Origin of the sequence: Bordetella flabilis (assembly GCF_001676725.1) — a bacterium.
GTDB lineage: Bacteria > Pseudomonadota > Gammaproteobacteria > Burkholderiales > Burkholderiaceae_B > Bordetella_C > Bordetella_C flabilis.
This window is the reverse complement of record NZ_CP016172.1, coordinates 510,862-626,204: the sequence shown is the minus strand read 5'-3', so window position 1 is coordinate 626,204 and position 115,343 is coordinate 510,862. Positions and strand designations below refer to the sequence as shown.

97 protein-coding genes and 3 riboswitches (2 of these 100 only partly in view) are annotated in these 115,343 nt (G+C 66.7%); of the genes, 44 read left to right on the top strand and 53 right to left on the bottom strand.

The window, feature by feature from the left end:
• The 3 genes from mutM to fahA form a co-directional block, all read left to right on the top strand.
• Positions 1-573: the 3' portion of a bifunctional DNA-formamidopyrimidine glycosylase/DNA-(apurinic or apyrimidinic site) lyase gene (mutM, locus tag BAU07_RS02765; protein ID WP_066653874.1), read on the top strand. It extends 255 nt beyond the left edge of the window; only the last 573 of its 828 coding nucleotides appear in the window; its start codon lies beyond the left edge, outside the window; its stop codon occupies positions 571-573.
• A 126-nt stretch (positions 574-699) separates the two neighbouring features.
• Complete coding sequence (gene hmgA, locus BAU07_RS02760; RefSeq protein WP_066653871.1) at positions 700-2,028, top strand: homogentisate 1,2-dioxygenase; 1,329 nt, start codon at positions 700-702, stop codon at positions 2,026-2,028.
• Between the two features lie 65 nt (positions 2,029-2,093).
• Complete coding sequence (gene fahA, locus BAU07_RS02755) at positions 2,094-3,425, top strand: fumarylacetoacetase (protein ID WP_066664639.1); 1,332 nt, start codon at positions 2,094-2,096, stop codon at positions 3,423-3,425.
• 256 nt (positions 3,426-3,681) lie between these two features.
• Here the strand turns inward: fahA and BAU07_RS02750 are convergent, their stop codons facing one another.
• Complete coding sequence (locus BAU07_RS02750; RefSeq protein ID WP_066653868.1) at positions 3,682-4,413, bottom strand: FadR/GntR family transcriptional regulator; 732 nt, start codon at positions 4,411-4,413, stop codon at positions 3,682-3,684.
• A 156-nt stretch (positions 4,414-4,569) separates the two neighbouring features.
• Here BAU07_RS02750 and BAU07_RS02745 point away from each other — a divergent pair, with 156 nt between their 5' ends.
• From BAU07_RS02745 to BAU07_RS02730, 4 genes are all read left to right on the top strand, one after another.
• Entirely contained in the window at positions 4,570-5,397 is an 828-nt protein-coding gene (locus BAU07_RS02745) for an NAD-dependent epimerase/dehydratase family protein (RefSeq protein ID WP_066653865.1), read from the top strand.
• A 160-nt stretch (positions 5,398-5,557) separates the two neighbouring features.
• Complete coding sequence (locus BAU07_RS02740; protein ID WP_066664636.1) at positions 5,558-6,571, top strand: TRAP transporter substrate-binding protein; 1,014 nt, start codon at positions 5,558-5,560, stop codon at positions 6,569-6,571.
• A gap of 34 nt (positions 6,572-6,605) precedes the next feature.
• A complete protein-coding gene (locus BAU07_RS02735) occupies positions 6,606-7,136 on the top strand; it encodes a TRAP transporter small permease (protein ID WP_066653862.1) in 531 nt (176 codons plus the stop codon).
• On the top strand, positions 7,127-8,410 hold the full coding sequence (locus BAU07_RS02730) for a TRAP transporter large permease (protein ID WP_066653859.1): 1,284 nt from the start codon (positions 7,127-7,129) through the stop codon (positions 8,408-8,410). Before BAU07_RS02735 ends, BAU07_RS02730 begins: the two co-directional genes overlap by 10 nt.
• Before the next feature lie 100 nt (positions 8,411-8,510).
• Here the strand turns inward: BAU07_RS02730 and BAU07_RS02725 are convergent, their stop codons facing one another.
• The 4 genes from BAU07_RS02725 to BAU07_RS02710 are packed head-to-tail and all read right to left on the bottom strand — an operon-like array spanning position 8,511 to position 12,824.
• The gene (locus BAU07_RS02725; RefSeq protein WP_066653857.1) at positions 8,511-9,248 is read right to left on the bottom strand and encodes a phosphatase PAP2 family protein; all 738 of its coding nucleotides are present in this window, start codon (positions 9,246-9,248) and stop codon (positions 8,511-8,513) included.
• Between the two features lie 56 nt (positions 9,249-9,304).
• Complete coding sequence (locus BAU07_RS02720; protein WP_066653855.1) at positions 9,305-10,669, bottom strand: sensor histidine kinase; 1,365 nt, start codon at positions 10,667-10,669, stop codon at positions 9,305-9,307.
• Entirely contained in the window at positions 10,666-11,388 is a 723-nt protein-coding gene (locus tag BAU07_RS02715; RefSeq protein WP_066653853.1) for a response regulator transcription factor, read from the bottom strand. Before BAU07_RS02715 ends, BAU07_RS02720 begins: the two co-directional genes overlap by 4 nt.
• Before the next feature lie 20 nt (positions 11,389-11,408).
• Positions 11,409-12,824 carry an FAD-binding oxidoreductase gene (locus tag BAU07_RS02710; protein ID WP_066653850.1) on the bottom strand — a complete coding sequence of 472 codons (1,416 nt, stop codon included), beginning with the start codon at positions 12,822-12,824 and terminating at the stop codon, positions 11,409-11,411.
• Between the two features lie 359 nt (positions 12,825-13,183).
• Between BAU07_RS02710 and BAU07_RS02705 the strand changes: the two genes are divergently transcribed.
• Complete coding sequence (locus tag BAU07_RS02705; RefSeq protein WP_066653847.1) at positions 13,184-14,581, top strand: phosphomannomutase/phosphoglucomutase; 1,398 nt, start codon at positions 13,184-13,186, stop codon at positions 14,579-14,581.
• 118 nt (positions 14,582-14,699) lie between these two features.
• Here the strand turns inward: BAU07_RS02705 and BAU07_RS02700 are convergent, their stop codons facing one another.
• From BAU07_RS02700 to coq7, 3 genes are all read right to left on the bottom strand, one after another.
• On the bottom strand, positions 14,700-15,725 hold the full coding sequence (locus BAU07_RS02700; RefSeq protein WP_066653844.1) for an SDR family oxidoreductase: 1,026 nt from the start codon (positions 15,723-15,725) through the stop codon (positions 14,700-14,702).
• Positions 15,726-15,749: 24 nt separating this feature from the next.
• Positions 15,750-17,027 carry a Vi polysaccharide biosynthesis UDP-N-acetylglucosamine C-6 dehydrogenase TviB gene (tviB, locus tag BAU07_RS02695; RefSeq protein WP_157121944.1) on the bottom strand — a complete coding sequence of 426 codons (1,278 nt, stop codon included), beginning with the start codon at positions 17,025-17,027 and terminating at the stop codon, positions 15,750-15,752.
• 615 nt (positions 17,028-17,642) lie between these two features.
• Positions 17,643-18,320, bottom strand: a complete 678-nt coding sequence (gene coq7, locus BAU07_RS02690; protein WP_066653841.1) for a 2-polyprenyl-3-methyl-6-methoxy-1,4-benzoquinone monooxygenase — start codon at positions 18,318-18,320, stop codon at positions 17,643-17,645.
• A gap of 116 nt (positions 18,321-18,436) precedes the next feature.
• Between coq7 and BAU07_RS02685 the strand changes: the two genes are divergently transcribed.
• Genes BAU07_RS02685 through BAU07_RS02675 form a run of 3 tightly spaced genes read left to right on the top strand, consistent with a single transcriptional unit; the run spans position 18,437 to position 20,274 of the window.
• Positions 18,437-18,907, top strand: a complete 471-nt coding sequence (locus BAU07_RS02685; RefSeq protein WP_066653838.1) for an OsmC family protein — start codon at positions 18,437-18,439, stop codon at positions 18,905-18,907.
• An 18-nt stretch (positions 18,908-18,925) separates the two neighbouring features.
• Positions 18,926-19,720, top strand: a complete 795-nt coding sequence (locus BAU07_RS02680) for a thymidylate synthase (RefSeq protein WP_066653835.1) — start codon at positions 18,926-18,928, stop codon at positions 19,718-19,720.
• Entirely contained in the window at positions 19,717-20,274 is a 558-nt protein-coding gene (locus BAU07_RS02675) for a dihydrofolate reductase (RefSeq protein ID WP_084025177.1), read from the top strand. The genes BAU07_RS02680 and BAU07_RS02675 overlap by 4 nt, the downstream gene beginning before the upstream one ends.
• Before the next feature lie 34 nt (positions 20,275-20,308).
• Here the strand turns inward: BAU07_RS02675 and BAU07_RS02670 are convergent, their stop codons facing one another.
• Both BAU07_RS02670 and BAU07_RS02665 read right to left on the bottom strand, forming a co-directional pair.
• Entirely contained in the window at positions 20,309-20,821 is a 513-nt protein-coding gene (locus BAU07_RS02670) for a hypothetical protein (protein WP_066653832.1), read from the bottom strand.
• A gap of 30 nt (positions 20,822-20,851) precedes the next feature.
• Positions 20,852-22,300, bottom strand: coding sequence for an aminotransferase-like domain-containing protein (locus tag BAU07_RS02665; RefSeq protein WP_066653828.1), 1,449 nt, complete (start codon positions 22,298-22,300; stop codon positions 20,852-20,854).
• Between the two features lie 166 nt (positions 22,301-22,466).
• On the opposite strand from BAU07_RS02665, the gene aptA reads away from it, so the two are divergent.
• Both aptA and BAU07_RS02655 read left to right on the top strand, forming a co-directional pair.
• A complete protein-coding gene (aptA, locus tag BAU07_RS02660) occupies positions 22,467-23,792 on the top strand; it encodes an omega-aminotransferase AptA (protein WP_066653825.1) in 1,326 nt (441 codons plus the stop codon).
• A gap of 87 nt (positions 23,793-23,879) precedes the next feature.
• Entirely contained in the window at positions 23,880-25,373 is a 1,494-nt protein-coding gene (locus tag BAU07_RS02655) for a CoA-acylating methylmalonate-semialdehyde dehydrogenase (RefSeq protein ID WP_066653822.1), read from the top strand.
• Positions 25,374-25,430: 57 nt separating this feature from the next.
• Here the strand turns inward: BAU07_RS02655 and gcvP are convergent, their stop codons facing one another.
• The 6 genes from gcvP to BAU07_RS02625 all read right to left on the bottom strand — a co-directional run bounded on the left by gcvP (position 25,431) and on the right by BAU07_RS02625 (position 34,807).
• Entirely contained in the window at positions 25,431-28,304 is a 2,874-nt protein-coding gene (gcvP, locus tag BAU07_RS02650; protein WP_066653810.1) for an aminomethyl-transferring glycine dehydrogenase, read from the bottom strand.
• Positions 28,305-28,324: 20 nt separating this feature from the next.
• Entirely contained in the window at positions 28,325-28,693 is a 369-nt protein-coding gene (gcvH, locus tag BAU07_RS02645) for a glycine cleavage system protein GcvH (RefSeq protein ID WP_066653800.1), read from the bottom strand.
• Between the two features lie 99 nt (positions 28,694-28,792).
• Positions 28,793-29,893, bottom strand: a complete 1,101-nt coding sequence (gcvT, locus tag BAU07_RS02640; protein ID WP_066653790.1) for a glycine cleavage system aminomethyltransferase GcvT — start codon at positions 29,891-29,893, stop codon at positions 28,793-28,795.
• A gap of 76 nt (positions 29,894-29,969) precedes the next feature.
• Positions 29,970-30,082, bottom strand: a riboswitch (glycine riboswitch).
• A gap of 34 nt (positions 30,083-30,116) precedes the next feature.
• Positions 30,117-30,214: riboswitch (glycine riboswitch) on the bottom strand.
• Between the two features lie 77 nt (positions 30,215-30,291).
• Positions 30,292-31,182 (bottom strand): ZIP family metal transporter, encoded by an 891-nt coding sequence (locus tag BAU07_RS02635; RefSeq protein ID WP_066653788.1) that lies wholly within the window; start codon positions 31,180-31,182, stop codon positions 30,292-30,294.
• Between the two features lie 141 nt (positions 31,183-31,323).
• A complete protein-coding gene (locus BAU07_RS02630; RefSeq protein WP_066653786.1) occupies positions 31,324-32,520 on the bottom strand; it encodes a BaiN/RdsA family NAD(P)/FAD-dependent oxidoreductase in 1,197 nt (398 codons plus the stop codon).
• Positions 32,521-32,545: 25 nt separating this feature from the next.
• Positions 32,546-34,807 (bottom strand): arginine/lysine/ornithine decarboxylase, encoded by a 2,262-nt coding sequence (locus BAU07_RS02625; RefSeq protein WP_066653784.1) that lies wholly within the window; start codon positions 34,805-34,807, stop codon positions 32,546-32,548.
• A 209-nt stretch (positions 34,808-35,016) separates the two neighbouring features.
• Between BAU07_RS02625 and BAU07_RS26640 the strand changes: the two genes are divergently transcribed.
• The gene (locus BAU07_RS26640; protein WP_084025174.1) at positions 35,017-36,045 is read left to right on the top strand and encodes a GNAT family N-acetyltransferase; all 1,029 of its coding nucleotides are present in this window, start codon (positions 35,017-35,019) and stop codon (positions 36,043-36,045) included.
• A gap of 43 nt (positions 36,046-36,088) precedes the next feature.
• Here the strand turns inward: BAU07_RS26640 and dcd are convergent, their stop codons facing one another.
• The 4 genes from dcd to apbC form a co-directional block, all read right to left on the bottom strand.
• Positions 36,089-36,652, bottom strand: coding sequence for a dCTP deaminase (gene dcd, locus BAU07_RS02615; protein WP_066653781.1), 564 nt, complete (start codon positions 36,650-36,652; stop codon positions 36,089-36,091).
• Between the two features lie 152 nt (positions 36,653-36,804).
• On the bottom strand, positions 36,805-40,443 hold the full coding sequence (locus tag BAU07_RS02610; protein WP_066653772.1) for a translocation/assembly module TamB domain-containing protein: 3,639 nt from the start codon (positions 40,441-40,443) through the stop codon (positions 36,805-36,807).
• Positions 40,440-42,302, bottom strand: coding sequence for an autotransporter assembly complex protein TamA (locus BAU07_RS02605; protein ID WP_066653768.1), 1,863 nt, complete (start codon positions 42,300-42,302; stop codon positions 40,440-40,442). Before BAU07_RS02605 ends, BAU07_RS02610 begins: the two co-directional genes overlap by 4 nt.
• Positions 42,303-42,305: 3 nt before the next feature.
• The gene (apbC, locus tag BAU07_RS02600; protein ID WP_066653764.1) at positions 42,306-43,391 is read right to left on the bottom strand and encodes an iron-sulfur cluster carrier protein ApbC; all 1,086 of its coding nucleotides are present in this window, start codon (positions 43,389-43,391) and stop codon (positions 42,306-42,308) included.
• Between the two features lie 146 nt (positions 43,392-43,537).
• Here apbC and BAU07_RS02595 point away from each other — a divergent pair, with 146 nt between their 5' ends.
• Positions 43,538-43,801: a hypothetical protein gene (locus BAU07_RS02595; RefSeq protein WP_066653753.1), complete on the top strand. Its 264-nt coding sequence runs from the start codon at positions 43,538-43,540 to the stop codon at positions 43,799-43,801.
• A 228-nt stretch (positions 43,802-44,029) separates the two neighbouring features.
• A complete protein-coding gene (gene metG, locus BAU07_RS02590; protein ID WP_066653742.1) occupies positions 44,030-46,150 on the top strand; it encodes a methionine--tRNA ligase in 2,121 nt (706 codons plus the stop codon).
• Between the two features lie 6 nt (positions 46,151-46,156).
• Here the strand turns inward: metG and BAU07_RS02585 are convergent, their stop codons facing one another.
• The 5 genes from BAU07_RS02585 to cynR form a co-directional block, all read right to left on the bottom strand.
• On the bottom strand, positions 46,157-46,927 hold the full coding sequence (locus BAU07_RS02585) for a 5'-methylthioadenosine/adenosylhomocysteine nucleosidase (RefSeq protein WP_066653740.1): 771 nt from the start codon (positions 46,925-46,927) through the stop codon (positions 46,157-46,159).
• A 9-nt stretch (positions 46,928-46,936) separates the two neighbouring features.
• A complete protein-coding gene (locus BAU07_RS02580) occupies positions 46,937-47,716 on the bottom strand; it encodes a sulfurtransferase (protein ID WP_066653730.1) in 780 nt (259 codons plus the stop codon).
• A gap of 12 nt (positions 47,717-47,728) precedes the next feature.
• Positions 47,729-48,526, bottom strand: coding sequence for an META and DUF4377 domain-containing protein (locus BAU07_RS02575; protein ID WP_066653722.1), 798 nt, complete (start codon positions 48,524-48,526; stop codon positions 47,729-47,731).
• A gap of 56 nt (positions 48,527-48,582) precedes the next feature.
• Positions 48,583-49,107 (bottom strand): META domain-containing protein, encoded by a 525-nt coding sequence (locus BAU07_RS02570; protein WP_066653714.1) that lies wholly within the window; start codon positions 49,105-49,107, stop codon positions 48,583-48,585.
• A gap of 80 nt (positions 49,108-49,187) precedes the next feature.
• Positions 49,188-50,174 (bottom strand): transcriptional regulator CynR, encoded by a 987-nt coding sequence (cynR, locus tag BAU07_RS02565; RefSeq protein ID WP_084025171.1) that lies wholly within the window; start codon positions 50,172-50,174, stop codon positions 49,188-49,190.
• A gap of 194 nt (positions 50,175-50,368) precedes the next feature.
• Here cynR and BAU07_RS02560 point away from each other — a divergent pair, with 194 nt between their 5' ends.
• The 6 genes from BAU07_RS02560 to BAU07_RS02535 all read left to right on the top strand — a co-directional run bounded on the left by BAU07_RS02560 (position 50,369) and on the right by BAU07_RS02535 (position 55,741).
• Positions 50,369-51,322: a Bug family tripartite tricarboxylate transporter substrate binding protein gene (locus BAU07_RS02560; RefSeq protein WP_066664625.1), complete on the top strand. Its 954-nt coding sequence runs from the start codon at positions 50,369-50,371 to the stop codon at positions 51,320-51,322.
• Between the two features lie 36 nt (positions 51,323-51,358).
• Entirely contained in the window at positions 51,359-52,735 is a 1,377-nt protein-coding gene (locus BAU07_RS02555; RefSeq protein WP_066653712.1) for an NAD-dependent succinate-semialdehyde dehydrogenase, read from the top strand.
• A 31-nt stretch (positions 52,736-52,766) separates the two neighbouring features.
• Entirely contained in the window at positions 52,767-53,213 is a 447-nt protein-coding gene (locus BAU07_RS02550; RefSeq protein WP_066653710.1) for a cupin domain-containing protein, read from the top strand.
• A 16-nt stretch (positions 53,214-53,229) separates the two neighbouring features.
• Entirely contained in the window at positions 53,230-53,526 is a 297-nt protein-coding gene (locus BAU07_RS02545; RefSeq protein ID WP_066653703.1) for an antibiotic biosynthesis monooxygenase family protein, read from the top strand.
• Between the two features lie 230 nt (positions 53,527-53,756).
• Entirely contained in the window at positions 53,757-55,130 is a 1,374-nt protein-coding gene (locus BAU07_RS02540) for an APC family permease (RefSeq protein ID WP_066653697.1), read from the top strand.
• Positions 55,131-55,174: 44 nt separating this feature from the next.
• A complete protein-coding gene (locus BAU07_RS02535) occupies positions 55,175-55,741 on the top strand; it encodes an SAM-dependent methyltransferase (protein WP_066653689.1) in 567 nt (188 codons plus the stop codon).
• Positions 55,742-55,787: 46 nt separating this feature from the next.
• Here the strand turns inward: BAU07_RS02535 and BAU07_RS02530 are convergent, their stop codons facing one another.
• Complete coding sequence (locus tag BAU07_RS02530) at positions 55,788-56,231, bottom strand: GNAT family N-acetyltransferase (RefSeq protein ID WP_066664618.1); 444 nt, start codon at positions 56,229-56,231, stop codon at positions 55,788-55,790.
• Between the two features lie 185 nt (positions 56,232-56,416).
• Between BAU07_RS02530 and BAU07_RS02525 the strand changes: the two genes are divergently transcribed.
• Positions 56,417-57,211: a hypothetical protein gene (locus tag BAU07_RS02525; protein WP_066653682.1), complete on the top strand. Its 795-nt coding sequence runs from the start codon at positions 56,417-56,419 to the stop codon at positions 57,209-57,211.
• Positions 57,212-57,352: 141 nt separating this feature from the next.
• Here the strand turns inward: BAU07_RS02525 and BAU07_RS02520 are convergent, their stop codons facing one another.
• The 4 genes from BAU07_RS02520 to BAU07_RS02505 all read right to left on the bottom strand — a co-directional run bounded on the left by BAU07_RS02520 (position 57,353) and on the right by BAU07_RS02505 (position 62,429).
• Entirely contained in the window at positions 57,353-57,976 is a 624-nt protein-coding gene (locus tag BAU07_RS02520) for a glutathione S-transferase family protein (RefSeq protein WP_066653674.1), read from the bottom strand.
• Positions 57,977-59,352: 1,376 nt separating this feature from the next.
• The gene (locus tag BAU07_RS02515) at positions 59,353-60,588 is read right to left on the bottom strand and encodes a CaiB/BaiF CoA transferase family protein (RefSeq protein ID WP_066664617.1); all 1,236 of its coding nucleotides are present in this window, start codon (positions 60,586-60,588) and stop codon (positions 59,353-59,355) included.
• A gap of 28 nt (positions 60,589-60,616) precedes the next feature.
• Entirely contained in the window at positions 60,617-61,417 is an 801-nt protein-coding gene (locus BAU07_RS02510; protein ID WP_066653665.1) for an enoyl-CoA hydratase/isomerase family protein, read from the bottom strand.
• 25 nt (positions 61,418-61,442) lie between these two features.
• Positions 61,443-62,429, bottom strand: a complete 987-nt coding sequence (locus tag BAU07_RS02505) for a Bug family tripartite tricarboxylate transporter substrate binding protein (protein ID WP_066653659.1) — start codon at positions 62,427-62,429, stop codon at positions 61,443-61,445.
• A 130-nt stretch (positions 62,430-62,559) separates the two neighbouring features.
• On the opposite strand from BAU07_RS02505, the gene BAU07_RS02500 reads away from it, so the two are divergent.
• Positions 62,560-63,246, top strand: coding sequence for a GntR family transcriptional regulator (locus tag BAU07_RS02500; protein WP_084025161.1), 687 nt, complete (start codon positions 62,560-62,562; stop codon positions 63,244-63,246).
• 55 nt (positions 63,247-63,301) lie between these two features.
• Here the strand turns inward: BAU07_RS02500 and BAU07_RS02495 are convergent, their stop codons facing one another.
• Positions 63,302-64,237: a hydroxymethylglutaryl-CoA lyase gene (locus BAU07_RS02495; RefSeq protein WP_066653644.1), complete on the bottom strand. Its 936-nt coding sequence runs from the start codon at positions 64,235-64,237 to the stop codon at positions 63,302-63,304.
• Positions 64,238-64,394: 157 nt separating this feature from the next.
• Between BAU07_RS02495 and BAU07_RS02490 the strand changes: the two genes are divergently transcribed.
• Positions 64,395-65,297 carry a LysR family transcriptional regulator gene (locus BAU07_RS02490; RefSeq protein WP_066664608.1) on the top strand — a complete coding sequence of 301 codons (903 nt, stop codon included), beginning with the start codon at positions 64,395-64,397 and terminating at the stop codon, positions 65,295-65,297.
• 139 nt (positions 65,298-65,436) lie between these two features.
• On the opposite strand, the gene BAU07_RS02485 is transcribed toward BAU07_RS02490, so the two are convergent.
• On the bottom strand, positions 65,437-66,033 hold the full coding sequence (locus tag BAU07_RS02485; protein ID WP_066653641.1) for a short chain dehydrogenase: 597 nt from the start codon (positions 66,031-66,033) through the stop codon (positions 65,437-65,439).
• Between the two features lie 175 nt (positions 66,034-66,208).
• Between BAU07_RS02485 and BAU07_RS02480 the strand changes: the two genes are divergently transcribed.
• The 5 genes from BAU07_RS02480 (at position 66,209) to BAU07_RS02460 (ending at position 72,457) form a co-directional block, all read left to right on the top strand.
• Complete coding sequence (locus BAU07_RS02480; RefSeq protein ID WP_066653638.1) at positions 66,209-66,970, top strand: enoyl-CoA hydratase/isomerase family protein; 762 nt, start codon at positions 66,209-66,211, stop codon at positions 66,968-66,970.
• 91 nt (positions 66,971-67,061) lie between these two features.
• Positions 67,062-68,051, top strand: a complete 990-nt coding sequence (locus BAU07_RS02475; RefSeq protein ID WP_232338308.1) for an ABC transporter substrate-binding protein — start codon at positions 67,062-67,064, stop codon at positions 68,049-68,051.
• A gap of 35 nt (positions 68,052-68,086) precedes the next feature.
• Entirely contained in the window at positions 68,087-69,124 is a 1,038-nt protein-coding gene (locus BAU07_RS02470; RefSeq protein ID WP_066653634.1) for an ABC transporter ATP-binding protein, read from the top strand.
• A gap of 14 nt (positions 69,125-69,138) precedes the next feature.
• Positions 69,139-70,893, top strand: a complete 1,755-nt coding sequence (locus BAU07_RS02465) for an ABC transporter permease subunit (protein WP_066653633.1) — start codon at positions 69,139-69,141, stop codon at positions 70,891-70,893.
• 4 nt (positions 70,894-70,897) lie between these two features.
• A complete protein-coding gene (locus BAU07_RS02460; protein WP_066653631.1) occupies positions 70,898-72,457 on the top strand; it encodes an AMP-binding protein in 1,560 nt (519 codons plus the stop codon).
• Between the two features lies 1 nt (position 72,458).
• Here the strand turns inward: BAU07_RS02460 and BAU07_RS02455 are convergent, their stop codons facing one another.
• Positions 72,459-73,265, bottom strand: a complete 807-nt coding sequence (locus BAU07_RS02455) for an IclR family transcriptional regulator (protein WP_157121941.1) — start codon at positions 73,263-73,265, stop codon at positions 72,459-72,461.
• 562 nt (positions 73,266-73,827) lie between these two features.
• Here BAU07_RS02455 and BAU07_RS02450 point away from each other — a divergent pair.
• The 6 genes from BAU07_RS02450 (at position 73,828) to BAU07_RS02425 (ending at position 90,447) form a co-directional block, all read left to right on the top strand.
• Entirely contained in the window at positions 73,828-83,103 is a 9,276-nt protein-coding gene (locus BAU07_RS02450) for a cadherin-like domain-containing protein (RefSeq protein WP_066653629.1), read from the top strand.
• A 19-nt stretch (positions 83,104-83,122) separates the two neighbouring features.
• Complete coding sequence (locus BAU07_RS02445; protein ID WP_084025158.1) at positions 83,123-85,030, top strand: TolC family protein; 1,908 nt, start codon at positions 83,123-83,125, stop codon at positions 85,028-85,030.
• The gene (locus BAU07_RS02440; RefSeq protein WP_084025155.1) at positions 85,027-86,037 is read left to right on the top strand and encodes an efflux RND transporter periplasmic adaptor subunit; all 1,011 of its coding nucleotides are present in this window, start codon (positions 85,027-85,029) and stop codon (positions 86,035-86,037) included. Before BAU07_RS02445 ends, BAU07_RS02440 begins: the two co-directional genes overlap by 4 nt.
• Positions 86,038-86,076: 39 nt before the next feature.
• Positions 86,077-87,438 carry an efflux RND transporter periplasmic adaptor subunit gene (locus tag BAU07_RS02435; protein ID WP_066653622.1) on the top strand — a complete coding sequence of 454 codons (1,362 nt, stop codon included), beginning with the start codon at positions 86,077-86,079 and terminating at the stop codon, positions 87,436-87,438.
• The gene (locus tag BAU07_RS02430; RefSeq protein ID WP_084025152.1) at positions 87,435-89,582 is read left to right on the top strand and encodes a site-2 protease family protein; all 2,148 of its coding nucleotides are present in this window, start codon (positions 87,435-87,437) and stop codon (positions 89,580-89,582) included. The genes BAU07_RS02435 and BAU07_RS02430 overlap by 4 nt, the downstream gene beginning before the upstream one ends.
• A 193-nt stretch (positions 89,583-89,775) precedes the next feature.
• Complete coding sequence (locus BAU07_RS02425; RefSeq protein ID WP_066653619.1) at positions 89,776-90,447, top strand: peroxiredoxin-like family protein; 672 nt, start codon at positions 89,776-89,778, stop codon at positions 90,445-90,447.
• 18 nt (positions 90,448-90,465) lie between these two features.
• Here BAU07_RS02425 and BAU07_RS02420 read toward each other — a convergent pair whose 3' ends face one another.
• The gene (locus BAU07_RS02420; protein ID WP_066653616.1) at positions 90,466-91,359 is read right to left on the bottom strand and encodes a LysR family transcriptional regulator; all 894 of its coding nucleotides are present in this window, start codon (positions 91,357-91,359) and stop codon (positions 90,466-90,468) included.
• A gap of 251 nt (positions 91,360-91,610) precedes the next feature.
• On the opposite strand from BAU07_RS02420, the gene BAU07_RS02415 reads away from it, so the two are divergent.
• Positions 91,611-92,657, top strand: coding sequence for an alpha/beta hydrolase family protein (locus BAU07_RS02415; RefSeq protein ID WP_066653614.1), 1,047 nt, complete (start codon positions 91,611-91,613; stop codon positions 92,655-92,657).
• A gap of 94 nt (positions 92,658-92,751) precedes the next feature.
• Here BAU07_RS02415 and BAU07_RS02410 read toward each other — a convergent pair whose 3' ends face one another.
• The 3 genes from BAU07_RS02410 to BAU07_RS02400 form a co-directional block, all read right to left on the bottom strand.
• A complete protein-coding gene (locus BAU07_RS02410) occupies positions 92,752-93,396 on the bottom strand; it encodes a class I SAM-dependent methyltransferase (protein WP_066653612.1) in 645 nt (214 codons plus the stop codon).
• Between the two features lie 50 nt (positions 93,397-93,446).
• Positions 93,447-94,079 (bottom strand): PAQR family membrane homeostasis protein TrhA, encoded by a 633-nt coding sequence (gene trhA, locus BAU07_RS02405; protein WP_066653605.1) that lies wholly within the window; start codon positions 94,077-94,079, stop codon positions 93,447-93,449.
• 93 nt (positions 94,080-94,172) lie between these two features.
• The gene (locus BAU07_RS02400) at positions 94,173-95,099 is read right to left on the bottom strand and encodes a ketopantoate reductase family protein (RefSeq protein WP_066653603.1); all 927 of its coding nucleotides are present in this window, start codon (positions 95,097-95,099) and stop codon (positions 94,173-94,175) included.
• A gap of 186 nt (positions 95,100-95,285) precedes the next feature.
• Here BAU07_RS02400 and BAU07_RS02395 point away from each other — a divergent pair, with 186 nt between their 5' ends.
• Positions 95,286-95,729 (top strand): cupin domain-containing protein, encoded by a 444-nt coding sequence (locus tag BAU07_RS02395; protein ID WP_066653601.1) that lies wholly within the window; start codon positions 95,286-95,288, stop codon positions 95,727-95,729.
• On the opposite strand, the gene BAU07_RS02390 is transcribed toward BAU07_RS02395, so the two are convergent.
• From BAU07_RS02390 to BAU07_RS02385, 3 genes are all read right to left on the bottom strand, one after another.
• Complete coding sequence (locus BAU07_RS02390; protein WP_084025150.1) at positions 95,726-96,166, bottom strand: MarR family winged helix-turn-helix transcriptional regulator; 441 nt, start codon at positions 96,164-96,166, stop codon at positions 95,726-95,728. The two genes, BAU07_RS02395 and BAU07_RS02390, sit on opposite strands and share 4 nt — an antisense overlap.
• Positions 96,167-96,235: 69 nt before the next feature.
• A complete protein-coding gene (locus tag BAU07_RS27045; protein WP_157121936.1) occupies positions 96,236-96,394 on the bottom strand; it encodes a hypothetical protein in 159 nt (52 codons plus the stop codon).
• A gap of 39 nt (positions 96,395-96,433) precedes the next feature.
• Positions 96,434-97,423 carry a tripartite tricarboxylate transporter substrate binding protein gene (locus tag BAU07_RS02385; protein WP_066653596.1) on the bottom strand — a complete coding sequence of 330 codons (990 nt, stop codon included), beginning with the start codon at positions 97,421-97,423 and terminating at the stop codon, positions 96,434-96,436.
• A 108-nt stretch (positions 97,424-97,531) separates the two neighbouring features.
• Here BAU07_RS02385 and BAU07_RS02380 point away from each other — a divergent pair, with 108 nt between their 5' ends.
• On the top strand, positions 97,532-97,942 hold the full coding sequence (locus BAU07_RS02380; RefSeq protein ID WP_066653593.1) for a nuclear transport factor 2-like protein: 411 nt from the start codon (positions 97,532-97,534) through the stop codon (positions 97,940-97,942).
• Here the strand turns inward: BAU07_RS02380 and kce (BAU07_RS02375) are convergent.
• Genes kce (BAU07_RS02375) through BAU07_RS02365 form a run of 3 tightly spaced genes read right to left on the bottom strand, consistent with a single transcriptional unit; the run spans position 97,939 to position 100,908 of the window.
• Positions 97,939-98,874 (bottom strand): 3,5-dioxohexanoate:acetyl-CoA acetone transferase, encoded by a 936-nt coding sequence (gene kce / locus BAU07_RS02375; RefSeq protein ID WP_066653585.1) that lies wholly within the window; start codon positions 98,872-98,874, stop codon positions 97,939-97,941. The genes BAU07_RS02380 and kce (BAU07_RS02375) overlap by 4 nt on opposite strands.
• A gap of 18 nt (positions 98,875-98,892) precedes the next feature.
• Positions 98,893-100,119 carry a CaiB/BaiF CoA transferase family protein gene (locus tag BAU07_RS02370; protein ID WP_066653573.1) on the bottom strand — a complete coding sequence of 409 codons (1,227 nt, stop codon included), beginning with the start codon at positions 100,117-100,119 and terminating at the stop codon, positions 98,893-98,895.
• A 12-nt stretch (positions 100,120-100,131) separates the two neighbouring features.
• Positions 100,132-100,908: an enoyl-CoA hydratase/isomerase family protein gene (locus BAU07_RS02365; protein ID WP_066653570.1), complete on the bottom strand. Its 777-nt coding sequence runs from the start codon at positions 100,906-100,908 to the stop codon at positions 100,132-100,134.
• A 135-nt stretch (positions 100,909-101,043) separates the two neighbouring features.
• Between BAU07_RS02365 and BAU07_RS02360 the strand changes: the two genes are divergently transcribed.
• From BAU07_RS02360 to BAU07_RS02345, 4 genes are all read left to right on the top strand, one after another.
• Positions 101,044-102,228 carry a thiolase family protein gene (locus BAU07_RS02360; RefSeq protein WP_066653566.1) on the top strand — a complete coding sequence of 395 codons (1,185 nt, stop codon included), beginning with the start codon at positions 101,044-101,046 and terminating at the stop codon, positions 102,226-102,228.
• Positions 102,229-102,278: 50 nt separating this feature from the next.
• Entirely contained in the window at positions 102,279-102,830 is a 552-nt protein-coding gene (locus BAU07_RS02355) for a DUF302 domain-containing protein (protein ID WP_084025141.1), read from the top strand.
• A gap of 78 nt (positions 102,831-102,908) precedes the next feature.
• Complete coding sequence (locus BAU07_RS02350; protein WP_066653564.1) at positions 102,909-103,895, top strand: Bug family tripartite tricarboxylate transporter substrate binding protein; 987 nt, start codon at positions 102,909-102,911, stop codon at positions 103,893-103,895.
• A 197-nt stretch (positions 103,896-104,092) separates the two neighbouring features.
• Positions 104,093-104,211: riboswitch (glycine riboswitch) on the top strand.
• A 47-nt stretch (positions 104,212-104,258) separates the two neighbouring features.
• Entirely contained in the window at positions 104,259-105,560 is a 1,302-nt protein-coding gene (locus BAU07_RS02345) for a D-amino acid dehydrogenase (protein ID WP_066653561.1), read from the top strand.
• Positions 105,561-105,588: 28 nt separating this feature from the next.
• On the opposite strand, the gene BAU07_RS02340 is transcribed toward BAU07_RS02345, so the two are convergent.
• The 3 genes from BAU07_RS02340 to BAU07_RS02330 form a co-directional block, all read right to left on the bottom strand.
• Positions 105,589-105,864, bottom strand: a complete 276-nt coding sequence (locus BAU07_RS02340) for a hypothetical protein (protein WP_066653555.1) — start codon at positions 105,862-105,864, stop codon at positions 105,589-105,591.
• Between the two features lie 184 nt (positions 105,865-106,048).
• Positions 106,049-106,945: an alpha/beta fold hydrolase gene (locus BAU07_RS02335; protein WP_084025139.1), complete on the bottom strand. Its 897-nt coding sequence runs from the start codon at positions 106,943-106,945 to the stop codon at positions 106,049-106,051.
• A gap of 404 nt (positions 106,946-107,349) precedes the next feature.
• Entirely contained in the window at positions 107,350-108,261 is a 912-nt protein-coding gene (locus tag BAU07_RS02330) for a LysR family transcriptional regulator (protein ID WP_066653554.1), read from the bottom strand.
• A gap of 276 nt (positions 108,262-108,537) precedes the next feature.
• Here BAU07_RS02330 and BAU07_RS02325 point away from each other — a divergent pair, with 276 nt between their 5' ends.
• Positions 108,538-109,404, top strand: a complete 867-nt coding sequence (locus tag BAU07_RS02325; protein WP_066653553.1) for an NmrA family NAD(P)-binding protein — start codon at positions 108,538-108,540, stop codon at positions 109,402-109,404.
• 152 nt (positions 109,405-109,556) lie between these two features.
• Here the strand turns inward: BAU07_RS02325 and BAU07_RS02320 are convergent, their stop codons facing one another.
• The 7 genes from BAU07_RS02320 to BAU07_RS02290 all read right to left on the bottom strand — a co-directional run.
• Positions 109,557-110,453 (bottom strand): SDR family NAD(P)-dependent oxidoreductase, encoded by an 897-nt coding sequence (locus tag BAU07_RS02320; RefSeq protein WP_066653551.1) that lies wholly within the window; start codon positions 110,451-110,453, stop codon positions 109,557-109,559.
• Between the two features lie 36 nt (positions 110,454-110,489).
• On the bottom strand, positions 110,490-111,431 hold the full coding sequence (gene kce / locus BAU07_RS02315; RefSeq protein ID WP_066653541.1) for a 3,5-dioxohexanoate:acetyl-CoA acetone transferase: 942 nt from the start codon (positions 111,429-111,431) through the stop codon (positions 110,490-110,492).
• Positions 111,432-111,473: 42 nt separating this feature from the next.
• Positions 111,474-112,193, bottom strand: coding sequence for an ABC transporter ATP-binding protein (locus BAU07_RS02310; RefSeq protein WP_066653538.1), 720 nt, complete (start codon positions 112,191-112,193; stop codon positions 111,474-111,476).
• On the bottom strand, positions 112,190-112,945 hold the full coding sequence (locus BAU07_RS02305; RefSeq protein WP_066653535.1) for an ABC transporter ATP-binding protein: 756 nt from the start codon (positions 112,943-112,945) through the stop codon (positions 112,190-112,192). The genes BAU07_RS02310 and BAU07_RS02305 overlap by 4 nt, the downstream gene beginning before the upstream one ends.
• Positions 112,942-114,225 (bottom strand): branched-chain amino acid ABC transporter permease, encoded by a 1,284-nt coding sequence (locus BAU07_RS02300; protein ID WP_066653532.1) that lies wholly within the window; start codon positions 114,223-114,225, stop codon positions 112,942-112,944. Before BAU07_RS02300 ends, BAU07_RS02305 begins: the two co-directional genes overlap by 4 nt.
• 4 nt (positions 114,226-114,229) lie before the next feature.
• Positions 114,230-115,171: a branched-chain amino acid ABC transporter permease gene (locus tag BAU07_RS02295; protein ID WP_066653529.1), complete on the bottom strand. Its 942-nt coding sequence runs from the start codon at positions 115,169-115,171 to the stop codon at positions 114,230-114,232.
• 116 nt (positions 115,172-115,287) lie between these two features.
• Positions 115,288-115,343, bottom strand: partial view of a branched-chain amino acid ABC transporter substrate-binding protein gene (locus tag BAU07_RS02290; protein ID WP_066653523.1) — the end only. The gene runs 1,192 nt beyond the window's last position; the window shows 56 of its 1,248 coding nt (coding positions 1,193-1,248); the start codon falls outside the window, past its right edge; the stop codon is at positions 115,288-115,290.

The window sequence follows — 115,343 nt, the reverse complement described above, 5'->3', positions numbered from 1 at the left end:
GAAGCACCGCGGCGCCACGATCACGTTGAATGGGTGTTCGAACATGCGACGCTGCGCCTGCATGATCCGCGCCGTTTCGGTGCGGTGCTGTGGCACCCAGCCGCAGCGGGTCCCATCGAATCGCACCCACTGCTGGCCAAGCTGGGGATCGAACCGTTCGACCCGCGTTTCGGCGGGGCCTGGCTGCACGCGCATTTGCGCGGCCGTGCCGCGCCGATCAAGCAGGTGCTGCTGGCCGGCGAGGCCGTCGTCGGCGTGGGTAATATCTACGCGTCGGAAAGCCTGTTCCGGGCCGGCATACACCCGCGCACGCCGGCGCGCCGGCTGTCGCTGGCGCGTTGCGAGCGCCTGGCGCTGGCCATCCGGCAGACGCTGGAAGATGCGCTGGCTTCCGGGGGCAGCACCCTGCGCGACTACGTCGGCGCCGGGGGCGAGCCGGGCAGCTACTTCACCATCCACGCCGCCGTCTACGAACGCGCCGGGCAGCCGTGCCGAATTTGCGCCACGCCGATACGCCGCATCGTGCAGGGCCAGCGCGCCTCGTATTACTGCGTGAAGTGCCAGCGGGCCTGAGCCCGCATCGCGAGGCAGGCGCGCCACCGGCTCAACTGGCGCAAGCGCCCGACCTCGGGGAAAATCACGACCACGCCGCCAGCGCGGGCATCCGCGCGATCCCATGCACCAGAATCGGAGACTTCCATGACCCCGCAGCCTGATACCGCGGCCTCGGAACCCTTGCGCTACCAGACCGGTTTCGGCAACGCTTTCGCGACCGAGGCCCTCCCGGGCGCCCTGCCGGTGGGCCGCAATTCCCCGCTGCGATGCCCGTATGGGTTGTATGCGGAGCAGTTTTCCGGCACGGCCTTCACCGCCCCGAGGGCGGAGAACCGCCGCTCCTGGCTGTACCGCATCCGGCCGGCGGCCCAGCACGGGGCCTATGCGCCGTGCACGCTGGCCGGCGGCTGGGCCAGCGATTTCGGCAGCGCGCCCGCCACGCCCAACCGCCTGCGCTGGAGCCCGCGACCGATGCCGGACGCACCCACGGATTTTCTCGACGGCATCGCGACGGTGGGCGGCAACGGCGGCCCGGAAGGCCACGATGGCGTTGGCATCCACGTCTACACCGCGAACGCCTCCATGCAGGGACGGTACTTTCATAATGCAGATGGGGAGCTGCTGATCGTTCCCCAGCAAGGCCGCCTGCGCCTGGCCACCGAACTGGGCCTGATGGACGTCGGGCCGCTGGAAATCGCGGTCATTCCGCGCGGCACGCGCTTCCGGGTGGAGCTGCCCGACGGCACGGGCCGCGGCTATTTGCTGGAGAACTTCGGCGCGCCGCTGCGGCCGCCGGAACGCGGCCCCATCGGCTCCAACAGCCTGGCGAACGATCGCGATTTCGAAACCCCGGTCGCCTGGTACGAAGACATCGAAGGCGACTTCGAACTGGTCGCCAAGTTCGCGGGTGGCTTCTGGCGCGCGCGGCTGGACCATTCGCCGCTGGATGTCGTGGCCTGGCATGGCACGCATGCGCCCTATAAATACGATCTGCGCCGTTTCAATACCATCGGCTCGATCAGTTTCGACCATCCGGACCCATCCATCTTTACCGTCCTGACTTCGCCTTCCGATACACCGGGCACGGCCAATATGGACTTCGCCATCTTCCCGCCGCGCATCCTGGTCATGGAAGATACCTTTCGTCCACCCTGGTTCCATCGCAACGTCGCCAGCGAGTTCATGGGCCTCATCCAGGGTGTGTACGATGCGAAGGCCGAAGGCTTCGTGCCGGGCGGCGCCAGCCTGCACAACTGCATGAGCGGCCACGGCCCCGATGCCGACACCTTCGAAAAGGCGTCGCACGCGGACACGTCCAAGCCGCACGTCATCCGCGACACCATGGCCTTCATGTTCGAAACGCGCCGGGTCATCCGCCCGACCGAGGCGGCGCTGCGCTGGCCCGAACTGCAATCCGACTATGACGCCTGCTGGCAAGGACTGCGCAAGCATTTCGACCCCACGCTGCCGTGATCTCGGCTGCGCGCGCGGCATGCGAGGCGGCCCGCGCGTCTCCATCGGAACAGGAACAGGAAAAGATGATCGAAACCAATGAAACTCATGATCCCGGCCTGCGCAGCTGGCTGGACAGCGCGAACGACGACACGCTGGGATTTCCCGTGCAGAACCTGCCCTATTGCGTGTTCCGACGCCGTGGCGCGCAGGGCGGCTACCACCCGGGCGTGGGCATCGGCGACCAGATCCTGGATCTGAACGCGCTGGCGCAGGCCGCCCCCTTCAGCGGCGACGCGGCGCGCGCCCTGGCGGCCTGCCGCGGGTCGGAGTTGAACGCACTGATGGCGCTGGGCGCGCCGTGCTGGTCCGCCTTGCGGCTGGCGCTGTCGCGCGGGCTGCGCAGCGGCTCGCCCCTGCAGGGGACCATCGAACCGCTGCTGGTGCCGCAGGCCGACGCCGAATACGTCGTGCCGGCGCGCATCGGGGACTACACCGACTTCTATATTTCGCTGCACCATGCCACCGCCGTGGGGCGTCAGTTCCGGCCCGACAACCCCCTGCTGCCGAACTACAAGTGGGTGCCCATCGGCTACCACGGACGCGCGTCCAGCATAGGCGTGCAGCAGCATTTCCATCGCCCCGTGGGGCAGACGCGCCCCACGCAGGAAGGCGGTCCGCCGGGCTTCGGCCCCTGCGAGCGGCTGGACTACGAAGTCGAACTGGGCGTGTTCGTCGGCACCGGCAATGCGCTGGGCCAGCGGGTCCCGATGGATGAGGCGGAGTCGCATGTATTCGGCCTGACCGTACTGAACGACTGGTCCGCGCGCGACGTGCAGGCCTGGGAGTACCAGCCCCTGGGACCGTTCCTGTCCAAGAATTTCGCCAGCACCGTATCGCCGTGGATCGTTACCCTGGAAGCGCTGGCGCCCTTCCGGCTGCCGTTCCAGCGCGGCGCTGACGATCCCCAGCCCTTGCCCTACCTGGCCTCGGCGCGCAACACGGCCGCCGGCGCCTTTGACGTGCGCCTGAGCACCACGCTCAGCACCGATACATCGCGCCGCGAAGGACTCGCGCCTGCGGCGCTGTCGCACAGCAATTTCCGCGATGCCTACTGGACCGTCAGCCAATTGCTGGCGCACCACACGGTAAACGGCTGCAACCTGCAGCCGGGCGACCTGCTGGGCACCGGCACGCTGTCCGGCCCGACGCCAGCCGAGGCGGGATCCCTGCTCGAACTGACGCAGGGCGGCAAGGCCGCGCTGTCCCTGCCCTGGGGCGAAACCCGCACCTTCCTGCTGGACGGCGACGAGGTCGCCCTGGGCGCCGAATGCAGCAAGCCCGGGTATCCCAGGATCTCCTTCGGTGCCGCCGTGGGACGGATCCTGCCGGCGCGTGACTTGTCATACGTCGTATAAGGGCGGCCCTGGCGAGGCAGCATCGCACCAGGGCCACGCGCGAGACAACGCGGCGGGCCCGGGCGCACCGCTGGAGTTCATGGACCTTTCCGAACCGGCGGCCGATCCGGCCGCCGCGGACAGGAGCATTACGCGGGGATGTTGCGCCCGGGTGTTGCTAGGAGGTCGCGCGCGGAAGTGCTGCGCGGAAGTCTTGCGCGACGCGCCAGCCGCACCGATGCCGGCATGGCGTCGAAGGGGTTAGCGCTCCCGCCCCTCAGCGGTCCTGCGCGCGACGCAGCCGTTCACGGCTGTTGCCAAGGTGCGTGCGCATGGCGGCCCGGGCCGCTTCCGGATCCTGGCGGCGGATCGCCTCGTAGATATCCTCGTGCTCGCGGTTCACGCGCGCCAGGTAGGGTTCACGATCTTCGTCGCCCAGCTTGGCCGAATTGATGCGCGTGCGCGGAATGATCGCCGCTCCAAGATGAGACAGCAGATCCGCGAAATATTTATTGTCGGTAGCCTGCGAGATAAGCAGGTGAAAGCGGAAATCAGGAGTGACCGTGTCGCCGCCCGGCTCCAGCGCCGCGCGGAACTGGTCCAGGGCCTCGCGCATATCGGCAAGCTGCGCCTCGGTGCGGCGCGAAGCCGCCAGCCCGGCCGCTTCCGTCTCGAGGCAGATGCGCAGCTCCAGGATCACCATGATGTCGCGGACGGTCGCGATGTCGGCGGGATCGACGCGGAAGTCGCCGCCGGTGTTCGGCTTCAGCGCATACGTGCCGACGCCGTGATGGGTCTCCACCAGGCCCGAAGCCTGCAGGCGCGACAGCGCCTCGCGGACGACGGTGCGGCTGACGCCGAAGGCCCGCATGATCTCGGATTCGGTCGGCAGCTTGTCGCCCGGCCGGATTTCGCCGCCGCGTATGCGTGTAGACAGGCTTTCGACCAATTCCTGCGCAAGGCTGGGGCGGCGTCGTGCGGGAAGGTCGGCGGACATGGACGTCGTCATAAGGGATTTTCCGGATCGCCCGCACCGCTTGACGGGCATTTGGCGGCGTCATTATACTGGCCGCGCGTTGTACGATGACCTATAAGCTACCCGATTGGACACCCAAACCGACGCACTGTAAATAGCAGCTGCCGCCGGCACAACGGAGACAACGTCGTGAGCCTACCGGCTAACTCTTCCACACCCGCCGAGCAACGGGTGGCGACCCTGCTGCTGACCGGAGCGGGCGGCAATCTCGGCAAAGTGCTGCGGGAACGCCTGAAACCGTATGCCCGTGTGCTGCGCCTGTCAGACATCAGCGACCTCGGCCCCGCTCAAGCCGGCGAAGAAATCATCGTGGGCGATCTGGCCGACCCCGCCAAAGTCGATGAAATGGTGCAGGGCGTCGACGCCATCGTCCACATGGGCGGCGTATCGGTGGAACGGCCCTTCGACGAAATCCTGCCGGCCAATATCCAGGGCGTCTACAACTTGTACGAAGCCGCGCGCCGGCACGGCGTCAAGCGTGTCGTGTTCGCCAGTTCCAACCACGTCATCGGCTTTTACCGCCAGGGCCAGGTCATCGATGCCGACGTGCCGGTGCGTCCGGACGGCTATTACGGCATCAGCAAGGCCTTCGGCGAAAACCTGTCGCGCTTCTACTTCGACCGCTACGGGATCGAAACCGTGTGCCTGCGCATCGGCTCTTCCTTTCCGGAAGCGAAAGACCGGCGCATGCTGGTCACCTGGCTGAGCTACGACGACCTGACGCACCTGATCGCGCAGTCCCTGTTCACGCCCCACGTCGGCCACACCATCGTCTACGGCGCGTCGGCCAACCGCGAAAGCTGGTGGGACAACTCGCGCGCCGCCCATCTCGGCTTCCAGCCCAAGGACTCCTCGGAACCCTTCCGCGCCCGCGCGGAGTCACAGCCACCGCTGGCGCCGGACGACCCGGCGGCCCGCTACCAGGGCGGCGCCTTCGTCAAGGCCGGCCCCTTCTGATCCATGCGCCGCGCGGCACCGTTTCGCGCGGCGCGATCCCGGAGCATTTCGCACCCAGCTCGCAAGTCCACACAGAAGCCTGACCACAGGCTCGCCCTATGCCGTGCCCACGTCCCGCCACGGGCGCGCCGCGCGGCACATACACGGAGGTAGACAAATGATGCTGCACCCTGGCCGCCTGCGCGCGGCAAGCACGGCCGTCCATGCCACCATCGCGCGGGGCACGCTGGCCCTCGCGACACTGCTGGCGCTTCCGCTGGCCGCGCAAGGCGCGGAGATACGTTCCGCGGACATTCATCCCGACGACTACCCCACGGTGCAGGCCGTGCGCAAGATGGCCGAGGAGGTGAAGGCGAAAAGCAATGGCCGGCTGACCATCACGGTCTTCTCAGGATCGAAGCTGGGGTCCGAGAACGACTCCATCGAGCAGGTCAAGCTGGGCGCGCTGACCATGGCGCGCGTCAGCAGCGCCGCCATGCACAACATCTGCCAGAACACCCGCGTGCCTTCCCTGCCCTTCCTGTTCCGTTCCGTCGATCACCTGCACAAGGTGCTGGACGGGGACATCGGCGAACAACTGCTGAAGGCGTGCGAAAAGGCCGGCTTCGTCGGACTGGCGTGGTACGACAGCGGTTCGCGCTCCATGTACACGCGCAACAAGCCGATCCGCACCCTCGCGGATGCGAAGGGCCTGAAGATCCGCGTGCAGCAATCGGACCTGTCGGTGGCCATGGTGGAAGCCATGGGCGCGAACGCCACGCCCATGCCGATGGGCGAGGTGTATACCTCGTTGAAGACCGGCCTGGTCGATGCCGCCGAGAACAACTTTCCCAGCTACGAAAGCGCGCATCACTACGAAGTCGCGAAATACTATTCGTTGACGGAGCACACCATGACGCCGGAGATCCTGATCTACTCCAAGCGCCAGTGGGACAAGCTGTCGCCGGAGGACCAGAAGATCCTGCGCGACGCCGCCCGGGATTCGGTGCCCTATATGCGCAAGCTGTGGACCGACCGCGAAGCCAAGTCGCGCGCGATCGTGGAAAAGGCCGGCGCGCAGATCGTGGAAGTCGACAAGGCCTCGTTCCAGGCCGCCATGAAGCCGGTCTACGACAAGTTCGTCACGACGCCGGAAATGAAGGACCTGGTCCAGCGCATCCAAGCGGTGCAGTGAGGCGGCCATGCTCGCGCGCTCAGAGGAACGCACAATGCCGGCCCGGCCGCCTGTCGGGGCTTCCCGGCTGCTGGACGCCTATACCCGCGGTTGCGCCGTGCTCGCCCGGGCCTGCATGTGGATCAGCGTGGCGGGGCTGGTCTGCCTGATCGCGGCGGTGGGCTTCCAGATTTTCGGGCGCCACGTACTGAACCGCACGCCCACCTGGGCCGAAAGCCTGGCCATGCTGCTGGTCCTGTACGTGACGATGCTCGGGGCCGCGGTAGGCGTGCGCGATGCAGGGCACATCGGCTTCGAGTCCTTGCTGCAGGCGCTGCCCGCAGGCGGCAGGCGCCGCCTGCAGATATTCATCCATGTGCTGGTGCTGGTGTTCGGGCTGCTGATGGCCTGGAACTGCGCGGTGCTGGCCGATTCGGTGCGCGAATACATGATGCCCAACCTGGGGATTTCCGAAGGCTGGAAATACGTGCCGGCTACCCTGTCCGGCGGGCTGATCGCGCTCTTTTCGCTTGAACACATCGTGGCGATGCTGCGCAACCAGGAGGTGGTCCCGGCATGGCACTGACCCTGCTTTCCGTCGCGTTCCTTGGCTTCCTGGTAATCGGCGTGCCGGTGGCGTTCGCCATCGGCCTGGCATCGATATCCGCCATCGTCTACGAGGACCTGCCCATCGCGGTGGCCTTCCAGCAGATGACCTCGGGGATGAACGCGTTCTCCTTCCTGGCCATTCCCTTCTTCATCTTCACCGGCGAACTCATGCTGTACGGCGGCATCGCCGACCGCATCGTGAATTTCGCGCGGTCCATGGTGGGCCATGTACGCGGCGGCCTCGGCATGTCCAATGTCGTGGCCTGCACCCTGTTCGGCGGTGTGTCGGGATCGCCCGTGGCCGATGTCTCGGCCATGGGCTCGGTGATGATCCCGATGATGAAGCGCGAGGGCTATCACGCCGATTACGCGGTCAACGTCACGACGCACGCGGCGCTGGTCGGCGCGCTGATGCCGACCAGCCACAACATCATCATCTACACCCTGGCCGCGGGCGGGAAGGTCTCGATCGCGGCGCTGATCGCCGCCGGGCTGCTGCCCGCGCTGATCCTGACGCTGTGCAACCTGGCGGCCGCCTATTTCGTGGCTCGGCATCGCGGTTACGCCGCGGGCACCTTCCCCGGCTGGAGCATCGTGCTGCGCTCGCTGCTGGCCGCCCTGCCGGGCCTGTTCGTCGTCGTGGTGATCATCGCCGGCATCCTGAGCGGCGTGTTCACCGCCACGGAATCGGCCGCGGTGGCGGTCATCTATGCGCTGGCGCTCACCGTGCTCGTCTACCGTTCCCTGACCTGGGACCAGTTCGTACGGGCAGCCGCCAAGGCCGTCAAGACTACCGGGGTGGTCCTGCTGCTGATCGGCATCTCGGCGACCTTCGGCTACCTGATCAGCTTCTACGGCGTCGCGGAAAAGACGGGCACGCTGTTGGCGTCGATCTCCACCAGCCCCTGGGCCATCTTCCTGATGGTGAACATCGTGCTGTTCCTGCTGGGGACCTTCCTGGACATGGCGGCGACCATCCTGATCTGCACGCCGATCTTCCTGCCCATCTGCATGCAGTACGGCATGGGGCCGGTGCAGTTCGGCATGGTGCTGCTGCTGAATTGCGCGCTCGGACTGAATACGCCGCCCGTGGGAACGACGCAGTTCGTCGGCTGCGCCATAGGGGAAGTGTCGGTGGGCACGGTGATGCGCACGATCTGGCCCTTTTACGGCGCCTTGCTGGCCGCGCTGGCGCTGGTCACCTACGTGCCGGCATTCTCGCTGTGGCTGCCCAGCGTCCTGCTCGGGTGATTCCATGGGACGACGGCATGGATGGACGGCTGCGGCGCCTATCCATCTTCGCGCGGCATCGGATATAGGCGCGCGGGGCCCGGCGTTGGACCGCGTCGCCCTATCGATCGACGGACGCGTGGCGGCGCCGCGTGATCACCCCATAGAAAAGGATGCTGGCGACGGCCCACATCACGCACGCGGACCATAAGGTCTGGCTGAGGAAATGCGCGCCCTGCATGATGCGCACCATCGAGAACAGCAGCCCCGCCGCAATGCCGACGGCCAGGCCGCCCCAGCGCCAGGCCGGGCGGCCCAGCGCCCAGCCGGCGAAATACAGCGACAGCATGGCGTAGCCCGCGCCGGCATGATTACTCGGCAAGGCACCGCCCGCTTCCTGCCGGCTCCGGGCCCAGAAATGCGCGGGATATGACGCATAGCCGCCGAACATGCTCAGGTCGTAGGGCCGCGGCAGGGCCGTATGGTGTTTCAACTGCGAGATGATGACCTGCCCCAGGCCGCATGTCAGCGCGATGGCCCAGAGGGTGCCGCGCCAGGGTTTCAGGGCCGGGAACCAGTGGCTCGACACCGCGGCGGCCATCGCCCCCACCGCCACCGCGACCGGCAGCACGAGCACCATGCGATGGCCCAGCATTTCAAGCAGGCGCGAGGCGCGCCAGGGAAAGCCATTGGCCTGCGCATCGAAGAACAGGCGCGAAACCGCCAGGTCCAGGCCGGACTGGTGGGCCACCTCCGCCAATAGCGCCAGCAGCAGCGTAATGCCGATGACGTGCGTGCACAGGTAGGTATGGGCGCGTATCGCGCCCTCTCGGCCGGCGGTGGCGGCGGTGGTATGCATGAGCAACCCAGGGGATGAAACCCTGGAACGCTAATGCCCCCCGCATCGAAATTTCGTCAAATCGGGGCGGGCACCGCCTTGGCGGCGTAAACGGCATCCGCCATCGCGTCGGCGAAGCGCAGGGTGAAGCTGGTACCGCGCTCCGGCCCTTCCGTCCACGACTCCACCGTCAGGCTCCAGCCCTGCATGTCGCAGACCCGCTTGGCGATGGCCAGGCCCAGCCCCCGCTCCAGCGCCTGGGCGGCCTCGCCGGCCTCGGCCTTGCCCTGCACGTCGCGCAGCCGCACGCTGTAGTAGCGTTCAAACACGAATGGCAGGTCGGCGGCCTGGATGCCTTTGCCGTTGTCGCGCACCTGCAGGCCCCCGTCGGTCGCCTGCACCGTGAGCATGGCCGGGGCGGCATGCTCGATGGCATTGCGTATCAGGTTGCGCAGCACGGTAAGCAGGGCATAGCGGTCAAGCATCCGCACGGTGCCATGGGCGACGCGGTGGTCCAGCCCCAGGCCGGCCTGCTCGGCGTTCGCCTCCAGGCCCTGCCAGGCCGCGTCCAGGCATTCGGCCAGGTCCACCGGTTCGGGCACACGCGGCTCGTCGCGCGCCATCGCGCGCGCGCTTTCCAATGCGGCCGCCACGCTGTCGACGTTCTTCACGATGCGCGTCAGGCGGGTCTGCTGGTCCTGGGTCAGCGTCGGCGACAGCAGCATGAGCTCGCCATCGCTGCGGATGGCCGCCAGGGGAGTACGGGCCTCGTGGCTCAGATTGGCGGCGAATTCGCGCTCGCGCGCCAGGGACCGGTCGACCTGGTTCTGTACGCGGTTGAACGCCTCGACCAGGCGGCCCGCCTCGTCATTGCGCTCCACCGCCAGGTCCGGCGCTCCCGGCGCCCAGGTGGCCAGGCGATCGGTCAGGGTCAGCATGGGGCCAACGGCCAGCTGCGCCACCTTGCGCGCCACGCCGTAGGCGGCGACGATGCAGATCACACCCAGCCCCAGCACGATCAGCCCGAAATCGAAAACGCGGTCTTCGTTGTCGGTGGCGTCGTACAGCACGAACAGCCGGCCCTTCGGCGTTTCCGCCACGACGACGTGCCAGGTTTCGGTCCCGGGCTCCAGCAGGTGCAGGCCATCGCCCAGCCCGCGCAAAGGCGGCGGCATATCGGGATTGACGTCCTGCCCGGTCTGCATCCAGGCGCGCATGGTGCTGCCCAGTTCGCGCGGGCCGCGCACCGGCATGACTTCGTCGCCGGTCTCGACCCGCTGGATCAGGCGGTCTGTTTCGGTGGTCAGGATGTCGTTGACCAGGTCGTCTTCCATCTGGTCGAACGTCAGGTAGGCCAGGACGACCAGCACGGACACGAAGATCGACACCGTCCCCGTCAGGGCCCATACCACCCGCTGCGTAAGCGTGCCGCCGGCCTTCATGCGAGGTCGCCGCCGCCCGCCGCGCCGACGAGCCGCCAACCGGTGCCATGCACGGTCTCGATACCGTCGAACCCCGCATCGGCCAGGGCCTTGCGCAGCAGGTGCACCTGGCTGCGCAAGGCGTCCGACGATGGCGGTTCGCTGCCCCACAGCAGGCTTTCCAGTTCGGTCCGGGGCACCACGCGCCCGGGGTCGCGCAGCAGCGCGTCCAGGATCATGCAGGACTTGCGCGTCAGATGCACCGGCTTGCCATTCACGGAGACGAGCCGGGTACGGCTGTCGTAGCTCAGGGAACCCCAACGGCGCACCGGCGTACCGACGGCGCCGCTGGCACGCTGTATCAAGGCGTGCAGGCGCGCCTCGACTTCGGCCAGCGCGAAGGGCTTGGTGAGGTAATCGTCCGCGCCATGCGAGAAGCCGGCGAGTTTGTCGTCCAGTTCGTCGCGCGCGGTCAGCATGAGAACCGGTACCGGCAGCATGTGCTCCGTGCGCAATGCGCGCAACACGCTGTAGCCGTCCATGCCGGGCAGCCCCACGTCCAGGATCACCACGTCGAAATGTGCCGACGTAAGCATCGACAAGGCCGCGCGGCCGTCATACGCGGCGTCCGGCACGAAGCCGCGCGCTTCCAGGTAGCTATAGAGATTGCCAGCGATCGTCGCGTCGTCCTCGACGATGAGCACGCGATGGTGCGCGGTGGAAGCGGGAGCGGCTGGCATGTCGTCTCCGGGCCGCGCGCTCAGGTCCGCACCACTTTGCCGGGATTCATGATGCCGGCCGGGTCCAGCGCGCGCTTGATGCGGCGCATGAGGGCCAGTTCGACGGGATCCTTGTAGCGCGGCAACTCGTCCACCTTCAGTTGCCCCACGCCGTGCTCCGCGCTGATCGACCCGCCATGGGCATGGACGCTGTCGTGCACGATGCCATAGACCTGCGGCTGCAGCGCCAGCAGGGCCGCCTCGGCCTGGCCGGGCGCCGGCGTCACGTTGTAATGCAGGTTGCCGTCGCCGAGATGGCCGAAGATGACATGGCCCACGCCCGGAAAGCGCGCCTGCAAGGCCGCGTTGGTGGTGCGCACGAAATCGGCGATGCGGGATATCGGCAGCGACACGTCATGCTTGACCGCCTTGCCCAGCTCCGCCTCGGCCAGCGGGATGCTCTCGCGCAGATGCCAGAGGGCCCGCGTCTGGGCGACGTTCTCGGCGATGGCCGCATCGGTGGCCAGCCCCGCCTCGATGGCCGCACCCAGGACCTCTTCGAAGCGTTCGCGCGCGTGGGCTTCGCTTTCGCTATCCGACAGTTCCAGCAGCGCGAACCAGGGCGATTGCGCCGATTCCCCGCTGAAGGGCAGGCGCTGCTGCGGGAACAGCCTGACGACGGCTTGCAGGCAGTTGCCGGCCATCAGTTCGAAGCCAGTCAGCGCCGCGCCGAAACCGTTGCGCGCCCGGGCCAGCAATTGCACGCCATCCTCGACGGAGGGCACGGCCAGCAGGGCCGTACAGCGCGCGACGGGCAAGGGGAACAGCTTAAGCGTGGCAGCGGTAATGATGCCCAGCGTGCCTTCGCTGCCGATATACACGTCGCGCAGGTCGTAGCCGGTATTGTCCTTGCGCAGGCCGCGCAAACCGTGCCAGATTTCGCCGTCGGCCGTGACGACCTCCAGGCCCAGCGTCAGGTCGCGTGTGTTGCCGTAACGCAGTACCTGCGTGCCGCCCGCGTTCGTCGCCAGGTTGCCGCCGATGGTGCAACTGCCCTCGGCGGCCAGGCTCAGCGGAAATAGCCGTCCCGCGTCCTGCGCCGCCTGCTGTACCGCCTGCAGAATGCACCCGGCTTCCACCGTGATGGTGTCGTTCTCCGTATCGATGCCTCGCACGCGGTTCAGGCGCCCCAGGGAGAGCACCAAAGCGCGGCCCTCGCCATCCGGCGTGGCGCCGCCGCACAGGCCGGTATTGCCGCCCTGCGGAACCAGCGGCACCTGGTGCTGCCCGCACAGGCGCACCACGGCGGCGACAGCCTCCACCGAGCCGGGCCGCGCCACGGCCAGCGCGCGGCCGCGATACCGCCCGCGCCAATCGAGGGTGTAGGAATCGGTATCGTCACCGGTCAGTACATGCTCGGCGCCGAGCAGCGCCTGGAGTTCGGCAAGGAAAGTCATCGACCACCGTCAGGAGTAAGTCCGGCATGGGGCGCAAAGGCCCCGTGCGTTTCGAAGACGCCATTGTAGGGCGGCCACGGCCGGTACGCGGCAACAAACCGTCAGGTTTGTCGAGTCCGGACACATGCCGGCCCGCCAACCCCGTGCCAAAATCGAGGACGCCGCGCCGTCACGGCGCTCCGCTGCCGGCCGGACCGCGGGCGCGATGCGCACCGGGGCATCAAGGGCCTCCGGGCCCCGCCCCGGCAGGCACACCCGGCGAACGGTTTAGTCCATGCGGCTTAAGCGGTCCGCTGCCGCTTATCGGGGATAATCCCCCTCCATGATCCATCGAACTCTCTGATAACAAAGGAACCACCGTGGGTAATGCGTCGTCTTTTCCAGCCTCGATATTCAAGGCGTATGACATACGCGGCACCGTACCGGATTTGCTCAACGCCCGCTTCGCGCGCGAGCTGGGCCTGGCACTGGCTGCCCGCGCACGCGAAAAAGGCATTCCGGAGCTGGTCATCGGCCGCGACGGACGCCTGAGCAGCGAAGAGCTCTCACTGGCATTGCAGGAAGGCTTGAACGCAGGCGGGGTCAATACCCTGGACCTGGGCGAGGTACCCACGCCGCTGGTCTACTTCGGCGCATATACCCAGAAGACCGGATCCGGCGTCGCGGTCACGGGCAGCCACAACCCGCCCAAGTACAACGGCTTCAAGATGATGATGGGCGGGGCAGCCCTGTACGGCGCCGACATTCTGGGCTTGCGCGACACCATGGAAGCCGCCGGCGGCCAGGCGCCCGCCGGTGTCCAGCCGGGCAAGCGCCGCACGATGGACATCGTGGGCACCTACATCGAGCGCATCACCGGCGACGTCAAACTGACCCGCCCGATGAAGATCGCGATCGATTGCGGCAACGGCGTAGCCGGCGCCATCGCGCCCACCCTGTTCCGCGCGATGGGCTGCGAGGTGACCGAACTGTTCTGCGAGGTGGACGGCAACTTCCCCAACCACCATCCGGATCCCGCCGACCCGCACAACCTGGAAGACCTGATCCGCTGCCTGCAGACCACCGATTGCGAAATCGGCCTGGCCTTCGACGGCGATGGCGACCGCCTGGGCGTGGTAACGAAGTCCGGCCAGATCATCTGGCCCGATCGCCAACTGATCCTGTACGCGCGCGATGTGCTGGCGCGCAACCCGGGCGCCATGATCATCTATGACGTCAAGTGCAGCCGGCACGTCGGCCTGTCCGTCAAAGAGGCGGGCGGACAACCGCTGATGTGGCAGACCGGGCACTCCCTGGTCAAGGCCAAGCTCGCCGAGACCGGCGCGCCGCTGGCGGGCGAGATGAGCGGGCACATCTTCTTCAAGGAACGCTGGTACGGGTTCGACGATGGCCTGTACACCGGTGCCCGCCTGCTTGAAATCCTGTCGCGCGAGGCCGATGCTTCCGCCGTGCTGGAAGCGCTGCCGCAGGCCATTTCCACGCCCGAACTCAAGCTGGAAATGAACGAAGGCGAACCCTTCGCGCTCATCAAGGCCCTGCAGGAAAAAGGCCAGTTCGAAGGCGCCACGGAGGTGGTGACGATCGATGGCGTGCGCGCCGAATATCCGGACGGTTTCGGCCTGGCGCGGCCTTCCAACACCACACCGGTGGTGGTGCTGCGCTTCGAGGCGGACAACGATGCGGCGCTGGCGCGCATCCAGGCCGACTTCCGCAAACAGTTGCAGGCGCTCAAGCCGGACGTCAAGCTGCCTTTCTAGCAGGCACGATGTCGGCAGCCCGGCATGGGCGGCCCCCCATGACGCCGTTTTTCCAGGGAGCCCGCACCGGGCTCCCTGCCCCGCGCTCCCGCAGGGCGCGGATTCCTTCCAGCCTGGATCAGCGCAGGAACTGCGTGTACCACGGCATGGCGACTTCCAATCCTTCCATGATGTCGTGCATGGGTTTGTATCCCAGCAGATCGTTCGCCTTGGCGATATCGGCCTGGGAATGCCGCACGTCGCCCGGGCGGAAGTCTCCGTAGACCGGCTGCTTGTCGTACTGGATGCCGTGCTTGGCCAGCAGGCGCCGCAGGTGCTCGAACAGGTCGTTCAGGCTGGTGCGGGCATTGAAGGCGACGTTGTAGACCTGGTTCACGCCCTCCGGCTGGGCCAGGGCTGCCAGCAGGTTGGCCTGCACCGCGTTTTCCACGAAGCAGAAATCGCGGCTGGTCTCGCCGTCGCCATTGATGACGACATCTTCGCCGCGGATCATGGCGCTGATCCACTTCGGGATGACCGCGGCATACGCGCCATCGGGATCCTGCCGCTTGCCAAACACATTGAAGTAGCGCAGGCCGATGCTGCCGAAGCCATAGGAGCGGGCAAACACATCGGCGTACAGCTCGTTCACGTATTTGGTCACGGCATAGGGCGACAAGGGATTGCCGATCTCGGATTCCACCTTGGGCAGCGCCGGATGATCGCCGTAGGTTGAACTGGAAGCGGCATAGACAAAAGCATGGACGCGGGCATCGCGGGACGCCACCAACATATTCAGGAAGCCGTCGATGTTCACCGCGTTGGTGGTGATCGGGTCCTGCAGGGAGCGGGGCACGGAGCCGAGCGCCGCCTGGTGCAGCACGAAATCCACGCCGGTCGTCGCCTTGCGGCAGGTTTCCAGGTCGCGGATGTCGCCCTCGATGAACGTGAACCGGCCCCACTGTTCCGCCGAGACCAGCTCCATGACTTCGTCGAGATTGTGCTGGTGGCCGGTAGCCAGGTTGTCCAGGCCGACCACGGTCTGGTCCAGCTTCAACAGCGTCTCCAGAAGGTTGGAGCCGATGAAGCCGGCGCAGCCGGTGACGAGCCAGGTGCGGGGCGCCTTGCGCAGGTCTGCGCTGATTTGCTGGTAGCGGTGCGTCATGCTTAGCCTTTTTTGAAACGTGATTTACAGGCGCAGGTCGGATTGATCGGGCTGCAGGACATACTTCAGGTCGTACAGCACGTGGTCCGGTTTACCGAAGGCGCGGATGCCGGCCGCGCCCAGCTCGGCGAACTGCCGATGAGCTACCGCAAGAACGATGCCGTCATACCGCCCGGCGGCCGGTTCGGCCACTGGCGTGATCCCGTATTCGTCCACGGCTTCCCGGGGATCCACCCATGGATCATGGACGTCGACTTCCACGCCATACTCGCTGAGCTCGCGCACGATGTCCACCACGCGCGTATTGCGCAGGTCGGGACAGTTTTCCTTGAAGGCCAGGCCCATCACCAAAACCCGAGCGCCCTGTACATGGATGCGGCGCTTGGTCATCGCCTTGACCAGTTGCGAAACCACGTAGCCGCCCATGGCGTCGTTCAGGCGCCGCCCGGCCAGGATGATTTCCGGGTGGTAGCCCAGGCTTTGCGCCTTGTGCGTCAGGTAGTAGGGGTCGACGCCGATACAGTGGCCGCCGACCAGTCCGGGCCGGAACGGCAGGAAATTCCATTTGGTGCCCGCGGCCTGGAGCACGGCCTCGGTGTCGATTCCCATCTTGTTGAAGATCAGCGCCAATTCATTGATCAAGGCGATATTGACGTCGCGCTGCGTGTTCTCAATGACCTTGGCGGCCTCGGCCACCCGTATGGAATCCGCCTTGTGGGTGCCGGCGGTGACAATCTCGCCATACAGGGCGTCCACCAGATCGGCCACCGCGGGCGTGGAACCGGCAGTGACCTTCTTGATCGTGCTGACACGGTGGGTCTTGTCGCCCGGGTTGATGCGCTCCGGACTGTATCCAGCGTAGAAATCCTGGTTGAAACGCAGGCCCGACACGCGTTCGAGCACGGGCACGCATTCCTCCTCGGTGGCGCCGGGGTAGACCGTGGATTCGTAGATCACGATGTCGCCGCGCTTGAGGACGCGCCCGATGGTCTCGCTGGCCCTGCGCAGGGGCGTGAAGTCCGGCTGCTTGTACGCGTCGATGGGCGTCGGGACCGTGACGATGTAGACATTGGCCTGGGCCAGTTCGCCGGCATCCGCGGTGTAGCGCAGATGCGACGCGGCAGTGAGCTCCGCTTCGTCCACCTCCAGCGTGTGGTCGTGCCCCTGCCGCAGCGCCTCGATGCGGTGCGCATTGATATCGAAGCCCAGCACCGGACGCCTCTTGCCGAATTCCACGGCCAGGGGCAGGCCGACATATCCCAGGCCGACCACGGCGAGCTTGACATCCTGAATGCGCAACATGACGAGTTTCCTACCGCTAGCGATGCGGGGATTTTAGTGGAAGTACAGGCCGCGCCCGGAATACCGGAGAATCGTGCCGCGGCGCGCGCGGCCGGCCAGGCCCGCGCCGCGATCGTGGGGGTGGCCATCAGGAAGCCGGCAAATCAGCGGCGGGGAAAATCGGATAAAAAAAAGCCCGAGATCTGACGATCTCGGGCTAAATCCACCAAAGGAGGAGGGTGGAGGAGACAACCGTGGCATGTCGAAGAGGGTTAACCCTGCTGGGCCCTGTGCGCTGTCGGGGTTTTTCACCGCGCCGACTGCGTTTCGACATCCGATGTACGAATGATAGCCAAGCTTTTTGTGCGATGCAAGAAGATTTTTTAGGTCAATTCAGCAGTGCGCCAGATGTTGTTTTTGTGCATCGCATTATACCAGAGCCGCTCTGGACGGCGGTAGTGGCATATCGCGACCGGGAGCGGAGCCAGGCCGGCCGGTGACGCGGCCCCTACGCCCATCGGCATGAGGGGTTAACCCTCGACAGCCGCGTGCCCGGCAGCAGCCCGGCTTCGATGGGCCTGAATCCAAAGCCATGAGCAGGGAGATTCTGGCCGGCCGGCGGCGGCCGCCGTGGCGCTACAGCCAGTACGCCGTGCCGGTCATCACCCGGGACAGGGCGCGCATGGCGCCCCGCGCCGGCCAGGGTAATGGAGTCGCGCCGGCACGTTCGGCGCTGACGCGGTGTTCGATCTCGTCCTGCTTCATCTGGTCCACCACCTGCCGGGAACGCTGGTCGCCGGGCGGCAGGCGCTTCAGGTGGCTGTCCAGGTGGGCCTCCACCTGCCGCTCGGTTTCCGCCATGAACCCCAGGTTGCGACGGGCGCCGCTGCGGCTGGCCATCAGTCCCAGCCCGAAGGAACCGGCGTACCACAGCGGGTTCAGCAAGCTGGGCCGGCTCCGCAGCTCTTCGAGCCGCCGTTCGCACCAGGCCAGGTGATCGATTTCCTCGGCGGCGGCGCGGCGGAAGATCTCGCGGGTGCCGGCGTCCGCGCAACCCAGCGCCTGGCCCCGGTAAAGCGCCTGCGCGCACACTTCGCCGACGTGGTTCACGCGCATCAGACCGGCGGCGTGCCGCCGTTCCGCCTGGGTCAGGGTTTCCGGTCCCTGCTCGGCGGCCGGATAAGGCCGCCCCGCGCTGGCGGCGCCGGCGAGCACCTGCAAGGCGCGGTTGGCCTCGCCCAGCAAGGCATCGAACAGGCCGGGACGACGGACAAAGGCTGGGGCGGCGGGGGGCGACGATTGGGCGGACGGCATCTGGCTATTTCCTTCTGAACGGGCGCCGGGAGACCCTGCAGGGGCATCCGGCGCGGATGCTTCCATTGTAGGGAACCGGCTATGATCCCTTTTTGCAAGCGATTCGGGATATCGACATGGAATGCACGATCGACTGGGGCGGCCCCTCCGGCATGCTCTTCGTGGCCACTTCGGGCAGCGGGCATGTCGCCGTCATGGATGGAGCCGTGGACGGCGGCGGCCATGACCTGGCGTTTCGGCCGATGGAAATGGTCCTGGCGGGGACTGGCGGCTGCACGGCCTACGACGTGGTGCTGATCCTCAAGCGCGGACGGCACGCGGTCAGCGGTTGCAGTGTCAAGCTGCAGGCGGAACGCGCCACAACGGATCCCAAGGTGTTCACGCGCATCCATTTTGCATTCACCGTCACCGGTCATAAGCTGCCGCGCGCGGCGGTCGAACGCGCGGTGCAGCTTTCGCATGAAAAGTACTGCTCCGCCTCGGCCATGCTAGCCAAGACCGCCGAGCTGAGCTTTTCCGTGGACGTGGTGGAGTCGGGCGCCGCGCCGGCGGCCGATACCAACACCGAGACGAATACCGCGGCCTGATCCTTCCGTTCCATCCCCATGCGCCAATACGAAGATTTCATGCGCCACGTCTACGAACGGGGCGTCGCCAAGACCGACCGTACCGGCACGGGCACCCGCTCGACCTTCGGCTACCAGATGCGGTTCGACCTGTCCGAGGGCTTTCCGCTGGTCACCACGAAGAAGCTGCATACCAAAAGCATCTTCATCGAACTGCTGTGGTTCCTGCGCGGCGACAGCAATGTCCGCTGGTTGCAGGAGCGCGGCGTCACCATCTGGGACGAATGGGCTGACGAGCACGGCGACCTCGGGCCGGTGTATGGCAAGCAATGGCGGTCCTGGCCCACGCCGGACGGCGGCCATATCGACCAGATCGCCCAGTTGCTGGACCAGATCCGCCGCAATCCCGATTCGCGCCGCCTGATCGTATCGGCGTGGAATGTCGCCGATATTCCCAGCATGGCGCTGCCACCCTGCCATGCCTTCATGCAGTTCTACGTCGCCGACGGCAAGCTGTCCTGCCAGTTGTACCAGCGCAGCGCGGACATCTTCCTGGGGGTGCCGTTCAACATCGCCAGCTATGCGCTGCTGACGCACCTGGTGGCCCAGCAGTGCGACCTGGATGTCGGCGACTTCGTGTGGACGGGGGGCGATTGCCATCTCTACAGCAACCACTTCGAACAGGTGGAACTCCAGCTGTCGCGCGAGCCCTACCCCTATCCCAGGCTGCGCATCAAACGCAAACCCGCGTCGATCTTCGAATACGAGTACGAGGACTTCGAGATCCTCGATTACCAGTGTCATCCGCATATCAAGGCGCCCGTGGCCGTATGAGCCCGACACCGCCCATCGGGGATTCCAGCGCACCGCGCACCGCGGCGACCGGCGGGAACACGCGCGCGCCGCGGTTGACCCTGGTCGTGGCCTACGCCGCCAACCGGGTCATCGGACGCGACAACGCGCTGCCGTGGAAGCTGCCGGGCGACCTGGCGCACTTCAAGCGCACCACGCTGGGCCATCCCATCGTCATGGGACGCAAGACCTGGGAATCGCTGGGACGTCCATTGCCGGGCCGGCGCAATGTCGTGATCAGCCGCGCCGCCAACTACGCGGCCGAAGGCGCGACGGTGGTCCGCGATATCGACGCAGCCCTGTCCGCCTGCGCGGACACGGATGAAGTCTTCGTCATCGGCGGCGCGCAGATCTATGCCGCCGTGCTGGACCGGGCCGATCGCATCGTCGCCACCGAAGTGAAGGCCGATGTGGACGGCGACGCCTACTTCCCCTACCTGCCGGCCTTCCGGTGGCGCGAGGTCAGCCGCCAGCCGCAAGCGGCGGAAAACGGCTACCTCTACGACTTCGTCGTCTACGAAAAGGCCGGGACCTGAGCACACCTGGCTGAGCCGTGTCCGCACGCCGCCGTTACTCCAGCCGCAGGCACGGCGCATGGGCTGCCGCCCGGCCCTTGGCCACGGCACGCAGAGCGTAGGCGATGGCGCCCGAGAACGCTTCGTCATACCAGGCATTGACGCCGCTGGTGGCGACCACGATACCGTCCACCACCGCACTGCCCCAGACGCCGGCGTCGCCCACACGCAGCAGATGCGGCGAGACGGCCGACAAGCCGTGCGTGTCGCGTCCCGCCAGCCACGTGCTGCGCGCCTTCGCGCGTGCATAGGCGGCATAGTCGGCATCCCATCTCTCGCGGTCGCCGACCGCATGTTCCAGCAGGATGGCGTCCTCGAAGTCCGCCTCCCAGGGGCACAGCACCGGATTCATCACAACGATATACAGGAACCCGCTTTCGCCGACCTCGCGGTTGCCCATGGCCGCCTCGATCATCGGCATGACGAGCTGCAGCGCCTGCTGCGCGGCCTGGCGGTCGGCGAAGAAGGGCTGCGCGGTACGGCTGTCGGTTTGGGTGGACGCGGTCATGAGGGCTCCGTGGTGAAGAAACGCACTGCCCTAGCAACCGCCGTTCCCCGCCGCTTCGCGCAGGAAGCGCCATAGCTGCTCGTCCTGCGAATAGGCGACGTTCAGCCGTATCCAGGGAATATCTTCCTGCCCCGCGTCGAAATAGGAACCGGGCGCCAGCCAGATACCGTCCCGCAAGGCGCGCTCCGCCAGCGCATTGGCGCCGCCCCGGGCGTGCCCCTCGGCCAGGCGCGCCCACAGGAACAGCCCGGCGCGTGGCTCGGCAAACACCTGCATGCCCTGTTCGCCCAGCCGCCGCGATACCACGGCATGGGCCAGCGCCAGGCGTTCGTGCAGCTCGGTCACGTGGGCGCGATAGCGCCCCTCGCGCAGCGCCTGGTGCACGACACGCTCCATGATCTCCGGCGACGTCAGGCCCACGGCCATCTTGGTGCGCGCCATGTCGCGCACCAAGTCGGGATGCCCGATAACGTAGCCGACGCGGACCGAGGGGCTGATGACCTTGGAATAGCCGCTGAGATACACCACGCGGCGCAGTCCATCCATGGCGGCCAGCACGGGCGCCACGCCAGGCGCCAGCTCGCGCGAGATGTCGTCCTCGATGATCCAGCAATCGTGTTGTTCGGCGATGCGCAGCACCTGGTACGCATTGGCCATGGTCAGGCTGGTGCCGGTGGGGTTCTGCAGCACGGTATTGACGATCATGGCGCGCGGCCGGTGGCTCTGTGCCGCCTGCTCCAGCGCGCCGATGTCCAGCCCGGCGCCCGTCCGCGGCACGGCCACCACGCGGGCGCCCGCCACGCGCAGCAGGGCCAGCAGGTTGGCGTAGCAAGGCTGCTCCACGATGACGGTATCGCCCGGACGCAACAAGGTGCGTATCGCCACGTCAAGGCCGTGGGTCACGCCCTGGGTCAGCAGCACCTGGCCGGCTTCCACCGGCATGCCCAGGGATCCGGCATGCTCGGCGACGGCCTCGCGCAGCGGCACGTAGCCGTAGGGATGGCCGTAGCCGGCGATGCGCCCGCCCGGCACGCGCGCGACATGGCGCAGGCCCAGATGCAGCCCCGCCTCGTTCAACCATTCGCCCGGAAGCCAGCCGCAACCGGACTTCACCGGGATGGAATGGTCGGCGAAGACATCGGACAGCAGCCATTCGGCCCCCGGCGTCGGCGGTTCCCAGGGTCGCAGCGAGCGTGTCGTGGCCGGGCCGGCGGAGGGCCGCGGCGCAACCCGGTAGCCGGCGCCCGGCCGGGCCAGCAGCCAGCCCTGGGAAACCAGCCGCGCGTAGGCGCTCGCCACCGTGAAGGTACTGACGCCATGGCTGCGCGCAAAGTCGCGCACCGAAGGCAGCGGCATGCCGGGTCCCAGGGCCTGGGACTCGACCGCCCGCACCACCGCGTCCACCAGCTGTTGCACCAGGGTGGGCGATTGGGCGCGGTCGCGCACGGGCTGGAAATCGAGAGACGGAAAGTCGGTCATTCAGTACCTGTACAGTTGTCCAGGAATGACCTGTACGGTCAGGCATTTTTGCACGGATTGTGTATTTGCAGGCGCGGCGCAGGGGCCGAGAATCGCGATTGATTCTCCGCTTCCCTCCCCTGCGCGCCGCCATCGGCGCGCATAGCCCCTACGATTGGAGCGCCCCATGAACGCGCCGCAGACGCCGCCCGACCTTTCCCATCTCTGGATGCCGTTCACGGCGAACCGCCAATACAAGGCCAACCCGCGCATGCTGGTCGCCGCCAAGGGCATGTACTACACGTCCCTGGACGGCCGCAGAATGCTGGATGGCACCGCGGGCCTATGGTGCGTCAATGCCGGCCACTGCCGCGAGGAAATCACCCGCGCCATCGCCGAACAGGCCGGCGCCATGGACTACGCGCCAGGCTTCCAGCTCGGCCATCCCCTCGCCTTCCAGGCCGCCAGCGCGGTGGCCGGTCTCATGCCGCAGGGGCTGGACCGCATCTTCTTCACGAACTCCGGTTCCGAATCGGTGGACACGGCGCTGAAGATTGCCCTGGCCTACCATCGGGCGCGCGGCGAAGGCCAGCGCACCCGGCTGATCGGCCGCGAGCGGGGCTATCACGGCGTCGGCTTCGGCGGTATTTCGGTCGGCGGCATCGCGGCCAATCGCAAGACTTTTTCCGGCGCGCTGCTGCCCGCGGTCGACCATCTGCCGCATACCCACAGCCTGGAGCACAACGCATTCTCCAAGGGCCAGCCGGCCTGGGGCGCCCACTTGGCCGACGAACTGGAACGCATCCTGGCGCTGCACGATCCGTCCACCGTGGCGGCCGTCATCGTGGAGCCCATGGCCGGCTCCACCGGCGTACTGGTGCCGCCCAAGGGATACCTGGAGCGCTTGCGCGAAATCACCAGCAAGCACGGCATCCTGTTGATATTCGACGAAGTGATCACCGCCTACGGGCGCCTGGGCGCGGCCACCGCGAGCGAGTATTTCGGCGTCACGCCGGACCTCATCACCATGGCCAAGGGCGTCAGCAATGCCGCCGTGCCGGCCGGCGCGGTCGCCGTGAAGCGTGAAGTCCACGACGCCATCGTAGAAGGGGTGAGCGGCGGCATCGAGTTCTTCCATGGCTACACCTACTCCGCCCATCCACTGGCCGCGGCCGCCGTGCTGGCCACGCTGGACATCTACCGCCGCGAGAACCTGTTCGCCCGGGCCCGCGAACTGGCCCCCGCCTTCGAGCGGGCGGCGCATGGCCTGCAGGACGCCTCCCATGTCGTCGACGTGCGCAATATCGGCCTGGTCGCCGGTATCGAGCTGGCGCCGCGCCCCGGCGCCCCGGGCGCCCGGGCTGCCGAAGCCTTCCAGCGCTGCTTCGACGGCGGACTGCTGGTACGCTACACCGGTGACACGCTGGCGGTCTCGCCGCCCCTGATCATCGAAGAGGCGCAAATCGAGGAAATGTTCCAGACCATACGCAAGGTCCTCAAGGATATTTCCTAGCCCGCTCATCCCGCAGACGCAAGCAGACGGGGCCGTCCGTCGATCGCCGATCGGCACGGCCCCTCCCCCACGATACGAGCCAGGCTCATGAAAACCATTCCGCATTTCATCAACGGACAACCCTACACCGGCCGCGTCGGCCGTTATAGCGACGGCTTCGACCCGGCACGCGGGGAAATCGTCTCGAACATCCCCCTGGCCGGGGTCGAGGACGTGGACCTGGCCGTGGCGGCCGCCCGCGAGGCCTTTCCGGCCTGGGCCGAAACGGCGCCGCTCAAGCGCGCCCGCGTCCTGTTCGCCTTCAAGGCGCTGCTGGACAAGCACCAGGACGAGCTTGCCGAACTCATCACGCGCGAGCACGGCAAGGTGTTTTCCGACGCCAAGGGCGAAGTGGCCCGGGGCATCGAGGTCGTCGAGTTCGCCTGCGGCATCCCGCATCTGCTCAAGGGCGATTACACCGAGCAGATCGGCGGTGGGATCGACAACTGGAGCATGCGCCAGCCGCTGGGCGTGGTGGCGGGCATCACGCCGTTCAATTTCCCCATGATGGTGCCCTGCTGGATGTTCCCGGTGGCCATCGCCTGCGGCAACACCTTCGTCCTGAAGCCGTCCGAACGCGATCCGTCCGCCTCGGTGCGCCTGGCCGAGCTGCTGCATGAGGCTGGCCTGCCGCCCGGCGTCTTCAACGTCGTGCACGGCGACAAACAGGCCGTGGATGCGCTGATCGCCCATCCCGACGTGCAGGCCCTGTCCTTCGTCGGATCGACGCCCATCGCCGAATACATCTATGCCAAGGGCACGGCCAAGGGCAAGCGCGTCCAGGCGCTGGGCGGCGCCAAGAACCATATGGTGGTCATGCCCGATGCCGACCTGGACCAGGCCTGCGACGCGCTGATGGGCGCGGCCTACGGCTCCGCCGGCGAGCGCTGCATGGCGATCTCCGTGGCCGTGGCGGTCGGCAGCGTGGCCGACAAGCTGGTGGAGCGCCTGGCGCCGCGCGTGCGCGCGCTGAAGGTGCGCAACGGCATGGAAGCCGACGCGGAGATGGGTCCGCTGGTCACGGCGCAGCATCGCAGCAAGGTCCTCGGCTATATCGAGGACGGCATCGCGGCGGGCGCCACCATGGTGGTGGACGGCCGTGAACTGACCGTGCCGGGACACGAGAAGGGCTTCTTCCTCGGCGGCACGCTGTTCGACCACGTCAAGCCGTCGATGAACATCTATCGCGAGGAAATCTTCGGGCCGGTGCTATGCGTGGTGCGGGTGCCGGACTTCGCCTCGGCGGTCAAGCTCATCAACGCGCACGAGTTCGCCAATGGCGTGTCCTGCTTCACGTCCGACGGCGGCGTGGCGCGCGCATTCGCCCGCCAGATCCAGGTGGGCATGGTCGGGATCAACGTGCCTATCCCGGTGCCCATGGCCTGGCATTCCTTCGGCGGCTGGAAACGTTCGCTGTTCGGCGACCACCACGCCTATGGCGAGGAAGGCGTGCGCTTCTACACCCGCTACAAGAGCGTGATGCAGCGCTGGCCCGACAGCATCGCCAAGGGCGCGGAATTCACGATGCCCGTAGCCAAGTAAAACGGCAGGCGACGGCGGCCGGGCAAGCCGGCCGCCGCGCCCGTGGCTCCCTGGCCGTCAGGCGTAGGCCTCGATCGGCAGGCAGGCGCATACCAGGTTGCGGTCGCCATACGCGTTGTCCACGCGCGCCACCGGCGGCCAGTACTTGCCGTCCTTCAGCGATTCCACCGGATACGCGGCGGCGCGACGCGTGTAGTCGTGGTGCCATTCGTCGGCCAGCAGCATCGCCGCCGTATGGGGCGCGTTCCGGAGCACGTTGTCATCGCGATCGCACTCCCCGGCTTCGATGCGGGCGATCTCGGCGCGGATGGCGATCATGGCGTCGACGAAGCGGTCGAGTTCCGCCAGGCTTTCGGACTCCGTGGGCTCGACCATCAGCGTCCCGGCCACCGGGAAGCTCATGGTGGGCGCGTGGAAGCCATAGTCGATCAGCCGCTTGGCGATGTCCTCGGCCGACACGCCGCTCGTTTCCTTGAGCGGACGCACATCCAGAATGCATTCGTGCGCCACCCGGCCATTGCGGCCGCAGTACAGCACGGGATAATGGTCGCGCAGCCGGGCCGCGATGTAGTTGGCGTTGAGGATGGCGACTTCCGTGGCGCGCAACAGTCCCTCGGCGCCCATCAGCGCGATATAGACGTAGGGAATCGGCAGAATGCCGGCCGACCCGAACGGCGCCGCCGCGACCGGACCCACCGTGGCCCCGCGCGGCAGCTTGCCGCCCGTGTCCAGCACGCCAGGCAGATACGGCGCCAGATGGCTGCGCACCGCCACCGGACCGACGCCCGGACCGCCGCCGCCATGCGGGATGCAGAAGGTCTTGTGCAGGTTCAGGTGCGAAACGTCCGAACCGAACTTGCCCGGCTTGGCCAGGCCGACCATGGCGTTCATGTTCGCGCCATCCATATACACCTGGCCGCCGGCCTCGTGCACGATCTCGCAGATGTCCGTGATGGCTTCCTCGAACACGCCGTGCGTTGACGGATAGGTGATCATCAGCGCGGACAGGCGGTCGCCCACCTGGGCGACCTTGGCCTTGAGGTCGGGGACATCGACATTGCCCTGGTCGTCGGAGGCGACCACCACCACCTGCATGCCGGCCAACTGCGCCGAGGCGGGATTGGTGCCGTGCGCCGATGATGGAATGAGGCATACGTCGCGCTGATGCTGGCCGTGCGCCTCGTGATAGGCGCGGATCGCCAGCAGGCCGGCGTATTCGCCCTGCGCGCCGGAATTCGGCTGCAGGCTGATCGCATCGTAGCCGGTGATTTCGCACAGGGCCGCGGACAGCTTTTCGATCAGCACGCGATAGCCGGCGGTCTGCGCGGCCGGGGCGTAAGGATGGATCTGCGCGAACTCCGGCCAGGTGATCGGGATCATCTCGGCCGTGGCGTTGAGCTTCATCGTGCAGGATCCCAGCGGGATCATGGTGCGATCCAGCGCCAGGTCCTTGTCCGCGAGCTTGCGCAGGTAGCGCAGCATGTCGGTTTCGGACTGCACGCTGGAGAAGATCGGGTGCGACAGGATGGGGGTCTCGCGCGCCACCGCGGCCGGGATGCCGCCTTTGGCGCGCGCGTCCGTCGCGTCCAGCTCGAAGGCCGCCGCGGGCTTGCCCAGGCCGCGCGCGAAGACTTCGACCAGTTCGCTCAGGTCCTGCGCCGTCACGGTCTCGTCCAGGGACAGCGCGACGTGGTCGGCGTCGACCACGCGCAGGTTGATGCGCGCGGCGGCGGCCGCGTCGGCCACCGCCGAGGTCGCACCGGCGGTGCGCACCAGCAAGGTGTCGAAGAAGGTATCGTTGACGACCTGCGTACCCAGGTCGCCCAGCGCCGTGCGCAGGATGGCGGTACTGCGCTGCACGCGCTCGGCGATGCGGCGGATACCGGCCGGACCATGCCAGACCGCGTACATGCCGGCCATCACGGCCAGCAGCACCTGGGCGGTACAGATGTTGGAGGTGGCCTTTTCGCGGCGGATGTGCTGCTCGCGCGTCTGCAGCGCCAGGCGCAGGGCCGGATTGCCTTGCGCGTCCCGGGACACGCCCACCAGGCGGCCGGGCATATTGCGCTTGTAGGCGTCCTTGCACGCCATGAAGCCGGCGTGCGGACCGCCGAAGCCGAAGGGCACGCCAAAGCGCTGCGCGGAGCCCACGGCGATGTCGGCGCCCCAGGCGCCCGGCGGGGCCAGCAGGGCCAGGGCCAGCAGGTCCGTCGCGCACGCCACCACCGCGCCGGCATCATGCGCGGCTTGCGCCAGCGCACGGTAGTCGGCGACCGCGCCCAGGCTGTGCGGGTATTGCAGCAGCACGCCGAAGCAGTCCGGCAGGCCTTGGGATTCGTCTGCGACGACGACTTCGATGTCCAGCCCCTGGGCGCGCGTGCGAACCACTTCGATGGTCTGCGGATGGCAGTGGCTGGAGACGAAGAACACATTGCTGCGCGACTTGGCGCCGCGGCGGGCCAGGGTCATGGCCTCGGCCGCCGCCGTGCCTTCATCCAGCAGCGAGGCGTTGGCGATATCCAGCCCGGTCAGGTCGGCGACCATGGTCTGGTAGTTCAGCAGCGCTTCCAGGCGGCCTTGCGAGATCTCCGGCTGGTACGGCGTATAGGCCGTGTACCAGGCCGGATTCTCCAGGATATTGCGCAGGATGACGTTGGGCGTATGGGTGCCGTAGTAGCCCTGGCCGATGTAGTTGCGATAGACCTCGTTGGCGCTGGCCAGCTCGCGCAATTCGGCCAGCACGTCCGGCTCGCTGCGCGCGGGCGGCAGCGCCAGCGGCGCATCGGTGCGGATACGGGGCGGCACCACTTCGGCGATCAGTTCGTCCAGCGTGGCAACGCCCAGCACGCGCAGCATGGCGGCCTGGTCCGCATCGGACGGGCCGATATGGCGGGGAAGGAAATCGGTATGCGTGTCTAGGGGGCGCGACATGGTATCTCTTTGGTACAGGCCTACAGGGCTTCGTAGCCGGCGGCGTCCAGCAGCGCGTCCACGTCGGCGGGGTTGTCCGGCTTGATCTTGAAAATCCAGTGGGTATGGGCCGCTTCGTTGATCAGGGCCGGGTTCTCTTCCAGCGCGTCATTGAAGGCGGTGATTTCGCCGGCGACGGGGGCGTAGATGTCCGAAGCCGCCTTGACCGACTCGACCACGCCGGCGGTTTCGCCGGCGGCCAGCCGGGCGCCGACCTTGACGTCGCCGACGAAGACCAGATCGCCCAGTTGTTCCTGGGCCGGATCGGTGATGCCGACGGCGAAGACGTCGCCCTCGGCTTTGACCCATTCATGCGTTGCGGTGTATTTGCGATCGGTAGGCAGGCTCATGGCAGCTCCTGAGGAATTCAAAAAATCCGGATGGGAAGGAAGATCGAGGTGCGCGCCCCGCCCGCGGCCCGGCATGCCGGGCCCGCGAGCCATGGCAGTTTACGAGTGTTCGACCGCTTTGCCGTGCCGCACGAACGGCAATTTGCATACCGTCGCGGGCACCCACTTGCCGCGGATGTCGACCTGCACCGTGTCGCCGGGGTTTACCCCCATCGGCAGGCGCGCGAAGGCCACCGATACGCCCAGCGTGGGCGACATCGTGCCGCTGGTGATCTCGCCGTCGCCCAGCGGCGTACGCACCGCCATGTGGGCCCGCATGACGCCGCGCTCCGACAGCTTCAGACCGAGGAAGGCGCAGGGCGTGGAGCACTGTTCGATGGCGGCGCGGCCGATGAAGCCACGCGCCGGGTCTTTCAGCGAGACCGTCCAGGTCAGACCGGCCTGCGCGGGCTGCGTGAGCTCGTCCATGTCCTGGCCGTACAGGTTCATCCCGGCTTCCAGGCGCAGGGTATCGCGCGCGCCCAGGCCGCAGGGGCGCACGCCTTGCGCCACCAGGTCGCGCCACAGCGTGGCGACTTCCGTGGCGGGCAGGACGATCTCGAATCCGTCTTCGCCGGTATAGCCGGTGCGCGCCACCAGCGTGTCGGGCTCGAAGCGTGCCGCCGTGAAAGGCGTGAGGGGCTCGGAGTCTGCGCGCCATGCCGGCCGCGCGGCCCAGAGTTTGGCGCGGGCGTTGGGGCCCTGCACTGCGATCATGGCCAGGTCGCGGCGCGGCGCGATGGAGACATGCAGCCGTGTCGCGGCGGCCACGCGCTGCATCCAGGCGACGTCCTTGTCCGCGGTGGCGGCATTGACCACCACGCGCCAGCGGTCCACGGCGAAGAAATAGACGATCAGGTCGTCGATGACCCCGCCTTCGGGGTTCAGCATGCAGCTGTACAGCGCCTTGCCCGGCGTCGTCAGCTTGGCCACATCGTTGGCGATGAGCCGGCGCAGGAAGGGCATGGCGTCCGCGCCCGTGACATCGACGTTGAGCATGTGCGAAACATCGAACATCCCGGCATCCTGGCGGACGGCATGGTGTTCCTCGATCTGCGAGCCATAGGCCAGCGGCATGTTCCAGCCGCCGAAATCGACCATGCGCGCGCCGGCGGCGACATGTTCCTGCGCCAGGGGAGTGTTCTTGAGGGATATCGACATGGAGACGGCTCCGGACGGCCTGCGGGTAACGGAATACCGGGCTGGATGCGGAAAGCCTCCGAAGCACCGGCTTGGTTTCCGCCCCTCTGTCCTTTTGCCTGAGAGTTGCCCCGCTGGGCGGGTTTGCACCTTCGGCGTCCGGGCGCGCCGCGCAAATGCGGGTGGCCGGCTCTCTCCAGAGCGCTGTGTTCGCCCGCAAGCCGGGCGACGGCGTGCTTGGGCAAGGCATGCTGCGGTATGGGTTGCCTGAGCGATTCCGGGCGAATTGCGCCTTCGGCGGCGGCTCGCCCTGGGGCGCCCGCTCTCTCCCGCATGATGCGTGACAGCGTCGCGAAGAATACAACGAATCCGGCGCCGGATAAAGCCGCGCGGCCGGCGGCAAAATGCCCCCGGGCCGGCTAGGCCAGCGCCGTATCGAGCAGCATCATCAGGACGAACCCCAGCATCAGCCCGCAGGTGGCGTAGACCTCGTGGCCCTTGCGGTGAGATTCCGGAATGATCTCGTGGCTGATGACGAACAGCATGGCGCCGGCGGCGAAACCCAGTCCCCAGGGCAGCAGCACGGACGACCAGGCCATGACGGCCGCGCCCGCCAGGGCCCCCACCGGCTCGATCAGCCCCGATGCCATGCCCAGCACGACCGCGAACGTGCGGCTGTATCCCGCCGCCAGCAAGGCGACGGCCACCACCAGCCCTTCCGGTACGTCCTGGATGGCGATGCCGGTGGACAGCGCGCCGGCGCGCATCGCGTCGGTTCCGCCGAAGGCCACGCCGATGGCCAGGCCTTCGGGCAGGTTGTGCAGCATGATGGCGAAGACGAACAGCCAGGTGCGCTTGAGCACGCGGGCATCGTGGCCTTCCTTGCCCTTGATGAAATGCTCGTGCGGCACGGTGCGCTCCAGCCACAGCAGCACCGCCGCGCCCAGCAGGATCGCGGCGCCCACCGTGAGGCCGGCGCTCCAGGGGCCGTTGCCCAGGTCGCGCGCGGCCTGGATGCCGGGCACCACCAGCGAAAACGCACTGGCCGCCAGCATGACGCCGGCGCCAAAGCCGAACATGGTGTCCTGCACGCGCTCGGACAGGCGCTGCGAAAAGAGCACCGGGAGGGTGCCGGCAGCCGTGGCGCCGGCCGCGATCAGGCCGCCGACCCAGGCGTTGGCGACCTGCGGATAATCGTCGCGCAGGACGAGCCACAGCCCCCACGAGCCCATGGCGAACAGCGCCAGCAGGATGAAGACGGCGGTCTTGCCGGCGCCGGCTTCGGCCAGCGAGCGGATATGCGTGTTCATGGGGATCCCCTCTCCTGTCGTGCGGTGGCCATAGCAAGAAACGCGCCGCGACGGGCGTCCGGGCTGTTCACACCGGCGCTAGTGTCCCATCCTGCCGCGATAAAGGACAGGGGGTCCTGGCGGCGTCCGGAGACGGGGCGCTCAAAGCGCCTTGCCGCAGGCGACGCCGGAGGCCCAGGCCCACTGGAAGTTGTAGCCGCCCAGCCAACCGGTGACGTCCACCACCTCGCCGATGAAATGCAGGCCCGGCACGCTGCGCGCCTGCATGCTCTTCTGGTCCAGCCCCCGTGTGTCGACGCCGCCGCGCATCACCTCGGCTTTCTTGTAGCCGGCCGTGCCCGTCGGCACGACCTCCCAGGCATGGACGGCGCGCGCCAGCCCGCGCAGCGTCTTGTCGGGGATATCGGCCAGCCGCGCCTGCGCCAGGGGCTGGCCCTTGGCGTCCGTCATGTCGAGCAGCCATTGCTCGGCCAGGCGGCGCGGCCACAGGGCGCTCAGTGCCGTGCCCAGCTGCTGGCGGCCACCCGCCTTGGCGGCGATCAGCTCCTCGGCCAGGTCCCGGCCGTCGGCCAGGTCCAGCACCACGGGCTGCCCGGGATTCCAGTAACTGGAGATCTGCAGGATGCCGGGGCCGGACAGGCCACGATGGGTGAACAGCACGTCTTCGAGGAACTCGCCCGGGCCGCTGCGCACGCCGGCCTCCAGCGCGACGCCCGACAGCGCCGCGAAGGGCGCCCAGCGCGCGGCATCGAACGTCAGCGGCACCAGCGCGGGCCGCGGCTCCACCACCTTCAGGCCGAACTGGCGCGCGACCTTCAGCCCGTAGTCCGTCGCGCCGAGCTGGGGGATGGCCATGCCGCCGGTGGCGATGACCACCTTGCCCGCGTGCAATACGCCCTGCCCCTCGGTACGCAGCTCGAACCCGTGTTCGCCAGACCGCCCGATCTCGGCGACGGTGCACGGCATGCGCCATTGCACGCCGCCCGCGTCGCACTCCGCGCGCAGGACGTCGATGATGGCGGCGCTAGACTCGTCACAGAACAACTGGCCGCGGTGCTTCTCGTGCCAGGCCACGCGGTAGCCACGCAACAGCGCAAGAAAGTCCTGCGGCCCGTAGCCGGCCAGCGCCGAGCGACAGAAGTGCGGGTTCTCCGACAGGAAATTGGCGGGGCCGGTGCCGGTATTGGTGAAGTTGCAGCGGCCGCCGCCGGATATGCGGATCTTCTCGCCCAACCTGGCCGCGTGGTCGATCAGCACGACGCGCAGGCCGCGCTGGCCGGCCACCGCGGCACACATCATGCCAGCGGCGCCGGCGCCGATGATCGCGACGTCGAACATGCCGGGGACGATGAGGCGCGCGGCCTCAGTCTTCCTTCAGGCAGTCGACGTAGTAGCGCACCTCGCCGCGTTCGTCGACATCCTCGGCCAGGCCATGGATGTCGGTCTCGAAGCCCGGGAAGCGGGCATTGAACGCACGCGCGAACTGCAGGTACTGCACGATGGTGCGATTGAAGCGCTCGCCCGGGATCAGCAGCGGGATGCCGGGGGGGTACGGCGTCAGCAGCACACCGGTCACCCGCCCTTCCAGGTCTTCGATCGCCACACGCTCGACCTCCCGGTGGGCCATGCGCGCGAAGGCATCGGAGGGCTTGAGCGCGGGCACCATGTCGCTCAGGTACATCTCGGTGGTCAGCCGCGCCACATCGCTTTCGCGGTAGGCTTCGTGGATCTGCTGGCACAGGTCGCGCAAGCCCATGCGCTCGTAGCGGCGATGGTCGCGGCAGAATTCCGGCAGAATGCGCCACATCGGCTGGTTGCGGTCGTAGTCGTCCTTGAACTGCTGCAAGGCCGTCAGCAATGTGTTCCAGCGGCCCTTCGTAATGCCGATCGTGAACAGGATGAAGAAGGAATACAGGCCCGTCTTCTCGATGACCACGCCATGCTCGGCCAGGTACTTGGATACCAGCGCGGCCGGAATGCCGGTTTCGCCGAAGCTGCCGGAAATATCCAGGCCCGGAGTGATGACGGTCGCCTTGATCGGGTCCAGCATGTTGAAGCCGTCGGCGATATCGCCGAAGCCATGCCAGTGATCGCCCGATTCCAGCAGCCATTCGTCGCGGTGGCCAATGCCGTCGGACACCAGGCGGTTCGGGCCCCAGACCTTGAACCACCAGTCGTTGCGGCCGAATTCGGATTCCACCTTGCGCATGGCGCGGCGAAAGTCCATGGCTTCGCGGATGCTTTCCTCGACCAGCGCGGTACCGCCCGGCGGCTCCATCATGGCCGCCGCCACGTCGCAGGACGCGATGATCGCGTACTGCGGCGAGGTGGAGGTATGCATCAGGTAGGCTTCGTTGAAGATATTGCGGTCCAGTTTGCGGGTGTTGGACTCCTGCACGATGATCTGCGACGCCTGCGAAATGCCAGCCAGCAGCTTGTGCGTGGAGTGGGTGGCGAAGACCATCGCCGCCTCGCTGCGCGGACGTCCCGGGCCGATGGCGTGCATATCGCGGTAGAACTCGTGGAACGCGGCGTGCGGCAGCCAGGCCTCGTCGAAATGCAGCGTATCGACGTAGTTGCCCAGCTTTTCCTTGATCATCTCGACGTTGTAGATCACGCCGTCATAGGTGCTCTGGGTCAGGGTCAGGATGCGCGGCTTCTTGTTCTTCACCTCGCGGGCGAAGGGATTGGCCTCGATCTTCTTCATGATGTTCTCGGGCTCGAATTCCTCGATGGGAATGGGCCCGATGATGCCCAGGTGGTTGCGCGTCGGGCGCAGGAACACCGGGATGGCACCCGTCATCGTGATGGCGTGCAGGATGGACTTGTGGCAATTGCGGTCGACCACCACCACGTCGCCGGCGGCGACGTTGGCGTGCCACACGACCTTGTTCGACGTCGAGGTGCCGTTGGTCACGAAGTAGCAGTGGTCGGCGTGGAAGATGCGCGCCGCATTGAGTTCGGACTCGGCCACCGGACCGGTGTGATCCAGCAGCTGGCCCAGTTCGTCCACCGCGTTGCAGACGTCGGCGCGCAGCATGTTTTCGCCGAAGAACTGGTGGAACATCTGCCCCACGGGGCTCTTCAGGAACGCCACGCCGCCCGAGTGCCCCGGGCAGTGCCAGGAGTACGAGCCGTCCTGCGCATACTTGACCAGCTCGCGGAAGAACGGCGGGGCCAGGCTGTCCACATAGGCGCGGGCCTCGCGGATGATGTGCCGGCCGACAAATTCCGGCGTGTCCTCGAACATGTGGATGAAGCCGTGCAGCTCGCGCAGGATATCGTTGGGGATGTGCTGCGAGGTGCGGGTTTCGCCATACAGATAGATCGGTATGTCGGCATTGCGGAAACGCAATTCCCCGATGAAGGACCGCAGGTTCTTGATGGCGCTGGCCACGTCCTCCGGCGAGTCCACGTCGAACTCCTCATCGTCGATCGACAGGATGAAGGCGCTGGCGCGGCTCTGCTGCTGGGCGAAAGAGCTCAGGTCGCCATAGCTGGTGACGCCCAGCACCTCCACGCCCTCGGCCTCGATGGCCGCGGCAAGCGCGCGTATACCCAGTCCCGAGGCGTTCTCGGAACGGTAGTCTTCGTCGATGATGACAATGGGAAACCGGAATTTCATGCGGGCACTCCTGCGGGGGTAAGGCCAAAGCCGACGCGAGTGTACTGCGGACGCACTACGGCAGCGTTGCGGACTGGGTCGCGGCGCCGACCGGTCCGCCGGCTGTGCATCCCGCGTACCCGGGAAGCGGCCTTCTCCACGGCCCCCGCCAAGGCAGAGCACCCGCCCTCGGCCTTAAACTGCCCCGCAATCCACCCCGGACCGACATCATGAACGGAAACCACGACGCCGCGTCCATCCGCCTCCTCACGGCGGACGATGCGGCGGCATTCCACGCGCTACGGCTTTTGGCCTTGCGCGAATCCCCCACGGCCTTCGGCGCCAGCGTGGAGGACGAAGCCGCCCTGCCGCGCCAGGTGGTCGCCTCCCGCATCGCCCCGCAGGACCCGCATGACGGCGGCGCGGCGGGCATCTTCCATGGCGGCCGCCTGGTGGGCATGGCCTGCGTGCATCGCGACCACGGCCGCAAGTCCTGCCACAAGGCCATCCTGACCTCGGTTTATATCGCGCCGGACCGTCGGGGCAGCGGGCTTTCCGCATCGTTGATACAGCGCATGGTCGACCTGGCGCGCACCATGCCGCAAGTGCGCCGGCTGAACCTGTGCGTGAATGCGGCCAACCTGCCGGCCCAGGCGCTGTATCGCCGTGCCGGCTTCGTGGAATATGGCCGCGAGCCGGAAGGCCTGTGGGTGGACGGCGCCTTCCACGATGAAATCCTGATGACGCTGGCCCTGCAGGCAAGCCCCCTGACCGGCCTTGGAGCCCGCTTGCGCTACGAAGCCGTGGACGAAGCGGCGTTCGAGGCCCTGGCCGACATACGCGTCGCGGCCATGCGCGACAGCCTGGTGCGCGTGGGCCGTTTCGATCCGCAGCGCGCCCGGCAGCGGCTGCGCGCCGGCTATAGCCCCGAGGACACCTGGGCGATCGTGCTGGACGATATCCGCGTGGGCTTCTATACGCTGCGCCGGGAAGCGGACGCGCTCAAGCTGGATCACCTGTACATCCTGCCCGCCCACCAGGCGAAGGGCCTGGGGGCGGAGGTCCTGCGGCGCATCCTGCGCAGGGCGGATCGCGACGGCCTGCCCGTGCGCCTGGGCGCACTGCGGGACAGCGACGCCAACCGCTTCTACCAGCGCCACGGATTCGAGCGCGCCGGCGAGGATAGCTGGGACATTTACTATGAACGCAAGCCCCTGCCCTATCTGGCCAACTGCCCGGGGGCCCCGGAACAGGGATAGCCATGGCGTGGGCAAGCGGGGCCCGCCCCAGCGCGCCGCCGCTTCAGGTCTTGGGCAGCGTCACGCCCTGCTGGCCCTGGTACTTCCCGCCGCGGTCGCGATACGAGGTTTCGCAGACCTCGTCGCTTTCCAGGAACAGCATCTGGGCGCAGCCCTCGCCGGCATAGATCTTGGCGGGCAGCGGCGTGGTGTTGGAAAACTCCAGCGTCACATGGCCTTCCCATTCCGGCTCGAGCGGCGTGACATTGACGATGATGCCGCATCGCGCATAAGTGCTCTTGCCCAGGCAGATGGTCAGCACATTGCGCGGGATGCGGAAATATTCGACGGTGCGCGCGAGCGCGAAGGAATTCGGCGGAATGATGCAGACATCGCCGCTGAAATCGACGAAGGATTTCTCGTCGAAGTTCTTGGGATCGACGATGGTGGAATTGATGTTGGTGAATATCTTGAACTCGTTGGCGCAGCGCACATCGTAGCCATAGCTGCTGGTGCCGTAGCTGACGATGCGCTCGCCATTGGCTTCGCGCACCTGGCCGCGCTCGAAGGGCTCGATCATGCCGGTGGCCGCGGCGCGACGAATCCACAGGTCGCTCTTGATACTCATGGGAAGGAAGCCTCAGGTTGAAGTGGGCGGTATTTTACCGTCCGCGCCGCCGGCGCCCGCGGCACGTCGCCCCCTTTACCGGACCACCGCCGGCACGCGCATCACCCGCCGTGGCAGGACCGGCCGGGCCGCCCGCTTCCCCGGGCGCCGGCCTAGTCGCCCAGGAAGGTCCGATACACCAGCGCCAGACCGTTGACCGAACCGCCCTTCAGGTCCACCGACCAGCGGCGCGACAGCCGGTAGCTCAAGCGGCCGACGGTTTCGGAGCCGGCCAGCGCCTGCTCCACGCTCAGCGTCACGCCATTCGAGAAATTCTTGCTCGCCACCAGGAACTGCGTAGCCAGGGAAGCGGTGCTGTCCTGGTTCACGCTGCCGGCGACGGTCTGGTCCGGCAGAAGGCTGCCGGTGCTGCCGATGGCGCCGTTGCGCACGCTGACATCGTCCAGGCCGAACTGCTTGTAGAACGGCTCGCCGTTGCCCAGCAGGGCCGTCCCGACGGATACCAGCAGGGCCGTATCGTTGCCGCTGCTGTCCGGACCGCGGCCGAGCACCAGCCACGACAGCTTTTCCACATCGCTGACGTCCGGGTAGGAAATCAGGTCGATACGCGGCCGCTGCGCGGTGCCGCTGACCCGCACGCCGGCCTCCACCTGCTCCCCGGTGCGCAGGGCCTCGATATCCAGCAGCGGGTTGTCCAGGCTGCCCTGGAACGTCACCGTACCGCGCCGCAATTGCAGCCGCTGCCCATAGGCATCGATGCGGCCCGACCGGGTATGGAGAGCGCCCGTGCCGGTGAGGCGGCCACCGGCGTAACGGATGCGGATGGAACCGCCCAGCGCGGCGTCCAGGCCCATGCCGGTCAGGTAGAAGCGCGGGCCCAGGTCGACGTTCAGATCCATGTCGGTCTGCAAGGGCGTGCTGGCGGCTTCCTCCTCCTCGCCCGACCGGTGCACGATGACATCGCCATCCAGGGTAGGCACCTCGCTAAGGACTTCGATGCTGGCCCAGCCGGCGTCGGCGCGAACGTCGCCGCGCAGCGTCATGCGTGGCAAGGCGGCGTCGATATCGATGCGGCCGGACATCATGGCGAAGCGGTCGGCGCGCTGGATGACCGGAAACCGGTGCAGGGTGATATGCGCCTGGCCGGTGGCATCCGTCAGGCTCCATGTGCCGGTGGCCTCGACATAGCCGTTCCTGGCATCGGGGTTGCGCGTGACCCACTCGCGGGTGCGCGCTTCGGTGGGAAGCACGCGTAGCGTCGCGGGAAAACGAAGGGATTCGATGACCAGACGGTCCTGCTGCAACCTGGCGGAAAGCGTACCGTCCAGCAGGCGCACGCCATCGTCGATACGTACGAAACGCAGCTTCTGGCCCCGGACTGTACCGCTCGCCTGCCAGGGCTGCCCCGGCAGGCCCTGCGCCTGGATGTTGGCTTGCAAGGCACCGCCCAGCTCCATATCGTCACCGGTGAAAATCTCGACCCACTGCAAATCCGAGATATCGGCGTCCAACGACACCCGCAACGGCTGGCGCGGCGCGAGCCCGATGCCGCCGTCTCGCGTCGTCGCCAGCATGGCCGCCCCGGTGCCCCGCAACGAGCCCATCTTCGCCGTGTCCAGCTGGAGATCGGCCTCGACGCGGCTGCCACCCGCGGAAACGGGCGTGGCAGACACGGCCAGCACCAGCTTGCGCAGGCCCATCGGCATGGGCGGATCTCCCGGAATCAACAGGTCTCCGGACCGGCGCTCCACGCGGGCCCTGCCGGACAGGGCGCCCGCAAAGCGCAGTTCCCACGATACGTCCAGGGCGATGCGCCGCTGGCTGGCCGGCACACGGGCATTGACGCGCGCGGTGCGGCGCTGCGCCCCCTGTGCCGCGGCGTCCGGATCGAGCGCACGGATCACCTGGCGCACGACGGCGGGCGTCAAGACCAGGTTGTCCATACGCCCCGCGGTTTCCCAGCGCCCTGCCCCGGCCCGTGACCCGGCATGGTCGAGCACTGCCCGGTCGCCACCGGGCAAGCCCAGTTCGATGCGCGCGGGCCCGACGTCCCACTGCCAGCGCGGCGCCGTCGCGTGCGGCATCCAGGCCACCTTGACAGGGCGTGCCACGGCCAGTTGGAAGCCGGCATGGGAAGCGGACAGCTTGTCCACCGTGCCCCGCCATCCCAGCTCCTGCGTTGCCGAACCGGCGCCCGCGGTGGCCCCATAGCCGCCTTCGACCAGGACGGAGGCCTCCATGCGGGCGCGGCCGAGCATGCCAGCCCGTTCGTTCGGCGGGGTATAGGCCCCGCGCAGCTCCACCCGGTGGCGTGCCGGCGTGCCGGCCAACTTCCCTTGCAGGCTGGCGGCGCCGCCCAGGCCCGGCCAGAAGGCGGACAGTTCGGGCGCCGCCGCGTCCAGCGCGATCTCGCCGTTACGCGGGCCAATGCTGCCTTGCGCGCGCACGCGGTTGCGGCCCAGCCGCAGGTCCACGGCCAGGTCCTCGATGCGGATATCGGCCAGCGCCGCGGGCCAATCGGCGGTCGGATCCGGTTCTGCCGAGGTGACCACCCGGGCGCGCGCGGTGCCGTCCAGCGCCTTGCGGTTCCAAAGGCTGCCCTTGTCGACGCCCAGGTCCACAGCGGCCCTGCGCAACACATAACGGTCCGTGAATTCCGCATCAAAGGACGCGCGCGTGCTGAGCATTGCCGGCGGCACCAGTCCCGCGAGCAGGCGTCCGAGGTCCAGGCGGTCCGCCGTGAGCTTGCCCTGCACGCGGTTGGTAGCCGCTGCATCGTCACGCGCGACCTCCAGCGCGAGCCCCGCGGAGGTACGGTCCGCAAGCTCCAGTGCCAGGGTCGCGCGCCGCAACGGTATACGGCCTTGCGGCGTCAGTTCGGCATGCGCCACGAGCGCCGCGCCCGCGCCCTGTGCCTGGAGGTCGGCGTCCATGGCGTCGAGCGAACCGTCCAGCCGCAGGTCGGCATCGACATGGCAGGGATCCGCGCTGTCGGAAGCGGCCGCCGGCGCAGCGCCAGCCTGGCGATTGGAAGCGGCTGCCGCCGGCGTAGTGGCGGCGCCACGATGGGAAGCGGAAGGCGATGGGGCAGGCGCCGCTGCCGTGACGAACCTGCCCACGCACACCGGCGATTCGGGTGTCGTGCCGCGTATCGAGACATGGACGTTCGCGTCCAGCGGCCAGGGCGCCGCCAGTTGCTTCAGCGTCGCCTCGCCGCGCAGGTCCGCATCCGCGACGGCATGGGCTGCATGCAACGCGTCGATCCGCAGCCGCGCCCCGCCGGCGGTGACGCTGCCGGCGGCCTGCAAGCCGCTCAGCGCGACGGGCAGCGGCTGACCGTCCCGATGCAGGGCAAAGGTGCCCACCGCCAGTCGCTCCACGACAATGTCCAGGGGCAGGGACGGCGGGGTCCCGGCAGGCGCCGGTGTCTCCGTCCGCGGGTCCGTCGGCCCGACGACCACGGCCAGGTCGGCGACCGACAGGTCGCTCACGCGCAGACGCCGCTGCAACAGGTCTGGCCACGCAAGCTGCACGGCCAGGTCGGTCGCGGCGACCGCCACACCGGACACGTCGATGGACAAGCGGCCGACCCGCAGCCCCCGCCACAGCGAACCTTGTACCGCCTGGACCCGTCCATCGAGCTGCGCGACAGCGGTCTGCACCAGCCAGCGCGCGCCCGCCTGCGTGGCGAATACCCAGCCCGCCGCGCCCGCGGCTACCGCGAACACCAGCAGCAGCGTGGGCAACCACCACACCAGCACGTTGCGGATGAGCCCGCGCAGTACCTTCAAAACGCGATCCCCAGGGAAAAGTTCAGCCGCACGGAATGGTCGCGCTGCCCGTACGCGACATCCAGGAACAGCGGCCCCGCCGGCGTGCGCACGCGCGCGCCCACGCCGTAGCCCACGGCCATGTCCATATCGCCGAAAGACTGCGCCGCGTCGCCGGCGTCCACGAAGACGCCGATGCCCCAGCGATCGTCGAAATAATGGTCGTATTCGATACTGCCCACCACCAGCGCGGGCGCGCCCACCACCGCGTCGCCGCGATCGGCGCCGATGCTGAGATAGCGATACCCACGGATGCTGCGCGCGCCGCCGGTCCGGAATCCGAAGTCGTCCGGCACCTGGGTATCCCGCGATGCCCACACACGGCCGACTTCGCCGCGCAGCGTGAATACGTCGCGCTGCCCGATCGGCCACCAGCGTTGTCCGCGCAGGCGCGCGCGGGTATAGGGCTGTCCCGTGTTCAGCGCGATGCCGACGCCTCCGCCCACTGCAATCAGGTTGCCATCGCGCGGGTTGTATTTGCTGTCCACATTGCGCCGCAGCCAATCCGCCGTGGCCGTCAGCGTGGGCAGGCTGTATTCGTCATCGCCGTCGATCTTGACCGAGTCGTGCGCGGCCAGCAGGCCCCAGCGCGTCTCGTAGTCCACGCGGCCATCCGGACCGCCGCTGCGCTCCTGCAGCCGCGTCGCGCCGACGGCGAAACGCGTCACATCCAGGCCCTGGATATCGGAGTGCTCCGCCAGTACGCCGATACTGTCCTTGTTGCCCCGGGTATCCGGCGGCAAATGGAAATCGGCGTAGACGCGCTGCCGCAGCCGGTTCACGCCCACGCCCGATTCCAGCGTGACAGGCTGGCCGAACACCACTTGCTGGCGGTAGACGGCTTCCACCCCGACGCCGGCATCGCTATCCACCCCGATCGAGGCGGAGAAGCGCTTGGGCGGCGCCTCGACAACGCGGACCTGCACCGGCAGGGTGATCACGCCATTGCTGTCCACAGGGGGTGCGGGCTGGCCGCCGGCCGCCACGCGCGGGTCGCCGGCCGGCGCGGCCACCGAGGGATCCCGCGACGGCGACAAGGCGGCCGCATCGCCGCCTCCGGGCTGCTGCATCGATACGAATGCGCCACGGAAAAAGGCGGTGCCTTGCAGGGCCTGCTGCCACTGGTTCAGCTTGTCCTGGTCGTAGGCGTCGCCGGGGGTGTATCGCACATAGCGCTTGATCAGCGACCCCGGGACGCGCTCCAGGCCCTGGATGGTCAGCATGCCCATGCGCACCGCCGGGCCGCTGTCGATCACGACTTTCAGGCGTACCTGGCCTTGGTCGGCCTGCACGTCGGCAGAGGATGCCGCGATGCGCGCCAGCAGGAAATCGCGCGTTATGACCGCGTCGAGCAGGTCCGACTTGGCCTTGTTCCAATCATCGTTGACGAACGGGCGGCCCACCGGCAACAGCCAGCTTTTACGCAGCGCCGCCACGCGCTGCGCATACTCGGCGCGCGAAATGCGGCCGGTGAACGCCAGCTCGACCGCGACGATGTGCGCTCGCACACCGGCGTCGATGGCGATATCCCAGGTGCCGCCATCCACGTCGCTGCCGGTCTTCAGCGTCACGCTCGCCGCGAAATAGCCCTGCGTGGCCAGCGCGGCCAGCGCCGCGTCACGCGCGCGACGGCGCAGCCGGTCCGCTTCGCCGCCGTCCTGGTCCGCCGCGAGCCGGGCGATGGCCTCGACGGCATCGTTGACCGACTTCAACGCCGCCGGATCGACGGTGCCGGGGTCGATGACGATCTCAGGCTTGGCATACGCGGTCTGGAGCAGTGCCAGCGCCAGGCACAGCAGGAGGCCGGCGAACCATTGCATGCTTCAGGGCTGCTGGACCACGACGTTCGGGAATTTGCCGGCCATGTCCCGCGGGAGCTGCGCGACCGCGACGGCGACTCGCCGCGCGATGTCACGGTACAGGCGCGCCGCTTCGCTGTTCGGATCCGCCACAACGGTGGGATGCCCCGCGTCGGTCTGCTCGCGAATCTGCAGCGTCAACGGCAAGCCGCCCAGCCATGCCACCTTGTACTGTTCCGCCATGCGCTTGCCGCCGCCTTCCCCGAAGATCGGTTCGGCGTGCCCGCAATGGCTGCAGATGTGCATCGACATGTTCTCCACCACCCCAAGGATGGGCACCTCTACCTTTTCGAACATGCGCAAGCCCTTGCGCGCGTCCAGCAGGGCGATGTCCTGCGGAGTGGTAACGATGACAGCGCCCACGACGGGAACCTTCTGCGCCAGCGTCAGCGCGATATCGCCAGTCCCGGGCGGCATGTCGACGATCAGGTAATCGAGGTTGCGCCAGTTGGTCTGGCGCAAGAGTTGTTCCAGCGCCTGGGTGACCATCGGGCCACGCCAGATCGCCGGCGAGTCCGCATCGATCAGGAAGCCGATGGAATTGGCTTGCAGGCCATGCCCTTGCAGCGGTTCCATGGACTTGTTGTCGTGGCTGACCGGCCGCCCCGAAATGCCCAGCATCGTGGGAATGCTCGGGCCATAGATGTCGGCGTCGAGCACGCCCACCTGGGCGCCCTCGGCGGCCAGGGCCAGGGCCAGATTGACGGCCGTCGTGCTCTTGCCCACCCCGCCCTTGCCGGAGGCCACCGCAATGATGTTCGACACATTGGGCAGCGGCTTCAGTCCGCGCTGGACCGCATGGGCAGCGATCTTCCAGGTGACCGCAACCTCCGCATCCGGGGCACCGGCGGCACGGAGTGCGTCCACCACCGCCTGGCGCAGCGCCTGCTGTTGAGTACGCGCGGGATAGCCCAGCTCTACCGCGACTGAAACACGGTCTGCCTCGATCCGGACGTCGCGCTCTTTTACATATTTGCCTATGCTGGCGCCGGTTTCCGGGTCCGTTACACCTTCGAGCACGGCCTTTATTTGGTGGATCGTCAAACTCATGTCACTATATTCCTACAGGCACCCCGGGCTTTGGCGCGGCTACCCCGGTTTACAGCCTGGCTTTTTCAGCACCGTGCGGCCTCTATGACTTGCAAGGATAGCGGAATCTGCAGGAACTTTTCGCCGCGTTTCGCGTCCTTCTTACCATGAACAATGCTCTTACCCGCTTAGTTCGCGCCGTGGCCTTCACGGTACTCGCCTTGATCGGCGGCGCCATGGCGCTGGTGTTCATGGCGTCCACGGCCATCGCGGTCGGCATCCTTTATCTGGTGGCGCGGGTCCGCGGCCGTCCCTTCGGCGTGCGCGCGTACTGGCACCAGCGCAACGCCACGCGCGGCGCTGGGCCCACGGGGCCCTTCCAGGGTGTACGACCCGACGTGATCGACGTCGAAGTCCGCGAAGTGCGCTAAGCCCGTCTCATCGAGGCAGCCCGGCAGGGTTGCACACCAAGGAAGCCCGGCGCGGCAGGTCCCCTCGCGGTTCGCCGCCGGGTCGCCAGCGACCCAGCTTCGTCCCATCCGTCGTCTCTTCGTTCCCGCGGCCGCCCACGCGCCCGCGGGCTTCGCCATATCCGCCGCCGGCGTTCGCCGCAACTGGCTCTAAAATGCCGGGTCCGGTTTCCACTCTGCCATTCGGCCATGTCACGCACCCTATTCGTCACTACCGCACTGCCCTACGCCAACGGATCGTTTCACATCGGCCATATCATGGAGTACATCCAGGCCGACATCTGGGTGCGCACCATGCGCATGGCCGGGCACACGGTGCATTTCGTGGGAGCGGATGACGCGCATGGCGCCCCCATCATGCTGAAGGCGGAGAGCGAAGGCATCACGCCCACGGAACTGGTTGCCCGCTACGCGGCCGAGCGGCCGCGCTACCTGAACGGCTTCCACATCCGCTTCGACCACTGGCACTCCACCGACACGCCGGAGAACGTCGCCCTCTCGCAGGACATCTACCGCGCGTTGAAGGCGCAAGGCCTGATCGAGACGCGCACCATCGAGCAGTTCTACGATCCGGTGAAGGGCATGTTCCTCGCCGACCGGTACATCAAGGGCGAATGCCCGACCTGCCATTCCAAGGACCAGTACGGCGATTCCTGCGAGGTATGCGGTGCCGTGTACGCGCCCACCGACCTGATCGAGCCGTACTCGACGCTGACCAGGGCGACACCCGTCCTCAAGCGCTCCGAGCATTTCTTCTTCAAGCTATCCGATCCACGCTGCGTGGCTTTTCTGCGCGACTGGACCGCCGGCAGCAACGCCACGGGCGCGCGCAGGCTGCAGCCGGAAGTGCTCGCCAAGACGCGCGAATGGCTGGGCGCCGAAGACGGCGAGGCCAAGCTGGGGGACTGGGATATATCGCGCGAAGCGCCGTATTTCGGCATCGAGATTCCCGATGCGCCGGGCAATTACTTCTACGTCTGGCTGGACGCGCCGGTGGGTTACCTGGCGTCCCTGAAGGCCTATTGCGACAAACAGGGGCTGGATTTCGACGCTTTGCTGGACCCGGAAGGCTCGACGGAGCAAGTGCACTTCATCGGCAAGGACATCATCTACTTCCATGCCCTGTTCTGGCCCGCCATGCTGAAGTTCGCCGGGCGCAAGACGCCCGACGCGCTGAACGTCCACGGCTTCATCACGGTCAGCGGCGAAAAAATGTCCAAGAGCCGGGGCACCGGCATCTCGCCGCTGCGCTACCTGGACGTGGGCATGGACCCGGAATGGCTGCGCTACTACATCGCGGCCAAGCTGAACGCCCGGGTGGAGGACGTCGATTTCACGGCAGAGGACTTCATCGCCCGCGTCAACAGCGACCTGATCGGCAAGTACGTCAACATCGCCAGCCGTGCGGCCAATTTCATCACCCGGCACTTTGACGGAGTCCTGGCGTACAGCGGCGAAACGCAAGCCCTGGGCGCCGAATTGGCGGAGCAGGCCGAAGCGGTACGCGCCGCCTTCGAAGCACGCGAATATGGCCGGGCGATCCGCGAGATCATGGCCTGCGCCGACCGCATCAACCAGGCCTTCGACGCCGCGCAGCCATGGATCATGGCCAAGGGCATCGCCACGGCGCCGGCCGAGCAGAAAGCTGCCCTGCAGGACATCTGTTCCCGCACCCTCGCAGGCTTCAAGGCCCTGTCCGTCATGCTGGCGCCCGTGCTGCCCGCCCTGGCGGAGCGCGTGGCGCGCGAACTGTTCGGCCAGGATGCCGCCTTTACCTGGCGCGACGCTGCCGTGCTGCCCGGCCGCATCGCGCCGTTCAAGCACCTGATGCAGCGCGTCGATCCCGCCATGCTGGATGCGCTGGTGGAGCCGGCGGCCGCGCCGGCCTCCAACCCGGGCGGCGCCAACGGCGATGCAGGCCCGCAAGAGGATGCCCAGGCGGCGACGCCGGGCGGCGAGCCGGTCGCCCCCACCATTGCCATCGACGACTTCGCCAAAATCGACCTGCGCGTGGCGCGCATCGTCAATTGCGAGGAAGTGGAAGGATCGACCAAGCTGTTGCGCCTGACGCTGGACGTGGGCGAAGGGCGCCATCGCAACGTGTTTTCCGGCATCAAGTCGGCCTACAAGCCGCAGGACCTGATCGGCAAGCTGACGGTCATGGTCGCCAACCTCGCCCCGCGCAAAATGAAGTTCGGGGTTTCGGAAGGCATGGTGCTGGCCGCCAGCCATGCCGACGAATCGGCCCACCCTGGCATCTACGTGCTGGAACCGTGGCCCGGTGCCCAGCCGGGCATGCGGGTGCGTTGACAAGGGTCAATCGGTGTAGGCCTGCACGAAACGGCTGACGATGCCGTTCGAATAGCGGCTGGCGACGCGGCTCAGGAACGCGGCAAAGTCCACCGGCGCCGCGGCGTCGGCGCGGTCGGAGACCGTGCGCAGGATGGCACAGGGCACCTCGTACTCGTGGCATACCTGCGCAACCGCCGCGCCCTCCATCTCGACGCATAGCGTGCCGGGCAGCGCTTCCAGCAGTCCTTGCGCGACGGCCCCATCGCCCACGAAGCGATCGCCGCTCGCAACCAGGCCGCGATGCAGCGTAGGCGCGCCGATGCCGAAGAGGTCCCGGGTGAGCGGGTCGACGTCGCTCGACAGCCCCAGGGCAAGGTAGTCCACGGCGCATTGCGCCAGCACTTCGTTCATCCGGGGCGCCGTGGCCAGTTGGGAAACGCCCAATAACGGCACTTCGTAGCGGGGAAACAGCGGACGCGCATCCAGGTCGTGCTGGACCAGCGTGTTGGCGATCACGACATCGCCCACGTTCACGCCGGGCGCGATGCCGCCGGCAAGCCCGGTGAACAGCAAGGCCTGGACGTCGAACTCGCGGATCAGCGTCACCGCGGTCGCGGCCGCCGCGACCTTGCCGATACGCGCCAGCACGACCACGCACCGCCGTCCATACAGTTCGCCGACGTAATAGTCGCGCTTGCCGATCCGGCGGCACTCGGCCGTGGGGCCCATCTGCACCAGCAGATCGGCGATTTCATCATGAAGCGCGGCCAATATGCCGAGCGGGGCAGCAGACATCCCGGATCCTCAGTAGTTGGGCGCCGACGGCGCAGCGGCCGGGCCCGTCGGTTCCTGCAACGCCGGCGCCAGGTCGGGCCCCAGCACCTCGCGGCCGTCGAAGACGAAGCACCGGCCGTTGAAGTGCGCGCCGCCGGCCTGCTCGAAGTACTTCAGGATGCCGCCCTCGAGCTGGTAGACATTCTGCAGGCCCGCTTCGGCCATATACAAGGCTGCTTTCTCGCAACGGATACCCCCGGTGCAGAAGCTGACCACGGTCTTGCCTTCCAGCTCGGCGCGGTGGGCCTGCAAGGCCGCGGGAAAGCGGCTGAAGCGCGGCAGCCGCCAGTCCAGGGCACCCGCGAAGGTACCGGCGTCCACCTCGAAATCGTTGCGGGTGTCCAGCATGACAATGGGGCGTCCGCCGTCGTCGTGGCCCTGCCCCAGCCAGCGCGCCAAGGTGGCCGGATCGACGCTGGGCGCCCGCCCCGCTTCCGGACGGATAGCCGGATGATCCATACGGATGATTTCGCGCTTGACCTTGACCAGCAGCTTGCGGAAGGGCACGTCCGCCGAATAGCTGAACTTCACGTCAAGGTCGGCGAAGCGCGCGTCCGCGCGCAGCCACGCCAGGAAGGCATCGGCGCCGGCCCGTGCCCCCGCCAGGAAAAGGTTGATGCCTTCGGTGGCGAGCAGCACGGTGCCCTTGAGCCCTTCGGCGCGGGCGCGCTCCAGGATACTTGAGCGCAGTGCGCCGGGATCGTCCAGGGAAACGAACTTATAGGCCGCGATATTGGTGACAGCAGACATGAATCAAAAAGGTCAATGGCCGACGACGCGTTGTTCCACCACCGTGTCGAGCACCCACTTGACCGGCGGCATGCCGGGCTGGGGGTCCGCCAACGGCGTTTCGACGATACGCAGCCGGTAAACGATGCCGGGACGATACTGGAAGCCCAGGATGTCGCCCGCCCACACCTGCCAGGGTTGGTTATCGCTGTCGCGCACCTGCAGGCACATGGGACGCATGGCCGTGGCGCCGCACGGCACCTGCTGCGCATTGACATAGACCAGCTTGGTCACGCCGCGTTCGCCGCCCGCGACCGGGTCGACGCGACGCGCGAAATCCAGGATATCGCCGTCATCGAGCGAGAGCGTCAAGCGCCGCGGGTTGCCGGTGTTATCGACGGCCGTCGCGCGGATGCGGGTCAGGGCGGACAGGAAGTCACGCTCCAGCGGCGCACGATCAGCCGGATAACACGCCATGCGCGTGGAAACCGGCGCGGCCGTCACGATGAGATTGCCATTCGCGACGGTGTAGTTGCTGGCGTAGTTGTTGCAGCCGGAAAAACCGGTCACGCGCAGCGCGGGACCTTCATGCGTAAAGCTGATGGTAATGGGCCTGTCGCGCGTCTCGTCGTGCGGCACCGGACGCAGGGTACCGCCCACGCGGGTCCAGCGCGCCAGCACCCAGCTCGTCTGGGCCAGGAAATCGGATGCATAGGCGGGCTGGTAGCGTGCCTGGGCCAGCTCGGTCTGCCGGGGCGTGGAACACGCCGTCAATGCGGCGGCCACGAGCAAGGCGCCGGCGACGCGGCGGGTTGGGGCGGGGAACGGCATGATAAGGCTCCAGGAACATCACCGGTCGGGCGAGCCGGGCCGGCGCGGGGTCGACCTCAGCGGTTGGTCGGCACGTCGGCGCCGCGCTTGAAGGTCAGGATGTCGCCATTTTGCACGTTCAGGCCCATCTGGCGCGGCGCGCCGCCACTGTCCAGGGTGAAACTGACGATATGGCCCAGCGAGGACAAGTACGCACGCTCGGCCGCATCCAGTTCCGGCGTCGGGCAGGACACGCGGCTGGACGACGGCACGGTGATGAACAACTTGCCGGCCTGCAGCCGGTAGGTACCGGAAAACTCATTGCAGCCGCCATAGCCGGACACGCGATAGTCGCGTCCCTGGGCCAGGAAGGTCAGGCTCATGGGCTGGCTCTGGCCAGCCGGAATCGTGCGGGGGCTGCCGTCCCTGGACGTCCATTGCACCAGGCGCCATTGCGTCTGCGCCAGGGAATCCGATGTGGTCGCGGCCTGAACCGCGCCGGGGCCGTGCGCCTGCGCCTGTCCCGTGGTCGTCGAGCATCCGGCCAATGCGGCCGCGGCAATCGCCAGCGCCATGCAGCGAGACAAGGAAAGAAGCGGCATCGGGTTTCTCCTGGATCAGCCCCGTCTGGGCAAAGCGTCTATTTTACGAGGGACGGCCTGGCGCTCGTCCCGACGATGCTTCATTGCGTAACGGGCCGCTGGCCACAGGCCGCGGGAGGGGTGTCGGCCGGTGTGTCCCCCCGGGCGGTGCGCTGGCGCAGGGCGGCGCCGACCGGTTGCAGGCGGTCGCGCAACAGTCGCGCAAAGGTATCGCCGGCGACCGTACGGTGGTGGCGCTTGGACCACAGCAAGGCGGTCACGCGCAAGGGCACCGGCTCGTAGACGGGTATCACCGCCACCGGGGCGGACGGGTCGATGGTGCTTTCCGGCAGCAAGGTGGCCAACTGGGACTGAGCGGCCAGTTCCATCATCAGGCTGATGGCGTTGGTTTCGCAGACGATATCGGGCGCCAGGCCGCGCTGGTCGAAATACTGTTCGATCAGCGCGCGCGTGTAATAGTCGCGCGTCATGAGCACCAGCGGCTCGCTGGCGAGGTCGGCCAGGCGCACCCGCTTGCGTGCCGCCAGCCGATGGCCAGCGCCGACGACCAGCATGAGCCTTTCCTTGAACAGCGGCTCCACGGCCGTATCCTCCAGGCGCGCGGGCACGAAGGCGATCCCGAGATGCAGCTCCCCGCTCGCGAGCTGCTGCTCGATCATGGGGGCCATCATTTCCTTCACGGTAAGCCGCACCGCCGGATAGGACCGCATGAATTCGGCGACGATGGGCGGCAGCAGCTTGCGCACGAAGGACTGGCTCACGCCGATATTCACATGTCCGCGCTGCAGCCCGTCCAGTTCTTCCAGCGCGGTGTAGCCGGCCGCCAGTTCGTCCAGGCTGCGCCTGGCATAGGCATGGAAAACCTGGCCTACCTGGGTCAGGCGGATGCGCTTGCCCGAGCGGTCGAACAGGGCCTTGCCGAGATGGGTTTCCAGTTCCGCGAGCTGGTGCGACAGCGTAGGCTGCGTGACGAACAGCTTCTCCGCGGCCTTGGAGAAATGCAGTGTTTCTGCAACGGCAAGAAAATACTCCAGCTGGCGCAGCTTGATTCCGGATTTGTTGTTCATGGCGGCAACGGCCCGGTGGCGTCCGGCTTGGCGGACAGGACGTAAGCGTAACCAATTATGGCCGGATTCGATGCAAGGAATAGAAATTCGGCATTGGACAGGCCCAGGGGGTATCCCTAGAGTGTCCGCCGCGAGATAAGCAAAACCACATTGAGGAGAGTGCTGTGCAGGCTTGGAAGAAATGTCGGCTGGCCATGAGCATGGCCGCGGTGGTAGCCCTGACGGCCGGCGCGATGCTGCCGGCGCATGCCGAGTATCCGGACCGCAGCATCACGATGATCATTCCTCTGGCCGCGGCCAGCGCGGTCGACAATACGGCGCGCCTGGTGGCCCAGGAAATGGGCAAGCTGCTGGGCCAGTCCATCGTGGTCGAGAACATTCCCGGTGCGGCCGGCGCCATCGGCGCTAACCGCGTGGCGACCGCCAATCCGGACGGCTACACCATCGGCGCGTTCAATGACAGCATCCTCACCATGGTGCCGAACCTCACCAAGACGCCCTGGGATCCGCTGACCAGCTTCGCCCCGGTGTCGCTGGTGTCCACGCTGGACTGGGGCCTGGTAGCCACGCCGGGCCTGCCCTACAAGAACGCGGGCGACCTGATTGCCGCAGCCAAGGCCGCGCCGGGCCGCATCGAATATGCCTCGGGCGGCATCGGCAGTCCGCAGCATATCGCCATGGCCTTGTTTGCTTTCAAGAATAAGCTGGACATGGTCCATGTGCCATACAAGGGCGCGTCGCCCGCCGCGGTGGGCGTGGCCAGCGGTGAAGCCAAGGTGGCTTTCCAGGCCCTGGCCACCGTCAAGGGCCTGGTGGACAGCAAGCGGCTTACGTTGCTGGGCGTGGCGTCGGACCAGCCCATCGCCGAAATGCCGGGCGTGCCCACCATCGGCGAGTCCGGCTCGCCGGGTTTCATCTTCTCGTCATGGTTCGTCGTCGTGGCGCCTTCCAAGACGCCGCCGGCCGTCATCGCAAAGCTGAACGCCACCATCAAGCAAGTGCTGCAGAATCCCGAGGTCCAGGCCAAGCTGGCCGCCCAGGGCGCCCGTCCGGTCGGCTCTTCGCCGGAAGAACTGGCCACGCGCACCAAGGAAAGCTACGCCGCATACGGCAAGCTGATCCGCGACAACAACATCCAGGCCGAGTAAGCGCCCGTCCGTCCCAAGCAGGTTCAGAAGCCATCCATGATTCATTCCATCAATCCGTTCGACGAAACCCGGCTCGCCACCTTCGACGAGCACGACGATGCCGCCATCGACGCCACGCTGACGCGTGCCCGTGCGGCGCAGCGAGACTGGCGCCGCACGACCCTGGCGCAGCGCCAGGACGTGCTGCGCCGCCTTGCCGGCGCACTGCGCGCCGACAAGGCCGAGTATGCGGCGCTGATCACCGCCGAAATGGGCAAGCCCATTACCGAGGCCATTGCCGAGGTGGAAAAGTGCGCGATCAACTGCGATTTCTACGCCAACGAGGCCGAACGCCTGCTGGCGCCCGAAGTCGTCGCCAGCAACGCCACCCATAGCAAGGTGGTGTTCGACCCCCTGGGAACGGTGCTGGCGGTCATGCCGTGGAACTATCCCTTCTGGCAGGTCATGCGCTTTGCCGCGCCGGCCATCCTCGCCGGCAACACGGCGGTGCTGAAGCACGCCAACAACGTGCCCCAATGCGCCCTGGCCCTGGCCAAGGTCTTCGACCGCGCCGACGCGCCGCAGGGACTGTTCGCCACCCTGCTGGTGAATTCGTCCCGGGTGGAGCGACTGATCGCCGACGACCGTATCGCGGCGGTGACGTTCACCGGCTCGACGCCCGTGGGCCGGACCATCGCGTCCCAGGCGGGCGCGGCCTTGAAGAAACAGGTGCTGGAGCTGGGCGGCTCGGATCCCTTCGTCGTGCTCGCCGATGCCGACATCGACCTGGCCGCGCGCACCGCTGTCAAGGCGCGCTTCCATAACGCCGGCCAGAGCTGCATTTCGGCCAAGCGCTTCATCGTGGAAGCGCCCGTGGCGGACGCCTTCGTCGAAGCCTTCCTGGCGCACACCCGTGCGCTGAACGTGGGCGATCCCCGCGACGCCAGCGTCGACGTGGGACCGATGGCGCGCGACAACCTGCGCGTGGACCTGGACAAGCAGGTGCGCGATTCGGTCGCCGCGGGTGCGCGGCTCCTGGCGGGTGGCGCGCCGCGCACCGGCAAAGGCTACTTCTACGCACCCACCGTGCTGGACCACGTCACTCCCGACATGCCGGCCGGCCGCGATGAAACATTCGGCCCGGCCGCCGCCATCATCCGCTGCAAGGATGCCGACGAGGCCATACGTATCGCCAACGATACCGTGTTCGGCCTGGGCGCCGCGCTGTGGACCGGCGACCTGACCCGCGCCGACGCCTATGCCCGTGAATTGGAAGCGGGCGCCGTCTTCATCAACGGCACCGTGGCTTCCGATCCGCGCCTGCCCTTCGGCGGCGTCAAGCAATCGGGATACGGACGCGAGCTCGGCAGCTACGGCCTGAAGGAATTCACCAACATCAAATCGGTATGGACCGGCCCGGCGCGCCAGGCGTAGCCGCGCATCGGCCACACAGCAGGAGTTCATCATGACCACATCCAACGCAAGCCAGGGAGCCGGCGGCAGCGACGCGCCCCAGCCGGGCATCTTCCGCCCCTCCGAACTGCAGGCCTACGAGCGCGGCGGCGGTGCACGCACCATCCCGCTTGTGACCGCCGGCGCGGGCGCCACCGCCTTCATCAACGGCATCACGGAATTCGCGGCGGGCGTCGCCATTCCGTTTCACAGCCACAATTGCGAAGAAAGCGTCATGCTGCTCGAAGGCGACGCCATCCTCGACATCAATGGCGAATCGCATCGGCTCAAGCCCCTGGACACGACGTGGATTCCACCCAATGTCCCGCACCGCTTCCGTAATATGTCCGACACCCAGCCGATGAAGATCCTGTGGATCTATGCGTCCATCCATGCGACGCGCACGCTGACGGAAAGCGGCGTGACCAATCCGGTCGCGCTGGAACATATCAAGCGCTGAGCCGCAAGGAGCGACGATGTTTCTGGAGATCGCCCAGATCGAAATCAAGGAAGGGACCCACGCACAGTTCGAGGATGGGGTGCGGCAGGCCAAGCCACTGTTCCTGCGAGCCAAGGGCTGTCACGGCGTCTCGCTGCAACGTTCGGTGGAATCCCCCAACCGCTATCGCCTTTTCGTCGAATGGGCCACCTTGGAAAACCACACGGTGGATTTCCGTGGCTCGGCCGACTTCGCCACCTGGCGCGAGCTCGTCAGTCCGTATTTCGCGGGGCCGCCGGCCGTCGAACATACCCGGTTGGTGGATCTCGGCTAGGCAAGGCCGGCGCCGCCGTTACCGCCGCGATACCCATAACGCCATGGCGCCGCCATGGCGTTTTTCATTGGAAGGCCGGAAACGTTCTGCGACGAACGGACTAACGATTTGTTTCTGACTAAAAGCTTAAACGAAACACGCCCGGTGATACGATCCTCCCCGATGTGCGAGGTAAGGCGTCGTCATCCACGGACCTTGCCAGTTATTCCCACGGCCATGGAAACCTACCCGTGCGCGACGCGTCCTCCCCCCTCCCGGCAGCCGTCCCCGCAGCATCCACCCTGGCCCGTCCATCGCCGTTGCTGTCCACGCTGGACGTCATGGCGCTGGTCGTCGGCATCGTCATCGGCGCGGGGATCTTCAGCGCACCCGCCCTCATCGCGGCCAACGCCGCCAGCCTCGGCCATATCCTGACGGCGTGGCTGGTCGGTGGAGTGATCTCGCTGGCCGGCGCGATGTGCTACGCCGAACTGGCCACCTCGCACCCCGATGCCGGCGGCGACTACCACTACCTGCGCAAGGCCTTCGGCGAGAAGATCGCGTTCCTGTTCGCCTGGGCACGGCTGACCGTCATTCCCACCGGCTCCATCGCCCTGCTGGGCTATGTGTTCGGCGACTACGCCACCCAGGTCTACAACCTGGGCCCGTATTCCGCCGCGATCTACGCGGCGATCACCGTGGTGGCGCTGACGCTCCTCAATGTCATCGGTCTGCGCGCCGGCAAGTGGACACAGAACCTGCTCACCATCCTGGAGGTGGGCGGCGTGCTGTTCATCATCATCGCCGGCCTCGCGCTGAGCGGACAGGGGACGGGCGGCGCCGTCACGCCCGCCACCCTGCCGACCGCGACCAACTGGGGCCTGGTGCTCATCTTCGTCATGCTGACCTATGGCGGCTGGAACGAAGCCGCCTACGTGTCGGCGGAGGTCGTGGGGCCCGGCCGTAACCTGCCGCGGGCGCTGCTGTGGAGCCTGGCCTTGGTCACGGTGGTGTACCTGCTGGTCAACCTCGCCTATGCCAAGGTGCTGGGCGTGGCCGGCATGGCGGCGTCCGATGCCGTCGCGGCCGATGCCTTGCGAGCCGTGCTGGGCGAAACCGGCGCACAGCTGATCAGCGTGCTGATCGCGATTTCCGCGCTGACCTCCGCCAATGCCACCATCCTGACGGGCGCCCGCACGACGTATGCGTTCGGTCGGGACGAGCCGATGTTCGCCTTGCTCGGCCGCTGGGATACGCGCCACCACACGCCCACCAACGCCCTGCTGGTCCAGGGCGGCATCGCCCTGGCGCTGGTGGGACTCGGCGCCGCAACCCGCAGCGGCTTCGCCACCATGGTGGAATACACGGCGCCCGTGTTCTGGCTGTTCTTCGTCCTGAGCGGCGCCGCGCTGTTCGTGCTGCGTCATCGCGAGCCCACGCGGCCGCGGCCGTTCAGCGTTCCTTTCTATCCGCTCACGCCCCTGCTGTTCTGCGGCACCAGCGCGTACCTGTTCTATGCCAGCGTGCGGCACACCGGCGTGGGCGCGCTGACCGGCCTGACGGTACTGGCCGTGGGGGCCATCGTGCTTCTGCTGCGCAGGCGCCCGGCGACGCCGGCCAGCTGAAGTTCCACCCGCTGTTCATCCACAGATCTTCAGGGAGCTGCAACATGACCACACTCCGGTATTCATGGGCGAAGGCATTGCTGGGCGTTGCATTGATGGCAGGTGCGGGCGCCGTGTCGGCACAATCGGCCGACACCGCCGCCAAGCCGCGCACACCCGATGTGATCTTCGTTCCGACCCCGCAGCCCGTCGTCGACGCCATGCTGAAAATCGCCAACGTCGGTCCCCAGGACGTGCTTTACGACCTGGGATCGGGGGACGGGCGTATCCCGGTTACCGCCGCCAAGCGCTTCGGCACGCAGGGCGTGGGCATCGACATCGACCCGCAACGCATCCAGGAGGCCAACGCCAATGCCAAGAGCGCCGGCGTGACGGACAAGGTCAAGTTCATCCAGGGCGACCTGTTCCAGCAGGACCTGTCGAAGGCGACGGTCATCAGCCTGTACCTGCTGCCGTCCCTGAACGTGAAGCTGCGGCCGACCTTGCTCAAGCTCAAGCCCGGCACACGCATCGTGTCGCACGCCTTCGACATGGGCGACTGGAAACCCGATCAGACGCTGAACGTCGATGGCCGCATGGTTTACTTCTGGACGGTACCCAAGCAGCAGTGAGCGGCGGCAGCGGGGGCGGCCGGTCGACGCGCCGGCCCGTTGGACACTATGGTGTCCAACGCATGCGCAGTTCCAGGGGGTCCTCGCCCACGACGACAAAGCCACATCGTTCATACAAACGGCGCGCGGGGTTGCCCTTCAGCACATCCAGTTCGATGGCGCAGCCCGCCTCGGCCGCCTGCGCCTGCAGGCCACGCACCAGCCGCCCACCCAGCCCCTCGCCCTGGCGATGCGGCGCGATCTGTACCTGCACCAGTTTCCAATGGGCGCCGCCGCGCGCAACCTTGAACAGGCCCACCAGGTCGTCTCCCTCGTACACCAACAGCGCGTCCTCCAGGCGGTAATTCACGCGCGCCAGGTTGGCGGCTTCGTCGCTGGGCGCGCCGGCGCGTTCAAGGTGCGGTGTCATCGTCGCCTGGCGCAAGGCCAGCAATGCCGGGACATCGGCCGGCGTCGCGGGCCGGAAAGACAGTACGGGGGAATCGGGCACCGGTTTCAATTTTGATCCAACCTATATTTCAAAACGCTTCCACCGAAACGTAAAGCATCCATGGATAGCGGTCTATCTAGGATATGCCTAGCCCGGCCGCGGATGGTCCCGCAGGACAATCAGGTAACGCGGCACGGGTATTCCATTGTCGTCCCAGAGGCGACTTTACGGAGGAGGAGCGTCTCATGCCCGAACTCATCGAAACCCCGTTCGCCGATCTGCACATTCCCTGCTCGCATGATGGACGCACCGTGCTTGTGCCGCTGCCGCCGCTTTGCGAGGCGATGAAACTGGATACCTGGGCAGAACTTGGCAGGCTCGGCAATGACCTGGATCTGCGCGACCTCATCAAGACGATATCCTTCCAGCCCGGCGCGGCCGCAATGCAGGCGTTGCCCGTAGGCGGCCTGACGCTGTGGTTCGAACGCCTCGCGCAAACGCATGACGATGTCGCCCTGCGGCACCGCGTGGCCATCCTGCAGCAAGAGGGCTTCGCAAGTTTGCTGGACCACTGGGTCGCGCTGTCGGGCAAGTGCCAGTCCGCCCCTGACGCGGCCACGCTGAAACGCCAGTTCCGCCGTCTGCAGTCACAGATTGCAGGTTTGTCGGATGCCTTGCAGCATGGCGCAACGGCCATCGAGCAGGAAATCCTGCGCGCGCAACTGAGCGAGCTGTGCCAGTTTCCCATCATGCCGCGCGCCACGACATCGCCGTTGCTGGAGCGGTTCTGGAACGCCGTGTTCGCCCGCCTGGTGAACGGCGCCGACATCAACCATGCGCGTCGCTCCGACCGGCTGCTGGCGTTGAACTTCCGGCATTTGGCCAGCGTGCTCGACGACGGCAAGGAGCCCATCGCCTTGACGCGCGAGTTGCGCACCGAACTCAAGAAAAGCCGCCAGCCCTATTTCCTGGGCGTGCGGGTCGTGAACAGCCGCATCGCGCACAAGAGCCTGCGCTGCTGGGTATTCAACCTGCATTAGGAGACTGCGCCGCAGACCGCGAGACGCATGCGCGGTTTCATGCGCCATGCGGAGGTCCGGCTGTCGCACGACCGCCGTGGCTTGTCCCGGGTGCCCTTCAGGTACCAGGAAACGCACCGATGCCGGCCCGCGCCGTGTGCGTCAGGCCGGCGCCAGCCCTTGCTTCTGCAGCGCGCGTAACACCGCGGGGCGTGCCTGCACACGCTCGTGGTGCTCGGCCACGCGGGCAAGGCCGGCCATGCCGGGTTGCAGCTTGGCGAACCAGCGCGCAATGACATACAGATAGGGATCGGCGACCGTGTACTGCTCGCCCATGACCCAAGGTCCGGCGAGGCGCTGCGCGTCGATCATGCCCATCTGTTCGGCGAAGGTATCGACCGCCTTGCTTTTCATGCTGGCGCGGCAGGCGTCGTCGTCCGACCAGCGGTAGGGCCGCGTGTAGTGAGCATAAGTGACGTGGACGCTGGAGGACAGGAAAGCATTGAAGGATTGCATGCGCGCATGGTCGAACGCATCGGCCGGGGCCAATGCCGCTTCGGGGAACGTAGCGGCGATGTAGGCCAGGATAGCCGGCACTTCGGTGAGCACGCCGCGCGGCGTTTCCAGCACCGGAACGCGGCCGAGGGGATTGAGGCGCAGGTATTCCGGCGAGCGCTGTTCCTGTCGATCGAAGTCGATGCGCTGGGCGTCGTAATCCGCGCCGGTTTCTTCGAGGGCAATTTGCACGGCCAGCGCGCAGGAGCCAGGCGAGTAGTAGAGCTTCATGGAGGACGGGTGCTCGATAGAAAGCCGGCGTCATGCCCGCGCGGACGCGGGTACGGGTGATCGCAACGATCACAATCTGCCCAATCCGCACCATACGCCGGGTATAGGGCCGTTGAATCTTAATCTGAATATTGGGTCGGGGGGGGTTTGGGTGGGTTGGGTTGGATTGGGTTTTTAAGGCCGTTCGGCGAGGGAGGCGCCTGCCGGCGCCGGCCCGGTCGGTCGGTCCGGCGCCCGGGCGCCGGACACCGCTACGCTCGCTCGTCCGGCGGCCGCTGCACGATGGTGTTCTTCTTTAGATCCGGGCGGCACGCCTCCCTTCGCGCCAGCTTGCTCGCCCTCGACGGGCCGGCGCCGGCAGGCGCCTCCCTCGCCGAACTCCAGCGTCTTGTAATCCAAGGTTGCCGCGACCGTCGGTGTTCTTCTGGCTTCGATCAACGGCGGGGGGTAGAGGAAGAGGTTGCAGTGCCCGCGACCGCACGGCCCCCAGCGGGCCGCGCGGTCGCTTACGCGGGTTGGGTTTGCGGCGGGTGATGGCGTTGTCGGTGCGGTTGCATCGGCTTGAAGGGGGTTTGCCGCTTCGATGGGAAGTGGGGGGTGGTGAAGATCTGCATTGCGCCAAAGTCGCGGCCCGCGGGGTCCGCTACTTTGCTTACGCGTTTAGGCTTGCGACCTGATAGGAGAATCGCACGTTGGCGGCCGGTTCGATGGCCCAGGCCCGAGCTCGCAGACGAGCCGGTGCGCGGCGACCATGGCCGCCTGGCGCAAGCGCGACCCTACATGCGACCGCCAGCGCTCGGGTCGGCGGATCGCCACCACCTGCTGCATTGCAAGCGCTTGATCCGTTGCAAGCACTTGACGCAGTGCCAGCCCCAGCGCAATACAAGCACCCCTGCATCAAGCATCCGCCGCGTTACAAGGCCGGCTGCATGTTCGGCAGGCGCGTCGCATGACCAGCACCCGCCGCACGTCGAAGCATGTATGCCGAAGTGCGGACCCCGCGGGCCGCACTTCGGCGGGCGCGCTCATCTCTTCCACCACCCCAGGCTGCGCAACGCAGCGGCAAGAACCCAGACCGTCGCAGCGGCCGTGGATGGAAGGCGCCGCAGTCCGGCGGGGCAGTCGCCTGCCGGTGCCGGCCCGTAGAGGGCGAACGAGCGGATGCCGAAGGTAGCCGAGCCGGCACCCCGCCAAAAAGAAACCCGCCATCGAACGGCCGGCGGACGAGGCGAGCGAAGTGGCCTGCGGCGCCCGCGCGCCGCAGCGCCCGACCGGGCCGGCACCGGCAGGCGACTGCCCCGCCGGACGGGACAAGAAAACCAATCCCGAATACCAGCAACGAACACCCCAATTCAGATAGCAGCAAACAACATCGCCTACCCGACCTCCGCGACTTCCCTCACTACGCCCTTGTCCAATAGCGCCTGGATCTGCGCGCCGTCGTAGCCATACTCTTCGAGGATCGCTCGCGTGTCCTCGCCCAGGCGGGGCGCGGCGCGATGGTAGTGTGCCGGCGTCGCCGAGAATTTGACGGGCATGCCAACGGTGCGAATTTCCCCCGCCTGCGGATGCTGTTGTGCCACCACCATTTCCCGCGCCAGCGTCTGTGGATGCGACAGCGCCTCGCCAATCGAATGCACCGGCCCGGCCGGCACGCCCGCGCGGTCGAACTCCGCCAGCCATGCGTCGGCCGGACGCTCGCGCAGGATCGCCGATATTGCCACGGTCAGTTCGTCGCGATTGCGCATCCGGTCGGCATTGCGCTGGTAGCGCGGGTCATCGATCCACTGCGGCTGGCCCAGCACCTGCGCGATGCGTGTCCAGTTCTTCTCGTTCGCGCCGCCGATGATGATCCACGATGTCGCGGTCGGGAATGCCTGGTAGGGTGCGGTCAGCACATGGGCCGAGCCGCTGGGACCCGGCGACACGCCCGATCCGAAATAGATTGCCGCGTGCCAGTACAACTGCTGCAGGCTCGCCTCCAGCAGCGACGTCTCCACGCGCTGGCCTTCCCCGGTGCGCTGCTTGTGCTGGTAAGCCGCCAGCACCCCGAACGCCGCGAGCAGGCCCGCGTTGATGTCGGCCACCGAATTGCCCGTCCGCAGCGGCGGGCCGCCAGGCTCGCCGGTAATCGCCATCAAGCCCGAGAACCCCTGTGCTATCAGGTCGAACCCGCCCTTGTCCGCGTAGGGTCCGGTGCTTCCATACCCCGACACGCTGCAATAGATCAGCCCGGGGTTCTCGCGCCGCAGGTCTTCGTAGCCCAGGCCCAGCTTCTCCATGGTCCCCTTGCGGAAGTTCTCGGTGATCACGTCCGCGTCGCGCAGCATGCGCAGCAACACCGCCTTGCCATCCGGGTGCTTCAGGTCGAGCGCGATCGCACGCTTGTTGCGATTCAGCATGAGGAACGGCATCGAAACGCCGTTCACCTCTGGATCGCGATACTGGCGCGCGTCGTCGCCGCCATCGAGCTTTTCCACCTTGATGACGTCCGCGCCCAGGTCCGCCAGCATCATCCCGCAGGTTGGTCCGGCCATGATCTGCGACAACTCGATCACCCGCATGCCCGCGAGCGCGCCGCCGCGTTGCGCCGGTAGGTTCTGTTCTTCCATGAAGGCTCCTGCCTGTTCGCGTGCGGCTTCAACGGCCATTGAATTGCGGCGTCTGCTTGGCCAGGAATGCGCGGTACCCGGTACGGAAATCCTCGGTGTCGAAGCAATCGAAGGCCTCGTCGCGCTCGGCGTCGGTCAGCGGCGCCCCGTTGATGATCCGGCGCACGAACTTCTTGTGCCAGCGCGCCACCAGGGGCGCGCCTGCCGCAATGCGCCGCGCCGTCGCCATGGCCTCGGCGGCAACCTGGTCATCGGGCACCACACGCGTCACCACCCCCAGACGCAAGGCTTCGTCCGCCCCGAAGATCGTGCCTTCCAGCAGGATGCCCAACGCCACATCCGGCCCGACCAGCCGCACCAGCGGCGACAGCTCGGAATAGGACATCACCAGGCCCAGATTCTTGATCGGCACGCCGAAGCGCGATCCGGTCCCGCAAATGCGCACATCGGCCAGGCTGGCGATCTCCATGCCGCCGCCGACGCAGATGCCATGGATCTGCGCGACGACGGGATGGCGGCATTGCCCGACCGCTTCGATCGTGCGCCGCATGATGGCCCCATAGGTTCGGGCCTGCACCGTATTCGAGCGGGAGGTCTCGAACTCCGAGATATCGTTGCCGGGAGAGAACGACTTCTCCCCCGCGCCGCGCAGCACCACGCAACGCACATCGTCATCCGCGGACAACGCCAGGAAGGTGTCGCCCAGCAGCCGCCACGCGTCCACCGTCAAGGCATTCAGCTTCTCCGGGCGGTTGAGCGTCACCGTAACGATAGGACCATCGCGCTCGGTCAGGATGGGCGTGTCGGCCGACGTGGCGTTCTCTGTCATGTTGTGCTTCCTAGGATGAACCGGTTCATTGCTTGGCCTGGGCCTTGGTCATGCCCAGGCTGCGGGTCAGCGTGCCGTACTTGGCCCACTCGTCCTCGACGTAGGTGCGAAAGGCGGCCGGCGTGTCGGGGCCGCCGCCGACATCCATGCCCTGGTCGGCCAGCTTGGCGCGCACCTCCGGATCCTTGAGCGTCTGCGCCAGGGCCTGATCCAGGCGATCCAGGATGGGAGCGGGCAACTTGCCCGGCGCCAGCACGGCGTACCACTGCACGACGTCCACCCCTTTCACGCCGGCCTCCGCCAGCGTCGGCACATCCGGCAGGCGTGGACTGCGTTCGGCGCTGGTCACCGCCAGCGGACGCAGCTTGCCTGCCTGGATCTGCCCAATGACGCCGGGCAGCGTGTCGAAATTGAGGTCGACCTGCCCGCCCAGCAGGTCCGCCACCGCCTGGCCGCTGCCCTTGTACGGCACATGGACCATCTCCACCTTCTCGATCTGCGAGAACCGCGCCGCCGTCAGGTGCTGGGGGCTGCCCATGCCGGAGGACGCGTAGGTCAGGCTGCCCGGCTTGGCGCGGGCTGCCTTGATCAGGTCCTGTACGGTCTTGTAGTCATGGCGGGTGGGATTGATGACCAGCACATTGGGCACCGTGCCGATGTAGCGCACGGGCGTGAAGTCCTTGATGGGATCGAAGGTGGTCGGCAGCACGTAGGGCGCGGCGACGCTGGACTGCATATTGGCCAGCAGCAGGGTGTATCCGTCCGGCTCTGCCTTGGACACCATGTCCGCAGCGATCAGGCCCGACGCCCCCGGCTTGTTCTCGATGACGATCTGCTGTTTCAGGATGGTGGATAGCTTTTGGGCCACGATACGGGCGGATACGTCTGTCCCGCCTCCGGGCACGAAGCCCACGATCAGGCGTATCGGCTTGTCGGGATACTCCGCGGCGGCCGTGCCGCCCTGTGCCACCGCGAACACGCTGGCCAGCACAAAAAGCGCTTGTCTCAACACGAGTTGTCTCCTTTGATGGGCGCCGCCCGTAACGGCTTGGTCTATGATTCGGGCAGACCTGGTATCCATTGGAATTTGATATTTGGTATACCAGACACCAGACTATCGCCAAACCTTGCGACGTACACCTATGGCAAACCCTGATTCCGCGCTCGCGATCGCCTTTCCTGCGGAGGGCCTGGCCATCCACCACCCCACGCTGCCCGCGGTGGTGGCGGACCGGTTGAGGCAGCTCATCGTCGACGGGACGCTGCGGCCCGGCACTTGGCTGAACGAACGGGATCTGTGCGACATGCTGAAGGTGTCCCGCACGCCCTTGCGGGAGGCCTACCGTATCCTCGCCTCGGACGGCCTGCTCAGCATCCAGCCCAAGCGCGGCGCCATGGTCATCGAGCTGTCGCACGAGGATATCGAGAACATCTTCGACGTACTGAGCGTGCTGGAGGGCCTGGCGATACGCCAGGCCGCGCAGCGCGCGAGCGACGCCGAACTGGCGCACATCGCGCAATTGCATCGGCGCATGCTGGACGGCTACGAGTCGCGCAATATCGGGGCTTACTTCGAGGCCAGCATGGGCACGCATATCGCCATCAGCCGGGCCGCGCACAACCCGGCGCTGGTCGCGAGCTACGATCGCCTGAACCTGCAAGTACAGGCGCTGCGCTACAAGTCGAACCTGGATCCGGACGAATGGGCTTCGGGGGTCTCCGACCACGAAGGCTTCGTCCAGGCCTTGCTCGTCCGGGACGGCGAACGCGCGGAAAAGCTGATCCGCGAACACCTCCGCGGCAAGAAGGCATACCACCTGCGGCAGTAAGGCCGGCGGTCCGCCTGGCGGCTCTGCCCCGAGCCGCCGCCCTGACCCACAACCCTCAGGCGCAGGGCGCGGGATGCCGGCGCGAACGCGTTCCGGCCTTCAGTATCTGGCTCGGCACGTCGTGGCCGATCAGCGCCGGCAAGGTTGCCGATACTTCCAGGATGCCGGCCAGGTCGACGCCCGTGTCATAGCCGTCCAGTTGCAGCATGTGCACCAGTTCTTCGGTGCATACATTGCCGCTGGCGCCCGGCGCATAGGGGCAGCCGCCGATGCCGCCCAGCGAGGCGTCGAAACGGTCGATGCCGGCGTCCAGCGCCGCCATCGTATTGGCCAGCGCCATACCGCGCGTGTTGTGGAAATGCAGGGTCAGCTCCAGCGTCTTGAACATTTCCCTTGCGCGGCGCGCCATTTCTTCCACCTGGCTGGGATACGCCATGCCGGTCGTGTCGCACAGGGTGATGCCGTCCACCCCGCGCTGGGCGAAGCGGTCCATCAACTCGTAGACCTCGTAGGGATCGATGTCGCCCTCCATGGGGCAGCCGAACACCGTCGATAGCGAAACATTGACCGCCACATGGCTGCCGCGCACCGCGTCGATCACGTCGGCCAGTTGCGCGAACGACTGGTCGCGCGACATCCGCAGGTTGGCCCGGTTGTGGGTTTCGCTTACCGACATGACGAGGTTCACCTCGTCGACCTTGCAGGACAGCGCGCGCTCGGCGCCGCGCACATTGGGCACCAGGGCGGTGTAGACCACGCCGGGCCGGCGTGTGATCTCGTGCATCACGATCTCGGCGTCGCGCAGCGCCGGAATGGCTTTCGGGGAGGTGAAGGAAGTCGCCTCGATCTTGGCGAACCCGCACGCCGACAACGCGTCGATGAAGCGAATCTTGTCCTGGGTGTCGACGAATTGCTGCTCGTTCTGGAAGCCGTCGCGCGGCGCGACTTCCTGGATGTGCAGCCGGGCCTTGCCGGGTTGCGGGGTGTCCATATGTCATCCTCCTGGGCAGTTTCACCGCAGTCTAGCAACGCACGCCCCGCCGCAGAATCGACGATTGATGATGGCGCCATCGCGCCACGCGATGGCAACACGGCGCGCGACCTCGCGCCGGCCGACGGCCAGCCCCGTCCCGCCGTATACTGCGCGCATGCGCCTGGACCCCACATCGCTGCGCCTGTTCATCAGCGTGATCGAGGAAAGAACGATCGCGGGCGCTGCCGAGCGCGAGCATATCGCCGCCGCGGCGGTCAGCAAGCGCATGAGCGAGCTGGAAGAGCAGTTGAAGACCCAGTTGCTGGTGCGCACCAACAAAGGGATCCAGCCGACGGGCGCCGGCATGGCCTTGGCCGCGATGGCGCGCCGGGCCCTGCGCGAACTGGACGACATCGCCGTGTCCATGGGCGAATACGCCAGCGGGGCACGCGGCTTTATCCGCGTCTACGCCAATATTTCCGCCCTGACCCAGTTCCTGCCGCAGGACATCAAGTCCTTCGCCAGCGCTTATCCCAACATCCAGCTGCACCTAGAAGAGAAAATCAGCCCCGCCATCCTGAAGGCGGTGCATGAAAACGCCGCCGACGTGGGGATTTTCTCCGGCATGCCGCCGGGACGCGAAGTCGAAGTGCTGCCCTACCGCCGCGACAAACTGGCGTTGATCGCCCCGGCGGGCCACCCGCTGCTAGGTCAACCGGAGTTCCGCTTTGCCGACGCACTGGAGTACGACTTCATCGGGTTGCACACGGGCAGCGCGATCAACCAGATCGTCGCCAATGCCGCCGCGCGGCTGGACCGCTCGCTGCGGGTCAGGGTCCAGGTGACCGGATTCGACACCCTGTGCTTCATGGTCGACGCCGGCCTGGGCCTCGGTGCGTTGCCCGTCGAGATCGCGACGCTGTACGCGCGCATTTTCAATATCGGCATCCTGCCGATCGACGAGCCCTGGGCCGAACGCGAACTGCAGATCTGCGTACGCGGCTTCGATGCCTTGCCCACGGCCGCCAAGCTGTTCGTCCACCATCTGATGGGCGTACAGCCGGCGCCGGGACGTTGAGGCTGGCACGGCGGCCGGGCTGCCGATGCATAAGGCCGCGCGGCGACGACTACCCGCCGCCGCGCGTTGGCACGCACATCCTGCCTGACGCGCTGCCCCCCGCGCCCCTGCACGCCGGGTCCGGCGGAGCCCGCCCGGCTTACCAGACGCGATACACCTGTCCCGACTCGATCCCTTCGATACTGCGCCGGTACGCCAGGGCTACACGGCTGCCCGGCACGGTCTCGAAGCCCGGAAAGGCGCCGCCATAGGCATCCCTGGCTTCCGTCAGCAAACCGGGGCTCACCACGTTGATGCGCCGGTCCTTCAGCTCGAAGGCCGCGGCGCGGGCGAAGCCCTCCAGCGCGGCGTTCACCGACATGGCGTTCGAACCGTTGCGGATGGCGGCTTCGGTAAGGATGCCAGTCGTCAACGTGATCGATCCACCCGCGCGCAGATAATGCTGGCCGACCAGCGCAAGCCGCACCTGGCCCAGCAGCTTGCCTTGCAAACCTACATTGAACTGTTCCGCCGTCATATCGGACAGCGGACCGAAATGGACATGGCCGGTGACCGAGACGACGGCATCGACCTGGCCGGTGCGCTCGAAAAGCGACTTCACGCTGGCCTCGTCCTCGATATCGACGGGGTATGTGGTGCTGGATCGGCTTGCCTCCACGAGTTCGTGATCGTTTGCCAGCTCCTGCATCACGGCGCGTCCTATGAAGCCGGTGGCGCCGACGACGAGTACTTTCATGAGGGTCTCCGCAAGGAAAAGGGACAGCCAGTATAGGTAGGGAGAGCTGGCGCAGCGCTCTCCGCATTCCATCGCCGCGGGTAAATACCAATGCAACGCCCCAGGCCCGTCGCTACTATGTGCTCATATCAGTCTCCGATAGACCTTAGTGCATAGCAATAAGTCGAGACGCGCCATGACCCAATTCATCCTTACAGCGGTGCAGGACAAGGTCGGCATCATTACCCTGAACCGTCCGGAAAAACTCAATGCCTGGAACACGCGGATGCGCGAGGAAATCGTCGCCGCCTTGCAGGCGTACGACGGCGACCCCGATATCGCGGCCATCATCATGACGGGAGCCGGCGACCGCGCCTTCTGCGCGGGCCAGGACCTGGAAGAAGCCAAGCACTTCGATGTCGCGCGCTCCGAGGCATGGATGCGCGAGTGGGAAAGCTATTACGACGCCCTGCGCGGCCTGTCCAAGCCGCTGATCATGGCGTTGAACGGCACCGCCGCCGGCTCGGCATTCCAGGTGGCCCTGCTGGGTGACATCCGGGTGGGCCACCCGGGCGTGCGCATGGGGCAGCCGGAGATCAATTCCGGCATCGCCAGCGTCACGGGGCCGTGGATCATGCGCGAAATGCTGGGCTTGTCGCGCACCATCGAATTGACCTTGACCGGACGGCTGATGGATGCCGACGAGTGCCGCCGCGTGGGACTGCTGCACCACGTCGTCCCGGCCGGCGAGGTCATGCCCAAAGCCATGGAGATCGCGCGCGAACTCGCCGCCAAGCCGCCCGTGGCGCTGCGGCTGGACAAGCAGCGGTTCAAGGAAATCACCGAGCCGGGCTTTCGCGACGCCATCGAGGCCGGCATCCGTATCCAGGCGGAATCGTACGCGTCGGGTGAGCCGGCGCGCATGATGGAGGCGTTCTTCCGCAAGCGCGCCAAATAGGCCCCCCACGAGGAGGATCACCATGAGTGGCATACACGTCAAACGCCGCAGCTTCGTCAAGGCCGTGGGCGGCGGCATCGCCAGCCTCGCCATGCCTTTGCCGGCCCTGGCCGCCAGCAGGCAGATCGTGGTGTCCGACCCCGGCGGGCCGTACACCACGGCCTACCGCAAGGCCTTCTACGACCCCTTCGAAAAGGAAAGCGGCATCAAGGTGGTCAGCGTCGCCCGCGAGTCGCAGCCGGTGGCGCAGTTCACCGCCATGGTGCAGACGCGCAACTACATCTGGGACGTGACCACGCTGACGCTGTCGGCGGACATCCCTATCCTGGAACAGCGCGGCCTGCTGGAACCGCTCGGCCTCAAGCACGAGGACTTTCCCGGGCTCATGCCCGAAGCGTTGACGCCCAACTGGCTGGGTGTCGACGTCTATTCCACCGTGCTGGCCTATCGCACCGACAAGCTGCCCAAGGAACATCCGGAAAGCTGGGCCGACTTCTGGGACGTCAAGCGCTTTCCCGGCCCACGCTCCTTGCGCCGCAATCCCCTCGATACCCTGGAGCAGGCGCTGATGGCCGATGGGGTATCGATCGACCAGCTCTACCCGCTGGACGTGGACCGCGCGTTCCGCAGCCTGGACAAGATCCGCAAGCACATCTCGGTATGGTGGACCGGCGGCGCGCAGTCCATGCAACTGATCCAATCCGGCGAAGTCGACATGCTGTCCTTGTGGAACGGCCGCGCCCAGGCGGCGATCGACGGCAAGGCGCCGGTTCGCATCGTGTGGAACCAGGGCCTGTATTCCATCGAAGGCTGGGGCGTGCCCAAGGGCACGCCGCGGGCGGAGGAAGCCAAGGCCTTCGTGCGCTTCTGCGGCGATGCCAGGCGCCAGGCGGCGTTCACGGCGGACCTCGCCTACGGCCCGACGAATCTGCGCGCTTACGAATACATCGACGCCGCGCGCGCCGCCCTGCTGCCCACCGCGAAGGAGAACCTGAAGCACATGCGCTTGCCCGATCCGAAATGGTGGCAGGACAACCGCCAGGCCGTCACGGAACGCTTCAACGCCTGGATCATCGGCTGAGGCCTGTTCGCACCTTTCACACGGAAAGACCGACCATGACGGTGAAGCTGCGAACGCATGGCCTGTGCAAGCGCTATGGCGATGTCCTGGCGCTTGCACCTACGGACCTGCAGGTCGAAAGCGGTGAATTCCTGACCTTGCTGGGGCCGTCGGGCTCGGGCAAGACGACCTTGCTGCAGATGATATCGGGCCTGGTCACGCCCAGCGAGGGCCGCCTGTACATCGACGGCGTGGACGCCACCCATATGCCGGCCGGCGAACGCGGCATCGGCCTGGTGTTCCAGAGCTATGCGCTGTTTCCCCACCTGAGCGTCACGGAAAACGTGGCCTATCCCCTGCGGATGCGCCGCATCGCGGAAAAGCAGATCGCCCGCGACGTGGCCGAGGTCCTCGCCATGGTGCAGATGCAGGAGTACGGCGCGCGCTATCCGCATGAATTATCCGGCGGCCAGCAGCAGCGCGTGGCGCTGGCGCGGTGCTTCGTGTACCGGCCCTCGGTCGTGCTGCTGGACGAACCCCTGGGGGCGTTGGACAAGAAACTGCGCGAGCACATGCAGCTGGAGATCCGCAGGCTGCACAAGGAACTGAAGGCCACCTTCATCTATGTCACGCACGACCAGGAGGAAGCGCTGACCATGTCGGACCGCATCTGCCTGATGAACCGCGCCAGGATCGAACAGATCGGCACGCCGCTCGAACTGTACGACCGTCCCGTCTCCCGCTTCGCGGCCGACTTCCTGGGCCACTCCAATATCCTGGAAGGCCGCCTGGCCGACGGTGCGCTGGTGTGGAAGGACAAGACGCTGCCCCTGCCCGCCGATGCGCCAGCCGGCGACGGCACCGCCGCCCTGCTCGTGCGTCCCGAAACGGCACAGCTTTGCGCGCGCGAGCAAGCGCTGGTCGAGGGTACCGTTTCGCAAGTGGTGTTCACCGGCGCCGATGTGCGCGTGCTGATCGATTCCGGCCGCGGCCTGGAGTTCGTAGTGCGCAGCGCCCGGCATGCGGCCCCTCGGCCCGGGGACGCCGCCGGCATTACGTGGAGCGCGGACCAGGCCGTGCTCCTGCAGCGCTAGGGCCTGGACAGGAAATGGCCGTCGCCTCGCGTTCCCGTATCGTTGGCACCGCCAGTGCATTCCCGGCGCTGGTCTTCCTGGCGTTGTTCTTCTGCGTCCCGGTCGCAGAGATCCTGTTCAATTCCATATACGGCCCGGACGGCCGGATCGGCATGGAGCAGTTCGAGCGGCTGGCGGGCAATGCCGTGTACACCCGCGTGCTCGGCATGACGTTCCTGATCTCGCTGCTCACGGCGGTGGGCAGCGTCGCGATCGGCTACCCCGTCGCCTACTTCCTGAGCCGCCTGCCGGACCGCAGCCGTGGCCGCTGGCTGGTCTGGCTGCTGATCCCCTTCTGGACCAGCTACCTCGTCAAAACCTTCGCGTGGATCCTGTTGCTGTCTCGAACCGGGGTACTGGGCACCTTCCTGGCGTGGTCCGGATTGAACCCGGCCCCGCCCGCGCTGGCGCCGTCCATGGGCGCGGTGCTGGCCGGCATGATCCACGGCATGCTGCCGCTGGCGGTGATGACCATGCTGCCCATCATGCAGGGCATCGGCAAGCCGCTGACGCTGGCGGCGGAAACACTGGGGGCGTCGCGCATCGAGTCCTTTTTCACGATCTACCTGCCCCTGTCGATGCCGGGCGTCGCGGCCGCCGGCCTGCTGGTATTCATTACCAGCCTGGGCTTTTTCATTGTGCCTGCGCTGCTGGGCACGCCCGCGCAAACCATGATCGCGCAGTTGGTGATCTCCGCGATACTGGAACTGTTCAATGTGCATTTCGCCGGCGCGCTCTCGGTGGTGCTGCTGGTCTGCGCGATCGCCGTGTTCCTTCTGTACGACAGGCTGGTGGGGCTTTCCACATTGGGCGGCGGCGACACGCCGCGACCGCCCGGCACATCGGGCTTCATCAAGATCCTGGTGCTGGCGGGACGCTGGGCGGACCGCTCCGCCCGCGCCATCGGACGCCTGCGCCCCGCCCGCCCGGCCCAGGCGCCGGGCGGCCCGGACCTGCGCCGATTTCCCGGGCTGCGGGCCTACGCCTGGTGCGTCATGCTGGTGTTGCTGCTGCCCGTCGCGGTGATCCTGCCCATCGCCTTCACCGATTCCTCGTTCCTGGCCTTCCCGCCGCAGGGCTTCAGCCTGCGATGGCTGGAAGGTTTCTTTTCCTCGCCCATCTGGCGCGCCGCCCTGTTGCGGTCGCTGGGGGTCGCGACACTGACGGCCATCGGGGCGGTGGTGCTGGGCTTCGGCGCGGCCCTGGCGCTGGTACGCCTGTCGCCGTCCATGGCCAAGGCAACCTTCGCCTTCCTCATCGCGCCGCTCATCGTGCCGCGTATCGTCACCGCAGTGGGACTGTTCTACCTGTTTTCCCGCATAGGCCTGGCCGGCACGGACGCCGGCCTCGTGATCGGCCATATGGTGCTGGCCATCCCGTATGTCGTCGTCACCATGGCCGCCGCGCTGAAAAACTTCGACTGGCGCCTGATCGACGCTGCCTACACCCTGGGCGCCCCACCCATGAAACGCCTGACCACGGTGATGCTGCCGCTGCTCAAGCCGTCGCTGATCGCGTCCTTCCTGTTCGCCTTCCTGGTTTCCTTCGATGAGCTGACCATCGCGATCTTCGTCAGCGGCGGCCTGAAGACCACGCTGCCCAAGCAGATGTGGGACGACATGCTGCTGGCCGCCAATCCCACGCTCGCCGCCGTGTCCTTTGTTCTCGTGGCGGCCATCACGGTGTTCGTGTTGCTGCTCTCCCTTACCCGACGCGATCGTGGGCAATAAGCGCATGCATCCCTATACCCGATATTTTCCATCCAGGGCCGAGGACGACGATCTCGATGTGGTCCCGCTGCTGCGACGCGGCCTGGACGGCGATCCGTCACGGCGGGTCTTCTCTTTCGCAGGCGAAGACTGGTCCGCGCGACGCCTGCGCCGGCGTGTCATCGAGTTGCAAGCCGGGCTGGGCGCGCTCGGCATCCGAGGCGGGGACCGCGTCGCCGTCATGCTGGACAACACCGCCGACCATGTCGCGCTGATCTATGCCCTGATCCTGATGGGCGCGGTGTGGGTTCCGGTCAACACGCGCCTGAAAGCGCCCGGCATCGAATACCTGCTGCACCACTGCCGGCCGCGCCTGTTCATCGTGGGCAAGCCCTATGCCGCCGAAGCGGACATCGCGCACGGCGATGCACCGTTCGCACGGCTGGAGACCGACGCCTTCATGGGCGCGGCGCCCGCGGCCGGCGACGCCGACGTCCTGGCCTGCCCGCCCCTGCAGCCGCACGACGTGCTGTGCATCATCTATACATCAGGCACCACGGGCGCCCCCAAGGGCGTGCTGTTCACGCATCGCATGATGCGCATCGCCGCCGAGTCGGTGCTGATCGTCGCGGACGTGCGCGACGGGGACCGCCTGTTCCTGTGGGAGCCGCTGTGCCACATCGGCGGCGCGCAGATGCTGCTGGTGCCCTTCCTGGCGAACGCAACGCTGTTTTCGGTACCGCGCTTTTCCGCCAGCCGCTTCTGGGACCAGGTGGCGCAGGGCCGCTGCACGCAATTGCACTATCTGGGCGGCGTCCTGGATATCCTGATGCGCACGCCAGCAGCAAGCCGGTCCCATACCCTGAGGCTGGGTTGGGGCGCCGGCGTGTCGCGGCAGAACTGGGAGGCGGTGCGCGAACGCCTGGGCATCGCGTTGCGCGAGTGTTATGGCATGACGGAGGGCTCCAGCTTTGCCACGGTCAATACGGATGACCGCCCCGGCTCGATAGGCAAGGCCCTGCCCTGGCTGACGGTGGAGCTGCTGGACGATGCGGACAGACCGGTGCCGGCAGGCGAATTGGGCCAGGTGGTGGTGTCTTCGGCGGTTCCTGGCACCTTCTTTTCCGGTTACCTGGACAACCCCGAAGCCAGCGCCCAGGCCTTGCGCGGCGGCAAGCTGTATACGGGAGACATCGCCAGGTCCGACGCGGATGGCTACCTGTACTTCGTGGGCCGGCGTACCGACAGCATGCGGATCCGCGGGGAAAACGTCTCGGCCTGGGAGATCGAGCGCGTGGCGCTGGCGCACCCGGACGTCGCCGCCGCGGCCGCGGTCGGCGTGGCCTCGGATATCGGCGAACAGGACATCCTGCTGTACATACAGTGGCAGCCCGACCGCGCCCAGCCTTTTATCGCCCTATCCCACTGGCTGGGAGAACGCCTGGCGTCATACCAGTGGCCGCGCTATTACGCCGCCGTGGACAGCTTCGCGCTGACACCGAGCGAACGCATACGCAAGCACCTGCTGCCGAAGACCCTGGCTCATGCCTGGGACCGGCACGCGGGGGAGCCCGGGCAAGGATGAATCAGAACTGGCTGGAGATGGCGCCCGCCGCGGCGATGACCAGGTTGGAAATGCGCTGCTCGTCCTTCGCGCCACGCCAGCGCGTGCGCGACACGGCGACATTGACGGCGGCCACCGGGTAGCCCCGGGCGTCGACGATGGGGGCTGCGGTCGAGATATCGCCGATGTAGTACTCGCCCTTGGTATGGGAATAGCCACGCTTGCGGAACAGCGCCAGCCGTTCCAGGATGCCTGGCCGGTCGGCGACGGTCTGCGGCGTATGCTCGATCAGTTCCGAGTTGTCGAGGATGCCATGCACTTCCTCTTCCGGCAGGCGCGACATGATGGCCAGGCCCGGCGCCGTGCAATACGCCGGCAGGCGGCTACCGGTAATCACGTTCGGGTTCAGCACGTGCGGGCTGACGATGCGCAGGGTGAATACGATATCCGTGCCATCCAGCACGGTGATATTCGCGGTCTCCTCGGTTTCCTGGCTGAGCTGGCGCAGATAGGGCGCCGCGCGGCTCACCAGCTCGTTGGAGGCCAGGTAGTGGAAGGCGAAATCCAGCAGCCGGGGGGAAAGGCTATAGGTTTTGGTGAAGGGATCCTTGACCAGGTACCGCAGGACGGTCAGTGTGTACGTAAAGCGCTGCGCCGCGCTCAGGTCCAGGTCGGTCAGGCTGGCGATCTGCGACAGCGACAGGCGCGCATGCTTGTCGTCGAAGGCCGTCAGGACCCGCATGGCTTTTTCCACGGAGTTGACGAAAAGCGTCGAGTCCGCGCCGGGCAGGTCGATGTCCGGCTTGGCGGCGGATTGCGAACGCATCATCGGTGCCTGCGGCACTTCGGCCTGGCCGGCGCCGTCCGCCTTCGTTTTCTTCGTCGGTTTGCGCGTACGATTGTCCACTGTTCGTGATCGCCGCAGCGCGGCTTATTGCATATCAAGAACGTTTATTTTATAGCGATTGCGCCTACCCGCTGTCCCGCGCCCCGCGCCCGTCTCGCCCTCCCCCATCTCCCTGCCTTTCGCCGTGACCTCGCGCACAGCGCCGTGGCCCTGCGATAGTGCCGTACACCGATACCTTCCCGGCGCAATTTGGTCACACCAAGGCAGAGCAGCCCAGCCCGCAAGGCAGCGCAACAAATCGCAATGTGGCCGAAATATTCTGAATTTCTCGTTGCATTTATACAAAACGAGGAATCGAATCTCGTATTTCCTGTTGAATAAAGACATACTTCCCGCCGAAAACGTAACTTTACGCACTTTTGTTACAAAATAGTTGCATGTCCACGGCAGGGGAGAGAGCGCGATGCGTGATGGGAACCGGGGAATAGACAGCGAACAAGCAGCGCCGCGTCGACGTAATCGCGTCCTGGCGCTAGAGCCTCGGATGCTATTCGACGGCGCGGCGCCGGCCGTTGTCGACAAAGCGACGGACACACGTACCGGCAAGGAAGACGCTGCGGTCCAGATCACCAATGTGTCGATCACCGACGCGGAAAACGACAACCAGACCGTCACCCTCACCGCGCAGCACGGCACGCTGACCGTGAACACCCCGGGCGCCTTGCAGATCACCAATAATGGTGGCGCGGCACTGACCCTGCGGGGTTCGCTGAGCGACATCAACAATGCCCTGAACGGCATGACCTTCCAGGGCGATGCCGACTACAACGGCATGGCCGGCTTCATCCTGGAGACCAACGACGGAACGTCGACCGCCACGTCGACGATCAACGTGAACCTGTCGCCGGTGAACGATGCGCCGCGGTTCACGGGAACGCCCATCGTGCCGGACGTGAATGAAGGCGGCAGCGTGCAATTCGCCGCCGCCGTCAATTCCGGGCAGGGCTTCACCGCCGCGCAGCTGGGACTGACCGAGGTCGACAACAGCCAGCAGCAGGTGATCTTCAAGATCACGAGCGTCGCCGACCATGGCGTGCTGACCCTGAACGGCAACCAGCTTACGAGCGGATCGACGTTCTCTGCGGCCGACCTGGGCAACCTCATCTATGTCCACAACGGATCCCAGGTCACCACGCCGGGCGGCGTGCGGGACGGCTTCACCGTCAATATCGACGACGGTGCGGGCGGCCTGATCACCAACCAGCGCATCGAGGTGAATGTCCTGCCGGTGAACCAGTTGCCGACGGTGACCGGACAGATCACCGTGATCGAAGGCGAGCAGAACGTCTCGCTGACCACAAACGGCGTCCTGCTGCCCGGCATCATCAATACGACGCGCGGCATGATCGGCGTGACGGACCCCGACCAGACCGGCAGCTACACCTACCAGTTGGCCGGCCTTCCGACCCACGGCCAGCTGTACTACGACGGCGTTGCCATCACGGACAGCAACTTCGTCATCACCGACCTGAGCAAACTCACCTATAGCCACGACGGGACGGAGCCCACCTATTCCACCGACAGTTTCCAGCTCGTCGTCACGGATGACGGCGGCGGAACGGGTACGCCCGCCAGCAGGACGGCGACGATACAGCTGACGATACTGCCCAACGACAACGACCCGGTCCTCGCGCACCACGAGACGCAAACGCTGGTGACGACGGCGCCGCTGGTCATCACCAGCGCGATGCTGCAGGTGGTGGACACCGACTCCATGGACACGACGATCACGTACACCGTGACCGGCGTGCCGGATACCCAGTACGGCTATTTCATGCTCAGCGGCGGCCGCCTGGACGTCGGATCCACGTTCACGCAGGACGACATCAACCACGGGCGCGTCTCCTATGTGACGCGCCAGACGTCCGCCACGCAGCGCACAGATACGCTCGAGTTCACCGTCAAGGACGGGGACGTGCGCTATTACCCCACCGTGCGCGACGGCGGTATCTATACCGATGCCACCGGCACCACGCTGCAGAAAAACACGTTCAGCGTCATCGTCCCGCCTGGCGTCGGCGCGGGCGGCACGCTGCCCGCGGTGCCCGACGTATCGACCGGACCGCAGTTCACCGGCACCGCCCATATCGATGTGCAGGAAGGCAACGACCCCAGCCTGAACACCGTCACGATCACCTCCGCGGCGCTGCAGGCGAACGGCACCGCCGCGAACACGACGCCGGCCAACCTGACCTACCGGCTGCTGACCCTGCCGACCGACGGCGCAGTGCTGCTGAACGGCCAGGTGCTGAACCAATTCGACTCGTTCACGCAGGACGACGTCGACAACGGGCGCGTGCAGTTCCGCAGCCTTGGCGGCGAAGACTTCATCCAGAGCTTCGAGTTCACGATTTCCGACGGCACGATCGTCACCGCCACCCACACCTTCTCGATCTCCGTCACGCCGGAGAACGACACGCCCACCGCGACCCTGGGCAACCAGACGCCCGCGGTGAGCGAAGGCCTGTCGGTGGTCATCGACAACCGCCACATCGTCCTCAGCGACTCGGACCGCCAGGGCGACCTGCCGGACGCGAGCACGCCCTACGCCAACACCAACGCCTTGTCCTTCACCATCGAAGGCAATGTCGCGCATGGCAAGTTGTTCCTGGACGGTGTCGAGATAGGCGTCGGCGCCGTCGTCACCGCCGCGCAACTGAACGGCGGCAAGCTCACCTACGTGCACGATGGCTCGGAGAATTTCAGCGATTTCTTCGAACTGCGACCGATGGATGACCAGGGTGTGCCCGACTCGGGCACAGCCACCAACAACCAGTCCAGCAAGGGTGCGTTGCTGCGTGTCGACATCATCATCAACCCGATCAACGACGCTCCGGTCTACGACAGCAAGGTGGAAGCCACCGGCCCCAATGCCCTCTACGAGGGCGGCAGCGTGGTCATCCATGGCGACGCCGGCCAGGGAGGCCCGGTCTACCTCAAGTACACCGACGCGGACAACACGGACATACAGCGCCAGTACCGCATCATCACCGCCACGGCGCACGGCAACCTGATGCGCAACGGCGCGGTGCTGGGCGTCGGGTCCGTTTTCACCCAGGCCGAGCTGGACAGCGGGGTGGTGACTTACGTGCACGATGGCAGCGACACGCGCACGGATTCGTTCCAGTATGTCGTCAGCGATGGCGATTGGACCTCGAACGAGGCCACGCAGGTCAAGCAAGGCGACCCGATCACCGCCGCGACGTTCAACTTCGAGATCAAGCCGGTCAACGACGCGCCCACCGTCACGGCGCCGCCCAACCCCATCAAGGTCGGGGGCGATACCGCGGCGGAGAACCCCATTCCGGGCTTCAGCGTGGCCGATAGCGACCTCAGCGTGGGCGACGGCAACGACTTCCTGCAGGTGACGGTACGCCTGCTGGATGCGGCCGGCAACGCCTTCAGCGCGGGCGATTACACCGCAGGCGGGAACATCCAATTCGTCATCGGCGGCGCCACCGGCGTGACCGTGCTCTCGCATAACGGCGTCGGCGATTATCTGGTGTTCCAGGGTACGCGCGCGCAGATCAACGCCGCGCTGGCTGCGCTGCAGGTGGTGTTCCCCGACCAGCGCAACAACCAGTACACGGTCCAGGTCATCGCCGATGACCGCGTTCGCGACGGCAGCGGCAACCTTGTGCCCAATGCGGCCAACGGCGGAGACGCCAACCAGCCGGGCAGCCTGGGCGGAACGCCCACCGCGATTCCCACCGACGTCATCGACGGCTACCAGACGGCCATCGCCACCAGCCTGAAGGGCAATGTCAGTACCGCCAGCGTCGTACTGCTGGTATCGCAAAGCGACGAGCCGCCGACGCTGACCGCGCCCACCTCGGCCACCGTGAGCGAGGATGTTGCGACCTTCATCGGCGGCGGCTTCGTGGTGGCCGATGCCGAATCGACGGCCCTCGGCCTGCCCATCAGCGTGACGCTGAGCGTGGCCGGCGGCAACGGCACGCTGGGCATCGGTGGCAACGGCGGCCAGACCAGCTTCTCGATCAACGGCCGCACGGTCACCATCGTCGGGGACAACACCGGCACGATGACCTTGACCGGTCGTGCCGACGATATCCAGGCACTGCTCAACGACCCCACGTCGGGCCTGACCTACCGGAGTCCGGCCAACGCCAATGGCGACCTGAACGGCGGCGATCCGGGCGATGTCACGGTCAATGTGAGCCTGGCCCAGGGCGACGCCGCGGTGGGGGAGAACACCGGCGGCGACTACGCGCCCACCGACTCCATCGCCATCACGCTGGACCCGACCAACGACGCGCCGACCGTCACGGCGGGCACGGGCACCATTGTCGCCGGCCAGGCCAACGTGGATTACCCGGTCACTGGCGTCGTGGTCACCGACCCGGACATTCCCGACGGCACGACCACGGATACCGGCGAAACCAGTTTCGTGCAGGTCACCGTGCGCCTGCTGGACCAGAACGGCAACCCGCTGGCCGTCGGCGCCTACGACGGCATCACGCTGAGCTCCGGCGATGCGTCCGGCCTGGTACAGATCGTCGGCGGCCGCGATGGCAACGAGCAGGCCCTGGTCATCCAGGGCGACATCGCGGCGGTCAACCAGTACCTGGCGCAGTTGCGCATCAAGTTCGACGCCAGCGTCGCCAACGTGGACAAGGCCTACAAGATCGACGTCATCGTCGACGACCGGCTGCGCGACGCCGCGGGCGCCCTGAACGGCAGCGGCCAGGCCAATGGCGGCCCCAATCTGAACGGCGGGTCCACAGGCACCGTCAATGTGCCGACCACGGCCATTGACCCCTATGGCGCCATCCCGGCCGGTTTGACTAACGACGTGGCGCACGCCACGCGCGATCTGTTCGTCTCCGGCGTCAACGACCCGGCCCAGATCGACGCCACCAACGTGGTGGTCAACGAGACCAACGGCGTCGTATCGCTGAACGGCCACGTCTCCGTGACCGACAGCGACAGCATCGATACGAACGGCGACCCGGGTTCCAACCTGACCGCCACCATCACCATCGACAAGGGCACGTTCACCAGCGCCGGCGCGGCCGGCCTGGGCGGAACAGTCACCGGGCTGGGCACCAACCAGATCGTCATCACGGGCGCCACGCTGGCCCAGATCAACGCGCGGCTCGATGCCCTGCAGATCACCACGCCCAGCAGCGACGGTGTGGGCGGCTCGGTGGACTGGAACGGCACCTTCAACCTCAGCATCGTCGTCAACGATGGGGGCAACAGCGGACAACGGCCAGGATCCCTGACCGGCGACACCAACAATCCCACGGCCAATCCCGGCGACTACGACTATGCCGACGGAAGTTCGGCGGAGTTGCTGACGCGCCGCGACATCACCGTGACGGTCAACGCCGTCAACGACGCGCCGACGCGTACCGACGGCACGCCGGTCAGCCTGCCGGCCGTGTCCGAGGACGCCGGCGCCACGCCGCCCGGCGCCACCGTGCAGTCGCTGTTCGGCGGCAAGTTCCAGGACGTGCGAGACGACGTCACCAACGGTTCCACGCACAACAATTTCGCCGGCATTGCCATAACCGCCAATGGCGCGACCGCGGCCCAGGGAACCTGGCAGTATTCGACGGATGGCGGCGTCACGTGGCAAGCCATCCCGGCGGTCTCCGTGGACCATGCCTTCGTGCTGGCCACCACCGACATGCTGCGCTTCAGCCCGGCCGCCGACTACGCCGGCACGCCGGGCAACCTCGACGCCCGGCTGGTGGATACGTCCAGCCCGCTGACCTCGGGCCAGTCCGTCGACCTGACCGGCACGAACTCCGGCGGCACGACGCAGTACAGCGACAGCAGCAACAACGTCACGCTGACCACGTCGGTCACGGCGGTAAACGATGCGCCCACGCTCAGCGGCCCGGGCAGCATCATCACGCGCGAAGACGTCGCCACGGGCACGAACACCGGCTCCACGGTCGACGCCATCGTCGGCGGCCAGTACAGCGACGGGCGCGACAACAGCACCGGCATTCCCGGCGGCGCGAACACCGTCACCGGCTTCCAGGGCATTGTCATCCTGGGCAACAGCGCGGACGCCACGACGCAGGGCAAGTGGCAATACAGCACCTCGCCGGGCGTGTGGGTGGACGTTCCCGTCGGCGCCGACCTGAGCGGCGGCACGGCCATCTACCTGCCCAAGGACGCATCGCTGCGCTTCCAACCCGTGGCCGATTATCACGGCGCCCCGCCCGCGCTGACCATTTCCGCAGTGGACGGATCGGGCGGTGCCCGAACCACCGTCGAAACCGGGCTGACGATTTCGGCCACCGGCGGCACCACGGCGTACAGCACGACCACCACGATCGGCGCCACAGTCACGGCGGTCAACGACCAGCCCGACTTCACCGGCCTGGACAGCGGCACGCCGGTGGCCGTCAAGGGCGGCGCCGCGGTGCGCCTGGATAGCGACGGCGTCGTTACCGCGAAGGATATCGACCTTGACGTGCCGGGCGGAAACTGGGCCGGCGTCACGTTGACCGTACAGCGGCAGGGCGGCGCGAACGCCAACGATGTGTTCGGCTGGGCCAGCGGCTCCGGCATCACCGTTGCCGGCACCACGCTCCTGCTGAACGGCTCGGCCATCGGCGCGGTCACCGGCGGCACCGGGACGCTGACGGTCACCTTTAACAACAGCGTGGACGCGGCTACCGCCGGCACGGTCATCGGCGCGGTCACTTACCGCAACACCGATACGGCGACGACGGCGTCGCCCAACGTCACGATCGATTTCACGCTGAACGACCAGAACAACAATGTCGCCGGCGGCGGCGTTGCGGGTTCCGGGCAAAACCAGGGTGAAGGCGGCCGACTATTCGACCTCCACAGCGTGACGGTGCAGATCGACACTCCGCCCGTGGCCGCGGCCCTGCCGGACAAGGTCGCGGTGGACACCGACACCGTAACCATCGATACCGCGACCGGCTTCACCGACCCGGATGGCGACACGCTGACCTACACCGTCGGCGGCCTGCCGCCCAGCCTGTCCATCGACCCGGCCACGGGGCAGATCACGGGGACGCTGGACCATTCCGATTCGCAAGGCGGCGCGGGCGGCGTCTATACCGTGACCGTCACGGCCACGGACAGCCACGGCGGCGCCAGCAGCCAGACCTTCACGCTGACGGTCAGCAACCCGGCGCCGGATGCGCAGGACGACACCGGCACGACGAATTCGGACACGCCCATATCCGGCGACGTCATCGCCGGCGCCAACCCCGCACAGGCCGACAGCGACCCGGACGGCGATACGCTGACCGTCTCCAAGGTGGGCAACGACGCCACCAAGGTAGGCCAACCGGTGGCCGGCAGCAACGGCGGCCGGTTCACGCTGAACGCCGACGGCACCTACAGCTTCGATCCCAACGACGAGTTCAACGACGTGCCGCAGGGCGCGACGCGCACGACCAGCATCACGTACGAGATCAGCGACGGCGAAGGCGGGACGGACACGGCCACGCTCACCATCACGGTCGTGGGCCTGAACGCCGCGCCCACGGTCGACGCCACCCTGCCCGACAGGGTCGGCGTGGACAACACGCCCATCACCATCCCGACCGCCTCGGGCTTCACCGACATCGATACCGGCGACACGCTGACCTACTCGGCCAGCGGCCTGCCCGCCGGCCTGGTCATCGACCCGACCACCGGCGAGATCAGCGGCACCATCGACCATTCGGCGTCGCAGGGCGGCAGCGGCGGCACCAGCGGCGGCGTCTACACGATCACCGTCACCGCGACGGACACGCATGGCGACAAGGTCAGCCAGGACTTCACCCTGACGGTCAGCAACCCGACGCCGGCCGCGCAGGACGACTTCGGCCAGACCGATTCCAGCACGCCGACCGGCGGCAACGTGATCGTGGGCGCGACGCCCGGCGAGGCCGACAGCGACCCGGACGGCGATACGCTGGCGGTTTCGCAGGTGGGCGGCGACGCGGCCAATGTCGGCAAGCCGGTCACGGGCGACCACGGCGGCCGCTTCATCATCCATCCCGACGGCACATACACCTTCGACCCGAGCGGCGACTTCGCCGACCTGGACGTGGGCCAGACACGCACGACGTCCATCACCTACCAGGTCAGCGATGGCGAGGGCGGCACGGCTACCGCCGTCCTGACGATTACGGTCAATGGCCTGAATGACCCGCCGGTCGCCCAGCCCGATCGCAACCAGACCGACGCGGAAACGCCGACGTCCGGCAACGTCATCATCGGCGCCGACGGCAGCCAGGCCGACCACGACCCCGAAGGCGAGGCCATTACACTGGTGGCCGTCAACGGCGACGGCGCCAACATCGGCAAGGCGGTGGCCGGCAGCGACGGCGGCCTGTTCACGCTGAATGCCGACGGCAGCTACAGCTTCGATCCCAACGGCGATTTCGCCGGCCTGGCCCAGGGGCAGACCGCCACCACCCAGGTCACGTATACCATCGTCGACGGTCACGGCCATACCGCCAGCACCACCGTGACGGTGACCGTGGTGGGCACCAACGACGCGCCGACCGCGGACACGCCGATTCCCGACCGCACCGACGTGGACGCCCAGGACGGCATCGCGGTGGACGTGTCCCACGCCTTCCAGGATATCGACGGCGACACGCTGACCTACACGGCGGCCGGCCTGCCGCCGGGTATGGCCATCGATCCGGCCACCGGCATGATCCGCGGCACGATGGACCGCTCCGGATCGCAGGGCGGCGCCGGCGGCGCTTATACCGTGACGGTCACCGCCAGCGACGGCCACGGCGGCAGCGTCAGCCGCAGCTTCGTATGGCAGGTCAGCAACCCGGGGCCGCAGGCTTCGCCCGACTCCGGCACCACGCCGAACGACACGCCGCTGAACGGCAACGTGCTGCCCAACGACAGCGATGTCGATGGCGACACGCTGAAGGTCGAGCAGTTCTCCGTGGCGGGCGTGGCCGGCAGCTACGCCGCGGGCGAGACGGTGACGATTCCCAATGTCGGCACGCTGACCCTGAACGCCGACGGCTCCTATACCTTCGTGGCCGTCGAGCGCTATGAGGGCGATGTTCCGCTGGTCACCTACCACATCAGCGACGGCGAAGGCGGAACCGCGACGTCGACGCTGCAGATCGTGGTGACACAGACCAATGGCGTCCTGCCCCAGCCCGTCTCGTGGACCCCGCAGGGCGCGGCCGGCATGCGCGGCACGCTCGCGGAAACCCTGCAGACCCTGCGCTACGGCGAAGCCGGCGATGGCGACACGGACGGGGACGACGACACGGGCGGCGTGCTGCATATCGAATACTGGGCCCTGCGTCCGGAAGTCATCCGCATCTCCCGCGGACCGTCGCCGGCGCTGTTCGTCACCCATGCGGTGCGCGAATCGCAGATGGCGGCAACGCTGCCCCAGGAGCCGGCGCGGATCCAGTCCACCCTCATCGCCGAACGGCTGGCCATGCCGCACGACCTGCACGTGCTGCGCGCCGTGGACGTCTCGCAACGGCTTTCTGAAAGACTGGACGCCGGACTGGCGGCGGAGCGCTTCGCCGACACCCCCGGCGGCAATCCGCTGTTCAACGACTTCGATCCCCTCACGCACCTGGGCCACGCGGCCGGCCACGCCGCCGCGCGCCCGGATGCGAATCGGGATGGACGACCGGCCGCCGCGCCGCAGGGCGAGACCACCGGCCACGCGCCATCCTTCACCCGGCAATTGCATCAAGCCGCAGGCGCCGCACGTCCACCGGGCGCGAGTACGCCGGCCCGCACTTCCACTCCTCGTCAATAGAAAAATGGAATCTACCGCAATGCGTATCGTGACCCCCGTGGCGCTGCCCTGGCGCCCCGCGCTGATCGCCGCGGCCGTTTCGCTGGCTCTGGCCGGCTGCGCCTCGGTGACCCCCCAGCCTCTACAGACTTCGGAAGTCACGCAGCGGGTGCAGGCCGACCAGGTCACCCTGTATGCCGACCAGGAACCGATCAACGGCCCCATCACCTTCAATGACGCCCTGGCGCGCGCGCTGAAGTACAACCTGGACTACCGCCTGAAGCAGATGGAGTCCGCGCTGGCCTACGGCCTGCAGGACGTGTCGCGCTACGACATGCTGCCCAAGATGCTGGTATCCGCGGGCTACGTCTGGCGCAACAACGACTCCGGCGGCACCAGCGTCAGTATCGAAACAGGCGACGTCTCGCTGATACCGTCCTCGTCGGTGGAACGCAACCGCGCGCTGGCCAGCGCGACCTTCTCCTGGAACCTGCTCGATTTCGGCATGAGCTATTTCCGCGCGCGGCAGCAGGCCAACCAGTACCTGGTGGCCGAAGAGCGCCGTCGCCGCGTCATGCAGAGCCTGCTGTCCGACCTGCGCAACTCCTACTGGCGTGCGCTCGGCGCCCAACGCCTGTCCAGGCAGGCCGACGCCCTGATCGCCCGCGTGTACCAGGCCCTGGCCAAATCGCGCGAAGCCGAGGCCCAGGGGCTGCTGCCGCCCGTGCAGGCGCTGGCCTACCAGCGTGCGCTGCTGGATTCCCTGGCGCAACTGAACACGCGCCGCCAGGACCTGGAAGTCGCCAAGCGCGAACTTGCCGCCCTGATGACCATACCGCCGGGAACCCAGTTCACCCTGGCCGACGAAAAGGAACCGCAGCTGCCCGGCGTGCCGAACAACCTGCGCCAGCTCGAGGATATCGCGCTGGAAGCACGTCCCGAACTGCGCGAGGAAGACTACCGCAAGCGCATCTCCGCCGACGAGGCCCGCCGCCAGATCACCGCGCTGCTGCCCGGCATCAGCTTCGACGTGGGACCGCAGTACGACTCCAACAAGTACCTGTACAACAACAGCTGGATCGAAGGCGGCGTCCGGGTGTCGCTGGACCTGTTCCGCCTGGCCGCCATGCCGGCCGTGATGTCGGCCAACAAGGCGCAGGAGAACACCGACGACGCCCGCCGCCTGGCCCTCTCCATGGCCATCCTGACGCAGGTCCGCGTCGCGGTGGAACGCTACCGCATGTCCCTCGTGGACCTGGACCTGGCCAGCGAAGGCGCCCGTGTCGACTCGCGCATGGCCAAGTTCGCGCGTGCCTCGCTGACCTCGCGCACCGATTCCGAACTGGAAGCCATCCGGACCGAAACCCGCGCCCTGCTCGCCGAATTCCAGCGGTATTCGGCCTACGCGACGGCCCAGGCTGCCTTCGGCCGCATCTACAACTCGGTCGGACTGGACGTGCTGCCCGGCAATGTGGACAACGCCACCATTGCCGACCTCTCCAAGAAGCTGGAAAGCACGCTGCAGGACAGCGAGCGCAAGAACTTCCTCGAAGCCGGTGCGCTCGCGCCCGTCGCGACGCCGCTGCAAGTCCGTATCGACAATGTCGACGATGCGGCGACGGCCAGCGCGATGAAGCAGGCGGTCACGGAGGCGCTGGGCCGCAATGGCTTCACCGTCGTGGCCGATGCCGGCCAGGTCCGTCCGGCAACGCTGGTGATGCGCCTGAACGTCAGCGGCGCCCGCGATACGGTGCGGCCGGCCACATGGCAAATCCGCATACTGGCTCCGGACGGCCGGGCGCTGGCCCAGGACGACTACAGCAGCACGCTGGGCGCGACCCCGTCGCGGCAGTCGCTGGTGGCCTTCTCCGAAGCCGCCGCCGTGGCCGAGATAGGCAGCCTGCGCGCCTCGCTGACACAGGCGACAGACCGCGTGGCGCGGCAATGAAACGGTACGTCGTTCCCGCCGTACTGGCCAGCGTGGGCATCGCCTACGCCGCGATAAGCGCCATTGCCGCGCCGGCCGACGCGCGGGCCCCCGCGGCCATCGCGGCGGCATCGGCGCCCGGCGCCGCCGCGCAAGCCACCACCGCCCACGGCGGACCGACGCGCGCTGCCGCCGTCGCGGCCAATCCAGCGAGTGCAACGGATGCGGCGAATGCGAGTGCAACGGATGCCGCCTATGCGGCTCCCACGCCGGATGCCGCGGCCCTTCGCACGGCGCAGCTGGATCGCCCGCTGGCCTCGCCGGCTGACGCGTCGATCGCCGCGCCTGCGTCGCCAGGCGCCACGACGAACGCCGTGCGCGTGCTGGTGGCCCCGGCCCAGGAGGCCACGCTGTTCAGCCAGGGCATCGGCCGCATCCGCGATGTGGATGGTTCGCTGGGCTCGCGCTTCAAGGCGGGCACGACGCTGCTGAGCTTTGATTGCGACGAACAGGCGGCCCGCCTGAAAATGGCGCAGGCCGAACTCAGCGCCGCGCGTGAAACCCACAATGCCAAGCTGCGCCTGCAGGGCCTGCAGTCGGCCGGCGAACTCGAAGTCTCGCTGGCGGCCGCCGCCGCGCAGAAAGCCGAGGCCCAGGTCGCGCTGTACCGCGCGCAACAGGCCTATTGCGTCGTCAAGGCGCCGTTCGACGGCCGCGTGGTCAAGCTGCACGTCAAGGCCTACGAGGGCGTCAACCAGAACGCGCCCCTGCTGGACATCATCAGCGACGGCCCCTTGAAGCTGCGCCTGAACGCGCCATCGTCCTGGCTGCGCTGGTTGAAGGTCGGCACCCCTTTCCAGGTCCATATCGACGAAACGGACAAGACGTATACGGCCCGCGTTACCGCCTTGAACGCACGCGTCGACGCGGTCAGCCAATCCGTCGAACTGGAAGGCGTCATCGCCGACAACGCCCCGGACCTCCTGCCCGGAATGAGCGGCAGCGCCCGCTTCGCGCCCGGCCCGTAAACATTGCCGGGTGCCCCGGCACCCGGGCTTCCCCTATCCATGGATACACCCCTCAATCCCATCGCCGTGCTGCTTCATCTGGAGCAGCGCGCGCAGCGGATGCGCAGCCTGCCTGAACTGGGGTTTGTCATCGCGAACGAGACCTGGCAGCTGTTTCCCTATCGCCAGGCCGCCGTCTTCACCGCCGAGCACGGCGATCGCGCCCGCCTGACACAACTGTCCAACCTGGCGACGCTGAGCGAGGATTCGCCCTTCACCGTCTGGCTCAAGCGCCTCGGCGCGCATTGCTGGAAGGCCATGCGCGCCGAGGACGCCCAATCGGCGCCCTTGCGCAGGCTGCTACCGGACGCGCTCCCGCCGTCCCTGGCCGAGGAGTGGTCCGAATGGATGTCGCCCTACGTGTTCCTGCTTGCTCTGGTGGATCCTTCAGGGCAGCGGCGCGGCTTCCTGCTCATCAGCGCCGACGAGGACGCCAGCGAGCAGCAGCAGGCGCTGCTCGCCCGGCTGGGCGCCACCTACGCCTACTGCATCGGCGCGCTGGCGCGGCAGCGGCCGGCCCTGCTGGCCCGCGTGCGCGGCGCGCTGCGCAAGCCCTGGCGCAAGCTGGCGCTGCTGGCCGTCCTGGCGGCGGTGATGGCGATGCCCGTGCGCCTGAGCGTGCTGGCACCCGCCGAGATCGTGGCCCTGCATGCCACCGCGGTGTCCGCGCCGCTGGACGGCGTGGTGAAGTCCTTCCAGGTCGACCCCAACCAGTCCGTCAAGCGCGGCGAACTTCTGTTTACGCTGGACGATACGACGCTGCGCAATCGGCGCGACGTGGCGCAGCAAGCCCTGTCCGTGGCCCGGGCGGATGCGCTGCGCGCCACGCAGAAGGCTTTCGACAACGCGCAGAGCAAGGGCGAACTGGCCTCGTTAAACGGCCAGGTCCGCGAAAAGGAAGCGGAGCTGGCATGGCTGGATGAAATGCTGGGCCGCGTGCTGGTGCGTGCGCCGCGCGACGGCATCGTGGTGTTCGGCGATCCCAACGACTGGTTGGGCAAACCCGTGTCCACCGGCGAGCGCATCGCGCTGCTGGCCGACCAGGACGATGCCGGGGTGCTGGTGTGGCTGCCCGCCGCCGACGCGATCAACCTGGAGCCTGGCGCCGACATCCGTGTGTTCCTGCACGTGGCGCCGCTGTCGCCCCTGCATGGCGAGCTGACCGAGACCAGCTACCAGGCCACTGTGTCGCCGGACAATATCGCCGCGTATCGCATCAAGGGCCGCATCACCGCCGATGACGGCAAGGTGGCACGTATCGGCCTGAAGGGTACGGCCAAGATCTACGGCCATCGCGTCCCGCTGGTTTACTACGTGCTGCGGCGTCCGCTGGCCGCCCTGCGGGAATGGAGCGGGCTGTGAGCACGGCGCCGGCCATCGCGGCGCCGGCGCCGGCCGCCGGCCCGTCCTTGCCGGCCACGCTGCCTGCCCTGCGCGAGGACCTGCACCTGCTGCCGGCCGCCGCCAACCGGGATGGCTCGCCGGCCTGGATGATCCAGGACCCCATAGGCAACCGGTTTTTCCGCATCGGCTGGCTGGAGTTCGAGCTGCTGTCGCGCTGGCAACTGGGCACCCCGCAGGCCCTGCTCGCGGCCGTGCACGGCGAGACGCCCTTGTCGGCCAGCGAGGACGAACTGCTGCACCTGTTGGTCTTCCTGGCGCAACAGCAGTTGCTGCGCGCCAGCGATGCCGCCGGTTCGGACCGCCTGGCGGCGCTGCGCAAGGCGCGCGCCGCCACCGGCTGGAAATGGCTGCTGCACAACTATCTGTTCATCCGCATCCCTCTGTGGCGGCCGGGGCGCTTCCTGCGCGCCACCATGCCCTGGGTCGCGCCGCTGTTCTCGCGCACCTTCGTGGCGCTGGTCGGCCTGCTCACGTTGACGGGCGTGCTGCTGGCTTCCAGGCAATGGGACACTTTCCTGGCGACCTTCCAGGACAAGCTGTCGTTCGAGGGCCTGCTCGGGTATATGGTCGCCCTGGCGGTCACCAAAAGCCTGCACGAACTCGGCCACGCCTATACCGCCACGCGCTACGGCGTGCGCGTCGCCCATATGGGCTTCGCCTTGCTGGTCATGTGGCCAGTCCTTTACACGGACACCAGCGAATCCTGGAAGCTGGCGGACCGGCGCCAGCGCTTTCATATCGCCGGCGCCGGGATACTGGTCGAAACCATGATCGCCGGCCTGGCCACGCTGGCATGGAGCCTGACGGAAGACCCCACGGCCAAGAGCGCGTTCTATTTCCTGGCCACCACGAGCTGGTTCATATCGCTCACCTTGAATGCCAGCCCCTTCATGCGCTTCGACGGCTATTACCTGCTGTCGGACGCGCTCGACCTGCCCAATCTGCACGAGCGCGCCGGCGGGCTGGCGCGGGCGCAGTTGCGCCGCACGCTCCTGGGCTGGCGGGAACCGGATCCCGAGCATTTCGACCGTCCCCTGCGGGTGTTCCTGGTGACGTTTTCGTGGCTGACCTGGGCGTACCGCTTCGTGGTGTTCCTGGGCATCGCCACCGCGGTCTATCTCTTCTTCTTCAAACTGCTCGGCATCATCCTGTTCGCGGTCGAGATTCTCTGGTTCGTTGTCATGCCGATATACCGGGAGGTGGGCGTATGGGTGCGCCGGGGCGGCATACGGGCGGCGCGCATGATGACGTGGCTGCTCGCCTTGCTGGCCCTATGGGCCGTCTGCGTCCTGGTGGGCGGCGACAAGGTCCGCGCGCCGGCCTGGGCCCATAGCGCGACGCAGCACACGCTGTACAGCCCCATACCGGCCCGGATCGTCCAGGCGCCCGCCCAGGCCGGCCCCATACGCGGCGGCCAGGTCCTCTATGTGCTGGACGCGCCGGAGATCCGCAACAAGGCCGCCCGCGCCGATGTCGCCGTGCAGGCCTTGCAGGCCCAGCTTGCGGGGCTCCAGGGGGAGAAGGACGGCGAGGAAAAAAGGTCGGTCCTGCTGCGGCAACTCGCCCGGGAAATGACCGAGGCAGCGTCGCACCGCGCCGAGTTGCGGCGGCTGACCTTGCGCGCGCCCGCCGATGGCGTACTGGTCGACCTGGACAAGGAACTGCGTCCGGGCGTATGGGTGAATACCAAGCAGGCCCTGGGCGTGGCCGTGGATGGCGGCGCCTGGCTGGTCGACGCCTATATGCAGCAACAGGACCTGGGTATCGTCCAGGTCGGCGACCGCGCCCGGTTCTATCCGGCCCGCGATGCGTCGGCGCCGCTGGCGGGCCGCGTGGTGTCCGTCGACACCGCGCGCACCCTGTACCTGCCAAACCCCATGCTCGGGACCGAACACGGCGGCCAGATTCCCGCGCATACCGTGCGGCAGGGGCAGACCATGCCCCGCGATGTGTTGTATCGCGTGCAGATCGCCCTGGATGCGCCACCGCCCTGGCTGTCGACGCGTCCCGGCGAAGTGGTGATCGATGTCCAACACCGGCGCTGGCTGCCCCAATGGGTCAATGACCTCATCGTGGTGGTCATCCGCGAAGCCGGTTTCTGAACGAGCGCGGGGCGTGCCGGGCGCTGGCGTGATGCGCCAGGCCGGCCCGGCCTCCCGGCCGCCATGCCCGCCGGGAATGGGTGTTATGCCTGGCGCACGGCTACCCCGCCCGAAGGCGTTCCCCGAAGATGGCGCACAGGACGAACCAATGGTTCGCTTCAATCCTGGCCCCATATCCTATCGGAGAACGCTCATGTCGCTGCAGGACAAACTCGACGCCTTCAAGGCCGACTTCAAGGCGGGCAAGGCGCCGTACAACGCGCCCCCCGAAATCCATCCCATCATGGAACGCGCCACGGCCGAGCTGATCGCCGGCGGCCAGGCCGCGCGCGCCGTCAAGGCCGGCGATCGCGCGCCGCAATTCACGCTGCACGACCAGGATGGCAACGAAGTCTCGTCGTCGGACCTGCTGGCGCGCGGCCCGCTGGTGGTCACGTTCTACCGGGGCGTATGGTGCCCATACTGCAACATCGAACTGCAGGCGCTGAACGAAGCCTTGCCGCAGATCCAGGCCTACGGCGGCAACGTCGTCGCGATCTCGCCGCAGACGCCGGTCAACAGCCGCAAATCGGTACGCACCAATCAATTGGGTTTCCCGGTGCTCAGCGATGTCGAGGGCGGGACCGGCGCGGCCTTCGGCCTGCGCTTCAAGCTGCCCGACTACCTGGTCGATCTGTACAAACAGCTGAAGAACGACCTGCCGGCGTTCAACAACGATCCGAGCTGGACACTGCCGATGCCGGCGCGCTACGTCATCGGCAGGGATGGCATCGTGCTGTATTCGGAAATCAATCCCGACTACACGCAGCGCCCCGACCCCGCGGAAATGTTCTCCGTGCTGGAAAAGGCGGCGCAGCGCGGCTGAACCGCGAGCGCCACGATATCAAGGCCCGGCGTTCGCCAGCACTTCCTCGACGAAGGCGACGAAGGCGCGGGCCTTGGATGTCGCCAGCCTGCCGGAAGGGAAGACCGCCCATAGATCGATGGGCGGCAGCTTCCAGTCCGTGAGCACGGTCCGCACCTTCCCGTCCGCCAGTTCAGGCGAAAACATCCATTCGGATGCCACCGCCAGTCCCATGTCGCTCAGCACCGCCGCGCGCATGCCTTCGGCGGCGCTGACCCGCACGCGGCCGGCGACCACCACCGCGACCTCGCTGCCATTCTGGCTGAACGACCACGACTCGCCGCCGCCGCGCTGCGAATAGACGATGGCCTGGTGGCGGCTGAGGTCCGCCGGCGTCTGGGGAATACCTGCCTGTTCGAAATAGCGCGGCGTACCGATCACCCGACGCGGGCTTTGCCCGATGCGGCGTGCCGTCATGGCCGAATCGTCCAGCAGCCCCATGCGCAGGGCCACGTCGATGCCCTCCTCCAGCAGATCGATGTTGCGGTCGTCCAGCGCAATGTCGATGTCCAATTGCGGATGCTGGTCCAGGAAGGGCTTGAGCGCGGGCAGGATATGCAGCCGCGCGAAGGTCACGGCCGCCGTCACGCGCAGCTTGCCGGAAAGGCCCGCCGATGCCGACCGCGCCGCCAGTTCGGCTTCGTCGGCTTCCTCGATCGCGCGCCTGGCATGTTCGTAGAACCGTTGGCCGGCATCGGTGGTCGTCAGGCCGCGCGTCGAGCGCAGCAACAGCCTCACGCCAAGGTTCTGCTCCATCTGCGCAATGGATTTCGACACGGCGGGCTGGCCCAGGCCCAGGCGCCGGGCAGCAGCCGAGAACGAGCCGGCCTCGACCACGCTGACAAACGTTTCCATCGCCGCCATGCGGTCCATGCGTGGTTTCCCCTTGTTGGTTAGCCAGGCATCACGCCTGGGCAGCGCGTAGTTTAGTCAGAACCTGGGGGCAGCCCGCCACGCCAACCCGTCGCGAGGGGCGATGGACACGCAGGGTTGACCGGAGGCATCGGCATGTCAGGGGCTTGTCAGCACGTGTCGGGTAGCGTGCCTACGCCGCGCGCGGCGTGAACCGCACGACGGCGCCGGCACGGCACCGTGCCGCCCACAATAGATGGAAAGGAGACAACATGAACCGCATCGCAGCATGGTTGTTGGGCGCCCTGTGCGTCACGACCATGGCCACCTCGCCGGCGACGGCGCAAGAAAACGCGGCGCAACGCCCCAAGCCGCTGACGATACAGGAGCAAGGCAGCTTTTTCGTGGGCGGGCGGGACATACATTCCGACAGCCTGTCCACGGCGCCGGGGCGGGGCGCGAACGGCACCATCACCGTGGACCAGATGTATGTCAGCTACCAATTGCCGCTGCACGCGAGGCGCTATCCCATCACGCTCATCCACGGCTGCTGCCTGACCGGCAAGACGTGGGAAACCACGCCCGATGGCCGCATGGGCTGGCAGGAATATTTCGTCCGCAAGGGCTACGGCACCTACGTGATCGACCAGGTGTCGCGCGGACGGTCGGCCAGCGACCCGTCGGCGATCAACAGCGTGAAGATGGGCAAGGCATCTGCCGACACCCTGCCCGCCATCTTCGCCGCCGGGCATGAAGAAGCCTGGGCAATCTTCCGCTTCGGGCCGGAGTATCCCAAGGCCTATCCCGGCATGCAGTTCCCGCTGCAAGCGCAGGCCGAACTATGGAAACAGCTCGTACCGGATTGGTTCGCGGCGCTGCCCAGCCCGAATCCGACTGTGCCCAACCTGTCCGCGCTGGCGCGCAAGCTGCACGGCACCATACTCATGAGCCACTCGCAAGGCGGCGTCTACCCTTTCCAGACGGCGGCGCTCAGCACGGAGGGAATCGCCGGCATCGTCGCCATCGAACCCACCGTCTGCCCCAGCGCCACCGACGACATGCAGCCCTACACCCGAATGCCCATCCTCGTGCTGTACGGAGACAACGTAGACAAGTCGCCGCGCTGGGCGCCCCGACTGGAAAAGTGCCGCGCCTTCATCGGCGCGGTTGCCAAGGCCGGAGGCAAGGCGCAACTGGTGCTGCTGCCGGACGCGGGCTTCCACGGCAATACCCACATGCTGATGCAGGACAGGAACAGCATCCAGGTGGCCGACTGGGTGCTGGGCTGGATCAGCCGGAACATCGAGCACCGGTCCTGAGTGCAAAGCGGAAGCACCCAAGAGGGTGCTTCCGCTAACCCCTGGTGCACGAATGCGCGATGGCGGCGGCGTCGGGCGCGACTGATGTCCCCGATCAGGGTGTGGTCGCGGATGCCGGCCGTGCGCGCCACACGCTCGCCAGCCAGGGCTGCTGTTCGCGCGGCAGACCCGTTGGGCGGTAATAGTGCATGATCTCGTCGAAACCTGCGGCTTGCACATGGCGGCGCCATGTATCCATATCGTGATACGCGCCGTAGCGGCCCCGGTTCCAGCCTTCCTCGTTATTGCCACGCGGGTTGGAGCTGAAGAAAACGCCGCCGTCCTTGAGCGCCGCACGCAACTGGCGCAGCACGCGCGGCAGTTCCGGCGACGGCACATGGAACAGCGATGCATTGGCGTAAATGCCGTCGAAATAGGCGTCCGGCAGGTCCAGCGCCAGGAAATCCTGCATCCACACCTCGCAGCCGGAGGCCTCGCGCGCCATCTCTGCGAAGCGGCTCGCGCCCTCCAGGCCGATGGCCCGATGGCCACGCGCGGTGAAGGCACGCAGGTCACGCCCCGGGCCGCAGCCCAGGTCCAGGATGACGAACGGCGGCGCGCCGTGGATATTGTCCAGGAGCGCGGCGATGTTCTGGCTGACGTCGTGGTCCTGCGTACCGGCGCGGAAAGCTTCGGCGCCGTCTTCGTAGTAGCGCAGCGTTTGCTGGGAGATGCGACGCAGTTCTTCGGGGTCCGTCATGGCCGGCCTCACGGTGCAGGAAAATCAAGGCCATTTTGGCATGACGGCGTTCACGCGACCGGCGGATTCCGCAGCAGGCCGAATACCGTGACGAAATGGCACGCCGACCCGCCGATGACGAACAGATGCCAGATGCCATGCGCGTGCCGCCACCGCCGGTCGTTCATGTAAAACAGGGTCCCCACCGTGTAAAGCAGGGCTCCCGCCACCAGCCACCCCAGGCAATGGGCCGACATGGCGCCCGCCGCCGGCGCCGCGAAGATGACCCCCAGCCATCCCATGATCAGGTAGAGCGGCAGCGAGGGCGCCGCACCGGGCGCGGCCCGCAGCTCCCGTGCAATACCGACGCCCGCGAGCAGCCAGATCACCGCGCCCATGGCGGCGCCCCAGCCGGGCCGTATCGGTCCCAGGGCCAGAGGCGTATAAGTGCCGGCAATCAGCAGGTAAATAGCGCAATGGTCCGTCTTGGCCCACAGCGCCTTGAGCGGGCCGCGTGTGCAGTGATAAAGGGCGGACGAAGCGTATACCGCGATCATCGACACCGCGAAGACCGCGCATCCGATGACCTGCCGGACTTCCACATTCATCGCGGCGGCTTGATGGATCAACGCCGCGGACGCCGCGATAGCCAGCGCCAGCCCCGCAAGATGCGTCATGCCATTGAAACGTTCGCCTTCGTACATGTCGTTCCGGCCCAGGCTCGTATTGCAAGCATCCCATGATGCGCAAGCCATATGACACTGGATGGTCAAGGCATCCCGGCGATCGGTACAGGGCTAGCGCTGCGCCACAAGCCCGTTCTGGTAGACGAGCAGATGAACGTACGCAGCGGACAACAGCGGGCAGGGAATCCCCGCCGCTTCGGCATGCCGGACCAGATCGCCAATAATGTTCTCGACTTCCACCGCCCTGCCCCGCTGGAGGTCGCGGAACATCGACGACGCCAGGGGCGACCCCTTGGCGGTGAGCTGGGCCCGCGCGGCGGTGAGGAAGTCGGCCGAAGGCGGCACGCCCACGGCGTTGACGATCGCCACGACCTCGTCCACGAGGTTCGATGCGAAGGTCGCGCCTCCGGGGCATGCCTCCACCTGTCCTACCGTCCCGCGCATCAGGCAGGTAATCGCGCCGGCGGAGGCCAGCAGCACCCATTTTTCCCACATCTCGCGGTGAATGACCGGCGAGCGCCTGGCGCCAATGGCGACGCCGCTGAAAAAGCCGTCCAGCTCGCGCATGCGCGCCGTATCGCCGCCATCGAGTTCGCCATAGGCAAGGTCCTGCATGGGCGTCAGTTGCACGATGCTGCCGTCGTCCTCCAGCACTGTCGCAACCTTCAGCGCACACCCCACCACATTGGCGCGGGAGAACCGCCGCGCGATCGTGCCCATGTGATCCATGCCGTTCAGCACCGGCAATATCATGGTCTCCGGCCCCACCGCGGGCGCGATATCGTTCAGGGCCGCTTCAAGCTGAAACCCTTTCACCGTCAGCAGGATCGCCTCGTACGGGGCATCGATACCGTCCGCCGTGACGACCTTGGGATGCACGGTCGCATCGCCATGCGGACTGACCAGATGCAGTCCGGTCTCGCGCAGGTGCGCCGCGCGCGAGGGCCGCACCAGAAACGTGACATCACGGCCCGCCTGGGCGAGCCGCCCGCCGAAATAGCCGCCGGTGGATCCGGCCCCGACCACGAGTAATCGCATCGCATGCTCCTTACACCTGCCCGGCAGGCTTACACGGTTGAAGACTTCCAAAGCGGTCCGCGGTTGCGGCGGGCGCTCGCATTTTTACGGTATTGCCGCTGGCGCCGCGCGGCCGCACCATTTGTACGCGGCTGGTTTGCACGGGGCAATCCGGCAAGCGACAGACAGCAAACTGGAGGCAACATAATGGTCGACACGCTCACGGACTTCTCCCATATCAGACCTGGCGACACCGAGTTTCGTTCCGGCGGACTCAGGGATTTTTTCGCCTATCGCGACCTCGGCATCGCCAAGGCCACCAAGGGCGCCGTCATCGCGCAGTTGGTGCGCGCCCAGAACGCACCGGAAGACGGGACCGGCTGGCACGTCCATGAAGCCCAGTTCCATATCGTCTATATGCTGAAGGGCTGGGCACGCTTCATGTACGAGGACAAGGAAACCCTGGTCAGCGCCGGCGACTGTGTGCACCAGAACCCCGGTATCCGGCACTACCTGTTCGACTACTCGCCGGACATGGAATATCTGGAAGTCGTAGGCCCGGCGGACTTCGGCAGCATTGGCGTCGACGGCCCGCAGGGCGTACGGGTGCCCGCGCCCCAGCCATGGAGCGCCGCGGACATTGCGGCCTAGGCTGCCTGCTCCACGTACAGCGCCTGTCCCACCGTCACGACATCGGCAAGGACCTCCCGGAGGTCCTTTGCCCGGCGCTTTCCGAATTGCCGTTCGAACCGGTCGTGGATGCTCTCCCATAGGGGCATGGCCGTCTGCAAGACGCGCCGCCCCTTGGGGCTCAGGTCGATCAGGCGTTCACGGCGGTCCTCGCCGACCCGTATCTGTACCAGCTCGTCGCGTTCCAGCGGACGCAGGTTGCGCCCCAACGTCGTTCGATCCATGGCGAGCTTTTCCGCCAGTTCATTGACGCGTGTTTCGCCGATCGCGGCGAGACGCGCAAGAATGGTGAACTGCGTCACCCGGATGCCGGACGGGCGCAGCACCTCGTCATAGACAGACGTCAGGGTACGGGCAGCACTGCGCAGGGACGTGCAATTGCAATGAAGTTGTTCCACGGTCGTATCGATCCAGGGTGTTGGCCTCTCCGCCATTATAGGAGCATATACGCGGACGTGAAGCGTCCCTCAACCCAGCAGCCACCATAGGGCCAGCGCGGTCAGTACGGCCGCCAATGCCGTCCACACCCGCGCCGCGTAGTAAGGCGTGGCGTCGGCGTGATCCAGCAGCCACATCCCTTCGGGGCAGCCCACCGCGATGTTTCGATCCGGTCGGTTCGGTTGCATGCCTGTCTCCGTGATTCCCTAGCTGCCTGCGCAGCGCATTCACTGCGGTTCGAGCTTGATGCTCCGCGCGACGCTGGCGTATTTCTCGGCTTCCGCGCGGTAAAGGGCCGCCGCTTGCGAGGCGGTAAGCGGTGTCACGGGCAATGCACCGGACTCCCGGATGAAAGCCTGGAACTCCGGCTCCTGGACCAGGCGCTCCATGGTCTGGCTCAATGACGCCACCACGCTTTCGGGCATGGATGCGGGCACGAACAAGCCCGCCCACGCGCTGTAGACGAAGTTGCGCAGGGTCTTGCCCTCGTTCAGCGTGGGCACCTGCGGCAAGTGGGGATTCCTTTGGGTATTCGCGATCCCGACGACGCGGATCTTGCCGGCCGCCACCAGGGACAGCACATTCGCCGCCAGCGGCACGAAAGCCATGTCGATCTGCCTGCTCAGCAGGGCCGCGACGACCGGGGCCGCGCCTTTGTAGGGCACATCCAGTATCCGCGCGCCCGTGGACGCGATGAAGTCCACGCCGACCAGGTGCGGAGCGGACCCATGCCCCCATGTGCCGTAGGTCATCTCCCTTGCTCCGCCTGCCTGCGAAGCCTGCACCAGCGCGTCCACGTCCTTGAAGTCGTGATCCGCGCTGGTGACCAGCGCGAAATCAGTAGGAAAAATGACGGAGATCAGGCGCAGGTCGGTCGCGGCATAGCGCGCCGCCTTGACCGTGAGCGGGGCGAGGATGGCATCGTTGCCGGTCGTCACGAGCAGGGTGTAGCCGTCCGGCGCAGCGCCAAGCACCGCGCGCGCCGCAATGGAACCTCCCGCACCCGGGACATTCTCCATTACGAAGGGCTGCTTCAGGGCGCCCTGCAATCCCGGCTGCAGTTTGCGCGCCGCGACGTCGGCCGGACCGCCCGGCGGATATGCCACCTTGACCGTCACGGGGCGGTTCGGGTAGGTTTGCGCTGCCACGAGCGCGGCTTGGCACATCAAGGCGCACGCCAGGACGAGGCGCCGGATGGTCGAGGTCTTTGCTTTCATGCTGTCTCCTTGCTCCCTTACGGAGCCGCCGCCGGGCTGGCGATCTGTTGTAAGCGCATATGCACGCATTTTGCAGTTAAACCGTGATTCGAACATCAGGGGTAAACCATGACGAAGCATCCCTTACGCCAATGGCGCGAGTCCGGTGCGAATGATCTGGCCGCGTTGCGCGACCTTCTGGCGCCAGACATCGTTTTCCACAGTCCCATTCTGGCCAGGCCGCTACAGGGACTCGACCTGGTCATGCAGGTCATGACCGTATCGGTGCAGGTGCGGGACGGCGCCTATACGAATGAATTCCGCCAGGGGACTCATACGGTACTGGTATGGACCGGGACGATAGGCAGACAGAAACTCCAAAGCTTCGAGGCGTTGGAGGACGATGCCCAGGGCCGCGTGCTTGTCCGCACCGTCGCCATGCGGCCCTACCCTGCCCTCGTGCTGTTTCGCGCGGCGATGTACGAACGCCTGGCGACGGTGCTGCCGGCCGAGTGCTGGGGCGAGGCCGGTCCGACCTAGATCTTCACCAGGTCCCGGCCTTTCAGCGCCAGCATCCGCCTGGCTTCCTCCGGCGTTGCGATTTCCAGGGACAGTTCGGCCAGAATGCCGCGGATCTTGAGGACCTGCTCCGCGTTGCTCTGCGCCAGCTGCCCGCGGCCGATGTACAGGCTGTCCTCCAGGCCGACGCGCACATTACCACCCATCAAGGCCGCCTGGGTCGTCACGGGCATCTGATGCCGGCCGGCTGCCAGCACGGACCATACATAATCGTCGCCGAACAGCCGGTCCGCCGTACGCCGCATGAACACCACGTTGTCGGATTCCGGGCCTATGCCGCCCAGGATCCCGAATACGCTCTGGATGAACAACGGCGGCTTGACCAGCCCGCGATCCAGGAAGTACGCCAGGTTGTACAGGTGGCCGATGTCATAGCACTCATGCTCATACCGCGTCCCGAAGTCTGACATCAGCTGATAGACCCGCGCGATGTCGGCGAAGGTATTGCGGAATATGAACCGCTCGCTGTCCAGCAGGTATTGGCGCTCCCAGGGGAATTTCCAGTTCTCCACCTTGGCCGCCAGTGGATGCATGGAGAAATTCATCGATCCCATATTCAGGGAGCACATTTCCGGCTGGAACCGCAGCGCGGCGGCCAGGCGCGCCTCTACCGTCATGTCGGGGCTGCCGCCGGTGGTCAGATTCAGGACGGCGTCGGTCTGGTCCCGTATGACCGGCAGGAACTGCGCGAAGATGTCCGGGTCGCCGGTGGGCGCGCCGGTATCCGGGTCGCGCGCGTGCAGGTGCAGTATCGCCGCGCCCGCTTCGGCCGCCTCCACGGCCTGCGCCGCGATGTCGCGCGGGCGATACGGAAGCGCCGGGGACAACGTGGGCGTATGGATGGCGCCCGTCACGGCGCACGTAATGATGACCTTTTTCTTGAGCGGCTTCATGGCTGGTCCTGTTTGGATTCAAAGGCTCTGTGGCGACGGGTCGGACGTCAGCGCCCCGATTTCCGTCAAGTGGCGGATCTGCGCCGGCGCGATGCCGAGCTCGGCCAGAATCTCCGCGTTGTGCTCGCCCCGGTACGCGGGCGCGCCGGGATGGCTGAGGCGGTCGTGCGAAAAGCGCCAGGGCTTGCCCGGGATGCGCAGTGTGCCGCCCGTGCGGTCGTCGACCTCTTCGATCGCGCCCCACCACTGGCTCCACTCGGATGCCGCGAACTCATTGATGTCGCGCACCACCCCGAAAGCCAGCTTGGCTTCGTCCAGTTGGGCGTCCAGCGCCTCCAGGCTTTCGAACGTCAGGATCCACTCCTGGACGATGTCGTACAGCGCATCGACGTTCCGGGCCCGGGCCTGCGGCGTAACAAAGCGGGGATCCAGCGCCAGGTCGCCACGCCGCATGGCAGCCGTGTAAAGGGGGAAGCTGAGTGAACTGACCACGCTGGTCGCGATAGTGATGCGCTCGCCCGTGGCGACCGTGAAGAATGGCGACCATGCCGGCCCCAGCGCAATCGGCTCATCGCCCATATCGATGCCCGAAAGATCGGCGTGTACGCGCTCGTTCACGGCCAGGATGGTCGCGGCCATCGCGACGTCGACGTGCTGTCCTTCCCCGGTTTCCCGCTTGCGGTGCAGCGCGGCCAGGATGCCGATCACCGCCTCCAGCCCCGTATACAGGTCGGCATGCGAGAACGCATCATGCCTGTTCTGCCGCAGGTCATCGCCCAGGTGGTTCAGGAAGGTCGAAGTGAAACCGCATTCGGCATGTATGGTCGGCGCATACGCGGCGCGGTGGGACAAGGGCCCATTCTGTCCATAGCCGCTGATCGATGCGTAGACGACGCCGGGATTCACCTGGCGCACCGACTCATAATCAAGCCCAAAAAAAGCGAGCGTTCCGGCGCGGAAATTCTCCACGATCACGTCGGCGTCCCGGCATAGCCGCATCGCGATCTCACGCGCCTCCGGAAAGTTCAAGTCCAGGCTGAGATTGCGCTTGCCGCTGTTCTGCTGGATGTAGTAATGGGACATCCCTTCCGTGCGCGGATAGGCGCCGCGCGATATATCCGGGCGTGGAGGCTCGATCTTGATGACTTCCGCCCCCAGGTCGTGCAGGGTCTTGGAACAATGGGGCCCCGCGAGCACCCGGGAAAAATCGACGACGCGTATACCCTGAAGCGGTCCGCTAGACATGGCGATTCTCCTTCAGTTGCCCTGGAAGACGGCATTGCCCGGACCGGCAGCCTTGAAGCTATCGAGCCCGCGCTGGAGGTCGCCACTGGCGAAGATCGGCTGCTGCACCTCCGCCATCATGGCGTCGCAGGCCCGCATTCCCTGGTCCAGGTAAATGGTGGACAGCCGCTTGGTCGCGGCATGCGCCACGGTCGGGCCCTGTGCGAGTTCCCGCGCCAGGGACAGTGTCACCTCCTCCAACCGGGCGTCCGCGACCACCCGGTTGACGATGCCCCATTTTTCCAGGGTGGCTGCATCGTGCCGGCGTCCCAGCATGACGACTTCCTTCGCGCGTGCGGCGCCGGCACGCTGTATCACGCGTTGTATTCCACCCATCAGGGGATGCAGGCCCAGCGTGGCCTCCACCAGTCCGAACTTGGATGAAGCGGCGGCAACAATGAGATCGCAGGCGAGCGCGAGTTCGAAGCCACCTCCCAATGCGACGCCATGCACGCTCCCCACAATGGGTATGGGAAGTTCGTCGAAGGCGCGCAGCACGCCGATGGCGTCCAGTTCATGCATGCGTTCGCCGCCGTTGGCGAACAAATCCATGTCGGCGCCCGCCGAAAAATGGCGCAGTCCGCTCCTCAGGACCAGGGCCCGGCACCCGTCGCCGTGCGCCGCATGCAACGCCGCAATGAGCGCGTCGCACAAAGCCTTGCCCACCAGGTTGTGCGGCGCATGCCGCATGGTCAGGATGCCGACGTTGTCGGCCTTCCGGTAATCGATGATGCCCGCGTCTGACGACATAGTGCTCCTCCGCTCTCGGTTGCGAAATGTGCGTGTTTACCCGCATTGGCTTGGGAAACCCATAATTAAGAGTATATACTCCTTTCGATCGCGCGGTACATCATCGTTTTCACCGCGCGAGTGACGGAGGCACAGATGCAAGCAAGAGAAATCGTGATTTGCGCGCCCGTACGCACGCCGATCGGTGCATACAACGGTTCGCTCAAAACAGTTCCCGCAACGGCGCTGGGCGCTGCGGTCGTGCGCGAAACCCTGCGACGGTCCGCTATCGACCCGGCAGCCGTCGACACCGTCGTCATGGGCAACGTCGTACAGGCCGGCAATCGCATGAACCCTGCGCGCCAGGCGGCGATCGGCGGCGGCATGCCGGTGTCCGTCCCCGCCCTGACGGTGAACCGCGTCTGCGGTTCCGGTGCGCAGGCGATAGTCTCCGTGGCGCTGGAGATCTGGGCAGGCCAGGCGAGGCTCGGAATCGCGGGCGGGATGGAGAACATGGACATGGCGCCCTACCTCATGCCCAACGGCCGATGGGGCGCGCGCATGGGAGACGTCACTGCCCATGACAGCATGCTGCGTGACGGCCTGGTCGACGCCTTCTCCGGCGAGCATTCCGGCTGGCATACCGAAGACCTGGTTGCCCGCTACGCCCTGACCCGTCTCGAACAGGACGAATGGTCCGAGCGCTCGCAGCGCCGCTTCGGCCTGGCCCAGCAGGAGGGCCTGTTCGAATCCGAGGTCGTCGCCGTGGACGTACCTGGCGCCAGGAAGCAGCCACGGTTCGAGCGCGACGAGGCGAATCGGCCGGATACCACGGTGGCGGCATTGTCGGCACTGCGTCCGGCGTTCCGGGCGGACGGCACCATTACCGCCGGCAATGCGCCAGGCTTGAACAGCGGCGCCGCGGCCATGGTGATAGCCGACGCCGCGATGGCCCGTGACCAGGGACTGCAGCCCCTGGGCCGGCTGGTGTCCTACGGGATTGCGGCCGTCGAACCCGGCATGTTCGGCCTGGGCCCCGTTCCGGCCATACGGATGGCGCTGCAGCGCGCCGGCTGGACATTGAGCGAGGTCGACCGCTTTGAAATCAACGAGGCATTCGCCGCCGTTCCGCTCGCCGTGGCGCGCGAATTGGGCATTAGCCACGACGTATTGAATGTCGATGGCGGCGCTATCGCGCATGGTCATCCGATCGGGGCGACCGGCGCAATACTCGTCACCCGCATGCTGCATGCCATGCAGCGGCAACGCCTTCAGCGCGGCGTTGTCAGCCTGTGCATAGGGGGCGGCCAAGGTATCGCCCTCGCGCTGGAAGCCTGCTGAGACTACGCCAATCAATAACCCGAACGTCCATCACACTGAAGGAGACTCCCATGTCCTCAAACACCGGTACGCACGCGAGCACGCTCGACGACGGCATCGAAACCATAACGACCTATGTGTCCGTCGAGCACATCACGCTTTCCACGCCAAGGCCCTACTCGGAGGTGAAGCGCGAACTCGAATCGCGCCTGGGCCGCCTGGACGACGGCATCCGCGCCATGCTCCGAAACAACGACCTGGAGGGTGTCCGTGCTGCGCTGAAGAAAGCCGCCGGCAAGGACGACCTGGCCATCCACTACATCGGCCTGCACGGCGACTGGCTGGCTTTGGCGGGCGAACGCAAGAACACCACCGCCTATCTGATCGGCAATGTGCTGTACGCCGTGCAAATGACGAGCGTCAACGTGGCGGCCGGCAACTATGCGCCGCTGCGTGTCGTCCTTTATGAAAACGCCAACGGCGGCTCGACGTTCGAATACGACAAGCCCTCGACGCTGTTCGGCCAGTTCGGCGAGCCAGCCATCGACAAGGTCGCCGCGACCCTGGACCAGCGGCTGAGCGCGCTCTTGATGTCGCTCTGCCGCGGTCCGCAAGCGGTCTGACCGAGAAGCAGGCCATCCACGGGCGCGCGGTTCGTGCAGCGCGCCCGTCAGGACATTGAACAGCAGGAGGAGACAACCATGATTCGAAATCTGCGCACCATCCGTGCAGCCCTGCTCGGGCTGTTGCTGCACACGGCCTTCGGTACGGCGCACGCCGATGAAAAGCCGTATCCCGACCATCCCGTCAAACTGGTGGTTCCCTATACCGTCGGCGGGCCTGTCGACCAACTGGCACGCCTGGTCGCCGAACGGTTGACGACGTCCATGGGGCAAAGCTTCATCGTCGAGAACAAGCCCGGCGGCAACACCATCGTGGCCGCCTCCATGGTGGCCCGGGCCAAGCCGGATGGCTACACCCTCTTCGTGGCGTCATCCGCGAGCCTGGCCGTCAATCCGCTGGTCTACGAGCGCCTGCCCTACGACCCTGCCAAGGACTTCACACCCGTATCGATGCTCGGCCGGGCACCGCTGGTGATGGTTGTAAACGCCGACGTGCCGGCGCAGAACGTGTCAGAACTGGTGAAATACATACGATCCAGGAATGGCAGCTTCGCCTTCGCGTCGAATGGCAATGGAAACCCGCTACACCTGGCTTGCGAATTGTTCCGCACGGTCGCCGGTGTGGACATGGTTCATGTGCCTTACAACGGTACGGCGCCTGCGTTGGCCAGCGTCATTGCCGGGGATACGCAAATGACCTGCGACATCCTGCAGAACTCCCTGCCCCAGATCAAGGCCGGGAAGGTGCGCGCCATCGGCATACCGGCCGAGCACAGGGCGGCGGTGCTGCCTTCGGTGCCGACGATGGCTGAGCAAGGCATGGCAGGTGTCGATGCGTCGGTCTGGTTCGCCGTGGTCGCGCCCGCCGGGACGCCGGCCCGCGTCGTCGACGCGCTTGGCACGCATATCAAGCGCGCCATGGCGGATTCCGCGCTGCAAGCACGTTTCGCCGAGATGGGAATCGAGCTGGGCGGAAGCACACCCGCGCAACTGACCGCCGAAGCCGCAAAGGAAAGCGCCAAATGGGCGCCGGTAATCAAGCGCTATGGCATCAAGGTTCAATAGCGCAGGCGTACACCCCATGGCTGGAGCCCAGCCATGGGGATGTCCAATGGCGGGCAGGCACGCGGGATAGCGGCCGGTTGCCGGTTGCCAGAATCCGTTCGCGGTGTTAGCTTGCTGGCTCCAGGAGAAGCGCGGTGCCCAGGCACCGCCTGCCGAAGGCGTATCCCCGAAACGCTCAGGTCCCGAAGACTGGAAACCATAGATCAACTGGAGAGTGCCCCAGGACCCGCCGCGGTCCACGGGGCCGCCGAAGGTGCAAGCCATGTCCCATGCGGGACGTGGCGAATCTCTCAGGCACAAGGACAGTGGGGCTGCATGACCGGACAGGTCATGCAGCCCCGCTTTTCTTCCTGGAGAGCCACCGTGAAAATCATCGTCATGGGCGCCGGCATCGTCGGTACCGCCACCGCCTGGTACCTGCACCGCGCCGGCCACGAAGTGACCGTACTGGAGCGCAATAGCGGCGCCGCGCGGGAAACGAGCTTCGGCAATGGGGGGCAGATCTCGGTCAGCCACGCCGAACCCTGGGCCAATCCCTCGGCCCCGCTCAAGCTTTTGAAATGGCTGGGCCGCGAGGACGCGCCGCTGCTGTTCCGCGTGCGCGCCGACCCGGCGCAGTGGCGCTGGGCCTTCAAGTTCCTGCTCCAATGCCCCGCGCGACGGTCCATGTACAACATGCGGCAGTTACTGAACCTCGGAACCTACAGCCGCGCCAGTCTGCAGCAATTGCGGCAGGAACTGGGCATCGACTATGACCATGTGGCCAAAGGGATCCTGCACTACTACACCAGCACGAAAGAGTTCGACCTGGCTCTGGAACCAGCCCGCGTCATGCGCGAGCTGGGCTGCGAACGCCAGGTCATCGACGCCGACCGGGTGGTCGAGCTGGAGCCCGCCATGGCCCACATCAAGCCCAGGCTCGCCGGTGCCACCTATACCAGCGCCGACGAGTCCGGCGATGTACATAAGTTCACCACGGGCCTGGCTGCGCGCGCGGAAGCAGCCGGCGTGCGGTTTCGCTATGGCGTACGCATCGTGAGGCTGCACGCGCAAGGCGGCGCCATGGCCGGCGTGGAGATCGCCGGCGAAACGGGAATGTACGAAGTCGTGAAAGCGGATGCCTATGTGCTGGCAGCGGGCAGCTTCAGCCCCTTGCTGGCCAGGGACATCGGCGTCAAGCTGGACATCTATCCGGCCAAGGGCTACTCGGCGACGCTGCCCGTGCTCGATGCGAGCAAGGCGCCGAGCACCAGCCTCACCGACGACGAATACAAGCTGGTTTTCTCACGTTTCGGCGACCGCTTGCGCATCGCCGGCACGGCCGAGTTGAACGGCTACGACCTTGCCTTGAACCCGGCGCGATGCGACGCCATCGTGCGACGTACCCTGGAAGTGTTCCCCGGCATGAGCCGGCCTGAGTTAGCCAGCTACTGGGCAGGACTGCGCCCGGCGACACCCGGCAACGTACCCTACATCGGCAAGAGCAATGTCGAAGGCCTGTACCTGAACACCGGGCACGGCACGCTGGGCTGGACCCATGGCTGCGGCTCCGGGCGCGCCCTGGCTGCATTGATTTCCGGGCGCCAGCCGGATCTCGACTTCGCGTTCTGCGGAACGGCCAGGCGTGCTTCGGTCGCCATGCCGGCCCAGGTCGAGCAGAGGTGAAATGTGCGCCGTCGACCCTGACCGGCGCTCACTGATATGTGGGCGGACGGGCAGGGTCGGCGGGAGCGCCGCCTTCGTTGACCATATCCTGCACATCCCTGACAAACCACGGGAGATTCAATTTCTCGCCCTCGCCCGACTGGATGGTCAGGTTGGGCCGTTGCGCACCGGAGCTCGTATTGGATTGCTGGTACGTACCGGACTGCTGGTCCAGATGGCTAGAGGACACGCTGGCGCAAGAGGCGAGCGGGGCGCACAGGGCTGCGAGCAGCACGCGCGGAAAAACGGAGCGGAGGGCGTTCATAGTGGCGATTCCAGATGACCGCGCCGGCCGACACGGTCTTTCCATAAGCACTGACTATACCCGCTACCGTCCCCGTGTCGCCACGCGACAGCCGGGAGCCCGTACGCCGCGGCCTTCGCGCGACGCATCGCGCAAGCAAGGCCCAACGCCGGCGACGCCAGGTGAGCCATGCATGCACCGGCGATCAACCGCGAATGAACCCCAGCAGGTCGTTATTGAACCTTTCCTTGTGCGTGTCCGTCAGGCCGTGAGGCGCGCCCGGGTAGACGATCAGCCTTGCATTACGTACGAGCTTGGCCGATGCCCGCCCGGAGGCGTCGATGGGCACCATCTGGTCATCATCGCCGTGGATGATGAGGGTCGGCACATCGAATTTCTTCAGGTCTTCGGTAAAGTCGGTTTCCGAGAACGCCTTGATCGAGTCATAGGTATTCTTGTGTCCGCCCTGCATGCCCTGCATCCACCATGCGTCGATCAGGCCTTGCGAAGGCTTGGCGGCGGGCCGGTTGAAACCATAGAAGGGGCCGGCCGCCAGGTCCCGGTAGAACTGCGACCGGTTGGCGAGCTGCGCCGCGCGCAACTGGTCAAAGGCCTCGATGGGCAGTCCGCCCGGGTTGGCGGGCGTCTTCAGCATCAGGGGGGCCACGGCGGAAACCAGCGCAACCTTGGATACGCGCTTGGTGCCATGGCGACCGATGTAGCGGGCCACTTCGCCGCCGCCCGTGGAAAACCCCACCAGGACGATGTTTTTGAGGTCCAGGGTCTCTATGACAGTGGCCAGATCATCGGCGTAGGTGTTCATGTCATTGCCGTTCCAAGGCTGGCTGGAGCGACCGTGACCGCGCCGATCGTGGGCGACCGTGCGGTAGCCCAGCGACGATAGAAACAGCATCTGCGACTCCCAGCTGTCCGACCCCAGGGGCCAGCCGTGGCTGAACACGACGGGCTGGCCCGCGCCCCAATCCTTGTAGTAGAGCCGCGTGCCGTCCTTGGTCACGATGGTGTCGCTGGACGCCAGGGCGGCCTTCGGCGGCTGGGCCGCGGCGGCGGACTTGGCGTGGGCGCTCGGCAAGCCCGCCATGATCAGCGCGCCGGCAACCCCGGCAGTACCCACCAAAACTTCACGGCGGGAGGAAAGGCGTTCTTGCTTTGAATCTACGGGCACGATGTGAGTCCTTGTCGCTGAACAACGGAGGGAGGGGAAATGTGGCGACGGCCGAATGTGGCGATGCGCCTTTACGGAACTACACCTCCAAGACGAAACGTCCGCGTGCTTTGTGACGTCCAGGCGCTCCGCCTTGCGGTATGCCTCCATGTTCCCCGTCCAACGGTCCAACCCGTGCATACCATTCACGCAGAAGTGGATGGTATGCGGCCGCGGCTCTCGTTACGCCACCGCATACACGACGCGCGTATCCAATCGCTCCCGTCACGCTATACGTCCGATCCTCGCTCCCGGCTTACGGCCGGCGCGCCACATCGCCTTTATCTGCCCGTCAAAGCCACGACGAACTCCAGGAACGCACGTGTCTTCGCCGGCACATGGTGCCGGGACGGGTAGTACGCGTAGAGCGGATAGCGTTCATCTGCCCAGTCCGGGAACAGATTGACGAGCTGCCCTTCACGGATCAGCGGTTCCGCGGCAAGGAGCAGCATCTGTGCAATCCCGCACCCTGCCAGGCAGGCATGGAACAGGGCGCCCGGGTCGTTCACCATCAACCGTCCGCGGGTATCGAGGACCAGTTTTCCGCGCTTGCGATGGAACTCCCAGGTGAACGGCTTGCCGGTATCCGGATTGCGGAACTCCAGGCATTTGTGCGTGCCGCCGGCCAGATCGCGCGGCTCGGCGGGACGCCCGTAGCGCGCCAGGTACGCCGGCGCCGCGACGGTCACCACGGCGGTATCCAGCAGCTTGCGCGCCACCAGGCTGGAAGACCGCGGCTCGCCGAACCGCAAGGCCAGGTCGAAGCCATCCGTGACCAGGTCGCCTAGATGGTCCTTGGCGATCAGCTCCAGAACCAGGTCCGGATGCGCATCCATGAAGCCGTCCAGCTGGGGCCCGAGCAGAACGCGCGACGTGACCGGATCCAGGTTCACGCGCAGCTTGCCGCGCACCGCGACTGCCCCGCCGGCCGCCGACGCGGCGGCCTCTTCCATGCCGCGCACATGCGGCATGACCTGCTCGTAGAAGCGGCGTCCCTCTTCCGTCAGCGACACCGACCGCGTGGTGCGGTTGAACAGCCTGATCTTCAGCCTTTGCTCCAGCCGGGCGATCGCCCGGCTGACGCCCGGCGGCGACATGCCGATGACTTCGGAGGCGGCGGCGAATGTTCCCGCATCGACGACCGCGGCGAACACACTGATACCGCTGGATAGGTTCTGGTTGTCTGGTCTCATGGCGTCTCTCGCGGCGCCGGACAGGCGGGATACCTGTCGTCAGGCGTATCGCGTCATCACGGTACGTAGTCATCACGGTACGGAGTCATTACGGTACGGAGTCATTACGGACCGCAGACAATTAGTGATTCGTCGTTATCTAAGAAGTGCTATTCATACCATTTTTGTTGCCTTCTCGCTTGTCCACAATGCGACGCATACGTGCCGCTGCAGCGAATCCCCGGGAGCGGGGCCCACCTGGCGGCACACCGTTCACATCGACCAGGAGCAACAAACATGTACGCAATCACGGGTATCACAGGGAAGGTGGGCGGCGCCACGGCGCGCGCCCTGCTCGCGGCCGGTCTGCCGGTCCGCGCCGTCGTCCGGGATCCCAAGCGCGCCCGCGCCTGGGAGCAGCTCGGCTGCGAGGTCGCGCAGGCGGACATGAGCCACGCCGGCGCCCTCGCCCGCGCGTTCGAGGGAACTGAAGCCGTCTTCATCCTGCCACCTTCCGAATTCGATCCGGCGCCCGGCTTCCCCGAAGCGCTCGCCGTCATCCAGGCCGTGCAGTCGGCGCTCAAGGTGGCGAACCCGGATAAGGTCGTTTGCCTGTCCACGATCGGTGCGGCGGCGGCCGAGTCCAATCTGCTGACGCAACGTACCCTGCTGGAACAGGCCCTGCGGGAACTGCCGATGCCGATCACCTTTCTGCGGCCGGGCTGGTTCATGGAAAACGCCGAATGGGACGTGGCATCGGCGCGCGACGACGGCTTGATCCACAGCTTCCTCCAGCCCCTGGACAAGCCCGTGCCCATGGTGGCGACGGCCGACGTGGGCCATACGGCCGCGGAACTGCTGCGGCAAACCTGGACCGGCACGCGCGTCGTCGAACTGGAAGGCCCGCGCCGCATCACACCGAACGACGTCGCGGCCACGTTCGCCCGCATTCTCGGGCGCCCGGTGCGCGCGGAAATCGTACAGCGCGATAGCTGGGATCTGCTGTTCAGGTCCCAGGGCATGAAGCATCCCCTGCCCCGCATCCGCATGCTGGATGGATTCAATGAAGGCTGGATCGACTTCGAGGGCGGACCCGCCAGCGTCCTCAAGGGAGAAACGGATCTGGAGACAGTGCTGCGCGGGTTGGTATCGAAAAGCGCATAGCCGCCAAGGCGCCGGTACTCAAATGCGCTTGCCACGGTAGAGGCTAGCCGCCGCGCGACAGGGACACACTGTGGCGTGCGGTGAAACAGGCGCGAGGCCGTCCCTCGGTGTCCAGGCCCGGCGAGCCGGGCCTGATGCCGGACATCACGGGATCAGGCCGCTCCGGGCAGCGCCATTTCGTAGCCGGCCTTGGCCAGTTCGAACTGGCATTGCTCGAAGCCGGTGGCCGGCACGACTTCACCCTGGCGGTCGCGGACTTCCTGCATGCGCGCGCGGATCTGCATGGCCGCATCGTCCCCTTCGCCGATGAAGATGCCGCGGGTCATCGTGACGTTCGCGCTTTCGACGCTGCCGCCCCCCGCCAGCAAAATGCAGCGGGTGGGGGCATCCTCACCCACCAGCGCAACCAGGGCCGGGCTGACGGCATCGGGCGACAGGCGCGCCAGGGAATCGGGCGTCAACACACCCTGGGTCATGGCCGTCGCCGCGGTCGGCGCCAGGCAATTCACCCGGATGCCGTACTTCTCGCCCTCCAGCGCCAAGGTCTGCATCAGGCCAACCAGCGCCATCTTGGCCGCGCCGTAGTTGGACTGGCCGAAGTTGCCATACAGGCCGGACGACGATGTCGTCATGACGATGCGCCCATGGCGTTGCGCGCGCATGGTTTCCCACACCGCCTTGATGCAATGCACGCTGCCCATCAGGTGCACATCCATCACTTGGCGAAAGTCCTCCAGCGACATCTTGGAGAAGCTCTTGTCGCGCAGGATGCCGGCATTGTTGACCAGGATGTCGATACGCTGCCAGCGTTCCATCACCTGCGCCGCCATATCCTGCATGCTGTCGTAGGCGGTCACGTCGCCGCCGATGGCGACGGCCTCGCCGCCATCGCGCCGGATCTCCTCCACCACGGCGCTGGCGGATGCCTGCGCCATATCGTTGACCACGACGCGCGCCCCATGGCGCGCCAGTTCAATCGCATGCGAGCGCCCAAGGCCGCTTCCGGCCCCCGTCACGATGGCCACGCGGCCTTGCAGATAGTTCGTCATGAATAGTCCAGGTCCAGGTAGGAAGTCAGCACACGGTCAGAACGCCACCGCGTCCCGGCCCTTCAAGTCCAGCATCTGCCGCGCCTCGTCGGGCGTGGCGATGTCCAGCGACAGCGCTTCCAGGATGCGCCGTATCTTCAGCACCTGTTCGGCGCACGACTTCGCCAGTTCGCCCTTGCCCAGGTACAGGCTGTCCTCCAGGCCCACGCGCACATTGCCGCCCAGGATGGCGCCCATGGTCACCAGCGGCATCTGGTGGCGCCCCGCCCCCAGCACCGAAAAACGATACCCGCCACGGCCGAACAGCCGATCCGCGGTGGTCTTCATGGTGGCCAGGTTCTCCGGGTCGGGACCCATGCCGCCCAGAATCCCGAAGATGCTCTGGATGAACAACGGACCTTGCACCAGGCCTTCGTCCACGAAATGGGCCAGGTTGTACAGATGCCCCATGTCATAGCACTCGAATTCGAAGCGCGTACCGCATTCTTCGCCCAGGACCTTCAGGATGTGCCGGATATCGCGAAAGGTATTGCGGAAGATCAGGTCCTCCATGCCCTCGATATAAGGTTGTTCCCAGTCGTACTTCCATTGGGAGATGCGCCGGGCGGCGGGGTGGATGGAGAAGTTCATCGACCCCATGTTCAGCGAACACATCTCCGGCTTGGCGCGCAGCGGGTAGGCCAGCCGCTCCTCCAGCGTCATGCGGGTACTTCCGCCGGTCGTGATGTTGATGACCGCATCGGTCGCGTCGCGGATGCGGGGAACGAATGCGTCGAAGACGGCCGGGTCGGCCGTGGGCCGCCCGTCATGCGGGTCGCGTGCATGCAGGTGCAGGATGGCCGCGCCGGCGGCGGCCGCTTCGATGGCCTGCTCGGCGATCTGGTCCGGCGTCAGCGGCAGATGCGCCGACATGGTCGGCGTGTGCACCGATCCGGTAACGGCGCAGGAGATGATGACTTTGTCTTGGCTGCTTTTCATAGTGTGGATCGTGAAGGGAATGGAAGGAGAGGCGGCGGGCGATCACACGGCCAGCCATTGCGACACCAGGGCCTCGTTCGAGTGCAGCTCCTGGGGGCTTCCTTCGAAAACGATGCGCCCATGTCCCATCACGCACACGCGTGTGGACACCTTCAGCGCGATGGTCAGCTTCTGTTCGACCAGCACGACCGAGACGCCTTTGCGGTGCATGTCCTGGATGCATTCGCCGACCTGGGCCACCAGCTTGGGGGCCAGCCCTTCGGTAGGTTCGTCGACCAGCATCACCAGCGGATTGCCGAGCAGCGAACGGCAGATGGTCAACATCTGCTGTTCACCGCCGGACATGCTGCCGGCCTTGGTATTGCGGCGTTCCTTGAGCCGGGGGAAATAATCGAACATCTCTTCCACCGTCCAGCGGTGGGCGCCCGCCACCGGCGGCTGTTCCCCCATGCGCAGGTTCTCGTCCACCGTCAGGTTGGCGAAGACTTCCCGCTCTTCCGGCACATAGGCGATGCCCGCGCGGCAGATGGCATAGGGCCGCGCGCCCGCCAGGTCGCGCCCGCGCAGTTCGACGCGGCCGGCAGTGGGCGTCACGAGGCCCATGATGGCCTTCATGGTGGTCGATCGCCCCGAGCCGTTGCGGCCGACCAGGCTGACCACCTCATTGCGCTCGACCTGCAGGTTCACGCCATGCAGGACGTGGCTTTTGCCATAGTGGGCATGCAGGTCTTCCACCTTGAGCAGCGTGGTGTCTGGATTCATGCGGTCACCTCGTCGCCCAGGTAGGCTTCGCGGACGTCCGCGTTGGCGCGGATCTCCTGCGGCGTTCCGGTCGCGATCACCTGCCCATAGACCAGGACGCTGATGCGGTCGCTCAATGAGAACACGACGTCCATGTCATGTTCGACGATCATCAGCGTACGCCCGGCCGTGGCGTTCCTGATCAGGTCGGCCGTGTACGCGGTTTCTTCGTTGGACATGCCGGCCATCGGCTCGTCCAGCAGGATCAACCGAGGGTCCGACGCCAGGGTCATGGCGATCTCCAGCGACCGCTGCTCCGAATAGGCCATTTCCCCCGCCAGGGCATAGGCCTTCGCGGTAAGCCGCACCCTTTCCAGCAGTTGCTCGGTTTCCTCGCGGATGCGACGGTCACGCTCGATGAATTTCCAGAAGGCGTACTGCAAGCCGTGCGCACGCATCACCGCCAGCCGCACATTCTCGAAGGTGCTGAGCCTAGGAAAGATATTCGTGATCTGGAAGGAGCGGGCCAGGCCGCGCCTGTTGATCGCCTGCGGCGAACGGCCGCCGATCTCGCGTCCCTCGAACCGTATGGCGCCGGCACTGGGCGCCAACATTCCGGACAGCAGATGGAAGAGCGTGGATTTGCCCGCGCCATTCGGGCCGATAAGCGCATGCCGCTCGCCCTGCACCACGTCCAGATCGACGCCCCGTATGATTTCCGTCATGCCGAAGGACTTGCGCACGCCCTGCATGCTGAGTATGGGTTCGTTCATGCCAGCTCCCTGCTTTCGCCGGTATGGTTCGACGCCGGGGTGACGGGCGCGGACTCGTCCGCCAGCGCGCGCAGGCGCGCACGGCAAACCCACAGCAGCAGGCCGCCCAGGCCCAGCAACAACACCGGCACGCCCCAGGTGATGGGTGACCACACTTCCCAGGACCTATCGAACATCTGTACCGCCGGCCAGGGGGCGTCCGGCTGGCCCGGAATCAGCGACCGGTACTCCTGCGAGAACAGGCGCTGCAGCAACTCGATAAGGAACACGGCGCCGGCCGCCGCCAACGCGGCGCACGCAACGGCGGACAGGAAGACGACGATGAGCCGGCCGGCGCCGTGGCGTTCGCACAAGCGCTCGACCGTACCGATCAGTCCGGTCAGCCCGGTCGGCATGAACATCATCACCAGGACGAAGATGACCCCTTGGTACAAAAGCCAGGATCGGGTCAGGTCCGAGACGGCATAGCCGAAGAAAGTCATCAGTGCCGCGCCGAACGCCGGGCCGAGGAACACTTGCGTCCCGCCGATATAGGTGTTGAGCACTGCCGCGGCCGACAAGGATGCGTCGAAGACCACGTAATTGGCCGACTCGTTCGAAATCGCCTGCAGGCCCCCGGCCATTCCCGAGAACATCGCGGATATGGCGAACACCGCGGTGCCCAGGCCGTGCACGTTGTAGCCGAGGAATCTGAGCCGATGGCTGTTCTCGCGCAAGCCGAAGGTAAGCCTGCCCATGGGCGTGCGGGTATACAGATAAAGCAGCGCCATGGCCACGATCACCCAGGCCAGCGTCAGGTAGTACACCTGCGTGGTGGAGCCGAAGTCGAATCCCCAGGCCGGCATGCGCATGGTCGAGATGCCGGCCTCGCCGCCAAACAACCCCTTCAGGTGGGGCGCCAGCGAATGGACGAGTTCGGCAATGGCCAGGGTAATCATCGCGAAGTAGGTGCCGCTGCGCTTGGTCGCGAACCATCCCGCGATGCCGCCGAAGACCAGCCCCGCGACAGCTCCCGCCAGGGGCATCAACGGCGTCGGCAACAGGCCCTCGCCGCCGAGGGCATTCATCGCATGCACGGCCGCGAATGCCCCGACACCAAAGTAGGCCGCGTGCCCGAAGGACAGCATGCCGGCCTGCCCGCACAGCAAGTTGTAGGCGCTGGCGAACAGGGCCGCGATCAGCATCTGGATGGCCGCGTTGAGCAGGCCTTGCGACAGCAGGACCGGTAGCGCGGCCAGCAGGCAGACGCTGGCCAGGCAGATAAACAGGCTTTTTTTCATCGCATCATTCCTTATCGCCCATGATGCCGCCCGGCCTGACCAGCAGGATCAGCAGCATCAGTGCGAAGGGCAGCGTGGCGGCCAGGCTGGACAGGCTGATGGACATCAGGCCGCCCACGCCGCTCGCCCAGTCGCCCAGGCCCACCAAGGCAAAAAGGTCGGCCAGGCTGCCGTCCACCGAGACGGCCAGCGAGGTGATGATGCCGATCAACAGCGATGCCAGCATCGCGCCGGCCAGGGAACCAAGCCCGCCGACCACCACCACCACGAACACGATCACGCCCAGTTCCAGCGCCATGTTGGGATTGGTCGTGTAGAACGCGCCCGCGACCGCTCCGGCCAGGCCGGCGAGCGCCGCGCCCGCCCCGAATACACCCATGAACACCAAAGGCACGTTGTGCCCCAGGGCCTCCGCCATGCGCGGCTTGTAGATCGCCGACCTCACCACGATGCCGATGCGCGTGCGCGTCAGCACCAGGTAGATCACGACGAACATCACAATGGCGATGCCGCCCATCAGCAGCCGGTAGACCGGATACTGCGTTCCGCCGATGCTGAAGGCGGAGAAATCCAGGAATGGCGGCACACGGTAGTCCACCGGATAGTTCCCGAAGAACAGCTTGATGGACTCGGCGATGATGAAGGACAAGCCGAAGGTCAGCAGCAGCTCGTGAGCGTGCCCGTAACGATGGACGCGTCGCAGGAAATAGCGCTCCACCACTACGCCAACCAGGCCCACCAACAGGGGCGAGGCGATGACGGCGGGCCAGAATCCGATCGCGCCCTGCAGCGCATAGGCGAAGTAGGCGCCCAGCATGTAGAACGAGGCATGCGCGAAGTTCAGCACCCCCATCATGCCGAAGATCAGCGTCAGGCCGGCCGAGACCATGAACAGCAAGAGTCCGTAGATAACGCCGTTCAGCAGAGAGAAAAGGATTTGTTCCATGGCGTCCGGAGGCAGTCCGGGCGGCGGCGCGCGCGGGGGCGCCGGGCAGCCGGATTCGGGTTACGCGTCCAATGCGCGGCCGCCGCGCGGCGGCCGCACGCGATACGGCCGGGAACTCAGCCGGGCCGTTTCATCTTGCACGTCGATGGCGCGGGCGTGGAGCTTTCCTGGG

Excerpts from the sequence above, each read along its gene's own strand:
- hmgA (WP_066653871.1), top strand. The coding sequence starts at position 700 with ATGACCCCGCAGCCTGATACCGCGGCCTCGGAACCCTTGCGCTACCAG.
- fahA (WP_066664639.1), top strand. The coding sequence starts at position 2,094 with ATGATCGAAACCAATGAAACTCATGATCCCGGCCTGCGCAGCTGGCTG.
- BAU07_RS02750 (WP_066653868.1), bottom strand. The coding sequence starts at position 4,413 with ATGACGACGTCCATGTCCGCCGACCTTCCCGCACGACGCCGCCCCAGC.
- BAU07_RS02740 (WP_066664636.1), top strand. The coding sequence starts at position 5,558 with ATGCTGCACCCTGGCCGCCTGCGCGCGGCAAGCACGGCCGTCCATGCC.
- BAU07_RS02735 (WP_066653862.1), top strand. The coding sequence starts at position 6,606 with ATGCCGGCCCGGCCGCCTGTCGGGGCTTCCCGGCTGCTGGACGCCTAT.
- BAU07_RS02730 (WP_066653859.1), top strand. The coding sequence starts at position 7,127 with ATGGCACTGACCCTGCTTTCCGTCGCGTTCCTTGGCTTCCTGGTAATC.
- BAU07_RS02725 (WP_066653857.1), bottom strand. The coding sequence starts at position 9,248 with ATGCATACCACCGCCGCCACCGCCGGCCGAGAGGGCGCGATACGCGCC.
- BAU07_RS02720 (WP_066653855.1), bottom strand. The coding sequence starts at position 10,669 with ATGAAGGCCGGCGGCACGCTTACGCAGCGGGTGGTATGGGCCCTGACG.
- BAU07_RS02715 (WP_066653853.1), bottom strand. The coding sequence starts at position 11,388 with ATGCCAGCCGCTCCCGCTTCCACCGCGCACCATCGCGTGCTCATCGTC.
- BAU07_RS02710 (WP_066653850.1), bottom strand. The coding sequence starts at position 12,824 with ATGACTTTCCTTGCCGAACTCCAGGCGCTGCTCGGCGCCGAGCATGTA.
- BAU07_RS02700 (WP_066653844.1), bottom strand. The coding sequence starts at position 15,725 with ATGACGCACCGCTACCAGCAAATCAGCGCAGACCTGCGCAAGGCGCCC.
- tviB (WP_157121944.1), bottom strand. The coding sequence starts at position 17,027 with ATGTTGCGCATTCAGGATGTCAAGCTCGCCGTGGTCGGCCTGGGATAT.
- coq7 (WP_066653841.1), bottom strand. The coding sequence starts at position 18,320 with ATGCCGTCCGCCCAATCGTCGCCCCCCGCCGCCCCAGCCTTTGTCCGT.
- BAU07_RS02685 (WP_066653838.1), top strand. The coding sequence starts at position 18,437 with ATGGAATGCACGATCGACTGGGGCGGCCCCTCCGGCATGCTCTTCGTG.
- BAU07_RS02680 (WP_066653835.1), top strand. The coding sequence starts at position 18,926 with ATGCGCCAATACGAAGATTTCATGCGCCACGTCTACGAACGGGGCGTC.
- BAU07_RS02675 (WP_084025177.1), top strand. The coding sequence starts at position 19,717 with ATGAGCCCGACACCGCCCATCGGGGATTCCAGCGCACCGCGCACCGCG.
- BAU07_RS02670 (WP_066653832.1), bottom strand. The coding sequence starts at position 20,821 with ATGACCGCGTCCACCCAAACCGACAGCCGTACCGCGCAGCCCTTCTTC.
- BAU07_RS02665 (WP_066653828.1), bottom strand. The coding sequence starts at position 22,300 with ATGACCGACTTTCCGTCTCTCGATTTCCAGCCCGTGCGCGACCGCGCC.
- aptA (WP_066653825.1), top strand. The coding sequence starts at position 22,467 with ATGAACGCGCCGCAGACGCCGCCCGACCTTTCCCATCTCTGGATGCCG.
- BAU07_RS02655 (WP_066653822.1), top strand. The coding sequence starts at position 23,880 with ATGAAAACCATTCCGCATTTCATCAACGGACAACCCTACACCGGCCGC.
- gcvP (WP_066653810.1), bottom strand. The coding sequence starts at position 28,304 with ATGTCGCGCCCCCTAGACACGCATACCGATTTCCTTCCCCGCCATATC.
- gcvH (WP_066653800.1), bottom strand. The coding sequence starts at position 28,693 with ATGAGCCTGCCTACCGATCGCAAATACACCGCAACGCATGAATGGGTC.
- gcvT (WP_066653790.1), bottom strand. The coding sequence starts at position 29,893 with ATGTCGATATCCCTCAAGAACACTCCCCTGGCGCAGGAACATGTCGCC.
- BAU07_RS02635 (WP_066653788.1), bottom strand. The coding sequence starts at position 31,182 with ATGAACACGCATATCCGCTCGCTGGCCGAAGCCGGCGCCGGCAAGACC.
- BAU07_RS02630 (WP_066653786.1), bottom strand. The coding sequence starts at position 32,520 with ATGTTCGACGTCGCGATCATCGGCGCCGGCGCCGCTGGCATGATGTGT.
- BAU07_RS02625 (WP_066653784.1), bottom strand. The coding sequence starts at position 34,807 with ATGAAATTCCGGTTTCCCATTGTCATCATCGACGAAGACTACCGTTCC.
- BAU07_RS26640 (WP_084025174.1), top strand. The coding sequence starts at position 35,017 with ATGAACGGAAACCACGACGCCGCGTCCATCCGCCTCCTCACGGCGGAC.
- dcd (WP_066653781.1), bottom strand. The coding sequence starts at position 36,652 with ATGAGTATCAAGAGCGACCTGTGGATTCGTCGCGCCGCGGCCACCGGC.
- BAU07_RS02605 (WP_066653768.1), bottom strand. The coding sequence starts at position 42,302 with ATGCAATGGTTCGCCGGCCTCCTGCTGTGCCTGGCGCTGGCACTGCTC.
- apbC (WP_066653764.1), bottom strand. The coding sequence starts at position 43,391 with ATGAGTTTGACGATCCACCAAATAAAGGCCGTGCTCGAAGGTGTAACG.
- BAU07_RS02595 (WP_066653753.1), top strand. The coding sequence starts at position 43,538 with ATGAACAATGCTCTTACCCGCTTAGTTCGCGCCGTGGCCTTCACGGTA.
- metG (WP_066653742.1), top strand. The coding sequence starts at position 44,030 with ATGTCACGCACCCTATTCGTCACTACCGCACTGCCCTACGCCAACGGA.
- BAU07_RS02585 (WP_066653740.1), bottom strand. The coding sequence starts at position 46,927 with ATGTCTGCTGCCCCGCTCGGCATATTGGCCGCGCTTCATGATGAAATC.
- BAU07_RS02580 (WP_066653730.1), bottom strand. The coding sequence starts at position 47,716 with ATGTCTGCTGTCACCAATATCGCGGCCTATAAGTTCGTTTCCCTGGAC.
- BAU07_RS02575 (WP_066653722.1), bottom strand. The coding sequence starts at position 48,526 with ATGCCGTTCCCCGCCCCAACCCGCCGCGTCGCCGGCGCCTTGCTCGTG.
- BAU07_RS02570 (WP_066653714.1), bottom strand. The coding sequence starts at position 49,107 with ATGCCGCTTCTTTCCTTGTCTCGCTGCATGGCGCTGGCGATTGCCGCG.
- cynR (WP_084025171.1), bottom strand. The coding sequence starts at position 50,174 with ATGAACAACAAATCCGGAATCAAGCTGCGCCAGCTGGAGTATTTTCTT.
- BAU07_RS02560 (WP_066664625.1), top strand. The coding sequence starts at position 50,369 with ATGAGCATGGCCGCGGTGGTAGCCCTGACGGCCGGCGCGATGCTGCCG.
- BAU07_RS02555 (WP_066653712.1), top strand. The coding sequence starts at position 51,359 with ATGATTCATTCCATCAATCCGTTCGACGAAACCCGGCTCGCCACCTTC.
- BAU07_RS02550 (WP_066653710.1), top strand. The coding sequence starts at position 52,767 with ATGACCACATCCAACGCAAGCCAGGGAGCCGGCGGCAGCGACGCGCCC.
- BAU07_RS02545 (WP_066653703.1), top strand. The coding sequence starts at position 53,230 with ATGTTTCTGGAGATCGCCCAGATCGAAATCAAGGAAGGGACCCACGCA.
- BAU07_RS02535 (WP_066653689.1), top strand. The coding sequence starts at position 55,175 with ATGACCACACTCCGGTATTCATGGGCGAAGGCATTGCTGGGCGTTGCA.
- BAU07_RS02525 (WP_066653682.1), top strand. The coding sequence starts at position 56,417 with ATGCCCGAACTCATCGAAACCCCGTTCGCCGATCTGCACATTCCCTGC.
- BAU07_RS02520 (WP_066653674.1), bottom strand. The coding sequence starts at position 57,976 with ATGAAGCTCTACTACTCGCCTGGCTCCTGCGCGCTGGCCGTGCAAATT.
- BAU07_RS02515 (WP_066664617.1), bottom strand. The coding sequence starts at position 60,588 with ATGGAAGAACAGAACCTACCGGCGCAACGCGGCGGCGCGCTCGCGGGC.
- BAU07_RS02510 (WP_066653665.1), bottom strand. The coding sequence starts at position 61,417 with ATGACAGAGAACGCCACGTCGGCCGACACGCCCATCCTGACCGAGCGC.
- BAU07_RS02500 (WP_084025161.1), top strand. The coding sequence starts at position 62,560 with ATGGCAAACCCTGATTCCGCGCTCGCGATCGCCTTTCCTGCGGAGGGC.
- BAU07_RS02495 (WP_066653644.1), bottom strand. The coding sequence starts at position 64,237 with ATGGACACCCCGCAACCCGGCAAGGCCCGGCTGCACATCCAGGAAGTC.
- BAU07_RS02490 (WP_066664608.1), top strand. The coding sequence starts at position 64,395 with ATGCGCCTGGACCCCACATCGCTGCGCCTGTTCATCAGCGTGATCGAG.
- BAU07_RS02485 (WP_066653641.1), bottom strand. The coding sequence starts at position 66,033 with ATGAAAGTACTCGTCGTCGGCGCCACCGGCTTCATAGGACGCGCCGTG.
- BAU07_RS02480 (WP_066653638.1), top strand. The coding sequence starts at position 66,209 with ATGACCCAATTCATCCTTACAGCGGTGCAGGACAAGGTCGGCATCATT.
- BAU07_RS02475 (WP_232338308.1), top strand. The coding sequence starts at position 67,062 with ATGCCTTTGCCGGCCCTGGCCGCCAGCAGGCAGATCGTGGTGTCCGAC.
- BAU07_RS02470 (WP_066653634.1), top strand. The coding sequence starts at position 68,087 with ATGACGGTGAAGCTGCGAACGCATGGCCTGTGCAAGCGCTATGGCGAT.
- BAU07_RS02465 (WP_066653633.1), top strand. The coding sequence starts at position 69,139 with ATGGCCGTCGCCTCGCGTTCCCGTATCGTTGGCACCGCCAGTGCATTC.
- BAU07_RS02460 (WP_066653631.1), top strand. The coding sequence starts at position 70,898 with ATGCATCCCTATACCCGATATTTTCCATCCAGGGCCGAGGACGACGAT.
- BAU07_RS02455 (WP_157121941.1), bottom strand. The coding sequence starts at position 73,265 with ATGATGCGTTCGCAATCCGCCGCCAAGCCGGACATCGACCTGCCCGGC.
- BAU07_RS02450 (WP_066653629.1), top strand. The coding sequence starts at position 73,828 with ATGCTATTCGACGGCGCGGCGCCGGCCGTTGTCGACAAAGCGACGGAC.
- BAU07_RS02445 (WP_084025158.1), top strand. The coding sequence starts at position 83,123 with ATGCGTATCGTGACCCCCGTGGCGCTGCCCTGGCGCCCCGCGCTGATC.
- BAU07_RS02440 (WP_084025155.1), top strand. The coding sequence starts at position 85,027 with ATGAAACGGTACGTCGTTCCCGCCGTACTGGCCAGCGTGGGCATCGCC.
- BAU07_RS02435 (WP_066653622.1), top strand. The coding sequence starts at position 86,077 with ATGGATACACCCCTCAATCCCATCGCCGTGCTGCTTCATCTGGAGCAG.
- BAU07_RS02425 (WP_066653619.1), top strand. The coding sequence starts at position 89,776 with ATGTCGCTGCAGGACAAACTCGACGCCTTCAAGGCCGACTTCAAGGCG.
- BAU07_RS02420 (WP_066653616.1), bottom strand. The coding sequence starts at position 91,359 with ATGGACCGCATGGCGGCGATGGAAACGTTTGTCAGCGTGGTCGAGGCC.
- BAU07_RS02415 (WP_066653614.1), top strand. The coding sequence starts at position 91,611 with ATGAACCGCATCGCAGCATGGTTGTTGGGCGCCCTGTGCGTCACGACC.
- BAU07_RS02410 (WP_066653612.1), bottom strand. The coding sequence starts at position 93,396 with ATGACGGACCCCGAAGAACTGCGTCGCATCTCCCAGCAAACGCTGCGC.
- trhA (WP_066653605.1), bottom strand. The coding sequence starts at position 94,079 with ATGTACGAAGGCGAACGTTTCAATGGCATGACGCATCTTGCGGGGCTG.
- BAU07_RS02400 (WP_066653603.1), bottom strand. The coding sequence starts at position 95,099 with ATGCGATTACTCGTGGTCGGGGCCGGATCCACCGGCGGCTATTTCGGC.
- BAU07_RS02395 (WP_066653601.1), top strand. The coding sequence starts at position 95,286 with ATGGTCGACACGCTCACGGACTTCTCCCATATCAGACCTGGCGACACC.
- BAU07_RS27045 (WP_157121936.1), bottom strand. The coding sequence starts at position 96,394 with ATGCAACCGAACCGACCGGATCGAAACATCGCGGTGGGCTGCCCCGAA.
- BAU07_RS02385 (WP_066653596.1), bottom strand. The coding sequence starts at position 97,423 with ATGAAAGCAAAGACCTCGACCATCCGGCGCCTCGTCCTGGCGTGCGCC.
- BAU07_RS02380 (WP_066653593.1), top strand. The coding sequence starts at position 97,532 with ATGACGAAGCATCCCTTACGCCAATGGCGCGAGTCCGGTGCGAATGAT.
- kce (WP_066653585.1), bottom strand. The coding sequence starts at position 98,874 with ATGAAGCCGCTCAAGAAAAAGGTCATCATTACGTGCGCCGTGACGGGC.
- BAU07_RS02370 (WP_066653573.1), bottom strand. The coding sequence starts at position 100,119 with ATGTCTAGCGGACCGCTTCAGGGTATACGCGTCGTCGATTTTTCCCGG.
- BAU07_RS02365 (WP_066653570.1), bottom strand. The coding sequence starts at position 100,908 with ATGTCGTCAGACGCGGGCATCATCGATTACCGGAAGGCCGACAACGTC.
- BAU07_RS02360 (WP_066653566.1), top strand. The coding sequence starts at position 101,044 with ATGCAAGCAAGAGAAATCGTGATTTGCGCGCCCGTACGCACGCCGATC.
- BAU07_RS02355 (WP_084025141.1), top strand. The coding sequence starts at position 102,279 with ATGTCCTCAAACACCGGTACGCACGCGAGCACGCTCGACGACGGCATC.
- BAU07_RS02350 (WP_066653564.1), top strand. The coding sequence starts at position 102,909 with ATGATTCGAAATCTGCGCACCATCCGTGCAGCCCTGCTCGGGCTGTTG.
- BAU07_RS02340 (WP_066653555.1), bottom strand. The coding sequence starts at position 105,864 with ATGAACGCCCTCCGCTCCGTTTTTCCGCGCGTGCTGCTCGCAGCCCTG.
- BAU07_RS02335 (WP_084025139.1), bottom strand. The coding sequence starts at position 106,945 with ATGGCGGGCTTGCCGAGCGCCCACGCCAAGTCCGCCGCCGCGGCCCAG.
- BAU07_RS02330 (WP_066653554.1), bottom strand. The coding sequence starts at position 108,261 with ATGAGACCAGACAACCAGAACCTATCCAGCGGTATCAGTGTGTTCGCC.
- BAU07_RS02325 (WP_066653553.1), top strand. The coding sequence starts at position 108,538 with ATGTACGCAATCACGGGTATCACAGGGAAGGTGGGCGGCGCCACGGCG.
- BAU07_RS02320 (WP_066653551.1), bottom strand. The coding sequence starts at position 110,453 with ATGACGAACTATCTGCAAGGCCGCGTGGCCATCGTGACGGGGGCCGGA.
- kce (WP_066653541.1), bottom strand. The coding sequence starts at position 111,431 with ATGAAAAGCAGCCAAGACAAAGTCATCATCTCCTGCGCCGTTACCGGA.
- BAU07_RS02310 (WP_066653538.1), bottom strand. The coding sequence starts at position 112,193 with ATGAATCCAGACACCACGCTGCTCAAGGTGGAAGACCTGCATGCCCAC.
- BAU07_RS02305 (WP_066653535.1), bottom strand. The coding sequence starts at position 112,945 with ATGAACGAACCCATACTCAGCATGCAGGGCGTGCGCAAGTCCTTCGGC.
- BAU07_RS02300 (WP_066653532.1), bottom strand. The coding sequence starts at position 114,225 with ATGAAAAAAAGCCTGTTTATCTGCCTGGCCAGCGTCTGCCTGCTGGCC.
- BAU07_RS02295 (WP_066653529.1), bottom strand. The coding sequence starts at position 115,171 with ATGGAACAAATCCTTTTCTCTCTGCTGAACGGCGTTATCTACGGACTC.